The organism is Priestia sp. YIM B13489 (genome assembly GCF_042787645.1).
Lineage (GTDB): Bacteria > Bacillota > Bacilli > Bacillales > Bacillaceae_H > Priestia > Priestia megaterium.
The window spans coordinates 56,354-165,779 of record NZ_JBHZOQ010000053.1 but is presented as its reverse complement, the minus strand read 5'-3'; the positions used below and the strand labels follow the sequence as shown (position 1 = coordinate 165,779).

Sequence of the window (109,426 nt, the reverse complement as noted above, 5' to 3'; positions counted from 1 at the left end):
GGGTTAGCATGCCCAATGCCAATCGTAAGAACAAAGAAGAAAATGAATGAATTAGAAGCAGGTCAAGTACTAGAAATTCAAGCAACGGATAAAGGCTCTACGGCTGACTTACAAGCGTGGGCAAAAAGCACAGGTCATGAGTATTTAGGTACCGAGGCAGCAGGTGACGTTCTTCACCACTTTCTTCGTAAAGGCGGCGCTGAAGAAAACGTAACGCCAATTCCTGAAATTTCATTAGAAGAATTTGCGAAAAAAGTAGAGAATGATGAACATCTTCATATTTTAGACGTTCGTGAAGTAGAAGAATACGATGAAGCTCATATTCCAGGCGTAGTTCATATTCCGCTTGGTGAAGTAGAAAAACGTTCGAATGAGCTAAATAAAGAGAATAAAATTTACATTATTTGCCACTCTGGAAGACGAAGTGAAATGGCAGGGCAAACGATGAAAAAGCAAGGGTTTAAAAACTTAATTAATGTGGTTCCTGGTATGCGTGACTGGACAGGTAAAACAGAGTAAATAACCAAATAAAGGAGGAACTAAATTGAGTTCAAAAGTAGCAATTATCGCAGCAAACGGTGGATTATTTGATGCATATAAAGTATTTAACATTGCCACTGCGGCGGCAGCAAGCGATCAAGAAGTATCGATTTTCTTTACATTTGAAGGGTTAAATCTTATTCATAGAGAGGGACATAAACAATTAACTATGCCTGCAGGGAAAGAGCATTTCGCTGAAGGTTTTCAAAAAGCAAATGTCCCGTCTATTCCGGAGCTTGTTGAAATGGCGCAAGAAATGGGTGTTAAATTCATTGGCTGTCAAATGACAATGGATGTAATGGGATTAACAAAAGAAGATTTTGTAGACGGTATTGAAGTAGGCGGAGCTGTTACGTTTTTAGATTTCGCCAAAGATGCAAATGTGTCATTAACCTTTTAATTTTAACGAATGACTATAACTGAAAAAATACTATAGGAGGTATTTTAATATGACAGTACATGTACTTACTGCAAAAGAAGTTACATCTAAAATTATCAATAAAGAAGCGTTATTTATCTTGGACGTTCGTAACGAAAGTGATTTTAGCGATTGGAAAATCGAAGGTCATCAATTTCAGCATTTAAATGTTCCATACTTCGATCTTTTAGACGGAGTAGAAGAAATCTTAGAAAAAATCCCTTCTGATAAAGAAGTATTAGTTGTCTGCGCCAAAGAAGGTTCATCCGTGATGGTAGCTGACATGCTTTCAGAAGAGGGGCTTACCGTATCGTACCTTAAAGGCGGTATGAAAGCGTGGAGTGAATATTTAGAGCCTGTTAAAGTCGGAGATTTAAAAGATGGCGGAGAGATCTATCAGTTTGTTCGTATCGGTAAAGGATGTTTATCTTATATGATCGTATCAAACGGTGAAGCGGCTATTATTGATGCGACGCGTATGGCGGATGTGTATATTAACTTTGCCAAAGAACTTGGTGTCACTGTTAAGCATGTGTTTGATACGCACCTTCATGCAGATCACATTTCAGGAGGAAGAGTTATTGCTGAAGCAACAAATGCAGCGTACTGGCTGCCTCCAAAAGATGCAGAAGAAGTGATTTTTGACTACAAGGCGTTAGAAGAAGGCAGTGATGTCGTGATTGGTAACACAATGATTACGATTCAGCCTCTTTATTCACCGGGTCATACGATTGGATCAACTTCTTTTATCGTAGACGATCAATACTTACTTTCAGGTGATATTTTGTTCATCGATTCAATTGGACGTCCTGATTTAGCTGGTATGGCTGAAGACTGGGTAGGCGATCTTCGCGAGACGCTTTATAAACGCTATAAAGCATTATCAGATGAGTTAATCGTATTGCCAGCTCATTTTATGATTATTGATGAGCTAAATGATAACGGCAGCGTAGCTGAAAAGTTAGGTACTTTGTTTGCGAAAAATCATGGATTAAACATCAAAGACGAAGCAGAGTTCAGAAACTTAGTAACAGATAATTTACCGCCGCAGCCAAATGCATATCAAGAAATCCGTGAAACCAATATGGGGAAAGTAAGTCCAGATGAAGAAAAACAGCGTGAAATGGAAATTGGACCAAACCGCTGTGCGATTCGCTAAGTAAAAAGTTCAGCTTAAACAAAGGAGAGAGAGAAATGGAATCAACTAAAGTACTAGATGCAAAAGGGCTGGCATGTCCAATGCCGATTGTTAAAACAAAAAAAGCAATGAATGAACTTGAAGCAGGTCAAGTGTTAGAAATTCATGCAACGGATAAAGGGGCAAAAAACGATCTTGCAGCCTGGGCAAAATCTGGCGGTCACGAGCTTCTTCATACAGAAGAAGGCGACGTTTTTAAGTTTTGGATTAAAAAAGGATAAGAAATAATGGACGAAAAGGGTATCTCTTGTAAAAGGTACCCTTTCCTTATATGAAACGGAGCGACTATAGATGGATCTTACATTTATCATCACGCTTTTTCTTATTGGATTTATTGGGTCGTTTATTTCCGGTATGGTCGGTATTGGCGGGTCTGTTATTAATTATCCGATGCTGTTATATATTCCTCCATTAGTAGGAGTAGGAGCATTAACGGCTCATCAAGTCTCAGGTGCAGGAGCTGTTCAAGTGTTCTTTGCGACAATAGGCGGCGTATGGGCGTATCGAAAAAGCGGATTTTTAAACAAATCATTAATTTTATATATGGGCAGCAATATTCTAATCGGAAGCATGCTTGGAAGCTACAGCTCACATTATATGAATGAACAAGGATTAAATGTTGTATATGGAGTTTTAGCTCTTATTGCGGTTATTATGATGTTTATTCCAAAGAAAAATTTAGATGAGATAAAAGAAGGCGAACTTCAATTCAATAAAGGGTTAGCTTCTATTTTATCACTGCTTATCGGAGCCGTAGCAGGCGTGTTAGGAGCAGGAGGAGCCTTTATTTTAGTTCCTGTGATGCTCGTGGTGCTTAAAATTCCAACTCGAATTACCATCGCAACTTCACTAGCCGTTACCTTTATTTCTTCCATTGGTTCGACGGTTGGCAAGCTGATAACGCATCAAATCCCATTTATACCTGCACTTATTTTAGTGGCGGCAAGCCTGATTGCCTCTCCAATCGGTGCAAAAGCGGGGCAGAAAATGAATACAAAAGTGCTTCAGTGGATCCTTGCCGGTTTAATCTTAACAACGGCAATTAAGATTTGGTGGGGGCTGCTATAAAAAAGCTAAAGCTATGGGTTCCCATAGCTTTAGCTTTTTTATAGCACTTCATCACTTTCCACAAACGTTTCAAGCGCAGGATGAAATTCTTTTTGATAGTGGTTCGACGGACATACTTTTACAACAGTAGAGCGAAGCGCATTGGATTTTGATGTATTTAACACTTGCTTGCATTTAGGACATCGTTCATTAAACAGCAAATGAAGCCATTTCACTTTTCATCACTCCTGTACTAAAACCTTTAAATCTTATCGAGTTAATAAGGATTATAAAGGGTTTTGCACGGTAGGTCAATGAAAAGGGAAGGGATCTTACAAAATAATTTACTAAGATAAATATATTTGCATAAAAAATTAAGAATTTATAGAATTTATTGTTTATTTATTTGATTTTTATGTTATCCTTTTTAACATACATTAAATACAAGGCCATAATTATCGTACGACCTTTGATTTGTATTACAAATAGTGAATGAGAAAAATATGTACCGAAAGGAGAACGTAACATCAAGAAGAAATGAAGAGTCAGAGAGCAAGCAGATGCTGGTTGTCTATTAAAAAGGTATCTTTAAAGGCTTCTGTTTCTATTTTTCTGACTATTCGAATAATTAACTCGTTATTAAAAGTTTAAAATCTAGAAAAGGAATGATCATCAATGAAAGATAAATTTGCCCAACGAGCTAGTCTTGTAAAATCCTCTGAAACGCGTGAAATCTTAAAAGTAACGGAACGACCAGAAGTCATTTCGTTTGCAGGAGGACTTCCAGCACCGGAGCTATTTCCCGTTGAAGCAATGAACGATGCGTGCCGCGCCGTATTAAATGAAGACGGAGCCGCTTCGCTTCAATATAGTACAACAGAGGGGTATATCCCTTTACGAGAAGCAATTTCTAAACGAATGCAGGACATCGGCATTGAGTCCACGGTTTCGAACATTTTAATTACGTCCGGATCTCAGCAGGCAATCGATCTGACCGGAAGACTGTTTCTTAATGACGGAGACGTGGTAATCTGTGAAAGCCCAACGTACCTAGCAGCCATTAACGTATTTAAATCCTACAATGCGACGTTTGTAGAAGTAGACATGGACGAAGACGGAATGATTATGGAAGAGCTAGAGAAAAAGCTTCAGGAAAATCCACAGGCTAAATTTATTTATACGATTCCTGATTTTCAAAATCCTACAGGGCGCACCTTAACGCGAGAAAGACGTCAGCGAATGATCGAACTTGCGAACGCATACGACGTGCTGATTGTAGAAGATAATCCGTACGGAGGAGTCCGATTTGCAGGAGAAGCGCTGCCCCCGGTTAAGCATTTTGATACAGAAAACAGAGTGATTTACATCAGCACATTCTCTAAAATTTTTGCGCCAGGTCTTCGAATCGGCTGGGTATGTGCAGACGAAGCTTTCATTGATAAGTACGTAGCGTTTAAGCAAGTGGCTGACTTGCATACGGACAGCTTTGCTCAGCGCGTAACGGCTAAGTACATGGAGCTTTATGATATCGAAGAGCACATTCAAAAAATTAAAGCCGTATACAAAGAGCGATGTACCCAAATGCTATCGTGCATCGAAGAATTTTTCCCTGAGAATTTGTCTTACAGTAAGCCAGAAGGCGGATTGTTTATTTGGGTGGAACTGCCCCAAGGAATCGATTCAGCACATATCTTTTCAGAATGTCTAAAAAATAACGTAGCCTGTGTGCCTGGAACGCCATTCTTTCCAAACGGCACAAGAAACAATGCGCTGCGCTTGAATTATTCTAATATGTCTGCTGAACAAATCGTTGAAGGCATGAAGCGCATGGGAGACGTATTGCATCGTGAATTGACAAGGGAAACGACTGTTTTATAAAAGTAATGGAAAAATCAAATAAAGCGATTTTATTAATTCATGAAATATACGGTGTGAATGATCATATGAAGTGGATGAAAGAGAAATTGTCTAAGTTAGAGGCAGATATTATCTGTCCTAACTTATTATCTAAAGACGCTCCTTATAGCTATGAAGAAGAAGGAATGGCTTATCAAAACTTTGTTCAAAACATTGGTATTGATGAGGGTTCAAGACAAATTACTAACATGTTAATTCAACTAAAACAAGAATATGAAGAAGTAGGAGTTATAGGCTTCAGTGTAGGAGCGGCAATGTCGTGGCTATGCAGTGAAAGCAATTTGTGTAACTTTGTGATTGGCTGTTACGGATCACGCATTAGAGATTATGTAAATAGAAGTCCTGTTTGCCCAACTCTTCTTATTTTTCCTGCTGAAGAGCAAACATTTAATGTAGACTCTTTAATAAATTCATTAGAGCAAAAAAGAGAGCCGCTTTTGGAAATCAAAAAGTTTTATGGCGTTCATGGTTTTATGAATCCTTTTTCACAAACCTTTAATAAAGAATCAGCAGACCAAGCCTTGCAAACAATAAGTGATTTTCTCGAAAAACAATTAGCTGATCACTAGCTATGTATTCTGAAAGTGATACCTTACAATAAGCAGAAACTGACTCTTTTTCAGTACATATACATGTATTAACATTTACTTTAAATGTACCGAAAAGGAGCGAGATTATGTTACAGTCAGTTGAGCTTGCAGGAACAGTGGTAAAGCTAGTGCCGCTTGGGAAAATGCATGAGCAAGGACTCTATGAAGCTGCAAAACCGAAAGAAATTTGGGAGCATCTCCCCGTAAAAGTTCATAGTCTAAGTGATATGAAACGGCTGATTGAAAGTGCTTTAAAAGCAAAGCAAGAGGGAAGAGAGCTGCCTTTTGCTGTGTTTGATATAGAGTCACATTCAATTGTAGGAAGCACGAGATTTTTAGATATATCACTTCCCAACAAAAGCGTAGAAATAGGTTGGACGTGGTACCATCCGTCCGTGTGGCGCACCCGGGTTAATACGGAGTGTAAGTATTTATTGTTAAAATACTGTTTTGAAGAGCTGAAGCTTCACCGCGTTCAATTCAAAACGGATGTACGAAACAATAGGTCCAGAGCTGCTATTAAACGGTTAGGGGCTACCCAGGAAGGCATCAGCAGAAAACATATGCTTTTACCTGATGGATACGTACGAGATTCGGTTATCTTCAGTATAATTGACGACGAGTGGCCGTTTGTCAAAAAGCGACTAGAAGGGTTTTTACATGCAGCCAGTCAGGGAAATAAAGAAAATGCCAGCAATTAATGGCATTTAAAGATAAAAAGCACAAGCTCTAGCTTGTGCCTTTTGATCGTTAAAGAGCCTCTTTAATAATTTTTTTATAGTAAAGAACAGATAAAATACCAAAAATAGAGTACAGGGCAGTATAGACAATCATCACGATAATCATAGGCATCCAAAGTTCAGTTCCAAATAAGAACCAGCCGGACTGTACGGCAAAATAGCTGTGAAGCAAGCCTAGAGTTAACGGGATGCCGAAGTTAAAAAGCTGCTTAATCATTATGCCAGTTAGTAAGTCTTTTTCGGTAAAGCCTAATTTTCTAAGAATCGTATAGTTTGGCTTTTCATCTTCACTTTCGTCCATTTGCTTAAAGTAAAGAATGCAGCCTGATGTAATTAGAAATGCCAGTCCTAGAAAAGCAACAATGAACATGATTAGACCCATATTTTGTTTTTGATTCGTTGCCATTTCTATACGCGAGTTATTTAAGCTATTATCGCTAAATTTTATCTCTCCGAAAAGCGCATTTGCTTTTGGTAAGTTATCTTCATTTAATATGTCTATCCCAGTGTAGACAGAAGATTCTTTTTGAATAGAAGGATCCGCATCCTTTTTTAGCTCATTAAATACAGCATCATCTACAATGGCAGCAGGCATACCGCTTGTAAAATAGGTAGATAAGATAAATTTTCGGTTTAAACCTATAAACTTTTGCGGGACGACTTTTTTCTTTCCTTTTAGCTCAATTTGTCCGGAGTCTTTAAATGCCATTGCTTGTTGAAGCATATCATTAGAGCCGGTAAATAAAGTTTCATTTTGAGCTATGGTTACACCACTAACGGATGTTTCACTAACCATCGGAAAAATCATAGCGGACGAATCCACCATCGGGCTTTCCAAATCATTTTCTAAGATGTTTTTTACGTTTGCTTTTACTTGGATGACGTCGATCTTTTTTTCCGTGTAGGCTATTTTCTTTCGATCCAGTGCGGCTTTAAATGAAGCAGCGTCTTTTGAATTATTGATAGCAAAATCGTTAGGTACATAGTCTCCAGCCGACTTTTCAGCAGAGTAATAGGAAATGTAGCTCAAGCATAAAAAACCGATAGCAAGAGCGGATACGGTTGTAATAACCGTTAGTAATAACGCGTTTGATTTCATCCGAAACATAATGGAAGAAAGAGATAATACGTCGTTAATCGTCAAGTAGCCATTTTTGCTTTTTCGCATGAGATTTAATAAAAAGCGAACTGAGCCTTTATAAAACAAATAGGTTCCGATGATAACCGAAGCTAAAATGGATACCATTGCGATAGACAAAGCATTCATGCTTGTAAAAGATCCGTCAAACAATTTAGCAGAAATATAGTAGCCTGAAGCGATAAAAATAATGCCAAGAATTCCAATAATAATTTCAAGTATACTGATTTTTTTTGTTTTGCCTTCTGTCGATGAAGTAACTCGGAATAAAGCCAAAATGGTCTGTCTTTTAATAAAAAGATAATTCATCGTCATAATCAGCAAATAGATAGCGCCGAACACAATCAGCGTTTGAATCAAGGCTTCTTCGGAAAAATGAAGCTTGGCAATGCCTTTTGTATCCGTGATTTTAAACAAAATCATAATGACCGCTTTTGAAAACGAAAAACCGATTAAAATGCCGATAATCAGTGAGGCAAAATACAACATAAAATTTTCAGCCGTCAAAATACGGAAAATTTTTGTTTTGGTCATGCCAATTAGCTGAAATAAGCCAATTTCTTTACTGCGCCGCTTAATAAAAATCGTATTTGCATATAATAGAAAGATAGAAACAATGGCTACAAGTAAAACAGAAGCGGCCCGAACCGCTGCGCCTCCTTTAATCGAACCTTTGGTTGCATCAAGAGCGGGGTCATACTGCAGCGTTACAAAAGCAAAATATAAAGCCGCGCTGAAAATTAGTGCAAAAACGTATAAATAATAATTTTTTACATTCTTTTTGAAGTTGCGGAAAATCAGCTGATTAATGTTCATGTTGAACTCCGCCTAGCACGCCTTGCGTTTTCATAATATCGTCAAAAAAGGCTTTTTGCGTTTGATCGCCTTTGTACAGCTGCGTATAAATTTGTCCGTCTTTTATAAAAATGACTTTGCTGCAATAGCTGGCTGCCACTGGGTCATGCGTTACCATCACAATACTTGCGCTTCTTTTGTCATTAAGCTCGGTCAGTTTGTTTAGCAAATCGCTGGCCGCTTTTGAATCAAGAGCACCTGTGGGTTCATCAGCAAAAATCATGCTTGGCTCATGAATAAAGGCTCTTGCAGCGGAAGTACGCTGTTTTTGTCCCCCGGAAATTTCACTTGGATATTTGTCTTTCAGCTCATAGATGCCGAGCTGTTTGGCAAGCGCATCAAATTTTTTGTGAGCTACTGCTGAAGGAGTTTTTGCAACAGAAAGAGGCAAGAGGATATTTTCTTTTACTGTCAGCGTATCGAGCAAGTTATAGTCTTGAAAAATAAAGCCTAAATGTGTTTTTCGGAAGTTTGCTAACTGCTTTTCTTTCATTCTGCTAATTTCATTTCCTTCGATTTTGATGGTTCCTCCGTTGATTTTGTCAATGGAGGAAAGCACGTTCAGAAGAGTCGTCTTGCCTGATCCTGAAGCGCCCATAATTCCTACAAATTCTCCTTTCATAATCGTAATGTCTACGCCTTTTAATACTTCTTGTCTATTAAATTTATTTCCGTAGCTTTTATGAATATTAGTTGCTTCTAATACGTTCATATGTACTCACTCCTTTGATCTGATACGTTTATTATAAAAAAAGGGCTTTAGCTTTTCCTTTGATTCACCGAACAAATAACGAAAGCATGTGACATTTTTGTCACATGCTTTTCATATCCACAAAATCATTTGATTTAGGAAAGGCAAGTGTAAACGTTGTGCCTTCATTAAGGGCAGACTGCACGCCAATGTGAATAGAAAGAGCGTGCGCAGCTTTTTGAGCGAGATATAAGCCCATGCCTGTAGCGCGGCTGTCTTCATGCTGCGTAGTTGAGGTGAAACCTTTCTCAAAAATGCGCGGCATATCTTGAGGAGAAATGCCCCGTCCGTTATCTTTTACCTCGATGTATACTTGACCGCGGTGCTCGTAGCTTCTAATCATCACATCAGATTCTTCACTGTACTTGACTGCGTTTGTTAACAGCTGCCTCATAATAAACGAAAGCCACTTTGCGTCACACAGTACACGTTCTGCCTGTAGGTCCACATCAAACCCAATATTTTTTTGCATGCACCAAGCTTGCAGTGTCTTGATTTCAGTGAAAATAAGGGACTCTAAATCAAGATGTTCAATATACATATCATTTTCGATAAAGAAAATGCGCTTTTGATGCAGCTGTTGATCAAGCAAAAAGTGAATGCGTAGCCACTCGAACTTCAAGTTTGCTTTAACTTCTCGATTTTCTAAGCGTTCAATTATTAAATGCATCGCAGTTAACGGCGTTTTAATTTCGTGAATCCAAGCTAACAGTTCATCTTTTTCCTGCGTCACGTGCAGCAGAGTTTGCACGCCATCTTTTTTCGCTTGTTCTAATTGTTGCATCAGGTTTCGCTGAACAATCTTTTCAAACGGACGCAGCGGATGAGAAAGAGTAGAAGAATCAAAGAAGTCTTCTTCATCTTTTAGTTTTTGATAAAATTTCGTTTCTTTGTGATAGCGGAAGACGCAGAAAATAAGAAAGATAATCGATGATAAAAACACGATATAGAGAATCGAAGACAGAGGAATGGATTCATCAATATACGCGATAAAAAGCATAAAAAAATGCATGATGAAAAAGAAAAAGATCCAGCTTAAACGCTCGCGAATAAAGAGTTTAATCATAGCGTTCCTCTTCAATGGCTACGTAGCCTTGGCCGACTTTTGTTTCAATAAAAGCTCCAAGTCCAATTTCATCTAATTTTTTTCGCAGGCGATTGACGTTTACCGTCAGCGTATTGTCACTGATAAACCGTTTATCTTCCCACAAACTATTAATCAGTTCATCTCGGCTTACAATCATATTCTTTTTTTGTATTAAACATTTTAAAATAAAGATTTCATTTTTGGTTAAATCGATAGCTGTAGATTCGGTTGATACTTTGTTTTTTTCATAATCAATCGTAGCTCCTTGCCATGAAAGAAGGTTTACTTGTTCAACGCTGTAATTATATACGCGGCGGAGAAGGGCCTGTATTTTTGCTACAAGCACATCAAAATGAAACGGCTTTTGCACAAAGTCGTCGGCTCCGAACTGCATAGACATTACCATATCAGAAGGATGATCACGTGAAGATAGAAAAATGATAGGGATTTTTGAATGAGAACGAATCATTCTGCACCAGTGAAACCCGTCATACTTCGGCAGCTGAATATCCATAATAACTAAATCAGGTTTTACCTCGCTAAACTCCTGCATAACGTTACTGAAATCACGAATGCCGTAAACATCATAAGACCATTGCTCCAACCGTTCTTTCAGTTCGTTAAACAGCGTTACATCATCTTCAATTAAAAGAAGTTTAAACAATAACACGTACCACGCTTTCTGTTTTTATACTTATTTTATAGCAATATCCTTTTATTTACCATATGTGATAGTAGATTCACCGGCGTTCTTTATAAAATGTGAAAGAATAGCTTTCGACGAGCATAGTTTATAAACATATATTGAACTCTAGTGAAAAAAGGAGAGCTGTTATGAAAGCAATGTGCGTAAAATAGGAAATGTAGCTATAGTTTTAAAGAAATAAAAGCACATATTTAAAAAGCTAATTTGACTTACCTGGATAGTAGGTATAACATGCAGATAAGTCAACTAAACATCTATTAAAAACTGATCGACCAGACGACTGGAGATGCTTTGAACAATCAAAGCATCTCTTTTTATTTGTCATAAAAAGGAGGAAGTATACGTTGAGTGAAAAAAGAAAGCTAAAGCTAGGAGCAAATATTAAAGGCCTTGGAAGTACGACGGATGGATGGAGACATTCGGACGCAGAGCCTGATGCAAGCATTAATATTGAGTTTTATAAGAAACAAGCGCGTATATTGGAAAAAGGACTGTTCAGCTTTATCTTTATTGCGGACGGATTAGCCATATCTGAAAAGTCTATTCCTCACTTTTTAAATCGTTTTGAGCCCATTACGCTGCTGTCAGCTCTCGCTGCTTCTACGAGTCACATCGGACTGGTCGGGACGGTTTCAACAAGTTTCAGTGAGCCTTTTACAATCGCTCGTCAGCTGATGTCTCTTGATCATATAAGCGGCGGGAGAGCGGGGTGGAACGTAGTTACTTCTCCGCAAGAAGGGGCAGCGCGCAATCACAGGAGAGGGTATCTTCCTCTTCACAGCGAACGATACGAAATTGCAAAAGAGCATCTCGACGTAGTAAAAGGACTGTGGGATTCATGGGAAGACGATGCTTTTATCTATAAAAAAGAAACCGGTCAGTTTTTTGATCCAAAGAAAATGCATACGCTTGGATTTAAAGGCAAGCATTTTCAAGTTCAAGGGCCGTTAAATATTGCTCGTTCAAAGCAGGGACATCCGGTTGTGTTTCAAGCAGGTTCGTCAGAAAGAGGAAGAGGATTCGGAGCAGAGAATGCCGATGCGATTTATACAAATGCACATACACTAGAAGAAGCGCAGGCATTCTATCAAGATATGAAAAATAGAGCAAGAAATCACGGGAGAAATCCCGAAGAGCTTCTCATTTTTCCAAGTATTGATTTAATTATAGGAGATAGCGAGGAAGATGTAGAAAGAAGATATGGAGAGCTTGCTGCGCTAATTCCAATTGATCACGCCATTACATATTTAGCTCGTTTTTTTGATGACTACGACTTTCAGCAATTTGACCTAGACGCACCGTTTCCAGAGTTAGGGGATATCGGAGCAAATGCCTTTCAAAGTACGACAAATAAAATTAAACAAGCGGCGGCTGCTCGAAAGTTAACGTTAAGACAAGTGGCGCTTGAAACAATTTTGCCGCGTTCGCCGTTTTCAGGAACACCCGAACACGTAGCGGATGAAATGCAAAAATGGCATGAGCAGGAAGCAGCGGATGGATTTGTGCTTCGTCCGTTTATGAGCGATACGTTTCATCAGTTTGTGGAAAAAGTGGTGCCTATTTTACAAGAGCGTGGCCTTTACGACACTTCATATGAAAGCAATACGCTGCGAGGAAATTTGAACCTTTCCGTTCCAGCCAATCGATATAGTCAAACAAAGGAGGAGTATGTGTATGACAGTCAAATTAATCAGTGAATACAGCGTCACAGAAAGCTTGAAAAAGCAGGTAATTGAGTGGAGAAGACATTTTCATTGCTATCCTGAATTATCGTTTCAAGAACACCGAACGTCTCAGTTTGTTGAAGATACGCTTCGTTCGTTTGGAAGCTTTATCATTACTCGTCCTACCCCAACAAGCGTGGTGGCTAGATTAATAGGAAAAGAAGAGGGAAAAGTGGTTGCGATCCGGGCGGATATGGACGCGCTGCCGATTGAAGAAGAAAACACGTTTGCATTTGCCTCGGTTCATAAAGGCGTGATGCATGCATGCGGACATGACGGTCATACGGCTATTTTATTAGGAGTAGCTTCTGTTCTTTCTCAGTTAGGAAATGAATTTAAAGGAGAAATCCGCTTGATTTTTCAACACGCGGAAGAGCTGCTGCCAGGAGGGGCACAGGAGCTTGTTAAAGAAGGCGCGATGGAAGGGGTGGATTACGTAATTGGCACGCATTTGAATTCTGGTCTTCCCATCGGAGAAATCGGCGTGCTTGCAGGTCCTATGATGGCTTCGCCTGACACGTTTAATATATCGATTAAAGGAAAAGGAGGACACGCCGCAGCGCCTCACGAAGCAGTTGATGCTATTGTTGTAGGAGCGCAAATTGTGACGAACCTTCAAACGATTGTTTCAAGAACGACCAATCCAATTGATAAATTAGTCGTATCGGTTACACAATTTCACGGAGGAACTACGCACAATGTACTTCCTGATAAAGTGGAGCTTAACGGTACCGTTCGCAGCTTTGACGCGGCGCTGCGAGAAAAAGTTCCGGCACAAATTGACCGTATGGTAAAAGGACTAACAGAGGCCTACGGTGCAGAGTACACCTTCACATATAAAAAAGGCTATCATCCCGTCATTAATTCTGAAGAAATTACAAGGTTAATTGAAGAAACAGCTATCGAAGAATATGGAGAAGAACGTGTAAAGACGCTGTCTCCTAAAATGGGAGGAGAAGATTTTTCAGCTTATCTGCAGGAAACGGAAGGAGCATTTTTTAACATCGGAGCACGAAATGAAGAACAAGGCATCGTATATCCTCATCATCATCCGAAGTTTACGGTAGATGAAGACTCGCTTGAAATTGGAGTAAAGATGTTTTTGCGCATAACAGAAAAGCTATTGGCTCGTTAAAAAAAGAACAAGAACCAAATAGGTTCTTGTTCTTTTTTATGTATTTTTACTTCGTATCCTTATAATTCGTCGCAAATCCTGCTGCAATTAAACCAATTAGACCCAGCACTCCTACAATAATGGTTATAATCACTATACTCACCTCAGTCGCTCTTACGCTCTTAATAATACGCTTTCATTTGTTTAATTTTACCATGAGTCTTCATATGAAAGAAGCTTTTCTTTTAAAAGCTCTAGCTTTTTAAATTTTTGATCATAGCTTTGCCGTTTTAACATGTCGTTGGTTATTATCAGCGCATCTTCTTTACGCCCCGCATACAAGTAGGCTTCAATGACTTCGTCAAATCCTTCTGAGTAAGGGAATTCTTCATATTTTGCTAGTTTAAATGATGCGTCGTAGTGTTTTGTTGCTTTTTCGTATTGCTTTAGTTTTAAAAGCATACGCCCGTTTGCTAAATGTAAATCTGCTCGTTCTAAATCGGTAAGGGTATGGAGTTCAATCCCTTGGTTGCGTATATCAAGGGCACTTCATAGCGCTTTTTTTCTTCTAGTTCAAACGCTTTCTCATAAAAATGGTCAAACTTCGTTAGCGGTCTTCTTGATTTATAGAACTTGTAAATGCCGTATAGGATCAAAAGCAGTAACCAGAGCAATTTGTTCAACTCTCTTTCATCTCTGTATGTATAATATTTATATTAAAGGAAATTAAATTCAATTAATAGATTTAATGAAATAAAGACATTTGAGGGGGATACGATGGTCATCGGCCAGCAAATTTACTATGTAAAAGGACTTCAGTACATCATTCGTTCAGCTGACACCAGCGATGCACACGAACTGTCTCACCTTAGAGTTCAGCTAGACGGAGAAACGGAAAACTTAGATCGTGAACCAGGAGAAGGGTATATGGACGAATCCGATTTTGAAAAACTTATTCAACGTGACACAGAAAGTAAACGAAACTTATTTTTAGTAGCAAGTGTACATAATAAAATTGTCGGGTTTTCAAGATGCGAAGGTCATGACTTGAAACGATTTGCCCACAAAGTAGAGTTTGGCGTATGCATCGCAAAAGAATGGTGGGGATATGGAATTGGCAAAGAGCTTTTACAGCAGTCCATACTGTGGGCAGATAGCGCGGGCATGAAGAAAATAACGCTGAATGTGCTAGAGACCAATAAACAAGCGATTGATTTATATACAAAATTCGGGTTTGAAATGGAAGGAGTATTAAAAAATGACAAGATGCTGTCTGACGGCAAGTACTATAGTACGGTTGTAATGGGCAGGTTTAATGAATAAGAGAACAAGGCGCTGATAAAACAGCGCCTTGTTTCTTTACTTTTGTGTTTCACGAACCCATTTGACAATATCATCAATGACATAAGAAGGAATGTTGGCTGAAACAGCATATTCATCGGGCGTGCTTTTTTCACCAGTTCCTTCTGTGAAAAAGTGGTTGAGCTTTGGATAAAGCTTAAAAGAAGTGTTGGAACGCTGAGATAAGCTTTGTTTCCAGCCTTCAAAATCTTCGGTCGTTACTTGATAATCACGTGCTCCTTGTAAAAGAAGCAGAGGCGTGTCCTGAGATTTTGCGACTTCTGCAGGGTGCCAGTGAGCTACGTCATACCAAAAATAAGGCGTGCCAAGCAGAAATTCTTTTGGCGGCTGAGCTGGTGAAAAGCTTGGGTCTTGTAAAATGGCAAACTGCTGCTGGAAAAAAGCAAGCTGCTCTTTCGGAAGCTGATTCAGCGATACAAGATAGGCAAATTGTTCAAGCATTAACTCTGGAAGTGTGCGGCTCGGTGCAGCAAGTAAAATAGAGCCGCGCACGCTTTTATCCGGCGTGTGATTTAAAATCCTGGGCATCATCATGCCGCCTTGACTGTGTCCTAGTATGAAAATATTGCGGCTGTCGATGCCTTTTTGTTTCGCCATTGCTTCCACTGCGAGTACGGCATCATCCGTTGTTTCATCGTCGACGTTTATTTTATTTTCACCGGACATTTTAGCTGTATGTTCGTATGTACGCTTGTTGTAGCGTAAAACGGCGATTCCTTGAGAAGCCAGTCCAGAAGCCAGATCTCGAAACGGCTTTAAGCTCATAAACGTTTCATCTTGATCAGAAGGTCCTGATCCGTGAACGAATATGACAACGGGTACATTTTGATGTTTTGAACGTGTTGGAAGAGTAAGCGTTGCTGGAAGTTCGTAAGGTGCTTTGCCGATTGAAAGCTGTTTTTCACTGTAGTTCTTAGGGGTGTCATAAGGCGGTGTGGAAAACGAAAACTGGCGCTCCTCCGGTACGATTCGCCAATCATCAATTTGACGATTTTGACTAAATCGAACGGTTAAAGTAGCTGATACGTGTTCAAATTCAATTGGGATTTCTATATTTCGATGAACCGTATTGACTTCACCTTGTACAGCTGTCCCAATCTTTTTTACAGCACCAAGCTGAGCCGTTAGAGCTGACCACCATGTTTTTAGGTTGTCTTCACTCATTTTTAACTGCAGGCTGCGGGAAAAATGGCGCTTAGCTTCTTTGGTTTTGCCGTTGGCGACATTCGTTAAAAATGCGTTTGCTCGTTTGACTTCAACTTTTGCTGAGTGATGAGCAGCATTTGCCGCTGCTTCAGCTTGAACAGGTGAAGTGGACATAGGAAGTACTTGAAGCCCGAGTGCTAAAGAAACAGCGAGTGGAAGGGCAGCTTTTACTTTTTTCATACATCATCCTCCTTGGCGATTCTTCTACTCTATCAGTATACCAATTTTAGGTAAAAGGAGTCATGTCATTCTAAGATAAAAAAAGCCGATAGGTTATGAATATGGTAAAATAAAGGAGTTATATTATTCGGAAAATTAAAATATCTAAAAAAGGAGGCGCTTTTATGACCTATGATCCGCATTATCATCCATATCCATCTTACCGAGTTCCCGTTTATGCAAAAAAAGGAATGGTATCTACATCTCAGCCGCTCGCAGCGCAGGCAGGCCTTGATATTTTAAAAAAAGGAGGCAATGCCATTGATGCAGCAATCGCCACAGCAGCGAGCCTTACTGTATTAGAGCCCACATCTAATGGAATCGGAGGAGACGCGTTTGCGCTTGTTTGGACAAATAATCAGCTGTATGGACTAAACGCCAGCGGACCTTCTCCGCGGTCTATTTCCATTGATGCGCTAAAGGAAAAAGGATACAGAGATATTCCTAAGTACGGAATGATTCCCGTTACGGTTCCTGGGGCTCCGGCATCTTGGGCTGCTTTATCGAAGCGATTTGGCAAACTGCCTCTTTCTCAAGTACTGCAGCCTGCTATTCAGTACGCCAAAGAAGGATTTCCGCTAGCGCCTACTCTTGCGAAACAATGGAAACAAGCGTACGATACGTTCAAACGACTACATACAAGCGGAGAATTTGAGTCATGGTTTCAAACGTTTGCCCCAAATGGACAAGCACCAAAAGCAGGAGAAATGTGGTCATCCATCCATCATGCCCGTACGCTTCAGCTCATTGGCGAAACAGATGCAGAAGCGTTTTATAAAGGTGAGCTTGCGGATCGTATTGGTGCATTCAGCAAAAAATATAGCGGCTTTTTATCCAAGGAAGATTTGGCTGCTTATGAGCCTGAGTGGGTGAACCCGATTTCCGCTCACTACCGTGGATATGATGTGTGGGAAATTCCTCCGAACGGTCAGGGGCTTATTGCGTTAATGGCATTAAATATCGTCAAAGGCTTTGAGCTTCAAGAAAAAGATGCCGTGAATACGTATCATAAACAAATAGAAGCGATAAAGCTTGCGTTTGCGGACGGAGAAAAATACATTACGGAAGAAGCAAAAATGAGCGTGTCTGTTAGTGAGCTGCTGTCTGATACATATGCAGGCTATCGCCGCAGTCTTATAAAAGAACATGCTCTTCAGCCTGAAGCGGGAGAACCTGTCGGAAGCGGAACGGTGTATTTAGCAACGGCTGATGAAGCAGGAAACATGGTTTCGCTTATCCAAAGTAATTATATGGGCTTTGGTTCTGGAATCGTTGTGCCAGAAACGGGAATTGCCTTGCAAAACCGCGGCCATAATTTTTCAATGGACCCTAATCACGATAACTGCCTTGCTCCTAATAAAAAAACGTTTCATACCATTATTCCAGGCTTTCTCACTAAAAATAAGGAGCCCGTAGGACCGTTCGGCGTGATGGGAGGTTTTATGCAGCCGCAGGGACATATGCAAGTTGTCATGAATACGATTGACTTTCAGCTTCATCCTCAAGCCGCTTTAGACGCGCCAAGATGGCAGTGGAAAAAAGATAAAACGGTGCTTGTGGAGCCAGCTTTTCCCTCACACGTAGCACAAGCGCTTGAACGAAAGGGACATAAAATTGAAGTAGCCGTGGATTCAATGGCATTTGGGCGCGGACAGATTATTTGGAGAGATCCTGAAAGCGGCGTGCTATGCGGAGGAAGTGAATCACGAACGGATGGATTTGTAGCTGGATGGTAACGTTTAAAAAAACACAATAGGTGGAGGAAGAAGCCCGTACTGATTAAAGTTGGGCTTTTTTCATGTCTCAACCACATGTATAAATCTCTTCAAAGAACTTAAAACTAAAACAAACATTTACGTATGTAAGGATAACGTGAACTTAGGGGTTATGTACGGAAAATTTACATTAGACGCTGCTGCGTATCTTTATAAATTAATATAAGCAATAATTGAGCGTGGTGAGAACAGCCGTCTCAAGCTGCCAATTGACATGAGGGTAGGCTAACAACACTTGGTGAAAGGAGCGAAAAGGTGATGAGAAATAAAAAGTTTGAAGTGAAATTTTTACGTGTAATGCTACTTATCGCCCTGGGAATTCTCCCTTTTTTATTTAGAAAACCACCGATTAAAGACTGGCTGCTGGCCTATGTATTTAACGCCTTAACAAATGGTATTATTGATAAATTTATTGTAACTCACGGCCTTCTTCGATATCCAACTCGCTTATTGAAAAAGCAGTTTAGAATTAACGTGTTGTTCGACTTTTTACTGTATCCTATGATATCCGTCATGATTAATCAAGCTACGTATTACGATAAAGGGTTAAAAGTTTTATATAAAATTGTGCTTTTTACGATTCCAATGTTTTTTATTGAATTATGGGCTGAAAAACGAACGAAGCTCATCGAGTGGAAAACAGGCTGGATGTGGTATCACACTTTTACTAGCGTAACGTTAAAATCGTATCTTAACCGAATGCTGATTGGATGGATTCGAAAAATGGAAAAGAAGCAGGAAAAAACAAAAATACAATAGCAGAGATTCTAAAAACGACGTTAGAGAGGTGAACAAAGGTGCATATTTCTGTCCTTCTATGGCTGATTTTTCAAAATATCCATAAGAAAACGTGGAACAAAATACGCGAGCTGTATGCTGGGGTTTTATACGTGAGCTTTTTTAATATTCTCTACTACTTTTTATGTAATGATAAATTGCTTTGGGATTTTAAATCTTTGCATCTTTCATTAAAAGTACTGCGTATTTTACACCTTATGTTCATTACGCCTCTCATGATTTTGTCGTTCTTAGCTACCTATCCGTCTACACTCGCTAAGCAGGTGAAATATATTACAAAATGGGTATGTACAGCTTCCTTTGTAGAATGGGTTGGGCTCAGGTGTAAAGGGATTACATTTAGGCACGGCTGGCATTTAGGGTGGTCAGCACTTATTTATGTAATGATGCTTATCTTCTCGAGGTGGTTTCAAAAAAAGCCTTTTGCGATCTTGCTGCTCTCGGTTTTAGCAACAGTGGTTCTCAGCGTTATCTTTAAAGTTCCCGTGAGCAAACGAATGCTAAAACATCCGCTGAAACGAATATTGACTCGGCCTTTAAAAGATCATGTGACTCAAGCTGTTGCGAATAAAGTAAAGCGAAAATGCCTGCTTCTCAAGCTGTTCTCGTAAGTTCCTGCTCTCTGTGAAGAGCAGGTTTTTTAGCTTACTGGAGGAATAATGTCGGTCAGCAGCAGAATGAAAAAAATCAGGCCCACTCCCGTCAAGCTTAAAGAAGCAAGAAAATAAGCCGTCCAGCGCAAACGAAACGGATTGTGTTCGATATTGGCCCCAGACATCAACCTCATGGAATGAGTTTTATAGTGAGAATGAGCGCTGTTGCTTCCGCTGCTTGAAAACCAAAAAGTCAAAACTGAAAACAAAAGTCCGCTAAAAAACATAAGCTCAATAAAACGGATAGACAAAAAGGATGAGCACGCATAGGTTAATCCAGCTTCCATAAGCAGTGTAATCACAAAAATAAGCTGAAAACTGCTTTTATTATGATATAATGGTAATAAATGTATGGTTGAAAAAAGTATTCAAAACCCGCACGCATCACGATATAAGCTCTTTTATAATGATGAGATTTACTATATACGATACGCTGTGCTTAGCTTCAAGTGCGCAGAATGAAAGCGAGGAGTATGTATGGAGGTAGGAGAGACTGTGATTGCGATATTAGCAGCGGGAGCACTGCTGTTATACGGCACGTTAGAGCTTTGGTTTGCGCCTCGTAATTCTTCTTTTTTTAAAGGGTGGAAGCAAAAACTGGCCGTCATTTTACCGTTATATGCGGTTACATTCGGCATATGGTTCGTGTTTTTTTCGTAATAAAAAGTCTTAAAAAAGGAGGAATGAAAGATGGAAATCAATTCATACCTCATTCGGTTTTCATGTATGCTGATGCTCATGTTTGGAGGATTATTTATTATACGGTATGTAAAAACAGGTGACTTTTATTTAGATCAGCTTCTTGTCTTTGGAGCAGGTTTTGTTCTGTTTATCGGCTCACTTATTTGGAAAAGAAAACATCAGCAGCAAGGAAATAGAAAAGCTTGTTAATCTCATGAAATTGTGACAGTATAAAACAGATAAAAAATGTAATCTCGTGATCGTACCATTGGTTACGAGCTGCTGCTGGAGGAAAAGAAAATGAATGTACCTAATTGCCCAAGCTGTCAATCACAGTATACATATGAAGATGGAAACCTGTTCGTCTGCCCGGAGTGTGGGCATGAATGGGGACAAGATGAAAAAACAGAAAGCACGGAAGAACAGCTGACTGTAAAAGATGCAAACGGGAACCTTTTAAAAGACGGAGATTCAGTTACCGTCATCAAAGACTTAAAAGTAAAAGGAAGCTCATCGGTTGTCAAAATCGGAACAAAAGTAAAAAGCATTCGTTTAGTAGAAGGCGATCATAACATCGACTGCAAAATTGACGGATTTGGAGCGATGAGCTTAAAATCTCAGTTTGTTAAAAAAGCATAAGATTAAAAAAGCCAGGATGAAGAACAACTTCACTCTGGCTTTTTTCTATGCATTTTAACTGATAAAGCGAAATATATAGACCAATTTGTCTATTTTAGAAGGAATCTAGCTAAATGTCCCGAACTTACTTAAAGTGTCTGATAATTTGGATATTAATGGAATGGATGTCCGTTTCATGAAGGCGAAAGGGAGGTAGAAATGTGAAAAAGTTTTTAGCGTTTCAAATTTTAATTGCATTAGTAATCGGAGCTTTTATCGGGCACTTTTTCCCGGACTTTGGGATGGCTTTAAGACCGGTAGGAGACGGGTTTATCCGGCTCATTAAAATGATTGTGGTGCCGATTGTCTTTTCAACCATCGTCATAGGTGCTGCGGGAAGCGGCAGTATGAAACAAATGGGGAGTCTAGGGTTAAAGACGATTATTTGGTTTGAAATCATTACTACCATCGTATTAGGAATCGGTCTGCTGTTAGTGAATTTGCTAAAGCCCGGAGTAGGCCTCGATCTTTCTCATCTTGTTAAAAAAGATATCGGTGAATTGTCTCAGTACACCGAGAAAGTCGTGGACTTTAAACAAATGATTTTGAACATCATTCCAACGAATATCGTAGATGTGATGGCAAAAAATGATTTGCTGGCCGTGATTTTCTTTGCTATTTTATTCGGTGTTGCCGCTTCAGGAGTCGGTAAAGCATCCGAACCTGCAATGAAATTTTTTGAATCTACGGCTAAAATTATGTTTAAATTAACGCAAATTGTTATGGTCACAGCGCCTCTTGGTGTACTAGCGCTAATGGCTGCATCTGTAGGTCAATACGGCATTGCACTTCTGCTTCCAATGCTAAAGCTAATTGGAACCGTCTTTTTAGGTCTTTTTATTATTTTATTTGTTTTATTTCCGCTTGTTGGGTTTTTGTTCAAATTCAACTACTTTGAAGTATTCAAAATGATTTGGGACTTGTTTCTTATTGCCTTTTCAACAACAAGTACGGAAACGGTGCTGCCACAGCTGATGGAGCGGATGGAAAAGTACGGATGTCCTAAACGAGTTGTGTCGTTCGTTATTCCATCGGGCCTGTCATTAAACTGTGATGGCTCCACGCTGTATTTATCCGTTTCATGCGTCTTTTTAGCGCAGGCTTTTAACATCGATATGCCATTAACTCAGCAATTATTTATGATGCTTATACTAGTGATGACAAGTAAAGGAATTGCGGCTGTCCCGTCAGGTTCACTTGTTGTTCTTTTAGCAACAGCCAACGCAGTAGGTCTGCCGGCTGAAGGAGTGGCAATTATTGCAGGAGTAGACCGCATCATGGATATGGCCAGAACAGGAGTCAACGTTCCAGGCCACGCGATTGCCTGTATCGTCGTCTCAAAATGGGAAAAAGTATTCCGCACCCAAACGCCGATCCCGCCTGCATCTCACACGGAATCTCTATAAAACCAACCCCCGCTTTAGCTCATAAAGCGGGGGTTTTTTGTTAAATCTCTAAATATTTATTAACGATGTAGACTAGAGTAATTTGTCATACTCAGCTCTACTCAAAAAAAGAGGACGCGCCGCTTAAGTCTAAAAAAATGCCCTGTGACTGTTTTTTGGTCACAGGGCATTTTTTAGATGAATGTTCACAAATTGTTCACTTACGAAGAAGGAAGATAAAAAGCTATACTAAGCCAAGTAAAAAAGATGAAAAGGATGAGGAATGTGCCAACAACTAAAAAAGAGAGTATGTATTTTGGAATGATGATGTGCGGAGGGATGGTGCTTGTAATGACGGTGTATAACATGTTAATGAATGACGTCATCGGGCATATCACCCTTGCAGAAGGTATTTTGAACTTGGTTATCACGTTTGTAGTCGCAATGACTGTCGAAACTTTTTTCGTTGGTCCCGTAGCAAAAAAAGTAGCATTTTCACTGCCGTTTGATAAGTCTAAACAGTTAAAAGTCGTGTTGATTTTGTCATCATGTATGGTTATTGGAATGGTGCTTTCCATGTCTGTATATGGATTAATTACGATGTCACTTACGAAAGGCCTGCAAGGAGAGTCGCTTCTTTCAAGCTATGCATTTATCGTGATGAAAAACTTTATCGTAGCCTACCCGCTTCAGCTTCTTATTATGGGACCTTTAGTTCGTTTATTGTTTATGAAATTTGTGAAAAAAATCCGGCAGCGGCTTAAGTCAAAACCCTAAGAACGCCTATTTTCTTAGGGTTTTGTTATGCAAAGCTGTTTGGTAAGAAGAGAAGAAAATTCGCGTAAAGCCGCCGATACAAAGGCATCTTTTCGCGTAATAAAAAAAGTGGGAACCTTTCTATATGGCTGCGGCAGCGGAGTTAACGTTAATGAATGGTCGTGATGAGATACAATGGATTTCATCATTACAGCTACGCCCATACCAGCTTTTACACACCCAATAATCGCTTCAATCGTACCAAATTCTAATATCCGTTTTGGAAACACGCCTTCTTTTGTCAACAGCATTTCTAACGTATGTCGATATGCGCATCCGCTGCTGAAGGCTAATAAATTCATATCGTTTAGGCTGTAAAGAGAAGGAAGAGGGTGGCGGCTCACAAGTACAAGCTCTTCATCTTGAGTAAATAAAGAGTTTAGATCAGGATGTTCACAGCTGCCTGCAACAAATGCGCCTTCAAGTTTTCGGGTTAAAACCAGGTGAATAAGAACATCGGTTGTATGTGTTTCTAAAATGAAGTCTACATCCGGGTAGGCAGTGCAATAAGTAGAAAGCAAAGGCGGTAGCCGAAGAGCCGCGGTAGATTCAGTTGCACCTATTTTTAAAGGCCCTATCGGCGTGTACGCACTGCTTTGAACAGTTATAGTGGCTTCATTGGTTAAACGAAGAATTTCTTCAGCATAACGATGCAACAGCTCTCCGCTAGAAGTTAACGTTACGCCTTTACCGCTGCGTTCAAATAGCTGTGTGCCGAGTTCAGCTTCCAGCTGCTGAATGCGCATCGTCACATTCGACTGCACATAGCTTAAACTTTTGGCAGCTTTTGAAATGTTTTTTTCTTCTGCTACCGTTGTAAAAACAAGCAAATCTTTTATATCCATAAAATCTCCTCCTTCAGCTATCATTTTTATTGATGACTTTTATCTTTATTCCTTATTTTACATGATACCATTCCTTCTCTACACTGAAAGTAGAGGTGGAGGAGAGAAAATGAGCAGACAAAAAGCTTCTTATAAGTGGATGATTTTATTTATTGCCACTCTTTCTCAGGCATGTGCAACGTTTGTCACCTACGGAGCGGGGCCATTGGCCGCGTTTTGGCAAAGACTATATGATTTATCGCAGTTTCAAACAGGACTGCTCGTATCAGCTATTCAAATTGGTCCGATCTTTTCCATACTGCTTTTTGGAAACTGGATGGATCGTTATGGAGAAAGGTGGCTTGTAGGAGGAGGATCTATTTTGCTGGGGGTAAGCATGCTTTTTGCCTATAGCGCTGATCATTATTTGTATCTAACAGGCGTACTTCTCGCAGCAGGCGTGTGGTATGGAACAGCACAGCCAGGAGGAAGCAAAGCAGTGGTGAAGTGGTTTCCTTCTCATCATAGAGGCCTTGCCATGGGGATTCGGCAAACGGGGATACCGATTGGAGGCGCTGTCGCTTCAGCAGCATTACCGCTGCTGTTTCATCAATACGGCTGGCATGGGGCTGTTCTCGTACAGGCAGCGGCAGCTATCGGAGGAGGCATTCTTTTTTTTGTATTCTACCGAGAGCAATCATCATCGTCAGAAAAAAAGGAAACATTTACGCTTCGTCATAAAATCAAGCGCATTTCTCAAGATAAAACGCTTTATCCGCTGTTTTTTGTAGGTGTTTCAATGATTTCTCTTCAAATGATTATCGTTGCGCACTTTATTAGCTATTTAACGAAAGCCATAAAGATGGATTTTGCTTCAGCTGGCATTCTGCTGAGCATCACACTGTTAGGCGGAATGGTGGGGAGAATTGTTTTAGCTTGGGTAAGTGATTATGTGTATAACGGAAATCGAAGAACTCCTTTGCAAGTGACGGTTTGGATGGCTGCAGGATTAATAATAGCTATTTCTTATATTGGATTTACTTTGCCTTTTTGGCTACTAACTGCAGTTTGTTTTAGCCTCGGTTTTTTTGCAATTGGCTGGTTTAGTTTGTTTATCGTGCTAATAGCAGAAAAAGCGGATGATCGTTTTATTGGTTTAACGGTAAGCATTGCGTTAACGCTCAATCAATTTGCCATCGTGCTCGCACCGATTTGGTTTGGGCTCCTTGTGGATTGGCTTCGGAGTTACACGTTGGCTTTTAGTACGGTTGCATGCTTCATTGCTTGTGGAGGAATATGGTTAAAAAAAGAGCGAGTTCATGCATTTTTAAATAAAAACGTCACTAAATAAAAAGTGATTTAGGGCTATTTATTTAAGAATAGAGAAGACCTCTTATCCTCTAAAACGTTTCAAAGCCATGCTCCCGGGTACACACAACATTAATGAGGAGGAGATAGTATGGAAGCAAAAGCAAAGAATGTTGTGGGGGTATACGAAACGGAACAAGAAGCAATTCAAGCTGTAGAGAGTTTGAAAAAAGAAGGGTATACATCAGAAGAAATATCTATCATCGGCAAACATAAAAAGACCAAAAAAGTTCAGAAAGAAACGAATACAAAAGCAGAAGGGGCAGCAACTGGAGCACTTACCGGAGGTACGCTAGGGAGCTTGACCGGAATATTAGCAGGTGCCGGGGCTCTTGCCATACCGGGAATAGGTCCAATTGTGGCGGCTGGTCCGATTGTAGCTACATTAACAGGTGCGGCAGCTGGTGCGAGCGTAGGAGGTCTGTCTGGTATTTTAGTAAGTATGGGAATTCCAAAACAGCAGGCCGAACAATATAATGATTCAGTCAAAGAAGGCAGCTTGCTTGTTTTAGTAGACAAAGAAGACTCAGATCATGATGGAAACCCGAAAGCTCCTTTAACCGGAATGATTTTATAGAACGTAAGATACGTAGGAGAAATCTGTCGCAGTGCGGCAGTTTTTTTTTATGCGCTGGTTTTATTTAAGTGAACTTTATTGACAGTAATATTCCATAATAGTTAAAAATATCAAAATATGTCATGGTGTATAAAATAATAATATGCTTTAAATTATAATGTAATATTATTGTAACAATAATGTATTTATTGTTTTATTTTGGGATCGAAATCTTGATGAAAGCTTTAATAGAAGGATTTACGTGCAAGTTCCATCCAATAATTAACTGTTAATTATTATACGTAGTAGAATAATTTTCTAATTTATTTTCGGAAATTACTTTTTAGCAAATTATTCATGTTTGAAAGAGGGCTAAAAAGTATATTTCAAAAGTATGTTTACTTAAAAAGTTAAGCAGGTTGATTAGTAGCATCATTCATTTAGTTAAATTTCGAAAGGAGCTGCTAAAATGAGTATTCAAAAAAGTACAGATAGTTCTAGTTTAGCAGAAGTGATTGATCGAATTCTCGACAAAGGAATTGTCATCGATGCTTTTGCCCGAGTATCACTCGTAGGAATTGAAATCTTAACGATTGAAGCACGAGTCGTTATTGCAAGTGTCGATACGTGGCTTCGCTACGCAGAAGCCGTCGGGTTATTAACCGACAAAGTAGAGGAAGAAGGGCTGCCTGGCCGAACAGAAGAGCGAGGTGCAGGGCTTAGCTTTTAAGTCTTTTAATCGTAAGAAAATTCATTAAATAAATAATAATTAAGAGAAAAGAGGATGAAACATGTCAACAACTGATAGCAATGTGCAAAATGAAAAACAAGAAAATCAGCAGCAGGAAGAAAAAACGCAAAACTCTTTAAATCTTGCTATTTTAGGAGGCGTAGTAGGAGCGGGAATTGGACTTCTTTCAAGTCCTCAAACGAGTAAAAAAGTACTCAGCCGCTTAGGACAATCAGAAATTGTACGTGCGACAGGACAAGAGTTAAGAAGAAACGCACAGGATATTCTAACGCAGCAAGCGATGGGAGCATTAAGACAGACGGCTACAGGCTATCTTGAAAAAGACAATTTAAGCAAGCTGCTGGCACCTAAAAAGAAAAAAGAAGATGCATCAAATGAACAGGGAAATTCGCAGGAAGAAGTCAGCCAAAGCGCAGAAATGGAAACGTCTCAGTACGAAGAGCTAAAAGAAGAAAATAAAAATATGAACGACCAGCTGCAGCGCATTGAAGAGATGCTAAACAAACTCATGGACGCGAAGAAGTAAGATATCCGTCCTTAAGGGGAATTTCATGGATAAAAAAGATGTGGAGAAAGCAGCCTTAAAAGCAGGAAAAAAGATCATCGATCATACGCCTGAACCTGTTAAGGAAAAGGTAGAAGAAAAGGTTAAAGAAAAAGCGAAAGAAAAATTTGTCGAAAAAACTGAAGGGAAACTGCAGGAAAAAGCAAATGAAGCGTCAGAAAAACTGCAGGAAACAAAAGAAAAAAATGCCCAAAAGGTACACGGCAAAGGGGAAGACGCAAAAGAAAAGCTCCAAGACGTCTTACTATCAGTAAAAGATAAGCTTAGCGATGTGAAAGAAGCTGGAGAAAACTTTCAAGAAAAAGTTTCTTCTTCAGACGATAAAGAGAAGTCAAAAAATAAGCGGAAAATAAAAGGCGCAAATCAGATTAAAAAAGCAACGGATATTAAAAGCTCTACTAAGATTAAAAGTTCCAATGATATTAAATCATCTACAGATTTAAAAACAATGGGTTCATAAGCGAAAGGAGAAATGAGATATGTCTATTCAAAAAAGTACTAATAGTTCAAGTTTAGCAGAAGTCATTGACCGTATTTTAGATAAAGGGATTGTTATTGATGCTTTTGCAAGAGTTTCTGTTGTAGGAATTGAGATTTTAACGATTGAAGCACGAGTGGTTATTGCCAGTGTTGATACATGGTTACGCTATGCAGAAGCAGTAGGGCTTCTTCGTGACGACGTAGAAGAAAACGGTCTTCCTGAACGTTCAAATTCAAGTGAAGGACAGCCGCGTTTTAGTATTTAATATGAAGTGATATGGAACCTTCCTTTTTTGAGGGTGGTTCCAGCTTTTAGATTTAACTATTGGAGGCTACTAAAAATGGAAATTAAAAAAATTATGCAAGCCGTGAACGACTTTTTCGGTGAACACGTAGCTCCTCCTCATAAAATTACCTCGGTGGAAGCTACTGAAGATGAAGGCTGGAGAGTTATTGTTGAAGTCATTGAAGAACGAGAATACATGAAAAAATACGCCAAAGATGAAATGCTCGGAACGTACGAGTGCTTTTTAAATAAAGAAAAAGAAGTCATTTCATTCAAACGACTCGACGTCAGATATAGAAGCGCCATTGGCATTGAAGCATAGACGATAAGATGGCAGGAGGAACATAAAAATGACCGTCTTAACAGACAAAAGGAAAAAAGGCAGTGGAGCTTTTATACAAGATGACGAGACAAAAGAGGTTCTTTCAAGAGCGCTGAGCTATTTAAAATCCGGCTATTCCATTCATTTTACAGGTCCTGCCGGCGGAGGCAAAACCTCTTTAGCGCGAGCGCTTGCTAAAAAGAGAAAGCGTCCTGTAATGCTGATGCACGGGAATCACGAGCTCAACAATAAAGATTTAATTGGCGATTTTACGGGATACACGAGCAAAAAAGTAATCGACCAATATGTTCGTTCTGTCTATAAAAAAGATGAACAAGTGAGTGAAAACTGGCAGGATGGCCGATTGCTTGAAGCTGTAAAAAATGGCTATACGCTGATTTACGACGAATTTACTCGGTCTAAGCCTGCAACGAATAATATCTTTCTATCAATATTAGAAGAAGGCGTGCTTCCGCTGTATGGAGTAAAAATGACCGATCCTTTTGTGCGCGTGCATCCCGATTTTCGCGTCATCTTCACAAGCAATCCAGCTGAGTATGCCGGCGTATATGATACGCAAGATGCGCTTCTTGACAGGTTAATTACCATGTTTATTGATTATAAAGACATCGACAGAGAGACAGCGATTTTAACGGAGAAAACGGACGTAGAAGAAGACGAAGCGCGCACAATTGTAACGCTCGTAGCAAACGTGCGAAACCGCTCTGGAGACGAAAACAGCAGCGGACTTAGCCTTCGGGCTTCGCTTATGATCGCTACTCTCGCCACGCAGCAAGACATTGCTATCGATGGAAATGACGAAGATTTTCAAACGTTATGTATCGATATTTTGCATCATCCGCTTACCAAATGTTTGGATGAAGAAAATGCAAAAAGCAAAGCCGAAAAAATCATTTTAGAAGAATGTAAGAATATAGACACGGAAGAAAAGTAAAGGAGCTTGAAAACATGAGTGAAACAAACGAAACAGGTATTTATATTTTTAGCGCCATTCAAACGGATAAAGACGAAGAATTTGGCGCCGTGGAAGTAGAAGGAACAAAAGCTGAAACATTTTTGATTCGCTACAAAGACGCAGCTATGGTAGCAGCTGAAGTACCGATGAAAATTTATCATCCTAATCGCCAAAATTTATTAATGCATCAAAACGCAGTAGCAGCGATTATGGACAAGAACGATACGGTTATTCCAATCAGCTTTGGGAATGTATTCAAATCCAAAGAAGATGTAAAAGTTCTTTTGGAAAACCTTTATCCGCAATTTGAAAAGCTGTTTCCAGCGATCAAAGGAAAAATTGAAGTCGGTTTAAAAGTAATTGGGAAAAAAGAATGGCTTGAGAAAAAAGTAAATGAAAATCCTGAACTTGAAAAAGTATCAGCCTCCGTAAAAGGAAAATCAGAAGCAGCCGGTTATTATGAGCGTATTCAACTTGGGGGAATGGCTCAAAAGATGTTTACTTCCCTTCAAAAAGAAGTCAAGACAGATGTGTTTTCACCGCTTGAAGAAGCAGCGGAAGCAGCAAAAGCAAATGAGCCAACGGGCGAAACGATGCTTTTAAACGCATCTTTCTTAATTAACCGAGAAGATGAAGCGAAGTTTGATGAAAAAGTGAATGAAGCGCATGAAAACTGGAAAGACAAAGCCGATTTTCATTACAGCGGTCCATGGCCTGCTTATAATTTTGTGAACATTCGCCTAAAAGTAGAAGAGAAATAACGTGCTTCACAAATTAGTAACCGCCCCTATTAACCTTGTAGTGAAAATCGGCGAAAAAGTACAGGAAGAAGCTGATAAACAGCTATATGACCTTCCGACGATTCAGCAAAAACTCATTCAGCTTCAAATGATGTTTGAGCTTGGTGAAATTCCCGAAGAAGCGTTTCAAGAAAAAGAAGATGAATTGTTAATGAGGTACGAAATCGCGAAGCGCAGAGAAATTGAACAATGGGAAGAGCTAACAAAAAAAAGAAATGAGGAAGACTAGATGGGAGAATTACTGTATTTATACGGTTTAATTCCAACAAAAGAAGCAGCAGCCATAGAGCCGTTTCCATCTTATAAAGGGTTTGACGGAGAACATTCACTGTACCCAATTGCGTTTGATCAGGTGACGGCTGTAGTTTCTAAGCTGGATGCTGACACCTATTCAGAAGAAGTGATTCAAGAAAAAATGGAGCAGGATATGAGCTGGCTGCAGGAAAAAGCATTTCATCATCACGAGACGGTAGCCGCTTTGTACGAAGAATTTACGATCATTCCATTAAAATTTTGTACCATTTATAAAGGTGAAGAAAGTCTGCAGGCAGCTATTGAGATTAACAAAGAAAAGATAGAGAATTCACTGACGCTGCTTCAAGGAAATGAAGAGTGGAACGTGAAGATTTACTGTGATGATACGGAGCTTAAAAAAGAAATCAGCGAAACGAATGAAAGCGTGAAAGCGAAAAAAGAAGAAATTAGTCACTTATCACCAGGAAGACAGTTTTTTGAAAAGAAAAAAATAGATCAGCTGATTGAAAGAGAATTAGAACTTCACAAAAATAAAGTGTGTGAAGAGATACATGACAAGCTTAAAGAGTTATCGCTTTATGACTCTGTTAAAAAGAATTGGAGCAAGGACGTAACGGGCGCAGCTGAACAGATGGCGTGGAACAGCGTGTTTCTTCTCCCGTCTCTGCAGATCACTAAGTTTGTAACCGAAATAGAAGAGCTTCAGCAAAAACTTGAAAATAAAGGATGGAAATTTGAAGTGACGGGACCATGGCCGCCCTATCATTTCTCGAGCTTTGCGTAAAGTGAGGAATTAACATTATGTCTCTTAAACAATCCATGGAGAATAAAGATATTGCTCTTATTGATATTTTAGATGTCATTTTAGATAAAGGAGTCGCCATTAAAGGAGACTTAATCATTTCCATAGCCGGCGTCGATTTAGTGTATTTGGATTTGCGGGTGCTTATTTCTTCGGTTGAAACGCTGGTTCAAGCAAAAGAAGGAAATCGCAAACCAATCACTTCTGAACAATTTGATAAACAAAAGGAGGAATTAATGGATGCAACCGGTCAGCCAAGCAAATGGACGAATCCACTTGGATCCTGATCAAGCTGAACAAGGCTTAGCGCAGCTTGTGATGACAGTTATTGAGCTATTGAGGCAAATCGTTGAACGTCATGCCATGAGGCGGGTGGAGGGTGGAACGTTGACGGACGAACAAATTGAAAACTTAGGAATTGCACTAATGAACTTAGAAGAAAAAATGGACGAGTTGAAAGAGGTGTTCGGTCTGGATGCAGAAGATTTAAATATTGATCTTGGACCGCTAGGCAGCCTGCTTTAAGCGGTCAGTAGGAGGAACAGTATGGCAGTCGAACATAATATGCAGTCAAGTACGATTGTAGATGTGCTCGAAAAGATTTTGGATAAAGGAGTCGTCATAGCGGGGGACATCACCGTAGGAATTGCAGATGTCGAGCTATTAACGATAAAGATCCGCTTGATTGTGGCTTCGGTTGATAAAGCAAAAGAAATCGGCATGGACTGGTGGGAAAATGATCCCTATCTCAGTTCAAAAGGAGCCAATAACAAAGCGCTCGAAGAAGAAAATAAAATGCTGCATGAGCGGTTAAAAACGCTTGAAGAAAAAATAGAAACGAAACGTTAAAAACTGTACGCTACTTAAAAAATGGAGGGATTTACAATGGCAACTGAAACAAAATTAGATAACACACAGGCAGAAAACAAGGAAAATAAAAATACGGAAAACGGTTCAAAAGAAAAGAACGGTTCAAAAGCAAGCAAAACAACAAGCAGCGGGCCAATCAAACGAGCGGTAGCAGGAGGCATCATCGGTGCAACGATTGGATATGTATCGACTCCTGAAAATCGAAAAAGTCTCCTTGACCGCATTGATACAGACGAATTAAAAAGCAAAGCATCTGATTTAGGAACAAAGGTAAAAGAAAAATCAAAAAGCAGTGTGGCCAGCCTGAAAACATCTGCGGGAAGCTTGTTTAAAAAAGATAAAGATAAATCAAAAGATGATGAAGAAAACGTAAATTCTTCTAGTAGCGAAACAGAAGACGATAACGTTCAAGAGTACGACGAGTTAAAAGAAGAAAATCAAACTCTTCAAGATCGCTTATCACAGCTTGAAGAAAAAATGAACATGCTTGTTGAGCTTAGCCTCAATAAAAATCAAGACGAAGAAGCGGAAGATACAGATTCCGACGAAGAAGAGAACGATGAAAACGAAGAAAACGAGCAGGACGACGAAAACGAAGAAGAAACATCTAAGCCTCGTAAAAAGGATAAAAAAGAAGCTGAGCAAGAAGAGGAAGAAGAAAGTGAAAGTGACGAAGACAGCGAGGAAGAAGAGGAAGATTCTCGCTCAAACAAAAAAAATAAAAAAGTAAAATCAGAAGAAGAAGACGAAGATGAAAGCGAAGAAGAAAAAAAGGAAGCGAAACCAAAAAAGTCAACAGCTAAAAAATCAAAAAATACAAAAGCAAAGAAAAACACGGACGAAGAAGATGATGAAGCAACATCTCTTTCTAGTGAAGACGATACAACAGCCTAAGACGTAAAGGAGGAAAGAAAGACATGAGTACAGGCCCTTCTTTTTCAACTAAAGACAGTACGCTTGAATACTTTGTGAAAGCTTCTAATAAACACGGCTTTTCACTTGATATTTCATTAAATGTAAACGGCGCTGTGATTTCCGGTACCATGATTTCAGCAAAAGAATACTTTGATTACTTAAGCGAAACGTTTGAAGAAGGCAGTGAAGTGGCTCAGGCGCTAAGCGAACAATTCTCTTTAGCAAGCGAAGCGAGCGAATCAAACGGAGAAGCAGAAGCCCATTTTATTCATTTAAAAAATACAAAGATTTACTGTGGAGACAGTAAATCTACTCCTTCTAAAGGAAAGATCTTTTGGAGAGGGAAAATAGCAGAAGTAGACGGGTTTTTCTTAGGAAAGATTTCTGATGCAAAATCAACGAGTAAAAAGAGTTCATAAAAAACGGCGGGGTGATTGCCCTGCCGTTTTTTAGTGATGTGAAGACATGTGCAGCTTCTTTTTTCGATACATGAGGGGAGTCATCTTCATTTCTTTTCGAAACTGATTAATAAAATAGCTTGTACTATTAAACCCTACTTGATAAGCGACGTACGTCACATTTGCTTCTGCTTGCTGCAGCATAACTAAGCTTTGTTGAATTCGATAGTTTAATACATAGGTCAAAGGCGATTTTTTTAACATTTTCTTAAAATATCGACAGCATTCAGAACGGCTCAATTGTCCGGCTTTGGCAATATCATCAAGCGTAATCTTTTCAGCAAAGTGCAAATGAATCCAATTGAGCATTTGCTTCATCCGCTGATTTTTGATCATTTCTTTTTCATTGTATTTCAGCTGCAAACCGTTAAGAATTAAATTTTTCCAAAGTATGCTGAGTTCAGAGGCAATCTCTATTTCATAGTGGTGCGGCTGCTTATGAATCCATGTGTGTATCTTATGTATAGACTCTAACACGTTGTTTCCCCAGGCTTGCTTTGGACTGATGAATAAATGTGATAGATTCGTTGCATGAATGTAGGGATAAACGTAATTTGTAAAAAGCTCTTGCGGCACAAGAAAATGAGGAGAAACATTTAAACAAATGTACACGCAGCCGGATTTGTTTATATCTTCAGTCATATGAAGACATCCGCTGTTAATAAACAGTCCGTAGCCTTGTTTTACAGTCACTGTTTTTTCATTTATTTGAAAAGACGCATCACCTTTTATAACCAATACAAATTGAAGCTCATCATGCCAGTGAAGAGGGATGTAGCCGTTTATGTGATCACTGATCGTCGTTTGATAACATGCTACTGGCAGCTCAACGGTGCGATGGGTCGTTAGCTCTTTTAAGTTTTCATCAATTTTAAAATGGGCTGCTGGCATACATGGTCACCTCAATATATTTATATTTTTTAATGCAATATGCGTATTTTCTGCCCCGTTTTTCACTTATTATAACACTATTCTTATAATAAAAGTGAGGGATGGAAGATGAACGATCTCAGCCGGAAAAAAGGGTTCTTCTTTGTAACAACTGGAGCTATATGTTGGGGGATGGGAGGGACGGTTGCTCAAAAGCTTTTTCAAGAATTTGAAATCAGTGTAGACTGGCTTGTTTCAGTACGGCTGCTCATTGCGGGTTTTTTGCTGCTAATGATTTCATGTATAAAAAATAATCATTCTCACGTATTTGGAGTATGGAAGAACCAAAAGGCAGCTCTTCAGCTCGTCGTTTTTGCCATATTTGGTATGCTCGCCGTTCAGTATACGTATATGGCTTCTATTAAGCATGGAAATGCAGCAGTAGCTACGCTGCTGCAGTATTTATCACCGGTGATGATTATCATTTATTTGCTTTTGCGCAAGCAGTCTATATTTACGCGACAAGACGTCATCACTGTTTTGCTGGCACTGGGGGGCTGCTTTTTTTTATTAACAAACGGCTCTATTTCTCAGCTGTCTGTTCCTGTATCTGCCGTTGTTTGGGGAGTGCTGTCAGGTGTAGCAGCAGCATTTTATACGCTGTATGCCGTGCCGCTGATCAAAAAGTACAGTTCGCTTGTCATCGTTGGCTGGTCAATGGTAATTGGGGGAAGCGTAATGAGCTTTATTCATCCTCCTTGGGAAGCGTCAAGCTTATCACCAATAACCTGGGGATATATTTTATTTGTCATTATTTTTGGCACGATGCTTGCTTTTTGGTTTTATGTAGAAAGCCTGCAAAGTCTTTTACCTAAAGAAACGAGTTTGCTTGGAAGTTTAGAGCCTTTAGCTGCTGTTATTACAACCGTTGTTTGGCTGAAAGAGCCTTTTGGTTTTTATCAATGGATAGGCACAGCTTGTATTATTGGATTAGTTTTATTACTCACACGAACGAAACAAGCATCTTCTAAGACGACACTTTCAGCATAAATAGGGGCTTGCTAAAAGAAGAAGCAAACCAATGTCACTTTTCCGCCGAATCTGTAGAAACTCGTTTGACTTTTAAAATCTTTACATATTGAATAAACACTCTTTCTTTTGTAGAGACATTTAATTTAGCAAGTCTTGATGCGTCATCTCGGTTTTTAGCAGATTCTATCACAAAAGTTCCTTTGATTTTGGCTTCATCTTTTAGAACGGAATACTGTATTTCAAATCGTTTTGCTTTCGTTTTCTGCATAGTGATTGATAAGCTCCTTTGCCTGGTAAATTGATGTATTGCTATGAAATAAGCTTCGATAAAAAGGAATAAAAGAACGTAACATATACTACTAAATGAAATGCAGAGCGGCAGTGACTTTTATCACACCACAACCTAGTATTTCATCTTTTTACCAAAAAAGATAGGGTGTTTTACCGTCGCTGCTTATAAAAACTTTTATTCTTTCTGCTTGACCTAGAGTTAACTCTATGGTTTATCTTGTAGTAGTATCATTTCAAGGAGGGGCTTTATATGAAGTATCATACAATTGCTAATACTGACTTACACGTATCAAATTTGATTATGGGAAATATGCGTTTAACAGAGCTTTCTTTACAAGAAGCAGAGAAGCTAATCCGCACAGCGATGGAAGAAGAAATTAACTTTTTTGACCATGCTGATATTTACGGTCCTGATTATGTGGGACAATGCGAAGAGTATTTTGCAAACGCTATACAAATGAATTCAAGTCTTCGTGAGAAAATGGTGATTCAAAGTAAATGCGGCATTAACGCAGCGAAAAATTACTATGACTTTTCAAAGAAGCATATCATAGACTCTGTTAACGGCAGCTTAGAGCGCTTAAAAACAGATTACTTAGATCTTTTATTACTTCATCGCCCAGATCCGCTAATGGATCCTGAAGAAGTAGCAGAAGCGTTTAATGAGCTTCAAAGCAGCGGAAAGGTACGTCACTTCGGTGTGTCGAACCACAACCCAGCGCAAATTCAGCTGCTTGAAAAATATATCAACCAAAAGCTTGTCGTAAACCAAGTGCAGTTCAGCATTGCACATACGCCAATTATAGACTCCGGTATTTCTTTAAATATGGGCATCGACCAAGCTGTGAACCGCGACAGCAGCGTGCTTGAATATTGCCGTTTAAATGATATAACGCTTCAAGCGTGGTCGCCATTCCAAAATGGATTTTTCGAAGGACCTTTCTTAGGCGACAAAGAGAAATTTGGAAAGCTAAACGAAGTGATTGATCGCATCGCAAGTAAGTATAGCGTGACGAATACAGCGATTGCCGTTGCGTGGATCACAACTCATCCTGCAAATATTCAAGTGGTGCTTGGTACGACAAATATTCAGCGTATGAAAGATGCAAGTAAAGGTTCAGAAATCAAGTTAACGCGCGAAGAGTGGTACGATATTTATAAAGCCGCTGGCAACATGGTGCCTTAAGCGCTGCAGTTCTTAAAATAAAGCAGGTAACTCCGTTCGGATATGGAACGGAGTTACCTGCGTTTTACGATAAGTAACTACTGGTTAAGCTAGAAAAAGATTTAGCAGCAGCTCAATTATTTTTGTGACGCCAAGACCTAACAAAAAGGCAATAAAACCGCCAATTACAATGGTAAGCATCATGTGAGCAGTATTCATCGTATTCATCCTTTCAGGTTTAAATATATGTTGCTTGCTGCTTGTACAAAAAGTCTGCAGCATAAAGAGCTCAATGAAGAAGACTATAAAAGAATAAATCCTCGAGATAACTAGAGGTCAAGACAAACTCATCATGTTTTTCTGAGAAGTTTAAGGTGTAGGAGGAAGCAGTATGACGTATACCATTTCACAAGTGGCAAAAAAATTGAACGTGACAATTTATACCATTCGCTATTATGATAAAGAAGGGCTTTTTCCATTTTTAGATCGTACAGCGTCAGGGAATCGTATTTTTAAAGAACAAGATATTGAATGGATTGATTTAATCTGCTGTTTAAAAAGCACAGGTATGCAAATCAAGGACATTCGGACGCTTATTGAAAACTGTACGCTTGAAAATGCCGTGCTTGATAAAAGCCTGCAAATGCTGATGGATCATAAAAAAGCGGTACAAAAAGAAATCGAAGAAATCCATCACAAGCTTGAGACGATTGATTATAAAATTAAGCACCTGCCGGAAATGTACGAGCGAATTGTTAACAAGCCTTCAAACTAAACAAAAAAGGAAGCGTAAAAATGATCGAAAAAGTAGTACCTCTCACTGCAGAGAATATGCAGCAGTGCATTAACTTGTATATGAATGTATTTACAAAAACACCTTGGAATGAGCCGTGGACAGAGAAATCTGCTAGAGAAAGGCTGACTGATTTACTGAACACACCTAAATTTATGGGCTATTTATTTTATGACCAAGGAGAGTTGATTGGAATGATTGCAGGTCACGCGAAAAAATCATACAGTAGTATGACCTTTTACGTGGCCGAGCTTTGCGTCAGCGCAAGCGCGCAGGGAAAAGGGTACGGTTCAGCTATCTTAAGCCGGTTTGAGAACGAACTTCAAAAACACGAGATTAACAGCTTGTATCTCTTGACGGCGACTGGAGGAGCTGCACAGGCTTTTTATGAAAGAAACGGCTATAGTGTCAATGATCAGCGCGTTGTCTTGAAAAAAACGTTTGTTTAATGTTTAGCACCTACATAGAGCAGGAAGAGAGTTGCAGAGTGACTCTCTTTTTAATTAATCTTTTTATCTATTAATATGTAGAAGAAAAGGAAGTATGAACAAGAAAAATAAGGTGATGGGAAGAAGCAGACAAGAAACGGCAGATTAAAAAGATCTATTTTTTTTATAATAGTTAGCCTTATTATGACCTGGTTGATAAGCACATTTAAAAACAGTGCCCATTATGTGGACACTGCTTTTTCATAATAAAGTGGAAAGCTAGCTTTTGGTAAAAAAATTAGCGGAAATGAAGCTGTTCATCACTATTTCTAATGATTAGCAACCGCCAAATCCTCCCCAGCAAGCACAGCCGATGATGATTAATAAAATGAATAATACGATGATTAAAGCAAAGCCACTGCCAAATCCGCAGCCGCCACCGCCGTAACCGTAACCGCCATAACCACAGCCACCATAGAAGCCCATAGATTTCACCTCCAAGTTCTGAGTACATTTTTAACATATGCCTGAAATGCAAAAATGCTCCAAAAATATCCAACGATTTCAATGAAAATAAAAAAAGATAAGAAAATAAGATGGACACGGTACTTTTTTTCACTTTCTACATAGGATGAATCATCCCAAGATCTCATATATGAGCCCCCATGTTATAACAAAGCAGGCTAATACCACTTCCTCCTTAGCCTGCGTACATAATGAAGGAGAAGCCGAAGAATTTTTTCTTCGGCTTCTTATTTTTTACTATGAAATAAACATGTTAGTACTTTCCCTATACCATTCTAAGTCAGGGTCCGCTTCTTTTTGTATGTATTAGGTACTAAAGAGAAATCAAGCTCATTTTCATATAAACCTAGTAATTTTCTTTTTTTCGTAATTCTTTTCCCTTATTTTCAGCATAACCAAGATATTTGCCCAAGACAGCGGATAGGTAAATGCATATTCATGGGTGAAAGCAAAAACAAAAAAACGGAGGTTTCTCTTATGAATTCAGAAATGCATTTTTTACCTACTATGTATTCTCAAGATCATCATCAACTTCAACAAGCAGATGAAAGGTTTATTGGCAGACCGTTTGGCTTTGGCAGACCGTTTGGTTTCGGACGCCCGTTTGGCTATGGCTTTGGCAGACCATTCGGCTTTGGCTTTGGAGGTCCATTTTTAGGAGGGTTAGCAGGAGGGCTAGTAGCAGGTTCACTGTTATCACCATATGGCTTTGGCGGCTACGGTTACGGTGGTTATCCTTATGGTGGCTTTGGCGGTTACGGCTATGGCTTCGGCGGCTGCTGTTAAACGTAAATAAAAGAAAAATCTCAGAAGAAATATTTTTCACATCATTCTTTTCTATAAAGAAATCTGTTTTGGAACGTAAGGCTTTATATCCATCCACAGTTAATCAGAGCGTGCACCCCACTTAATATAAAAAACCACCTGGTGAGTTTCCAGGTGGTTTTTGATTTTTACATAGGGAAGAAATAAAAAATAGCGGCAGAAAGAGATAAAGAAAAGATGTTAGAATCGTGCTTTTTGTTCTTTACATTACAGTAAGAAACGCTTACTATGTGAGAAAATGGAAATGTTAATGAAGCATTCTTTTTACATAACTTTCTGTGAGAAGTAAAAGAGGGAGAGACATAACATGATCGAAAGTCATACTATTTATTTACGCCCGTTAACTGTCAGCGATGCGCACGACAGCCTTCGATTGCAAAAAGACAATCGCGGCTTTTTTGAACAGTTTTCTATGATTCGAGAGCATTCTTTTTATACGTTAGAGAGCCAAGCAGAAAAAATTCAGCGTCACGAAGAGAATAGAAAAAACGATGAAGAATACTATTTTGGTCTTTTTCAAAAAGAGAATAATAAGCTGATTGGCACCATTAGTCTTTTTCAAGTGCTGCGCGGATCTTTACAAAGCGCGTTTATCGGCTATTTCCTAGATCAGCATCATAATGGAAAAGGGTACGCAACAGAAGCCGTAAAAGCACTTGTTGACTATGCGTTTGAAGAGCTGCATCTTCACCGCATTGAAGCCGGCGTTATGCCACGTAATTTGCCTTCTCAGCGCGTATTAGAAAAAGCAGGTTTTCATAGGGAAGGAATTGCTAGAAAAAATGTAAATATTAATGGCATATGGGAAGACCATCAAGTCTTGGCTATTCTTAACCCTAATGATGAAATAGAAGAAATAAACGAGTTCTTAAAATTTTGATATACGTTTTTACATTTAAAATTTATAATGAGAATAAGAGAATAGAACAGTCTATATTTAAATAGTAGGTGACTAAGGTAATGGAAGAGAGGAACATCAATGAAAAAGCCGTTTGGGATGTATTGCAGATGGCTAGCGAAGTAGTCGGAAGCAGGACGCTGTTTGTAGGGATTTTCGACGAACAATTTTCAGTTATGAAAGCCTTTAATAAAGAAGGGGGAAGCCTTGTAGAGGATGGACTAACGCTGCCGTTAGAGCTTGCGGTATGCAACTTAGTTACGTGTGATGAACCCCTTGTTATTCCCAATACAAAACGCGATGTTAGAACGTCTAATTTAGCCATCATTGATGGTGCCCGGGTAGGTTCTTATTTAGGAACACCGATTGTGCTAGAAGACGGGAGAATGTTTGGTACCTTATGTGCGGTCGATCCGGATCCTTATCAGTTTAGCGAAAGTGAAATTCAAGGGTTAAACCGGCTGGCTGGTATTTTGTCTCATATTATTTATAAAAATCAAGCGGCTGTTTTGCCGAAAATTGAAGAGAAAATTCTGCAGCTTGATAAACTGGCGCTCGTAGGGCAGCTAGCAGCAGGATTAGCGCATGAGATTCGAAACCCGATGCAGTCGGTGCGTGGCTTTATTCAATTTTTATTTAATGAAAATGAACAGGCAGAGCCTTTTCAAAAAATTGTTCTTGATGAACTGGACCGCATGAATGAACTTATTAACAACTTCTTGCTTGTCACGCAGCCAACAGCGCCTAAAAAAGAAATCGTATCGATTGTAGAAGTTATTCATGATACCGTTGCTTTCTTGAAAAGTGAAGCTGCGCTATATAATGTCGAAATGAACGTAAGAATAGAAGGAGCCATTCCCCTTGTATCAATCGATCCTGCTCAAATGAGACAAGTGTTTATGAACCTTTTGAAAAACGCCATTGAAGCAATGGAGAAAAAGAAACGCGGGGAAGTAAATCTTATTATCAAAGAATGGGAAGATTGGGCTCTTATTGACATTCAAGATACCGGTTCTGGGATTCCGCTATCCATTATTAATAAAGTAGGAAATCCATTTTTCTCAACAAAAGATGGAACAGGCATGGGGTTAGGGCTTTCTATTTGTAAAACGATCATCAACGAGCATAACGGTAAGCTTGCGATTGAAAGTGATGAGAACGGGACAGTGGTGACGGTTAAGCTGCCTTTGACGCTTTAAGATAAAACAAAAAAGAAAGGAGAGCAAGCACTCATCCTTTCTTTTTTGCTGACCTTTTTAATATGCTGAACTGTCTTCAATCCAGTATTCATAGTCTTCCGCATCTTTTTTATTTAACTTTTTGCCGTTGATGTAAATTTTGTCCCACTCGTAAATTTGTTTATCCAAATAAACGTTAAACACAATGCGCACATGCTCTTTTTCTGTATAATCGTAGCCGGTAAATTGTACAACGTGATGACGGCCTTCTTGCTTGATGTAGGTCCATTTTGGATGATCGTTGTACGTTTCAAGCGTAATTGCTTCGTCGCCGTAGCGAACTACATCTTTAATATTCGTTTTTGTTGGTAAAAATGATAATCCCGCTCCGACTCCAAAAGTAATCACAAGCGCTAAGATGCTTAAACCAATAGCAATTCCGATGTGAGTGCCGCCTTTTATTTGCAGATAAGCTTCTTTCCGCTGCTCCGGCTGAGCTCCGGCTCGAGCTAACACGTTTTTAACGTGCTTATAATACCAGCGGTTGGCACATAGCCCTGTAATAAGTGAAGCACCGCCGAACACAATTGCATCGGACCACTCTGGTATGTCTACAAAGCACAAAAGGGAAAACCAAATTACCTCAATAAGCGTTAAAATAAAAAAGTGCTTATACATTTTTCGGTATGCAAACCAAGCGCTTGTCAGAAAAAAGGCTGCCCAGTTCCACGTGTTGTTTTTAGCTGGATTAGCTGTTTTTCCCCACTTCAAATCATAATAGGACGTATTTGTTCGAACTACTTTATGCTCTTCTTCAAAAGACATGAGTTCATCTACTGCTTGTTCTTCCATTTAAAACACCTTTCATTGGTTATAATCTATCATCTAAAATGACTCTATTATTATACATTATTTCTAGTATTTTTCTATTCTTCCTTAAATTATTTTTAAAGTAAGAATATTTGCGCTGTTGGTTTTTTAACGGGAACTTTCATAAAAAAGAAGAATATGGTAGATTTGAAGAAAAAGGAGCTCCTTGAACATGAATCATTTAAAGAAAGCCCTGTACCAATCGTGGTCAATTCATTCAAGCACAAAGTGGACGGCTGACAATCCTTCTAAGGGACAGTGCGGCGTGACAGCTCTTGTCGTTCAAGATATTAAAGGAGGATATATTTTAAAAACTCCGTGTAAAGAAGGATGGCATTTTTATAATCAGCTTGATGAACAGCGCTATGACTTTACACAAGAACAATTTCCTGAGTCTCTCCAATATGCAGACATTTTATCCAGTCGGGAAGAAGCGTTTATGGATACCAATAAGGAGCAATATGAGGCTTTAAAGAAAAACGTAATGACCTATTTTATACATGAAAATTTGCTTTAGAAAGGAACACATAAATGAAAAGCATTCAGTATTCCATTGTTGATGTATTTGCACAGAGAAAATATACGGGAAATCAGCTCGCTGTTTTTAAAGACGCAGGAAGACTTTCAGATAAAGAGATGCAGCAAATGGCTAAAGAAATTAATTTTTCTGAAACGACGTTTATCACGTCTTCTTCTGCAAAAGGAGAATATAACGTGCGGATTTTTACGCCTAATGAAGAAGTACCGTTTGCAGGACATCCGACGCTCGGAACCGCTCATGTTATCCGAGAAGAACTAGAAGAAAAAGATACAGAGGAACTTATTCTTCATTATAAAGCAGGTCCTACGCTCGTTACATATGATGAACAAAAAGATGTGCTGTGGATGACACAAGGTCAGCCGACGTTTGGGAAAGTGTTAGATAAAAAGCAAGTTGCGGATGTGTTAAACCTTGATGAAGCTTATATCGATATGCGTTTTCCCGTTCAAGAAGTATCCACCGGTCTGCCGGTCATCCTTGTCCCGTTAACATCATTAGAAGCAGCTAAAGAGATACATGTAGACAAAGAAAAATATTTCAAACTGATAGAAAATACAGAAGCGAAAGCGATTATGGTCTTTTCGCCGGAAACCTATCACCAAGATCATCAGCTAAACGTACGAGACTTTGCCGACTACTACGGCGTTCCAGAAGATGCAGCAACCGGCAGCGCCAACGGCTGTTTAGCAGCATATTTAGTTAAATACCGTTATTTTAATCAGCAAGCTATTGACATACGTGTAGAACAAGGATACGAAATAGGAAGACCTTCACGGCTGTATGTAAAAGCTAGTTATGATGGAGAAGCTTTTTACATTCAAGTAGGCGGAAAAGTAGAGATGATTGCGAGAGGCGAATGGATTTTGTAACAAGCCGTTCATCTGCTGTTCACAATAAGTTCTTATCCTAATAAAAACGCAATAGGACCACGGCGTTTGGTTACACTAGTAAACAGATAGATACTGAAAGAATAAGTGATGGCGGCCAAAAGGCCGCCATTTTAAATGGTTGATAAAAGGAGTGGCAGAAAAAATGATTCACATTTTACTGGCGGATGACGATGAGCATATGCGGCAATTAGTTCGTCACTATTTGCAGCTTGAAGGCTATATGGTGCATGAAGCAAAAGACGGAGAGGAAGCTTCGGGTCTGCTTGCTAAGCAGCACATTCATTTAGCGGTTGTCGATATTATGATGCCTCATAAAGACGGATATGAAGTTTGCGAAGAAATACGCAGCTATTATGATTTTCCCATTATTTTATTAACAGCAAAAGATCAGCTCGAAGACAAAGAAAAAGGCTTTTTAGCAGGAACAGATGACTATGTGACAAAGCCGTTTGAACCAAAAGAATTGATTTTCCGAATCAAAGCACTGCTTCGCCGATACGAAGTGGTAAATGAAAAGATGATCGTGCTAAACAACACCTCTATCGACCGAAAAAGCTATGAAGTGCACTGCAGCGGACGACTATTAATTCTTCCAATGAAAGAATTTGAATTATTAGCTCAGCTCGCGAGCTATCCAGGAAGAATTTTCACAAGAGAAGAATTAATTCACCTGATATGGGGAGCGGATTTTAACGGAGATAACCGCACAATCGATGTACACGTGAAAAGGCTGCGCGAAAGGTTTGAACATACCGATGATTTTGTCATTACGACGGTTCGAGGCGTCGGCTATAAGCTTGAGGTGAGGGCAAAATGAAGACGCTCTATTTGCGGATTGTTCTGACGACCATTGCTGTAATGGTATTTAGCAGTCTCCTAGCGTTTATTTTAGCAAACGTTTATTATCAGTACAGCTTAAAACCTTATAACGATCAAAAGCTTACGCGTATGGCAAAAGACATTGGGAGCTTTTACGAAAGCAATAGGGGCGTGGATCAACAAGCTTATTTACAGCATATTAGTAAATTGGGCTATCAAATATATGTGGTGGACAGGAGCGGACATGAGACGTTTTACGGACGGGAATTTAGAAATCAGCGCTTAGAAAAGAGTGCTGTCAAACAAGTACTGGACGGAAAAATGTATCACGGAATTGCAAACTTTCCTTCACAGGTGTTTGTGACGGGATTTTTTGATAATGTGTTAGCCAATAGCATCGGCGTGCCGTTAAAAGGAGAAAGTAACAAGCAGCAAGCGCTGTTTATTCGCCCTGATATTCAGCTGCAGTTCGGGGAAATGCGCATTTTTTTCTCGGTCATTTTACTGCTGATGATTGTATTAAGTATTTTATTTGTACTTATTAGTACGCGTTATTTAGTAAAACCAATTGTCAAGCTAACGGAAGCGACAAAACAAGTGGCAAAAGGAAAATACAACGTCGAGCTGTACGTAAAGCGCCGAGATGAAATCGGCGCGCTTGCTTCACATTTTTCCGAGATGGCTAAAAGTTTAGAGCAGCTTGAAGAGATGCGCCAAGAATTTGTATCCAACGTGTCACATGAAATTCAGTCTCCGCTGGCGTCCATTCAAGGATTTTCGAAAACGCTCCGTTCTGCTAATCTTTCAGATGAACAGAGAAATGAGTACCTGTCTATTATTGAAGAAGAAAGCCGGCGCATGTCGTCACTCAGCAAACAGCTGCTTACGCTTGCTTCACTTGATAAAGAAAGTGAGCATATCGAAAAAAGTACGTTTGATGTTGCAGCTCAAATCAAGCAAGTGCTGTTTATGACGGAGTGGAGCTGGCGTGAAAAAGAGCTGGCTATTGAAATGGATCTTCCTTCAACGATGATTTCAGGCGATCAAAAACTGCTTCATCAAGTGTGGACAAATTTGATTACAAACAGCGTAAAGTTTACGGAAGAAGGAGGAACGCTCTCTCTTCGCGTTGGCATGGAAGACACGCATTGCCACGTGGAATTTCAAGATACGGGAATCGGTATGTCAAAAGAAAGCCTCCCGCATATTTTTAATCGTTTTTATAAAGAAGATAAAGCAAGAAGCCGGACGGAAGGAAGCAGCGGTCTTGGCTTAGCGATTGTAAAACAAATTGTCGAAATGCACGGAGGTTCCATTCACGTTGAAAGCGAAAAAGGAAAAGGCAGCACCTTTCACGTTTATCTTCCGAAAATGTAATGAGCCGTTCATCTTCCATTCATTTTCTATTTTTATACTTTAAATAGAATTAAAAAAGGAGATGAAAGAAACATGTTTTTGGCTTTACGTGAATTGAAACATGCGAAGCTGCGCTACTTACTCATTGGCGTGATTATGGTGTTAATTGTATGGCTTGTGCTTTTTGTATCAGGCTTAGCAAAGGGGCTTTCCTCTGACAATGCTTCAGCTGTTCAAGAAATGAAAGGAAATTACGTTGTGCTTCAAAAAGAAGCGGATCAACGCCTGACGCGCTCTGTTTTATCCATAAACAAAACAGAAGATATTCAACAGCTAAGCGGCAAGAAAAATGCTGAGCCGCTTGGTGTGATGATGACAGCAATTATAAATGAAGGAAAAGCCAAAAAAATAGACGCCTCGTTTTTTGCCATAAGCACAAGCGGCTTTTTAGCTCCGAACGTAACAGAAGGGAAGATGATTACGGACGATGCGAAACATGAAGCCGTGGCGGACTCTTCGCTAAAAGAAGAAGGAGTAAAGCTAGGTGATATGATAAAAGATACGGCTTCAGGAAAAAGCTTTAGAATTGTTGGTTTTACAAAAAATCAGTCGTTTAGTCATGCGCCTGTTATTCATATTAATTTTACAGAGTGGAAGACAATTGAAAGCACAGGTGCCTTTAATGCAGTGGTGTTAAACATGAACGATAAAAAAGCACATGCTCTTCAAAAAAAGAAGTCGGACATTGATGTGATTAGTAAAGATGAAGCGTTAAAAGGAATTCCTGGCTATCAAGAAGAACAAGGCTCGCTTTTAATGATGGTCGCGTTTCTGTTTATCATTGGCGCTTTTGTATTAGCCGTTTTTTTCTACGTGATGACGCTTCAAAAAATGAATCAGTTTGGGGTGTTAAAAGCGATAGGAGCAAAAACAAGTTATTTAGCGCGAACGATTTTATCTCAAGTGGTTGTGTTAACTTTATGCAGTCTCGCTATTAGTATTGGACTGACGTACGGAGTAGCTGCCATTTTGCCTGATTCGATGCCATTTCACTTGGATTTATCGCTAATCGCCGGCTGTTCGGCGCTGTTTGTAGCTGTTTCTGTACTGAGTTCATTATTGTCGTTGTATCGCGTAGCAAAAGTAGATGCAGTTGAAGCGATTGGGAGGGCTGTTTAATGAGTGAAGAAAAATTAGTTTTAGAGAGTGTTAGCAAGTCATTTGGAGACGGAGAAAACGCTGTAGTCGTGTTAAATGACCTATCGCTGCGTGTAAAAGCAGGAGAGCTTGTGGCGATTGTCGGTCCTTCTGGTTCCGGGAAAAGTACCTTTTTATCCATTGCAGGCGCGCTGCTTTCGCCGTCTAGCGGACGTGTGATTATTGACGGAGACGAGATTAATAAAATGTCTCCATCACAAATGAACAGCATTCGCCTGAAGAAAATTGGCTTTATCTTTCAAGCAGCTAATTTAATTCCGTATTTAACGGTTCGCGATCAGCTTCTTCTTGTCACGGAACTAGAAGGAAGTCGAAATAAAGAAGCGAAAAAAAGAGCGGATGATTTGCTTGAAAAACTAGGGCTTGCTCATCGAAAGCATCACTATCCTGAAAGTCTATCGGGCGGAGAACGCCAGCGGGCAGCGATTGCAAGAGCGTGGATGAATAACCCTGAAATTATCTTTGCAGATGAACCGACGGCAAGCTTGGATTCAGAGCGAGGAAGAGCAGTCGTGCAAATGCTCGCAGATGAAGTAAAGCTAAGGGGCAAATCAGCTGTAATGGTTACGCATGACCAAAGAATGCTGGATTTATGTGATCGCGTTGTGTGGATGGAAGATGGAAAATTAGTAGAATCAAACAGCGTGCAAGTTTAAAAAAGTGCTGCTCTTGACAAGAGCAGCACTTTTTTTGCGTTCTTCATTGTGCATATATTTGTCGTCTCAATTTGGAGCTTCCATACATTTGCTTCTTTATTAGTAGATGGGTTAGTTATTCATATTCCACTTCTTTAAAAAGCGTATAGCCAAAATAAAACAACGCTATTTAGGAAGGAAGAAAATAAGAAACAGGAAATGAAAAGGCAATGAAGAAATAGTAAAAAGGTGATGAAACGATGAGAAAAAGGAGTGAAAGCAATGATTAAAAAAGTCGGTCAAATTATGGTGTATGTAAACGATCAAGATCAAGCGGTAAAGTTTTGGACAGAAAAAATGGGATTTCAAGTTATGTCTGAACAAAATAATGAACAAGGCATGAAGTGGATTGAGCTAGCGCCGGTAGCGGGTGCTGAAACAACTATTATCCTTCATAACAAACAGCTAATAGCAAAAATGCAGCCAGAGTTAAATGTCGGGACTCCTTCGCTGCTGTTTTTTACAGAGAATGTGGATGAACTATACGGAGATTTAACAGCTAAAGGCGTAACAGTGGGAGAAATTGTATCCATGCCTTCAGGAAAAGTCTTTAACTTTTCAGACAGTGAAGATAACTATTTTGCAGTTATGGAAACCGTAAGTAATAAATAGAAGAAAAACAAAAAACACCGGGAGTATATACATTCTTCTCGGTGTTTTACAGGCAAAACAGGGGGGATTACTCTTCATTACCATTAGTGAAATTAAATTCAGTTAGCTTATTTCGCCCGTACTTTCCTGCGATTTGTCCTTCTTGATTAGCATTTTGCCCGCCGTTTTTGGCAATCTGTCCACCTTGAGATGCATTTTGCCCGCCGTTTATAGCAATTTGTCCGCCTTCATATGCAATATTTGTATAATAATTAATGGTTACACAGCATGTTTTTTTCTTGCGCGGACGCTTTTTAAAAGAATAATCGCTTGCTACATAATATTTGTCATCTGCTGAATTGTAGTAGCAATAATATTTTTTTATAGGATTCACTCCTTTCATCATAACTACTATATTTTATTCGTTATGCAAAGGTGTGCTTGTACACACGTGTATTAATATTCGTTTTATTTCTACAGAACGTAATAAGCTATTTTATAAGTCAAGGAGTGATGCTTCTCATGATAAAACTAATAGGAGAAAAAGTGTCGTTAAGAGAAGCGACACAGGAAGACGTTAATGAACTTTATTACTGGAAGTACGAAGAAAAAAAACAAGAAGCAAAAAAGTGGAATGCTCCGTACATACCAGAACGAAGACTCACGAAAGAAAAGTATATAAACTCATGGAAAAAAGAATATGAGCTTTTTCCGTCAGTTCCTCGAATACTTGCGATTATTATTAATGAAAAAACGGTGGGGACCGTGAGCTGCTATTGGGTGGACAAGCATACAAACTGGCTGGAAACCGGAATTGTCATTTACGACCCAGACTATTGGAGCGGAGGATACGGAGCGGAAGCTTACCGCATGTGGGTTGATTTTTTATTTGAATCTACACATTTACATAGACTCGGTATGTCCACATGGTCAGGCAATATCAGAATGATCAAAACAGCGGCAAAAATAGGTATGAAAGAAGAAGCAAGAGTCAGAGAAGCACGTATCGTAAACGGTGAATATGTTGATAGCATCAAAATGGGAGTGCTGCGAAGGGAATGGAACAAAAAGGTGCAGCAGGAGCTCTAATACCCTGTGTACTATGTTTTCCTGTAAACGTTTGTTTTTTATCCATAATTGAACTAAGCAGTTTAGTTTGATATATCCTAATACGGGGAATAGAGGGGAGATGGGGACGTGTAAGATTTTTATATAATTTAAAACTTCTTCTTTCATGAACGGAAGAAGTTTTTCTTATGTGAAATCATGTCATATGTCAAATCTAGCATGTATAAGATAGAAAAGAGGCAATATAGCCGTACTCTCTCCTACTACAAAAAAGTTAGAAACAAACTGTGTGTATCTTTATGAAAGAATGCACTTATGGCAGAGAGAATGATGGTTGCGATGGAGGTAACTAGATGAACGTTGATGGAGAAAATAAAGTTCCTCATTTTTATTCACTGCGGTCTGTTTCGCAAAAATTATTTGAGGTTATTACCAAACAGCTGAATGTCCGCACAACGTACGTAACTAGAAAAGGAGAAACAGCGATGACGGTCCTCAGCTCATATAACGAGAAGGAAGAAATTATTCCTGAAGGATACAGCGTTGAATACGGAGGTACATACTGCCGCTTAATCATTATGAATGACGGAGACGTTATGCATACGGCAAATCTGATGAAGGATGCCGTTACCAGACAGCTAGAAGTAACGGATCAATTGCAGGTAAAAGGTTTTTTAGGTGTTACATTAAAAGATTTAAAAGGAAATGTATTTGGAACACTCTGTGTAATGGACAAGCAAGAAAAAGAATTTTCAGGAGAAGATATTGCTTTTTTACAATCAATGGCAGGTATCTTATCTCATATGATCGATCTGGATGAAACACGATATCAGATGGGGTTTTTAAGTGTCCCAATCATTCCGATTACAGAAGGTGTTTCGATTCTTTCTCTTCAAGGTATTATTGATAAAGAGCGTGCGGATCAGATTATGACAGATGTGCTTCACGATGCAGCTCATAATGAAATAGATTACTTTATCATTGATTTATCGAAGCTGCTTCTGAGAGAAAAAGAGTTTCCGAATTTCTTCTTAAAAATGATTACAGCACTTCAGCTCATGGGTGCTCAAGCAGTTATAACAGGTGTAACGCCCACATTTGCGAAAGAGCAAATTAAAAATCATGATTTGAAAAACTTACAGTTAAAAGTCGTGAAAAATATTCAACAAGCTCTTCAATGTGTGGGGTATAACTTAATCAAAACATGAAGCAAGCCTTAGCTCTATGAGCCAAGGCTTATTTTTGTGTATGTATATAACAAGCTGGTATGATCAGAAGCTGTGAAAGCATCAAATGCAGCATAAAGTGAATATAGATAAAGAATATAACTTTATTGAAGCCTTGCGTGATGATCATTACGCATCTTTTGACGGTGTAAGAAATAGCCGCGGGAGAGGCCTGCGTATGGCTGATGATCTTTTTTGTGGTATGCAAAAACATCATGGGGGGGAAATACATGCGAGTAAACTTCAAAAGGTCCGCACAAGCGGGTGTGAATATGAAAAAGAAACAGCCGAGAACACTTCAGTCCACGTTAAACACAATAGGGATACTTATGTTTATTGGAATTTTGATCAGGTGGTGGACCGTGCCGTTTGCCGTTAGTAAGGATCTCCGAATTTACTATAATCAAGATTTTCAAATGACATTGAATGAGTGTAAAGAGTTTCTTGCATTCGTTTTATGCGCAGCAAGCGTGTATTTTAGTTTAGTAAACGTCTACTTTTTAGGAAAAACAGGTAAAAAACTAGTCTATACCGTTCTTGTTTTACTGGCTGTTTTTAACCTCTATATGATGCTTGCACTTCTTGCTGTAGCCACACATTAAAGGCGTGCGTGCAGCTTAAAAGAAAGAGGTCAAACTTCCTTTCTCTTTTAAAGTGCTTTGCGATTTTTTTATGCGAAAAACAGATAGAACTTCAAACATCTTCATTAGTTGAGCTTTCATAGCACTTCCACCTTTTGATATTTTTCACCTGACACACATGTAAATAGTATGTATGTTTTTACTTTCATACAACTCTATCAAATCCATTAAAACAGTTTTATTTTTTAAATTCAACCGAAAAGTATTTTCATTATTTTCCCATAAACTAAACGAGATAAGCTGCTATAAGGTTTAAATCAAAAAAGAAAATTGAAATGATTTTTTACGAGTTTAATATCTTGACGAAAAAATATTTCAGGAATAAGATATGTTACATAAAGTAACGAGTGAAAGAAAAGTTACTTTTAAAAGATTATATTTTTCCTAACAGGAGGAAGAGATATGGAAGCGATGACTTTTGTTTTATTCGGTTCAACAGGTGATTTAGCGAAACGCAAAATTTATCCTGCACTCTATAATTTATTTGTAGACGGGAAAATCCCTAAATCAATTTCTGTTGTGGGATTAGGCAGAAGGGAGATGTCCGATGCTGATTTTCAGAAAAAAGTAAAAGAATCTATTCATACTTTTTCACGTCGCATCGAAAAAGATTCATCTCTTATGGAGCATTTTCTTTCAGCTTTTCGCTACAGCCAATTGGATGCAACGAATGCTGAAGACTATAAAAGTGTGTTAAATCTAGTAGAAGCACGAGAAGCAGAACTAAATATTCCAAGCAACCGAATGTTTTATCTCTCCGTTGCACCAGAATTTTTCGGTACGATCGCCGAGCATATTAAAAACAGTGGCTTAGGTGCTACAAAAAGTTGGAAACGGTTAATTATTGAAAAACCATTTGGTCATGATCTACAGTCAGCTCGTCAATTAAACGAAAACTTAAGCAAAGCGTTTAAAGAAGAAGAGATTTACCGCATTGACCACTATCTTGGCAAGTCGATGGTGCAAAATTTAGAAGCGCTGGAATTCGCTAATCCTATTCTTCAATCATTATGGAATAACGAACATATTGCGAATATACAAATTACAGCAAGTGAAACGGTCGGTGTAGAGGAAAGAGCAAGCTATTATGACCATTCAGGAGCCATTCGAGATATGGTTCAAAATCACATGCTGCAAATGCTGATGATGACGGCTATGCACTTACCGGCTCGCATTAGCGCTGATGATATTCGAAACGAAAAAATAAATGTGTTAAAAGCGCTTCGTCCGCTTGTGAAAGAAGATATGGATCTAGACGTTGTTCGCGGTCAATATGAGGCCGGAAAAATAAACGGGTCTTCAGTAGAGAGCTACGTAAATGAGCCGGGCGTATCACCATCTTCTCAGACGGACACGTTTTTAGCAGCCAGACTATATATCGATAATTCGCTTTGGAAAGGCGTTCCTTTCTACATTCGTACAGGGAAAAGAATGGCGGAAAAAGCGACGCGAATTGTTATTGAATTCAAAGACTCGTTAAAAGAGTTGTACTTAGACAAAGGAGAAACAACATCTCCAAACCTGTTGATCATTGAAATTAACCCGCATGAAAATATTACGCTGCAGTTGAACAGCAAAAACCCATTTAATCATGGTCATATTGAGCCTGTACAAATTAATTTTTCAGGTCAGCAAGAAGGAGCACCTGAAGCATATGAACGCCTTATTGCAGATGCATGTGCCGGAGATTCTACATTTTTTGCTCATTGGAAAGAAGTAGAGCTAGCTTGGGAATGGGTTCAGCCGCTTCTTGAAGCGTTTGAGGAAAATACAGTGCCGCTTTATAAATATGCAGCTGGTTCACACGGCCCTGATGCATCACATGCACTTTTAGAAAAAGACGGTTTTAAATGGTGGCTGGATGAAGAAACATCGCGCCGATCACGCGAATTACAGCCAGTTTAATACAAACAAAGCGAAAGAAGGATGACACATGAGTACCAACATAGACACACTTGCAGTTAATACGATTCGCACCCTGTCAATCGATGCGGTGAACGCAGCCAATTCAGGCCACCCCGGGCTTCCAATGGGAGCGGCTCCGATGACCTATGCGCTATGGGCGAATCACTTACAGCATAATCCGGCAAATTCAAGCTGGTTTAACCGAGATCGTTTTATCTTATCAGCCGGTCATGGCTCAAGCTTGCTGTATAGCATGCTTCATTTAAGCGGATACAATGTATCAATAGAAGATTTAAAAAGCTTTCGCAAGCTAAACAGTAAAACACCGGGACATCCTGAATTTGGCCATACGGACGGCGTGGAAGCCACAACAGGTCCTTTAGGTCAAGGAGTTGCAAATGCAGTCGGAATGGCAATGGCAGAAGCTCATTTAGCGGCAAAATTTAACCAGTCAAAATTCCCAGTCATTGATCACTATACGTATACGTTAGTAGGCGATGGTGACTTGATGGAAGGCATTTCTTATGAAGCAATGTCCATGGCTGGCCATATGAAGCTTGGTAAACTTATCGCTTTATATGACTCCAACGATATTTCGTTAGACGGGGAATTAAATCTTTCGTTTAGTGAAAATATCCAGAAAAGAGCGGAATCTGCAAACTGGCAGTATTTGCGTGTAGAAGATGGAAATAACGTAGATGAAGTCACAAAAGCCATCGAAAAAGCGAAGCAGAACACCGAGCAGCCAACGCTTATTGAAGTGAGAACAATTATTGGCTACGGAAGTCCAAAAGTAGCGGGAACAAATAAAGCACACGGTAATCCGCTTGGAGAAGAAGAAGCAAAAGCAACAAAACAAGCCTACGACTGGAAAGCTGAAGAAAACTTCTATGTTCCAGAAGAAGTAAAAGCCCATTTTGAAATGCTAGAAGAAAAAGGGATGAAAGCAGAAGCAGAGTGGAACGAGCTGTTTGCTTCTTACCAAAAAGAATACCCTATGCTCGCTGATGAATTAGAACGTGCCATCACAGGCGAAGCGTTAATTGAAGTGAATGATATTTTAACATTCTCATCAGAAAAAGCGATTTCGACTCGTGTTGCAAGCGGAGAAGCTATTAATTATTTCACTAAATCTGTGCCATCTATTTTTGGAGGCAGCGCTGATTTATCGCATTCCACGATGACGGACATTAAAGAAGAAGGCCCTTACGCACCAGGATATTTCGGAAATCGAAATATTTATTTCGGCGTACGTGAACATGCAATGGGAGCGGCCGGAAATGGAATGGCCCTTCACGGCGGTGTGAAGCCGTTTGTCAGCACATTCTTTGTTTTTAATGATTACTTGCGTCCAGCGATTCGTTTGGCTGCACTGCAAAAGCTGCCGGTCACGTATGTGTTTACTCATGATTCCATAGCAGTAGGAGAAGATGGACCGACTCATGAGCCCGTTGAACATTTAGCTTCTCTTCGTGCAATTCCAGGGCTTACCGTAATCCGTCCGTCTGATGCAAACGAAACAGCTAGCGCTTGGGCTTATGCGCTTCAGCAAGCGGAAGGTCCTGTAGCCTTAGTGCTTAGCCGTCAAAACTTGCCTGTGTTTGAAGAAACAAAACAAAATATCACTGACCTCACTAAAGGAGCTTACGTATTAACCGAAACAAACGATAAGCCGGAGCTGATTTTTATCGCTACAGGTTCTGAAGTAGCACTAGCGGTCAGTGCTAAAACTCAGCTAGAACGTGAAGGTACATCTGTTCGAGTTGTAGCAATGCCTAGCTGGGAGCTGTTTAACAAGCAGTCAAAAGAGTATCAAGAGCGCATCTTGCCTGAATCTGTTTCAAAACGAATCTCTCTAGAAATGGGAATTTCACTTGGCTGGGAACGCTTTGTAGGACCAAAAGGAAAAGTGATAGCAGTTGACACATTTGGTGCTTCAGGAACGGGAGCAGATGTGATGAAGCTGTTTGGATTTACAGAAGAAAACGTAGTGGCACAGGCAAAAGAATTGCTAAAGGCTTAAATAAGAAGATAAATAGAAGGAGCTGTTCACATGAAAGTAGGATTAGTTGGTTTAGGGAAAATGGGGATTAACTTAGGACAAAACTTATTGGATCAGCGTCATGACGTTGTAGCATTTGACGTAAATTCAAACGCAGTGGAACAAATGAAAGAGTATGGTGCTTCAGGAGTATCAAGCTTGCAGGAGCTTGTTCAGTCACTAGAAACACCAAGAGTTGTATGGCTGATGGTTCCTCATACGGTTGTTGATTCTGTTATTAGTGAAGTGAAGCCTCTTTTAGCTGAAGGAGATATCGTAATTGAAGCCGGAAACTCTCATTACAAAGAGTCTATTCGACGCTATAACGAGTTAAAAGAAAACAAAATCCGCTTTATGGACGTTGGAACATCTGGCGGAATGGAAGGCGCTCGTAACGGAGCTTGTTATATGATTGGCGGAGATCGTGAAGCGTGGGAAATTGTTGAACCTATCTTCAGCGATACAGCAGTAGAAAACGGATATCTATACGCTGGTGAAGCAGGCAGCGGCCACTTTTTAAAAATGGTTCATAACGGCATTGAATACGGCATGATGGCTGCAATCGGAGAAGGATTTGAAGTTCTTGAAAAAAGCCAGTTCGACTATGATTACGAAAAAGTGGCGAGAGTATGGAACAATGGATCTGTTATTCGTTCATGGCTAATGGAATTAACAGAAAATGCATTCTCTAAAGATACTAAGCTAGATGACATCAAAGGAGTTATGAACTCTTCTGGTGAAGGGAAATGGACGGTAGAAACCGCTCTAGACCTTCAAACAGCTACGCCGGTTATTGCAATGTCTTTACTGATGCGCTATCGCTCGCTTGAAGATGATACCTTTACAGGAAAGGTAGTTTCCGCACTTCGAAATGAGTTTGGCGGTCATGCTGTGGAAAAGAAATAACAAGTGAAATAGTGGGTATAGTAAAAAAAACTAATGGAGGAATGAAAAAATGAAATTTTTTATTGATACTGCAAACCTTGACGATATTAAAAAAGCATACAAAGTGGGCGTTTTATCTGGCGTCACAACAAACCCTTCTCTTGTTGCAAAAGAAGGCGTAAAGTTTGAAGATCGTATTGAAGAAATTTTAAAAACTGTTCCAGAAGTAGAATCCGTTTCAGCAGAAGTGACGCCGGATGCCGAAACAGCAGAAGACATGATTGCGCAAGCAGAAGAACTAATCAAAATTAATGGCGGGGATCAAAATATTACGATTAAGCTTCCAATGACAATCGCTGGATTAGAAGCGACTCGCTACCTTGCTAAAAAAGGTGTAAAAACAAACGTAACGCTTATTTTCACTGTGAACCAAGCGCTTTTAGCAGCTCGTGCAGGTGCAACATATGTATCTCCATTCCTTGGTCGCCTTGATGATATTTCAGAAGACGGCGTACAGCTTGTGGCTAAAATTGCCGAGTTGTTCCGCATTCAAAATATTGACTCTCAAATCATTGCGGCTTCTGTAAGACATCCGGATCACGTTACACGCGTAGCCCTTGCCGGAGCTCATATTGCAACGATTCCATATTCAGTAATCGAGCAGCTTGTTAAACATCCTTTAACCGAACAAGGAATCGAAAAATTTGCGGCTGATTGGAAAAATGCTGTTCAAAATTAAGTAAAAGATAAAGAACGTGCGCATTCTAGAAAAAGAATGCACCCGTTCTCTCATAATATCCTTAAAGAGGTAAACACCATGAATACAGTAGATGCTAAGATGATTAAAACCCAATACGGTTCAGAGGTTTATGTAGATGATGTAGAACATATTAACTTTAAAAGCCTTCATGCGCCGAAAGTTAACCAGCCGCTCTATCGCATTGAATTTGAAATTGGCTACTTTTTATTAAAAGAACACAGATATTACGAGTACGAAAAAAACTATTTTTGGCTTGCAGTAAGCGAAGATTTTAGTAAGCTAATTATTCAAGAACCTGATATGGAAAGCTTATTTGGAGCTAAAAGCGAAGAAGAAAAAAAGGCGACAAAAGAGCTTTTAAGTCAGTGGCTCATTCATACAGAGGCTTATAAAAAGCAATTAAATCAGCATATTAATGACTGCAAGAAAAGTAATAAGACAAATGAGAGCATAACGGCTGTTTTAGAAAAGCTGCTGAATATTTCAGCAGCAGACATTGAACAAGCCCCGATTGAGAAATTAGCTGCCTCACGATCAGTTTAACTTAAAAAAGTAGGTAGGCATTCATAGCTGCACTTGAAAAAGATGCTTCGTTTAAAACGCGAGCATCTTTTTTTCAGTTTCAACTATTTAACTCTTTAAAATTCCTATGTTAAAACGACTCTATTACTTATTTCGCTAAAGCCCCCGTTACTTGAATAACTTATACCAGTATAAAGTGGTTCCAATAGTAGGATTATATGACTGCTTTAGTGTGTCAACTCCACCTAGTATGAATCCTTGTTTTACATAAAATCTGCATGCACCAAGATTATCATCTTGTGCTTCCAAGGACATTCCTATAAGTTTTCTTTGTTTTGCCCACTCTTCTGCTTTATTTAAGAGAAACTTTCCAACTCCGCTGCCTCTATAGTCTTTTTTAGTAGCAATGTTTTCAATATAACAGAAGCGATTGCAATCCTTAATGATTCTAATCTGTCCTATGCAAGTATTATTCATATAAGCTAAAAACAAAGCTTTATCCTCTCGGTTTATATATTGGCTCCAATCAAGTTTGTCATCTGGAAAACGTGTTTCTCTAGCTTCGTCAAAAAGAACTTCTTTATAAGACCACCTTCCTGATTGTAAACTGGGGACAACTCTGCCATATAGCTTAAAATAATCATTTGTCATATTGATATCCTCTATTAAGTCATTATTTAATGGAGAAATAATGAGTTTACTTTCACTGCCCAATAGTACACACTTCCTTTTATGATGTTTTGAAAATATTTTATTTAAGGATAAGTAAACCCTATCTTATTCAATATGACTGCCCGTTAGCTGAATAAGCCTTTCTTTATACAATACTATAAAAAGGAAATTTTCCCTTGCTATAATTAAAAGCAGCAATCCTTACAAAAAGCACCTTAGGAAAATAAAGGATAGTAATAAAAGCGACATAATTGTCGTTTTTACATTGACGAATCAATTCCAGGAGGTTACATTATATTAAAACGACAACATTGTCGTTTTAATATAAGGAGGCTGAAATGATGCTTATTACGATGTTAACAACGGGAACGCGGGGAGACACCCAGCCTTTTATGGCTTTAGGATTAGAGCTAAAAAAGAAAGGATACCGTGTACGAATTGCGGCTTCAGAAGCTTATCAAAACTTCATAAAATCGTATGGATTCGAATATGCCATGCTTCGAGGAGATGTTTCTAAAATTATAGAGAGCGGAGCAGCAGACGACGCGATTAATGCAGACAATCCTCTCAAATTTTTTTCAAGCTTAAAAAATGAAAAGATGATGGGTATGATGATGAATATACAAGAAGATTTGCACAAAGCATGCAAAGGAGCCGATGCAATTGTATATCATCCAGGTGCGGCAATTGGTTACTTTGCTGCTAAAGAGATGAATATACCAAGCATTCTAGCCAGCCCTTTTCCAATGACACCAACAAAAGACTATCCAGCTTTAATTTTTTATGATCGACCACGATTTGGAAAAATATATAATAAGCTGACGCATCGTATTTTTGAATGGGGATTTTGGAAAGTAGTAAATGGTCCTTTAAAAAAATATTGGGTTCAGCAGCATGGAACAGGACCTAACGATTTTTCATGCCCGTATCCAAAGCAGCGTACAGCAGCTAACCCAACCATTATTTCGTCAAGTCCCACTGTATTTTCCGTATCTAAAGATTGGCCTGAACACGTTCATTCCTACGGAAATTGGTTTATGGACAGTGACCATAGCTATCAGCCGGAAGAGAAGCTGGAAAGGTTTTTAAAGGCTGGAGAATCGCCAGTTTATATTGGATTTGGAAGTGTTGGTGATAAAAAAAACGCAGGCGAAACGACTGCTTTAGTGATTAAAGCCTTAAAACTTGCCGGGAAACGAGGTATCATCAATACAGGAGGAAGCGGAATGAATCACACAGAAGAGATAGCAGAAGACATTTTATTTGTAAAAGATATTCCTCATGAGTGGCTGTTTCCTAAAATGTCTGCCGTTGTTCATCATGGAGGAGCAGGAACAACAGCCGAAGGCCTCCGAGCTGGTGTTCCAAGTATTATTGTTCCTTATGGAAATGACCAATTCGCTTGGGGAAGAAAAATTCACGAGCTAGGAGCTGGAGCAAAAGCCATTCCGAGAAAAGAATTGACGGCTGAAAAATTATCCGCAGCCATTTCCTGTACGCAAGTTAATGAAATTCGATCCAGAGCACAAGAAATCGGAAAACAAATCCGAGCTGAAAAAGGAGCTGAAAAAGCAGCTCAGGTGATTATTGATGCACTCGAGACATTCGAAAATAAATAAAAAAGTAAGCGAGCGTGAAAAAATGCCAAAAGTAAGGGAAGGATACGCTGAAAAAAAGAAGCAAGAGATTTTAGAAGCAGCCAAAAGAGTATGCAAGAGCAAACCGGTGCATGATGTAGCCATGCGAGATATCGTTTTGGAAGCTGGAATGAGTCAGGGAGGCGTGTACAAATATTTTTCAAACCTTGATGAAGTATTTGTTGGACTTCTTAATCAAGAAAGCGTCAGCTATAAAGTAAAAGATAAAATTGAAGCCCTACTTCAGACAAAAAAAGATTCCTTTGAAATGTTGCATGATTTTATTATGTATATTGGAGAGCATATCCAAGAATCGATGACAGCAGGAGGAGAAATTTACTTTGAACTAGTAGCGTTGTATTCAAAAGACCCTCAGCGTTTTATGAAAATTGAAGATCAGCTAGTTGAAGTCTCTAACCTTAAATATATTCAAAAAAAGCTTCACGACTTTATTACGCAGCAAATAGAAGTAAAGAATTTCTCTCCGGCTGTACCAACAGATGATCTGCTAGCTTTTATGGCTACAGCGATCAACGGAATTACACAAAATCCAGCGCCGGTTTACAACGTCGATGAAAAGAAACAAGTTGCTGAGGCGGCAAACGTAGAACGGCATGTCAATACGCTTTCAATAGCCGTTCGAAAGCTATTAGGAGAATAAGTACAGCTGTAATATTAAAATGCATCTTATAATATTGCTAGCAGCGTTAAGTATATTTTTTAAAAAGATTTTTTCACTTCTCCGTCTCCTTTGAATAGTTTTGCAAAAATTAAGCATAATACGACTGCAAACTATATTTAAGGAGATGGAAAAAATGAAAAAAGGGCTTATCATTGCTTCTTCAGTTCTTTTTCTTTCCGGCTTAGCTGCATGTGGAGGAAATAAAGACAATAACGCAATGGACAATACTCAAAATGACTTACGCAACACTTCTACAAACGATGGAGTTAATAACAATATCCCAATGGATAACACTGATCAGCCGACAAAGTCAGTTGAAGCAGCACAAAATGTAGAAGATATGAAGGAAGTTGACGATGCATATGTGCTTCGCGATAATAATAACGCGTATGTAACGGTAGACCTAGCTGGAAATGACGCAGCGGACAACAATGATAACGGCAAGGTGAACACCGTAACGTATAACGGCGATACTTATCATGAAGTTTCAACTGATTTTGAGCAAAAAATTGCAGACCGCGTAAGAGAAGCAGATAGTAAAATCGACAAAGTATACGTGGCGTTTGTAAACACGGGCTTAGACAATATGAACAACAACAATAACGTACCTGGCGTAGATAAAAATGACAAGATGTATCGAGATGATGAAAAAGACAACAACCGTGATCCAGAAGATATTGTAGAAGATCCAAAAGATATGATGGATCGTAACAACAAAGATCAATAACATCAAAAAGGCCTCTGAATCATCAGAGGCCTTTGGTTCATTAACTAAGTTCAAGTAAAGAAATAAAAATCGGAAGAACACAGCAAGAAACGGCTGAAATAAAATCAAGCTCGTTCTGTTTTTTTGCAGAAAGCGTGAACTCCATCAAAATAATTGTCAGGATACTCATGAAAAGCGTTGCATAAAAAAGAAAATCGCGCTGACTTTCCACTAAAAACAACACCGCATTTAAAATCAAAATAACGGCATAAAGAAACTTAAGCAGCAAGTGAAGCTGCATGCTGAATTTATTCTCTTGTTTGTAGCGCAAGATATAAACAAAAAAGAAAATAAATAAAGTTAATTGCCATGAGGCAGGGAGTAGCTGCTGCCATAGATTGTCCAAGAAACTCATTCCTCCTATAAAACGATGATGCATATATGTAACACACACGTTTTTATTTTAAAAGTGAAGAGTATCTTTAGGCAAGAGCAATTTTTCATTTTTTATAGACTTTTAATATAAAAAAAGAAAGGTCATCACGACCATTCTTTTTACTTCACTTCAATTAAAACCTTCGTACCGTCAGGAAACTCGTCTACTTGATGGGAGATCCAAGACCCGGCGCCTCGGTTGTCTGAAGGCTTTACATATTCAATATCAGCACCGCTTCCGCCTTCTTCACAAAAGGCCATCGGAAACTCATCTCGGTCATAGCCGCTTTTAGTCGGAATACCTTTTAAAGACTCACGGCGGTTTTCCTCAGCCCCGTCTCGGTCAATTGTACAAACAGCCGATTTTCCTTTATCGATTGCATGTTGAATGTGCGCTGCAGTTTCAGGGTAACGATCAGCAGGGAAGGTAATTACTTCATCGTAGGAGGTATTCGTTGAAGAGTTCTGCTCTAACGGATTTCCTTCAATCATAACAATAACGGCTAATACTAAAATTAAAATACCAGAAACAATTTTTTTCAATCTGTAAAACTCCTTTATAAAACGTTTATCACTTTTATTTTAAAGTAATAAGAAAAAAATGTAAAAACATATAATGGAACTAGTCAAAATTCATAAGAAAAATATAAGCTCACGTACAGTCGCTGAACGTGAGCTTATGTCTAATGATGAGAGTGATGATGATGCGTTTCGTTTTCAGCTGGCTGCAGTGAACGTAATTCTTCTTTCGATAATTCGCCTACTGCGACTTGCTGAGTAGGAAGGATGTGTTCACCGCGCGCGTTAATATCCGTTTTAATATAGTAAATACCATCTTCCTTAAAGGTTGCTTTGGCTTTATACATACTGCCATCATAATGCGCTTTTACTATTTCAACTTTACCGGGAGCATCTTTTTTCCACACTTTAAACTGAACGCTTTTGGCATCATCCACCGTTTTATTTTCTTGCATTACGTGCACTTCTAGTACCTGTGTGCTCCGTGGTTTTATAGTTTCAGGAAGCATCACATGCGCAGACAGAGGCTTTGGCTGCTTGTAGAGCTTGTCTGCGTTACTGTTTACAGAGCACGCGGAAAGTAAAATCGTACTGAGTATGACCAATCCGGGTATTTTCCATTTGTTCATTGTTACTGCACCTCACATCGTTTCATGCATCATGCGTTTAAAAACCGCTTCAATGCTGGAATTCGTTTGATGACAAAGAAATCTAAAAGCCACACGATAACTAAGGACAGTCCGACTAAAGGAAAGACGAGACCAAACACCACGATTATACACGTCACAATGCGCATTGCATTTCCTTCAGGAACTTTAGGAGCGCCTATGTTTTTAGCTGGTTTTCGTTTCCACCACAGTAAGGCTCCGCTGATAGCAATACCAGCAATTCCGATACAAACAATGAGGCCCATAAGCTGATTTATAAACCCAAACTGTGTACCTTTATGAAGCGTAATACCAAGTGCAATCAATTTTCCCATAAATCCATAGTTATCGTACCGATAATCGGCTAACACAGCGCCGGTGTATTGATCAAGGTGAATGGTTGCTTCATCCTGAGCTCTTGGTGAAAATACAGAGAGCGTATACACGCCTTGAGGTTCTTGCGGAATAGAAATGGTATAGCCGTCGTGCATATGCTGTTCTTTTGCAATATCTACAATGTCATCAAGCGATACTTTTGTATATTGCGAAGCTGTGGAGTTTGGAACTTCTAACGTTTCAGCTCCCCAAGGCACGTCCGCTACATCTTTTGTTTGCACGGTTGAAGTAGGTGCACTGCCTACCCAAATAGACGGAGGGTACCCAACGCCTGCGTTTGTGGCGATTTGCTGAAACGCATTGCCCCACAGTCCTGACCACGGAAGGCCCGTTAGTACGAGAAAAAGCATACCAGCTGAAATCCAAAAGGCCGGTACCGCATGAAGGTCTCGTGCAAGCACGTTTTTACCTTTTGAAAAACGAGGAATCAGCACGCCTTTTATTTTGTCTTTTTTGCGCGGCCACCATAAAAAAGCACCGGTTACAATTAAGACAATCGCCCAGCAGGCCGCAAGTTCTACGATACGATCACCCGCTGTTCCTGCCATTAGCTCTCCGTGAAATTCTTCAATTTGATTCATTAAGCGACTCGAATCATCCAGTTTTCCTACAATGTGACCATTGTGAGGATTAACAAAAATCGTATATGTATGGTCTTTTAATGAGATTCCTACTTCTGAAGAACGAGTGGAGCGCTCACTGGGCTTATACGTCAACACGTCAGCGCCTGGATACTTTTCCTTTACAGCCTGCACTTGTGCTGAAGGGGATGTAGACTGTGATTGAGCTTGAACATGATACAAGTCGTGGTACAGTCTTTCTTCAATTTGAGGCCTGAACAAATACACGCCTCCAGTAACAGCTAATATAAGAAGAAACGGAGTAAACACTAAGCCCGCATAAAAGTGCCAGCGCCATATGGCTTTGTATAGGCCTTGAGAACGCGCCGTGCTTTTTTTAATTGTACTTGTTGTTTCTTCGCGCTTTTCCTGCATCATTTTTTCCTCCTTTTTACTAACGAATGTGCTTTCATTATAGAAGGAAAGGGAGAATTAGCCATCACTCCTGAGAGTGATTGTTGGGACTTATAAGAGGAAGCTGCTAATAAAAAAACAGCTCGTGAAAGCTGTTAGTTCATTAAGCCGTTTTGAAACGCATAGCTTGTCAGCTGCACGCGGTTTTCTAAATGAAGCTTGCTTAAAATATTTTTCAAATGGCTTTTTACCGTGTGTTCAGAAATAAATAACTGCGCGGAGATATCGCGGTTCGACAGTCCTTTAGCCACTAATTGAAGTACTTCAAGCTCTCGTGCAGAAAGGGGAGTGTCGGGTTTTTTTATCGATGTTTCTTGCGGAAACTCTTTTAAAATTTGAAACGCAATTTCCTTTGACATAGGAACTTCATCTAAAGCGAACGCACGCAAATAGTTGTACCACACTTCAGACTGCAGGTTTTTTAACAAATAGCCCTGTGCGCCTTTTTTCAGCGCATCAAATAAATCCGTAATATCGTCTGAAACCGTGATAACCACAATTTTAACGTACGGAAACCGAAGCTTAATTTGTTTTGTCGCTTCCAACCCGTCCATCACAGGCATTCCAATGTCCATTAGTACGATATCGGGCATTAATTTTTCGGTCAGTTCAATGGCTTCTTGCCCGTTGGTTCCTTCGCCAACAATAATAAAATCTTCATATTCTTCTAAAATATCGCGAATGCCTTCTCTCGCATGAGCATGATCATCTACAATCAAAATACGAAACGGCTGCATTTACATAACCCCCTTTTTAATGCTAACAATGGTTTGGTTCTGTTTTCGCTCAATGGAAAAGTCCCAGTTCATGTCCTTCGCACGATCTTTCATAATTTGTAAACCAAGCCCGGCCTTGAGAGATTCGGAAGTAAAACCTATACCGAAATCTGTAATTTCACAAATCCATCCGCTAGCCGTTTCACTGGCTGTAATCCAGATTTTATTTGTTTTTGCATGTTTAATGACGTTCATAGCCGCTTCTTTCACACAGGCAAACAGCTCATTTTTTTCTTTTCTGGACAGCGTTGTTTCTGACAGTCTCCAATCTAAATTTACATCTAGTAAATGAGTATGTGTTAAATCATCGACGTATTGATGAATGCTTTCAGTCCAGCTTTCTGAAGTGTCTAAAGGAGAGTGCTTTAAATTTGTAATTGCTTGGCGCGTATCGTCATGAACATGCTGCAGAGTTTGCTTCATCCGGATAAAATCAGGATCCTGCTCTAATTTGTTTTTTCTTCCGAACTTGTTCATTTTAACAGATAGGAGAAACAGCGACTGTGCAATGCCGTCATGCAGTTCACGAGCTAATTTTTCACGTTCAATAAGTGCTGCTTTCTTTTCTTTTTCTTGTCTTAGTTCCTCTTGCATTTTTTCTAAAATAGAAAATAAATAGCGGACAAATACAAGCGTTACAAAAAAGACAAGGAGCGGAGAAAGCACATTTCCCATATCCATTGAGATGTAAGGGAGCAAAAAGGCATGACGAACGTACTCCCAAAGCGCGATGGTCAGAGTTGGAAGAAGCAAAATCAGCCATTTAATTTGTCTATATTTCACGGTATCCCTTCTTTCGTCCATAAAATGTGTCTATATTTTATCATTTGAGCGGAAAATTACTAGAGGAAAGAAGAGAAATCACTCTTAAGAGTGATTGGTACCACCCCTAGCTGAACGGATAAAAGTAGTGGAAAAAAGTCTCATCTGCAATATCATACAAGAAAAATTTTTGAGTGAATGGTATGCTTAAAAAGCTTAGTATGTGACAAGGAGGGGGCATTGATGACAAAAGAAATTCGCACGGCGCACGTTGACGCCGATTTACATATTGAAGCTTATCGTTTTAAAGGGATTATGCAAAAGTTTCCTGCTCATTTTCACGAGTATTATGTGATTGGATTTATTGAAGAAGGTCAGCGTCATTTAATTTGCCAAGGCAAAGAATACATCATTAATCCAGGAGATTTGCTGCTGTTTAATCCGTATGATGTCCATAGCTGTGAACAAATAGACGGCAAAAAGCTTGATTATCGTTGTATTAACGTGACGCCAGAAGTGATGAAAAAAGCTGTTTTTGACATTAACGGCAGTGAAAGTCTTCCGCGTTTTAACAGCAGCGTGGTGCAAAGAAGTGATGCTGTCTCTAGTTTAAAAGAGCTTCATTTACAAATTTTAAATGGTGAACGGGAGTTTAAGAAAGAAGAGTTATTTTTATATTTGCTAGAAGAACTCATGCAGGATCATTCAAATCTTTCTTTTCTTTCGTCAGCCGTTGACACGTCCCATGAAATCACAACAATCTGCAGCTATTTGGAAGACAACTATACAAACAAGATCACGCTGGATGAGTTAAGTCAGCTAATTGGATGGAGCAAATACCGGCTGCTGCGCTCTTTTACAAAGCAAAAAGGAATCTCTCCATACAGCTACTTGGAAACAATTCGAATCAATCAGGCTAAAAAGCTGCTAGAGCAGGGGAAAAAGCCAATTGACGTATCCTTTCTAACGGGATTCAGTGATCAAAGTCATTTGACTCGATTTTTTAAAAGTCAGGTTGGGCTAACACCAAAACAATACATGAAAATATTTGAAAGTGAAAAGAAAACAGGATGCTAGTAATAGCTTAAAAGGGAGAGAAATACTGTGGATCATTTAGCTGCTTACATGCTGATGGCGCTGGTTATGTCGATGATACCTGGTGCTGATACAATTCTTATCATGAAAAATACGCTTCATCACGGAGCAAAAGCAGGACGTTTTACCATACTCGGCATGGCTACAGGCCTCACGTTTTGGACGTTAATTGCTGTGCTTGGCTTGTCTGTTGCTATTGCGCAGTCGGTGTATCTGTTTAACACGATTAAATACATAGGGGCAGCGTACTTATTTTACTTAGGCATCAGAATATTTCTGACCAAAAATACGCTCTCATTAGAGGCCATTTCAGAAGAAACAAAAACTGTAAAGTCTTCATCTAGTCGCTGCTATAGAGAATCATATATGCAAGGGGCTCTTAGTAATTTTCTTAATCCTAAAACGGTATTAGTTTATATTACGTTTATGCCACAGTTTATTAACTTGGATGCACACACAAATCAACAGCTGCTGATACTCGGTTTTATTCTGACGCTTATAGCGGTAGGGTGGTTTTTAATCTTGGTGTATGTAATAGATTACGTGAAAAAATGGTTTAAAAAACCGGTGTTTCAAAAAGCCTTTCAACGATGCAGTGGCGTGCTGCTGATTGGTTTTGGAATAAGAACAATAGTGTAATCGTAGTTAGTAAGCAAAAAAGCCTTATTGAAAAATAAGGCTTTTTTTTACGTTTAAAAACACGTAAACGAAACAATTTGTCGTGTATCCACACCGAAAATGGTCCAAAAACGTCCGTTCCATCTAAATCCTGCAACCGATCGCGGTCCTACAAAAATAGGAAAATACCAGAAGCTAGAGCCGTTTCTAAGCCATATGAACGTGTTGCGGAATAGACATAGAGAAATGGCTCCTGGGTCAACGGCAAATGGAGTTGCCGTTTGTTGAGCCGGAATAAATGCCGGCGGAGGGGAAGTTGGGGCTTGCTGCGGGCTAGGTGCAGGTAAACCGCCTGGTGGTCTAGGTGGACCGGGCGGGAGTTGAGGTCCAGGAAACCTTGTCGGGTACAAATAAAAATCCATGTAGTTAATGTCCATTTTTTAATCACCTCTATTTTTTATCACTATTTTATAAAGTATGAGAAAACTGCCTAAAGGGATTGGGCAATTACAGCGTTTTTTACATAGGTCTTTTTTATAAAGAAAAGTTTGGTTCCTAAGTCGGAAGTAAATTCCTTCATGAACTCGATAAAAGCTGAATAGGATAAAACAGAGTGTGTTTTTAGAGGAGGACTTTTCATGGATAACAATCCAAAAAAGATGTTTACACCGGTTAAGACCTATCAACCTTTCCACAGTATCTATGATCCTTGCCGGCCGATAGGAGTTAAATATTATTCTACACCGCCTCAATTATACATGGGATTTCAGCCGCCGAATCTGCAGCAGTTTTCACCGAAAGAAGCGCTAAAAAAAGGAACGCTGTGGCCGGCTTTTTGGGACTACTATGAAAATCCATACAAAGATAAGAAGAGGGATGAAGAATGAAAAATCTACCTCCGGAGTACTATCAGGATTTAGAAGAAATACAGGCGATTGATTTTGCACTAGTAGAATTAACGCTGTATTTAGATACCCATCCAAATGACCAGCAGGCTATGCAGCAGTTTAACGAATACGCGCAGCAGGCTATGCAGTTAAAAAGAACCTTTGAAACAAAGTACGGGCCGCTTCAGCAATATGGAAACAGCTATACCGACGGAAAGTGGAGCTGGGGAACAAGCCCTTGGCCATGGCAAATATAAGCAGATAAAGGCGGGAGCTATATGTGGGTGTATGAAAAGAAATTGCAGTATCCAGTGAAAGTAAGCACGTGTAATCCAACGCTTGCCAAATATTTAATGGAACAATACGGGGGAGCGGACGGAGAGCTTGCAGCAGCACTTCGTTATTTGAATCAGCGCTATACAATTCCCGATAAAGTTGTTGGACTGCTAAACGATATTGGAACAGAAGAGTTTGCTCATCTTGAAATGATTGCTACGATGATTTATAAGCTAACAAAAGATGCAACGCCGGAGCAGCTGAAGGCAGCGGGATTAGCAGAACACTATGTGAACCATGATAGTGCACTTTATTACAATAATGCTGCTGGGGTTCCGTTTACAGCTACTTATATACAGGCAAAAGGCGATCCGATTGCAGATCTTTATGAAGACATAGCTGCAGAAGAAAAAGCAAGAGCTACATATCAATGGTTAATTGATATATCAGATGATCCTGATTTAAACGATAGCTTACGATTTTTACGAGAAAGAGAGATTGTTCACTCACAGCGGTTCCGCGAGGCCGTGGAGATTTTAAAAGATGACAGAGACAGGAAGAAAATCTTTTAACGAGCAAAAGGAACATCCCTCTTAGTACAGGAGGGATGTTTTTTATTATGGCAGCGTCGATTATACGCTAGAACTGCAGTGACAAGAAACAACCTTTAATTTCCCTTCAACATCTTTCCAAACTCGCGTATAGCTGTATTCGCCTCCGATCGATTCACCGGTTGCCAGTGCCCCATTCAACGCTATTTTTGTAATCGTAACGGCAAGTTCTTGAAACAGTTTAACTTCTTGTTCCAACACTTCCATGCCCGCTATATCAAGACTTTTTGAACGATGAACATTTATATCTTCTTCTTTTGACAACCATTGCCCAAGGTGATTCACAAAAATAAGCTCATCTGAAAGTAATTCTTCTAATAGCTCTATGTTATTAGAAAGCATGGCTGAGCGAAGCATTTCTTCGTATTCTATAACTCTTGCTTGATTCATTTTTAATCCTCCTTTACGCCTTGTGTAACTCTTTTCTATTTCCACGTTGCTTTTCCTTTAAACTTCTGTCCTTAATAAGTTGTGCTAAATTATGTTAATAGAGGGGATAAGTGGACTAATTTTCTGTAAGCACTAAAGATTCTGAAAGACTCGGTTAATTACCTTTAAATGGTAGAAAGTTAGAGTGAAAGAACCTTTTCTTTCCACTTTTCTAGTTATCTTTTTACTATTAAGATGCAGTTTTTTATACTTGTAATTGTAGCGGAATGAACGTTCATTCCGCTTTTGGAAAGAGGTGATAAAGTGGAATCTACTCCAACAAAACAAAAAGCGATTTTTTCTGCTTCGCTTCTGCTGTTTGCAGAAAGAGGGTTTGATGCAACCACGATGCCAATGATTGCAGAAAATGCCAAAGTAGGAGCAGGAACAATTTATCGCTACTTTAAAAATAAAGAAAGCCTTGTAAATGAATTATTTCAACAGCACGTAAACGAGTTTTTACAGTGCATTGAAAGCGGTCTGGCAAACGAAAGAGATGGATACCGAGATGGGTTTCATCATATCTTTGAAGGTATGGTGACATTTACTAAAAATCATCCTCGTGCTCTTGGATTTATTAAAACTCATAGCCAAGGAGCTTTTTTAACGGAAGAGAGCCGCTTCGCATATCAAAAGCTGGTGGAATTTGTTTGCACGTTCTTCAGAGAAGGACAAAAGCAAGGTGTGATTAGAAATCTTCCTGAAAATGCGCTAATTGCTATTTTATTTGGAAGTTTCATGGAAGTATATGAAATGATTGAAAATGACTACTTATCTTTAACTGATGAACTTCTTACTGGTGTAGAAGAGAGTCTGTGGGCAGCACTTAGCAGACAATCATGAAACTTAACAAGTGAAAGAGGGATAACATGACAATTAAAGAAATGCCTCAGCCAAAAACGTTTGGAGAGCTTAAAAATTTACCGTTATTAAACACAGATAAACCGGTTCAAGCTTTGATGAAAATTGCGGATGAATTAGGAGAAATCTTTAAATTCGAGGCGCCTGGCCGTGTAACGCGTTACTTATCAAGTCAGCGTCTAATTAAAGAAGCATGCGATGAATCACGTTTTGATAAAAACTTAAGTCAAGCGCTTAAATTTGTACGTGATTTTGCAGGAGACGGGTTATTTACAAGCTGGACGCACGAAAAAAATTGGAAAAAAGCGCATAATATCTTACTTCCAAGCTTCAGTCAGCAGGCAATGAAAGGCTATCATGCGATGATGGTCGATATCGCCGTGCAGCTTATTCAAAAGTGGGAGCGTCTAAATGCAGATGAGCATATTGAAGTACCGGAAGATATGACGCGTTTAACGCTTGATACAATCGGTCTTTGCGGCTTTAACTACCGCTTTAACAGCTTTTACCGAGATCAGCCGCATCCGTTTATTACGAGTATGGTCCGTGCACTGGATGAATCGATGAACAAGCTGCAGCGAGCAAATCCAGATGACCCAGCTTATGATGAAAACAAGCGCCAGTTTCAAGAAGATATCAAGGTAATGAACAAACTAGTAGATAAAATTATTGCAGATCGCAAAGCAAGCGGTGAACAAAGCGATGATTTGTTAACACATATGCTAAACGGAAAAGATCCAGAAACAGGTGAGCCGCTTGATGACGAGAACATTCGCTATCAAATTATTACATTCTTAATTGCGGGACACGAAACAACAAGCGGTCTTTTATCATTTGCGCTGTATTTCTTAGTGAAAAATCCACATGTATTACAAAAAGCAGCAGAAGAAGCAGCACGAGTTCTAGTAGATCCTGTTCCAAGCTACAAACAAGTCAAACAGCTTAAATATGTGGGCATGGTCTTAAACGAAGCGCTGCGCTTATGGCCAACGGCTCCTGCGTTTTCCCTATATGCAAAAGAAGATACGGTGCTTGGAGGAGAATATCCTTTAGAAAAAGGCGACGAACTAATGGTTCTGATTCCTCAGCTTCACCGTGATAAAACAATTTGGGGAGACGATGTGGAAGAGTTCCGTCCAGAGCGTTTTGAAAATCCAAGTGCGATTCCGCAGCATGCGTTTAAACCGTTTGGAAACGGGCAGCGTGCGTGTATCGGTCAGCAGTTCGCTCTTCATGAAGCAACGCTGGTACTTGGTATGATGCTAAAACACTTTGACTTTGAAGATCATACAAACTACGAGCTGGATATTAAAGAAACTTTAACGTTAAAACCTGAAGGCTTTGTGGTAAAAGCAAAATCGAAAAAAATTCCGCTTGGCGGTATTCCTTCACCTAGCACTGAACAGTCTGCTAAAAAAGTACGCAAAAAGGCAGAAAACGCTCATAATACGCCGCTGCTTGTGCTATACGGTTCAAATATGGGAACAGCTGAAGGAACGGCGCGTGATTTAGCAGATATTGCAATGAGCAAAGGATTCGCACCACAGGTCGCTACCCTTGATTCGCACGCCGGAAATCTTCCCCGCGAAGGAGCTGTATTAATTGTAACGGCGTCTTATAACGGACACCCGCCTGATAACGCAAAGCAATTTGTCGACTGGTTAGACCAAGCGTCTGCTGATGAAGTAAAAGGTGTTCGCTATTCCGTATTTGGATGCGGTGATAAAAACTGGGCGACAACGTATCAAAAAGTGCCTGCTTTTATCGATGAAACGCTTGCCGCTAAAGGGGCAGAAAACATCGCTGACCGCGGTGAAGCAGATGCAAGCGACGACTTTGAAGGCACATATGAAGAATGGCGTGAACATATGTGGAGTGATGTAGCAGCCTACTTTAACCTCGACATTGAAAACAGTGAAGATAATAAATCTACACTTTCACTTCAATTCGTCGACAGCGCCGCGGATATGCCGCTTGCGAAAATGCACGGTGCGTTTTCAGCGAACGTCGTAGCAAGCAAAGAACTTCAACAGCCAGGCAGTGCACGAAGCACGCGTCATCTTGAAATTGAACTTCCAAAAGAAGCTTCTTATCAAGAAGGAGATCATTTAGGCGTTATTCCTCGCAACTATGAAGGAATAGTAAACCGTGTAACAGCAAGGTTCGGCCTAGATGCATCACAGCAAATCCGTCTGGAAGCAGAAGAAGAAAAATTAGCTCATTTGCCACTCGCTAAAACAGTATCAGTAGAAGAGCTTCTGCAATACGTGGAGCTTCAAGATCCTGTTACGCGCACGCAGCTTCGCGCAATGGCTGCTATAACGGTCTGCCCGCCGCATAAAGTAGAGCTTGAAGCCTTGCTTGAAAAGCAAGCCTACAAAGAACAAGTGCTGGCAAAACGTTTAACAATGCTTGAACTGCTTGAAAAATACCCGGCGTGTGAAATGGAATTCAGCGAATTTATCGCCCTTCTGCCAAGCATACGCCCGCGCTATTACTCAATTTCTTCATCACCTCGTGTCGATGAAAAACAAGCAAGCATCACGGTCAGCGTTGTCTCAGGAGAAGCGTGGAGCGGATATGGAGAATATAAAGGAATTGCGTCGAACTATCTTGCCGAGCTGCAAGAAGGAGATACGATTACGTGCTTTATTTCCACACCGCAGTCAGGATTTACGCTGCCAAAAGACCCTGAAACGCCGCTTATCATGGTCGGACCGGGAACAGGCGTCGCGCCGTTTAGAGGTTTCGTGCAGGCTCGCAAACAGCTAAAAGAACAAGGACAGTCGCTTGGAGAAGCGCATTTATACTTCGGCTGCCGTTCACCTCATGAAGACTATCTGTATCAAGAAGAGCTTGAAAACGCCCAAAATGAAGGCATCATTACGCTTCATACCGCTTTTTCTCGCATGCCAAATCAGCCGAAAACATACGTTCAGCACGTGATGGAACAAGACGGCAAGAAATTGATTGAACTTCTTGATCAAGGAGCGCACTTCTATATTTGCGGAGACGGAAGCAAAATGGCACCTGACGTTGAAGCAACGCTTATGAAAAGCTATGCTGACGTTCACCAAGTGAGTGAAGCAGACGCTCGCTTATGGCTGCAGCAGCTAGAAGAAAAAGGCCGATACGCAAAAGACGTGTGGGCTGGGTAAATTAAAAAGAGGCTAGGATAAAAGTAGTTTAGTTGGTTGAAGGAAGATCCGAACGATGAATCGTTCGGATCTTTTTATTGGTAGAGTGAACGTAGATTTCATCTATTTAGTGACTTGTAGCGGTTGATCGGAGTGCAAGGCGAAGTCTTGCAAGAAAATCAACCCCGGTGCATAAAGCGATTTATACGAGTTCATTTCTCCCATTTATTCGTCTTTTGTCCCCACTTCATTTTTATAGCGTCTTAACGTTTCTTCTGCGTGACAGCAGATTTTTTCAATTAGCTTCTGAGGTTCTTCAATAAAAGCATGAGCCCCTAAGGTATAGAAAAAAGAAGCCATGTAATTTATTTCATTTCCATCAGTTATTGTATCGATATAGCCATTCCCATCACGCGCCACCCTCACATGATTTTCAAGCCACGGAACGCCTTTACACTGACGAACGCCTTCGTGTGTCAAGGTTACTTTTAACGAAATCGGCTGTGAGTTTACCGGTTCTGTTTCAAGCCATTCCTTTAACGTAAGAGACATATTTTCGTCTTTTTCTAAAACTTTTAACGAGTGAATACGATCCGCTCGAAATAATAACACTTTTTGCTTATTGAAGGAATAAGCAGGACAGTACCATAAACCGTTATGAGCATAAATTCCAAGGGGTTTGACTTCTTTTCTTGTTTGACCCGCCTTTGAATCATAAAGAAATTCAATATATTTCCCTGCAAGGCTTGCTTCTAAAAGCTCTTTTAAATAAGGAGCGTCAAGGTTTCTTTTAGGATTCCAAAACGCAATATGAGCACTCATTTTATCTACTTTTTTCTTTGTTTCCTCAGACAGGTACACATAAAATTTTTGAAGAGCCGCATGAATTCCTGCATCAAACGGAAGGTCATGATAATACTGCAGAGCTTGATAAGCAAAAAAGATAGAAATAGCTTCTTCTTCCGTAAACAAAATGGGAGGGAGAATACGATTTTTTAGCACTCTGTAACCGCCGCTCCGCCCTTTTTCACTGTAAAGAGGCAGCCCTAATTCACTTAAGTCCAGTAAATAGCGCTGGACGGTCCGCACGGAAAGACCAAATTCCTCCGCTAGTTCTTTTGCCGTAAACGTTCTTTTTGTATTAATAAACATGAGCATATCAACAAGCCGTCTAGACTTAGCCATTTATTTTCACCTTTTTCTTTTAATATGACAAAAAGTGTCGTATTAAGATGATATCATACAGAAACAGTAAAGTTGAAAGGAGAAAAGGGAATGAAGAAAAAAATCGTCGTATATATTGCGGCAAGCTTAGACGGATATATTGCAAGAGAAAACGGAGAGATTGACTGGCTGGAAAGCGTAGAAGGAGAGGGAGACAACGGCTACGAAGCGTTTTATCAAACGTGTGATGCGGTTGTTATGGGAAAAGCTACGTACGACCACGTGCTGAAGCTCACACCTGAGTTTCCGTATCTCGGTAAAAAATGCTACGTGTTTAGCCGCTCAGCTCAAGGAAAAGATCAATATGTCGAGTTTATAAACGAAAGCGTGGCGTTATTTCTCAACAACCTCAGTCAAGAAACTAAAAAAATATGGCTGGTGGGAGGCGCTGATATTCTCGCTGATTTCTTAACAGCAAAGAGGGTGGATGAATTTATTATATCGGTCATTCCCGTTTTGCTTGGGGCTGGTATTCCGCTGTTTAAACGAGGAATTCCCGAAATGAACTTGAAGCTTACCGATATAAAACAGTACGGGCAAATTGCTCAGCTTTATTATGAAAAAGAATAAGCTTTTCGTAATAAAAACTCTTTCTGCAGTGTCAGTGTGCTCATCGTGTATTTAACATCCAGCTATTGTTATTTTAGGGGCAGTGACATCAAGAGCGTCCTTTTTTCATAGTATATTTTTGGGGTGAAAAAATGCCAAGAGTAAATTATCGAGATTCAGACGTTGCTTTAATGGCAAGGATGATGAGAGCAGAAGCTGAAGGCGAAGGAAAACAAGGAATGCTGTATGTTGGAAATGTCATTGTAAATCGTCTTAAAGCAAACTGTTTAGATTTCAAGAATTTAAGATCCGTTCCGCAAGTTATTTATCAGGTGCAGGGAGGCAACTATTCGTTCGAAGCTGTTCAAAAAGGAAACGTATTTTATCAAAGAGCAAGAGGTGTTGAAAAAAGGTTAGCCAAAAAGAATTTGGATTATTGGAGAGAACACCCGGGGAAATATGCACTGTGGTACTTTAATCCATCCGCTCCATGCCCTCCAACCTGGTACGGTCAACCCGCTTCTGGTCAATACAAAAATCACTGTTACTACGAGCCAAAGCCCGGAACATGCGCTAGCGTTTATAACGGATAGATAGCTTAGAAAATATGCTGCATTCTGAAAGTCTGACCTCAAATCCAAACCTTTAGCTGCAGGTGACAAGGTAGTCGTTCTTCATATAATAAAAGAAAGCCCTCTTTTAATAAAGGGGGCTTTTGCTAATTGATGCATTTCTCATTTTGCTTCAAATTTTATGTTTTTACCAGCAGCAAATTCGGATTGATCCTTCGCTTTTGTATCCTTTACCACCCAGGACGTCTTTACCTTAGCTGCTGATAAAATTTCTTTAATTTGCTTATCGTTTAAGCCTTTCGTATAAAGGACAAATTCTCTTGTATAGATGTTTTTATTTTCTTGCTCTTCATCTGCACCGTTGCCAAACCAATATCTTATTTGCTGATCGTCTTTGATGTTATTAAAAGCTTCTTTATAGTTAGGTAGCTTAACTTGAATATTCGACAGGTAATCCGTGCCGCGTAAGGTAAGGGTCATATGTACTTTGTGAAAATCTTTTTTTGAAGGGCTTGTTAACCCTGATGTTCCAACTTCACTAAATTCTTTTTTCGTCAGCGGTTTAACTGTAGTAGAAACAGAAACTTTTGGATCTGAATTATTTGTCACAACGTCTGCGGTACTGCAGGCACCTAAAATGAACAGCGTTAAAAGAGTATAGACTACTCCAAATGCTCTTTTCTTCATGCTCGTTCTCCTTTGTAATTGATAGATAATGGTACTCATTCGCTATGTTCATTGTATTTACCTCCATTTGTTTCAATGTCATGATTAATGAAGAAGAACCAAAAGAGAAATGCCGAAGCATTTCTCTTTTGGTTCTATGAATCTGGATTAAGCGAAGTATGCGTATACTCGGGCATACGCTCTTCTTTTTCCGTTAGCTGAGTATCGGGGCTTTGCTGCTCTTGTGAAATAGGAGACAGGGTAGATTTTTGTTCAGGGTTCATGTTTGTTATTCCTCCTTATATAAAGTGAGCTGTTAATCAAGCGAAAGCAAATCATCTTGAATTCGCTGCGTTAAAGATGCCACTTGCTGCGTTAAACTGTCATTTTCCGCCTGGAGTTTTTGATAAGACTGATTTGCTTTTGAACATAGGTAAGGGTCTGTTTCCCACCAGTCCATGCCAATTTCTCTTGCTTTATCAATAGAAGCGACAAGCAGCCGGATTTTGATTGTTAAGAGTTCAACATCAGCAATTTGCACTTTAATATCTCCAGCAATAACAAGACCTTTATCTAATACTTTTTCCAATACTTCTACAATGGTGCCCAGATGCCCGTTATGTTCCGCCGCCATTTTTTCACTCCTCGTTATAGCACTTTTCCTAGGGGACCTAGATCAATATTTAAATCTTCATTTGTAAAGTTAAACACTGATTTTAGCTCCTCCATTTTGTTCTCTAACTTCATCAACGCCACGCCCAGGTCTTCGATTTGAGCGTCCGTCAGGTTTCCGCTGTCGACTCGGCGAATCGCATGTTTTTCAATGAGCTGCCGCAGTAATTCAATGACGGTTAAAACAAGCTGCGCTAGGCCTTGTTCAGCATTTTCCGCACTCAGCTCAATGCGGCCGTTTCGTTTGAGGTTATTTTCCATTTCTCAACGCCTCCGTTTCCTGTTCAAGCTGCTGAGAAGAAATGATTTGACGATCATGAGAGCCTATCAGCGTTTCTACAGAAGAAATCAATACCCGCAAATCAAGATAGACTAAATCAATTCCGGCAATTGAAATCAATAAATCACCTTTAATGGCAATTCCTTTATCGAGGATCACATCTAATATATCAATGAGGGCGATGTCCTTTTGCTCCAGCGTTTGTTTTCGCAGAGATGTCATCCCGCATCTTTCTCCGAGCGCAGAGTGTCGATATGATAAGCAGGCCATGGTCCCGTTACTTCGATGTTCAGTCCCATTTCACTATAAAACGTTTGCTTGTCGCTAATGGCTTTTAAAAATGATTCTACATTGTTCTTTGAAAGAAGGTAGATGCTGTTCCAGCACATGCTGTAGCTCTCGCCGGTTATTTTTTGACTCCAGTTATTTTTGATTGTGTGGTAAGCGGCGTAGGGGCTTATCTCAGTGTGCAAGTGATCACAAAGCGAAAGCTGTTCTTTTTCTGTTTCTTCTTCGATCAGCCTTTCTATCTTTTTACGTTCAAAAAACTGCCTGCCTGGAGGCAGCGTATTTATTTCTTCTTTTTTCTTTTGGATCGTTTCATTGTTCGTTAGCAGATAGTTCTTTAAAGAATTCGTATGGGCATACACTTTTATATTCCATTCTTCAGATCTTTTTAAAAGCTGAAGAGAAGAGAGCGTTTTTTCTTTGTTATCAGCAATACTTTTTTGACAGCTATCCTTGCTTTTGTAGACCGTACAAAATTTCATGGGAAGAAGCGTGTAGTGACTTTGTAAGAAAAGAAGAATCTCATGGTGATGCATGGCTTTGTCCTGCAGCCATTTCATATCGTGCTCGATCTTTTCTTTCAGCATTTCTTCCGAATACTCATCGCTTGGCAAGTCGCATACAAATGCGGTAATGTCATCAAAGCAAAGAGCATAGATAGGGTTGTTCTGATCCATACCTTCAAGTGAAGGAAAGGGCATTTCATTAGCTTCTTCGGTTGGAACTAGACCATATAAATAAATGAGCTTTTCCATCTTTTAACCTCACTTTTGTTTCTTCGTCATTGATTCCCATCTTTTTAATTCATATTCTTTTGCTGCTTCATACCTCAGCAGTAGTTCTTTTTCTTTTTCCATATATGCATCTTCTGGTATTTCTCCAAGCTCATACATCATTTGAAGATGAACGATTTTTTGCTGAATAAAAGAGACATCGTAAAGTTCTTTATCCGCTTCTTCCTTGATTTTCTGTCCGACTTTTACAATGAGCGTAACAGGAGACAGCAGCAGTTTATGAATCATACATTCTCTTCTACCTTTAGTTGAATATTAATAAAGTTATAAGCAGCCCACGGTCCGGAATATTTAAAATCGGCTTTGTGCTTCCATTTTTCATACAGGTCATTTACACGTTCATCAAACGCTGCTTCTTTTTCTCGGTCAATTAAAAAAGAAGCGTTCAAAAGCATTGTTTCGACAATAGGAGGATTGAGTCTCGACGCTTCAGCTATCGGTTCTAAATGTTGATACAGCTCTTTTTTACAGTCGTGCTGAAGCTTTAAAAAGAATTTCTGAGCTGTTTCTCCGTGCGCAATTTGTTTATAAAAATCAGCACTGGCAGAACGCGGGTTTCGTACTTGCTGCAAAGAAGAATCTTGATTCACTTTTTGTCTCAGCCAGTCCGGTTTCCCAATTACTTTTAGTCCGACTTCTATTTTTCCTTTTAACTGTGGGAAAAGAGAGGCGAACTGTGGATATAAGTTTTCTAACAGCATTTCAACATCTTGTTGACTATGAAACACGTTGCCAAAGCTGATTGGAATGACCGAATCATGCTCATTCATTACTTTGGAAATCACCTGCTGGTGCGCTGTGACGTTCTCTTTTGTAGGATGATAAATTTTAAGAGGAAAGGCAGCAGCCACTATAGCTGCATCTCGGTAATGAATGGTAAAAGTAGCTCTTTCTTGCTGATCAATCGTGACGCTGCCAAACGTATGCGCCTCGGTGGCGGGAATACTGCAAAAAATATAAATGCCCGTTTCTTCACTCATTGATTTCTGTTTCATTCCTTTCCATTAAAATAATCAGCTTACTTCTCTGCTGGAGAGCTTCGATAGCGCAGGCTGGTGCGTGAAAAAGACGTAATGTTATGCTGCTTATTGACCAGCACTTCATAGATACCAAGCAGTTCATCTTTTGCATAGCGCCTCATATACTCCTGTTCTTCAAATGCTTCAAGTGTTATTTTCCATCCTCCATTTTGAATCGATTCATACGAAATAATTCGGTGAGGAGGAGCAACGTGTTCTTTAAAAAAATCAGTCACGGATTCCATAATTTCGGCTACTTTCACTTCTCTAACCCACCTTTATGAGTTTATAAATCTAAATCTTGTAAAAGGTTTAGCTGTTCAAGTTTTTTTCCGCCGTTATTCGAAGAAAGAAAATCTTCTCTTTCATTATGAAGCAGCCGAACTGCCTCGGCATACCTCAGCCATGTGTCCACACTGGCAATAACGATTCGAGCTTCGATGGTAATTAATTCAATACCAATAACGGAAATACGAGCGAATACGTCAATTACCACGCCTTTATCTAAGATGCGGTCAACTACTTCAGCTAGACTAGAACAATCGTTTGATTTGTTAATCGTCATGATGAAATTCCTCTCATGTTGCATAGTAAAATATATACGTTTGCTAATCTTGCTATTAATGTGTGTGATATTGTAAAAAATATACAAATAAAACGTCCATAAATTAAAAAATAGTATAAAATACCATGATTATTTTTGTTTTAATACGGGTAGAGTTAAGTACATTACTTTTATCCATTGATGAATGAAAACACATACATAAAAGACAAAGGGAGTGGAGAAAGATGAGAAAAGAAGAGCAGCCGGTATTATCTGATTTTATTGAAAAGGACCAATTTGAGTTAAATTCATATTTAACCTCTTTACTTGAAACGACAAGTGAAAAGAAAGAAAATCAAAGTTGATGAATTGAAAACATAAAGGGCTACTTTCCATGTGGAAAGTAGTTTTTTCATTTGCGAACTTGATATACTTATTGGACAACGAGGTGAGAAAGATGAACAAAAGAGACGTGGTTTCGAGAAGTATTTTAACAAAAGCGACCGGCTTTTTAGCATCTGGTTATACTCATAGTTTAAATCCGTATGCCGGATGTGCATTTTCCTGCAAATTTTGCTACGTGCGAGAGCTGCCAATTCAGCGTTTTAAAGAGATGGAGTGGGGGACATGGCTAGAGCTTAAAGTCAACGCAGCTGAAGTCTATCAAAAAGAAATACAAAAACTGCGAAAAAAAGAGCAGCCGGTGCGCATATTTATGTCTTCAGCGACAGATCCCTATCAGCCTGCTGAGCGCAAAGCAGGCATCACACGTGCCCTTTTAGAAACGATGATCAATCATCCCCCTGATTTTTTATTGATTCAAACAAGGTCGCCACTTGTGACGAGGGATATTGATTTGCTTTTACAGCTTCAAAAAGTATGTGATCTTCGCGTATCGATGACTGTTGAAACGGACCGAGAAGATGTAAAACAAATTTTTTCTCCTTATGCTCCGGGGATGAAACTTCGTATGAACGCGTTAAAAAAAGTAAAAGAAAGCGGAATTTCAACGCAAGTAACCATTGCTCCAATGCTTCCTTTCACACCTGAATTTCCTGAAAAAATAGAAGGAATGATGGACCGAATTTGCATTGATACCTTGTACTTAGGAGACGGTTCCTTAGGTAAAACGTCTAAAAGGCTAGGGATGCCGGAATTATTTGAGAAGTACGGTTTTCTAGACTGGTATGACAAAGACATTCATGTCAAAGCCATTCGTTATTTTGAAAAATTTTATCCTTCTTCGATGATTTATCTGTCTCAAGAGGGATTTGCTCCGTAAAAAAAGAAGGGCTAGAAGAGCCCTTCTTTTTTGTATTAGTTTTTATACGTATCAAACATGTTCGTATCGTCAGGTACGTTTTCTAAATAGCTGATTTTCCCGTTTTCATCTAGCTTAGCAATATCTTTTCCTGTTTGAGTAAAGACGCTGCCAGATGCACGTTTTCCGCATACTGCCCAAGGCGTTTCAAACTTATCTGTACCTTCAACTGCTTTCCAGCCTTCGAACATATGCTTAATATCAGCATTTTCTTTAAACACCATTTTCACAAACAGCTTCCAGTTTTCAATGCCTTGCTTTTCGTGGCCGTTTAAGACAAATACGATATCGTCTGAAAAAAGCCCCACTAATTCTTCAAATGCTTGTTCGCTTGTACGTGATTGATCGAATAAATCAAAATATCTATTTAAGTTTTCCATGATGATCTCCTTTGGGTGCTACAGCACCATTTTTTCTTCTACTGTTGCTTTTAGCATGTCCAGGTTTTCTTTCGGACATTTTTTGTTAATTTCATTTGTGAGCGTAGCAATGGTTTGCCGTTTTAAGATAGACTGCCACGAAGATTCGGCTTCTTCCATTAAATCGGATAATAAGCAAATGTCTTTGTCTTTTAAGTTAAGCATGTCGTGAAAAATACCGCTTGATGAGTAAAGAGACTGCTTACCTTCAATGGCTACGTATACGTCATAAATACGAATTTCTTCCGGCGTTTTCTTTAAGCGAAATCCACCTTTGCTACCAGGAACGGAAGCAAGTAAATCAGCGCTAACCAGTTTGCGAAGAAGCTTTTGAAAATACGTAGGCGAGCCCCCGAGCTGAGTGCTGATGACATCTCCTGGCAACACAGCTTTTTCAGGTAAAAACGTAAGCAGCAAAATGGCATACACCGATTGCTCAACGCCTGTTTTCATATGCAAAAACATCATCTCCTGCTTTATGTGTACAACGTGGATAATGATTATCCATGTTTAGATTATCATACCGCTTATGAAGCAAAAAGTAAAGCAGTTACTTAATATACGCGGGATATTCGTGTATACTGTGAAAGAAGCAGCAACAAAATACGGAGATGAGAGAATGACAACTATTGCAGATATCGCTCGGCTTGCAGGAGTAGCAAAAAGCACTGTATCCCGCTACCTTAACGGAGGGTCTGTGAGCGATGCGACGAAACGAAAAATCGAAGAGATTATTAAAGAAACAAACTATAGCCCAAATGCGTTTGCCCAAAGCTTAAAAGCAAAAAAAACAAACATCATTGGTGTAATTGTTCCGCGCATGGGTTCTTTTGCGACTTCCCGCACATTAGATGGTATTGACCAAGAACTTAGAGACCACCACTATCAAATGATTATTTCCAATTCTAATCAAGATTTAGAAAGAGAAATCGAAAATATCTATACGCTGGCTAAGCAGAAGGTAGCAGGTATTATTCTTCTTGCCGTTCAAATCACAAAAGCTCATTTGGAAGCTTTCCGCACAATTTCAATTCCCGTTTTGCTAATTGGACAGCAGCATGAAGAAGTCCACAGTTTAATTCACCAAGACTACGAGGCGGCATGCGACATTGGAAGGTACATAGGAGAAAAGGGGCATAAAAAAATTGCTTTTTTAGGCGTAACCGAAAAAGACATAGCTGTAGGTGTAAAGCGAAAAGAAGGTGTAAAGGAAGGTCTTAAAGACAGAGATTGCGAGATCCGCTGTTATCAAACAAGCTTTAACATGAGCGATGCAATCGGGGCCGCTACGGCTGTGATGAAAGAATTTAATCCGTCCATCATTGTATGTGCGACCGATAACATTGCACTTGGCACGTTAAAGGCAGCTTATTTAAACGGACTTCGCGTTCCGGAAGATGTATCCATTACCGGCTTTGGAGGCTACGAAATTACGGGTGTGATTCATCCTAGCTTAACAACCGTAAAATATTACTATAAAGAAGCGGGACAAATGGGGGCACAGCGAATTATTAAGCTAGTCAACGGAGAAGAAGTTGAAAAGCTTACACTTTCTAACTATGAATTGATTGAAAGAGAAAGCGTTGACAACCGCTTTGTATAAAAAAACGATTTTTTAACTATATCAAAGAAGGAGGTGACCATAGTCACCTCCTTCTTTGATTAATGCTTCACGACTTTTGTTGTCGCTCCGCTGCTAACATTCCCCGCAACATCTTTGGCCGTCACGGTAAGAGTAGTGCCTGCTTTCTGCGCTGGTATTTTTACAGAGTACGTTCCTTTAGAAGAAGCCTTGGCAGATCCAAGCGATTTACTGCCCGCTTTGACTGTTACAGTAGAAGAAGCCTCCGCTTTTCCCGTAACCACTTTATCATTATCATCGACTTTATTGACAGTTGGCTTATTAGGCGCTACGACATCGGCTACTTTCGCGGAAACGCTTGGACTTACGTTTCCGGCGCTGTCTTTAGCCGTTACGGTAAGAGTTGTTCCGGCTTTTTGAACACTTATATTAACAGAAAATGTGCCTTTAGAAGACGTTTTGGCAGATCCGAGCGTTTTGCTGCCAGCCTTAACTGTTACAGTAGAAGAAGCCTCCGCTTTTCCCGTAACCACTTTATCATTATTACCGACTTTGTTTACGGCTGGTTTATCTGGAGCGACGTTGTCTACGAATGCTGTGCTCAGAGCATATAGATCATCCACGGTATTATCGTCGTAATCATCATCAAACTCATAATCAGTGGCGCCTATGTAATATGTTCCTGATTTATTTACCTGATAGACTTGAACTTCGACTCCATCGCTATAGTCTGAGCCTTGGTAGATTAAATTCTTGTTATCTTTAAAGTCTTTTTCAGCTGCTGTAAAGGCAAGGTCAATTGCTGGAGAATTGGTCGTCCCAGCTACAAGCAGTGCGCCTTTAGCAGGGACATTCACTTTATAAAAATCAACGTCATACATAGGAAGCATTTGTCCGAGGATTGTTTTTTCATTTGGCAAACTATTAGCTTTGTTAAAATCATTATTTGGCTCTTTTTCAAACAGTGGATCATCGTTTGCAGAGGAGCTGTTCATTTGTTTTGAATTCTGAGATGAAGAAAGAGAAGGAGCTTTTTCTAAGGAATGAGTTGCATCGCTTTTTAAATCATTAAGTACACGTTGATTTAGATTCTTTTTTTGAAGAGGCTTGTCCATATGCTGGTCTATTAGTTTTTTTGAAACACTTTCACTTTTATTGGTATCTGCTTGAACAGACTGAACGGATAGTGTTGATGCTAATAAACCAGCAGAAACTAGGGATATTATACCTTTTTTATTCATATTTTTATTTTCCTCCTTTAAAATATAAGACTATAGAACCGAATCTATCATACTATAAGAAAGCGAATACAACTACAGGTTTTTATATTCATTTTTCGACATCCTTTCTAGAAAAGCGACAGTAATTTTACTAAATTGAAAGTGAATAAAAAAACGATTGACAGAATGTAGGAGATGCTATAGTATAAGTGGTGTAAATACAAACAAATAATTGAACGTATCTCCTAAAGGGGAGTAGCTTTAACAGCAAAGTCGTCATTACAGAGATTATCTCTCGGCTTTGTTGGCGACATTATGTTGTTAGCAAGACCTTTACCGCTTATTTGGTAAGGGTCTTTTTTGTATTCAATTATAAAAAAGGAGGAAAAGGCTCGGACATTTAGAGGAGAAACGTTACATAAAAAGAGAAGGTGGAGGTAACTATGGAGGAACTAATTGGGGTATCAGTGCAAGGTTTGCTGCAAATTATTTTTCTTGATTTAATTTTAAGCGGGGATAACGCAATTGTTATTGCAATGGCGGCTCGTAACGTACCAAAAGATTTACAAAAAAGAGCGATTTTAATTGGAACAGGCGGCGCGATTGGTCTTCGATTATTATTTGCGGCTATTATTGTCCCTTTATTGAAAATACCATTAATCGGAGCGGTCGGCGGTTTGATGCTGGTGTGGATTGCATATAAATTATTAGCGGACAATCACGATCACGGCGACAATCCTCAAGGTGGAGCAACGGTATGGAGCGCGGTTAAAACGATCATTATCGCAGATGCGGTCATGTCATTAGATAACGTATTAGCTCTAGCAGGTGTAGCTCACGAATTTGTCCCGATTATGATTGGTGTATTAATTTCAATTCCGATTATTATTTGGGGAAGCAGCTTTATTATGAAAGCAATGGAAAAATTTCCGATTATCATTTACGCTGGAGCGGCGATGCTTGCATGGTCTGCTGGAAAAATGATTGTTGAAGATAAAATTATCGGCGGATTTGTTCCAAACACAGCTTTACATCTCGCTGTTCAAGTTATCTTAACTATTGCAGTTGTAGGCATTGGGTACATGAAAAACAAAAAAATGAAAAAAGAACAAGCCCACGCAGCTTAAAAAAAGAGCGTACGGATGATCCGTACGCTCTTTTTTTATGATTCGGGGTAGTGCATAAGCAAAAAAAAGCTTGCTTCTTCTTCAGAAGAATTGATATAGCTGTGAGAGGTATTTCCTGAAAAATGCAGAGCATCTCCCGAGACTAATTCATGTTCTTCATTTTCAAAACGAACCGTTAATTCGCCTTCTTTAATAAGTAAGTATTCATCTCCTAAATGAGTTTTCGCTTCGTGCACGCATCCAGGCTTTAATGTGACGATGTAAATTTCAAACTTTTTTTCCGGATGATAAGGAAAAAAAGAATATACTAAGTAATCACCTTTGTTGTCCATGATGGGATCTAGCTGTTTTATGCTTACTTTCTGCACATCCGGGGTGTCTTCTTTCATAAATACAGAAAAAGAGACTTGAAGGCCGTTGGCGATTTTCCAAAGCGTGGTAACCGTGGGACTGGATTTACCCTTTTCAATTTGTGCAAGCATTGCTTTACTAACACCGGTTAATTCGGAAACTTGATCAAGCGTCAAATTCCGATTTTTTCGTAATTTAACAAGATTTTTAGCAATAATATCTTGAATCGCGTCCATTGTTGTACTCCTTTAATTATTATAAAGATAGTATAACATACCGTTGTTTAATATAACGTATAGATGTATAATATAGCAGAAAAGGAGGGAGTACGGTGATTGCAGAAAAAGCAGTACAGCAAAGAGAAAAAGTGGACTTAACGTTCAGACAAGGGGCTAAGGATTGTATCCCTACGCTACTCGGTTACATAAGCATAGGGCTTGCGGCTGGGATCGTTGGAGTATCCTCTCATCTTTCCGTTATGGAAGTTGCTTTATTATCAGCGCTCGTGTATGCAGGAGCAGCGCAGTTTATTATTTGTGCACTGATGGTTGCAAACAGCTCGATTTCAGCTATTATTCTCACAACATTTATTGTAAACTTACGACACTTTCTTTTGAGCGCTACGGTCGCGCCTAAATTTACAAAATATTCGTTATTAAAAAACGTCGGAATTGGATCCCTTCTAACGGACGAATCATTTGGGGTGTCTTCAAGTAAAATTGCAAAAGGTGAGCAAATTAATGACCGCTGGATGAACGGATTAAATATAACGGCTTACGTCAGCTGGATTATCGCCTGTACGACAGGAGCTATTTGTGGCCATATGCTATCAAACCCGGAAGCCTTTGGGTTTGATTTTGCCTTAACGGCTATGTTTTTAGCTCTGCTTGTTTTACAAATTGAAAGCGTGTTACCTTCAAAGCTTAATCATTACTTGCGTTTAATTCTTTATATGGCGATTATTATGATTGTGCTGTCTTTTTTCGTACCTTCACATGTGGCCGTATTGATTTCAACCATTATTGTAGCGACAATTGGGGTGGTGACGGATAAATGAGCATCCACTACCCAACACTCATCGTTATTTTAGGGTGTGCCCTTGTTACCGTAGTTCCTCGCATTGTTCCTTTTTTAGTTGTACGTAACATCGCGCTGCCAGAACCCGTATTAAAATGGCTATCCTATATTCCTATTTGTATTTTAACCGCACTTGTTGTAGAAAACTTTATCATTCAAGCAAATGACAGCGTAAAGATTAACTGGCCCGTCATTATCGTAGTTATTCCAACCTTACTGATTGCCCTGAAAACAAAAAGTTTATCCATCACCGTTATTAGCGGAGTTGGAATGATGGCGCTGCTTCGTTTTTTTCTTTTGTCATGAAAGCTCAAGTTATGCTCTTGAGCTTTTTTACTGTCTCCTTTACGCACGCTTTTTCATATAGTATGATAAGAGTGTAAATTAGAAGCCAATGACAACTAAAATATAGATGAGGTGCTTTTATGAGCGGAGTAGTATCTAAATAGGAACAATTGAATGAAATAAATTAAATAAGCAAGACGGGTATTTTTTGGAGAATGAAGGTACCCTTTATTTGCTTATGGATTTATTTCACTGCCTATGAAGATACCTACAATGCTTTATAAAGGGTTCGGCATTTGTCGCGAGAGAGGCGTCTGTTTTTACAGAGCTTTCTTTTGTGATATGTGTTTAGACACCTTATGAACGCAAAAAGCTGTGGGATCACCACAGCTTTTTTTATTTACCTTTTTCATTGCCTTCTAATAAATAGGTATCTTCATATGTGATGACAAATCATAGTGAGGAGAAAAACCATGAATACGATGACATTTGAAAAATTGCAGTATCAGGAATTAAAAGAAATCGTAAAATCTCACTGCGTAAGTGAGCTGGGAAAACAATTAATGGATAAACTTCAGCCGAGCACATCTCTTAAAACAGTAAAAAACCGACTTAAAGAAACAACGGAAGCACGAAGACTTCTAGATGCTGAGAAATCACTTCCGCTATCAGGTGTCTCAGGTATAGGAAGAGTCATCGAAAAGCTTGAAAAAGGCATGATTTTAGAGCCCGAAGAGCTAATGCGCGTATCCGATTTTTTAAAAGGCTGCAGAAAAGTAAAACAATATATGGTGGATAAAGAATTTTTTGCTTCGCTCTTAAGTTCCTATGCCCATTCGATGAAAGAACTGACAGGTATAGAAGAGGAAATTAATTTTGCCATCAAAGCCGGAAAAGTAGACGCTGCGGCAAGCAAAGAGCTCAAGCGTATCAGAAGACATATAGAAGGAACGGAAGCGAAGATTTCAGAACAGCTTGCGAAATTTTTACGAAACGGTAAAAACAAAGAGTATATTCAAGACTTCTTCATCAGTAAAAAAGGAGACCGCTATACGATTCCGATCAAGGCATCCTATAAAAATCATGTTGGAGGAACGATTGTTGAAACATCTTCTAAAGGGTCAACAGTGTTCATAGAGCCGGCATCTATTACAAAGCTGAATGCGGAACTAGCGATTTTGAAAGCAGAAGAAGAGGTAGAAGAATATCAAATTTTAGCGTCTTTAACAGGTTTAGTGTTAGAGAAGCTAGCTGATATTCATATTAATTTAGAGCTAATTAGCCAATACGACATGGTGTTTGCCAAAGCAAAATACAGTAAACAGGCAGACGGAATCGAACCTAAAATTAATGATTATGGATATATTCATTTAAAAGGGGCATATCACCCGCTGTTAACTGGTAAAATTGTTCCGCTTCACTTCGAAATTGGCGAGAATTATCGAAGCTTAATTATTACGGGACCTAACGCAGGAGGAAAAACCGTTGTCTTAAAAACGATTGGGCTACTGACACTCGCTACAATGTTAGGATTTCATATTACAGCTGATGAAGGAACAGAAATTGCATTGTTTGAACATATTTTTGTCGATATCGGCGACAACCAAAGTATTGAAAATGCGCTGAGCACCTTTTCCTCACACATGAAAAATATATCGGCTATTTTGCAAAAAGCAACGAACAATACGCTGCTCCTATTCGATGAAATTGGCAGCGGCACCGAACCGAATGAGGGAGCTGCACTTGCGATTGCAATCTTAGAAAAGTTTTATCATATGGGCTGCATAACGGTCGCGACTACGCATTACGGAGAAATTAAGCGTTTCTCAGAAATTCATCCTGACTTTATGAATGCCGCGATGCAGTTCAACAGTAAAACATTAGAACCGCTGTATCAGCTGTTAATTGGCACATCTGGAGAAAGCAATGCGCTTTGGATTTCAAAGAAGATGAAGGTAGAAGAAGAGATTTTACAAAAAGCAAAGTTCTATATGGAAAGCAAATCGTATGATACAGAAGTCGTCAGAGAAGATAAAATAAAAAAGCCAACTATTTTGAAGGAAAAGAAAAAAGACCGTGTTGAATACCAAATGGGAGATCGAGTCAAACTGTTAGATTATGAAAATCATGCGATTGTGTATAAGTCTAAAGACAACACAAACAATATAGTCGTACTCTATCAGAATGAGTTAATTGAAGTAAACATTAAGCGAGTAGCTCTTGAAATCAAAGCTGCTGCATTATATCCCGAAGGCTATGACCTCGATTCGTTATTTATTAGCTATAAAGATCGAAAAGAGCAGCATGATCTGCAGCGAGGATCCAAAAAAGCATTGCGGAAAATTGAAAAAGATATACGCGAAAATAGATAAAGCAGAAGCCCAGCACTTATAAGAAAGTGCTGGGTTTTGTTTTTATGCAGCTTCTCAAAAATACATAGCGCCCTTTTGTTAATGACTTAAAAGATAAGGAGGTTTCCTTTAGCTATATTAGTAATCTATAGGTATAAAAAACATCTTTCACCTCTCTAATATACCTGAGAGATGCGTTTAATAAATTATTCGTTTGTCGGAACGGGAAGACTCTTGAGGGTTGTAAAACAAAAAGCCATTTTTTTCGCAAAATGTAAAGGAGGCTCGACAGATTGAATATGAAGATACATAAGGACCGGTTCTGTAAAAAGCCAATGGTTATGCAAAGCGCTTACGATAAGACCTTGCCGCGCAGCAGCTTCTGTAAAACGGGGGATTTCTTCTTGTAAAATAGCAATCTCAGCCAAGTTTAACGCGTTTCCCTGTGCGTCTATCGCTTCAAATGATACACCAACAGGAACGACAGAGCTGCTTTTCCGCCCTTGAACATGAGCTTGAAAGCTTCTTTTAAGAGACACTGAGCATCCTGTTGGACTAACTTTGCTTTTAGCGTTTAAAATCTGGCCAAACTGCTGACAAATTTCATTTGTAGTATACATATAAGCTCCTGCCTTTCTTCTAGACTCTTAGTAAGCTTTATGACATCAGAGCTTCACTTATGCAAACAGTGTTCTTATAAAAAAATCCCCTTCACGTTGAAGAGGATTTTTTTATTATTCAGCATGCGATGAGCGTTCATTTAACAAATTTTCATAAAAACGGGCAAGTGAAGCAGAAAGGTATGGAATAGACCATAAAAAGCCGATTCCTAGTGTAATAATACTTAATAAAAACCAGCCAAGAAAGCTTAGTAGCAGCAGGAAGTACTGTCCTTTATAACCATTCATCAACCTGCGGCTTTCTGTAATCGCTTGATTCATCGAGTAAGTAGGATTGTCTTTACAAATATAGTACGTTTGTGAATATGCCAGTGCTTTGATAATTCCAGGAATCAGTAAAAGCAGTGACCACAGCATCACATAAAGAGTCATCAGTACATAAATTCCTAGTGACTTTACATAAAGACCGAAGTCTTGGAATGTTTTAAACAAATGTCCCAATCGGACAGATTCACCTCGCGCCAAACCTAAAAATGCCCAGTAGTTCGCCATGAGAAGAGGCGAAAAGACAATAGCAAAGGCAGTTGAAATCCATGACGCCGAATCAGATTCATCTTTCATCCAATTGTCATAGCCGCCGCTTGCCACAATTTCAAATGGAATAGGCAGAAGCGTATATACTCCGTACGTCACCACCGTCAGTAAAATCGCAAGTCCCCAGCGATTCTTTAAAGAAGCTTTAGCTTCTCTTTTAATCGTACCGATGTTCATGTTGTTCCTCCTTTAATGTTGCAAAACAGTATCTTTTTGCTCGTATTAACATGTAAACCATGCACAATTGTTAATTTTGTATGAAATGAAAATAATAGTCAATAGGTTCTGAGATGAAAAGCAAAGCTCCTGCGAAAAATTTTTACTAGACAGATAGAAATCGCTAAATAGGTACAATCTGTTTTTGAAGAAGATGGATGTAAGAAAGGAAAGCACCATGCGTGATTTGGCATTTTTGTATGAAGTGAAACCCTCATGGACAGACTTTCTAAGATAGGAGGGATTTCTATGTTTGAAATGATCAAAATGATGCAACAAGTCTTAAATGAAAAGGAATTTTCTTATTGGGTTCATCAAGATCTTTTTAGTTTTCAATGGTGGCTCATAGTGGTGATAAACGCTCTTTTTTTGCTGCTTTTTTACTTTTTTATTGATAGACAGCGCCTCTTTTTTATGATTCTCGTTTTTTTTATCAGCTTTGACATAGTCGGTTTGGTAGATGAATTCGGGAAATTTTTTAACCTGTGGTGCTATCCTCACCAGATGCTTCCGTTTACAGATCGCTTCAATACGGTTGACTTTGCTATTATTCCGGTAAGTATCGCACTCGTCTACCAATTTTTTAGCAAATGGAAATTTTTCTTCATCGCACATGCCGTTAATTCTGCCATTATTGCTTTTATAGGTATTCCGCTATTTAGAGCGCTGCATTTATATGAATTGCTGAACTGGACAATTTTTTATTCTTTTCTCACAGTATTTATCATAGGAATTGTGGTGAAAATCATTAGCGATTGGATGGCAGGTAAGAATAGACGCTATAGAATCAGCTGAACAAACCATACTTATATCTATACGGGATATGAGTATGGTTTGTTTGTATGAAAATAATGCGTTATTTCTTTATAATAGGCGTAAGAGGAGATGAATAAAAAATGGAGAACGCTACCCAAATATTTTATGAATTAGAATGCATGCACTTAAAATCAGAAGTACGAACCTCTGCTAAAGAGCTTGTTAACATTCTTGCAGATGATTACGTGGAGTTTGGCAGTTCGGGCACGGTATGGAAACGAAAAGATTACAATAACAATCATGTACTCTCGCCAGATGTATTCGAAATCTCTCATTTTCATATAGACGTATTGTCTCCTGACTGTGTATTAACTACCTATCATCTTATGAACCATACGGCAGAAAAAAAGACGCTTCGCAGTTCTATTTGGCGAAAAAGAGAAGAAAAGTGGCGTTTGTTTTTCCATCAAGGCACAGTGACAAACGGTGATCAATAAATAAGATTATTCGGTTATTATTATACTTTCCCTCTATTTGATGCTATGATGAAAGTATATTTTGACGTAAGGGATGTTTTGAGATGAGCAAAAATAACGTAAAAAAAGAAGTGTTTTCATGGATTAAGTCCATTGTTATTGCATTGGTTATTGTAGTGGGAGTTCGCCATTTTTTATTTGCGCCAACTACAGTTCACGGGGAATCGATGTATCCAACGTTTGAAGATTCAAACCGCGTTATTTTAAATAAAATCAGTGATGTTGATCGCTTTGATATGATTGTATTTCATGCACCGGATGCAGATGAAAATTATATTAAACGTGTAATTGGACTGCCAGGAGATACGGTAGAAATGAAAAACGACGTTCTATATATTAACGGTAAAGCTTATAAAGAGCCGTATTTAAAAGAATCTAAAAATTCTCTTGCACCTAATGAAAAATTCACGGAAGATTTTACGCTTCAAACGCTGCCTGCAACTGATGGCAAAGTGAAGGTACCGAAAAATTCACTGTTTGTAATGGGGGACAACCGTCCTGTAAGTCATGATGGACGAGCATTTGGCTTCATTCCACAAAAATCAGTTATCGGAAAAGTGCAGTTTCGCTACTATCCATTAAATGAAGTAGGCGAACCGAAATAAAAAAAAGGCTGGCGGAATTTAATTCGCCAGCCTTTTTTATTGGGTTAAAAGAACTGATTTTAAAAAACGATTTGCTTTATGCAAGTTAAACATCTTCTAAGAAATCAGTAAATTAGACCTTGTTTTTTTCTTTGTTTAGGAAATCATAAGGGTGTTTAAAAAGGGACTTCTAGGTGCCTATGTTACTTCAAAGTAAGAGATAGTACTGATAGGTAAGTAGTTTTTATGGGTATACAGATATATGAAGATAAAGAAACAAGGATTTTGGAAAGGAGCAGGTCAGCATGAAAAACGTATTAATCATTAATGGACACGAGTATTATAAAAAATCAAAAGGAGAGTTAAATCAAACGATTTTTAACGAAATGCAGCATTTACTCGCTGATCAATTTGACATTAAAACAACGGTGGTTGATAAAGGCTACGAAGTAGAAGAAGAAATTGAAAAGTGGCTATGGGCTGATGTTGTGATTATGCAGACGCCTATTTACTGGTTCAGCATTCCCGGAAAGTTTAAGCAATATATTGATCGCGTGTATATGGATAACATTTTCTTTAAAGGCTCCAATCAATACGGGCGAGGCGGCTTATTAACGGGGAAAAAATACATGTTTTCTCTCACGTGGAATGCGCCGGAAGCTATTTTCGACAATGACGAAGCTTTCTATGAAGGAAAAAGTTTAGACGAAGCCATTATGCATTTGCATAAAATGAATCAGTACGTCGGTATGAGTCCACTTCCAACTTACTCTATTCATGATGTAGTCAAACATCCAAACATTGATCACTACAAGCATAAATTAGAAAATCATGTAGCAGAAGTATTTGGAATAGGAGAGCATCAATAAAAGTATAGCCGTTCGTTTTCTGAGAGTATCCTTAGATTTTACATCTAGTAAAAGAAAAAAACATAAAAAAGCAGCTTTCTATACATGTATAGAAAGCTGCTTTTTTACGTGACAGTTTCAAACTTCAGGGTGTGAGGTGGGATAGTTTTTGTTTACCCGTCTATATCTAAATAAAACAATCTAAATGATAATGAAGTAGAAATTATTTATTCCGTTTGTTTATAAATTGTTTAAATATAAGAAGAAGCAGTTTAGCTTTGGAAAATAAGGGAAGAAGCATACTAACTTGCCTGTGTATATTTAGAAAAGGAGGGATAAAGATGTCGTTAGCTCATTTTGATGATATTTCAGAAATTTGCTATGCATGTGAAAAACAGCCTCTTGGAAAAAGACAAAAACGCATTGGCGTATGGACGGAAAAAGAAATGAGAAAGCCTGTTGAAGAGAGAGTAGAAAATCAGAAGGTGGTCGCACTTTCTCGTTAATGTAAAAAAGCCTTTAGCTCATCTAAAGGCTTTTTTACGTATTGGCGTTTGGACATGTGTGAAGGGTCACAGAAGCAATCGTTATAAATCTTCTAGTCTTTGAACTTTTTTGCCTTCTATTTTATGCTGTTCCATCGTTTCTTTTAACTCTTTGTTCGCCGTTGTCATCGTTGTTTCATTTGTTACGCCCATAAATGACCAGCCGTGAGATTCAAGCCAGTACTTGAATTCCCGCAAAAACTCTTCCTGCGTTCCTCCCGTATGATAAAAAGCTCCTTGAATTGTAATAGCCGGTTTCTCCGTGTTATACGTCACATACATTTTATTTGCACACATCCAAATAGACCTCCTTTATTAATAAACAAACGTAAATTGACAAAGAAGCGCTGAATCATTCCTCAATAGTTACACTATTTCTCTATTTGACTGCTGTTTTCCTTTTTATCTCTGCGATTAATCATAATTAAATCAAGTTTTTTACAGAAAGAGGAATGTAAGTAAACAGATAAAAAGCTCGTTTCGCAATGAAATCGTCATATTTCTACATATTCTTTAAGGGTCATGTAAAAGTTGTAACATAATGAATGGCACTGTAAGAAACTTAATCCAATTAGAACAAATGTTACTGTTTTTTTTAATGAAAAGGCGAATCTATGTGCTAAGGTAATAACAGGTTCAAATTTTAGGAGGTAGTTTTTGTGAGTAAAAAACGTGTAAAAAAATGGGCAGTTGCTTCTGCAGCGTCTGTAGCATTTCTAGCAAGTCAAGGAACAGCATCAGCAGCAGCTTCGCACAAAGTCGTAAAAGGAGATACCTTGTGGGGGCTTGGCCAACAAAATGGGGTTACGGTAGATGAGCTAAAAGGTGCTAATAACCGCCAAAACGACATGATTTACGTTGGAGAAACATTAACGATTCCTGACCAGGGACAAGCACAACCTGCCGCTAGTCCGGCAACATCTGTACATACAGTAGCACAAGGCGAAACGTTATATCATATTGCAACACAAAACGGCATGACTGTGGATCAGTTAAAAGCTGTTAACGGTTTACAAAGTGATATCATTACCATCGGACAAACGTTAAAACTTCAAGGAGAAGCACCGGCGTCGGCACAAACTGCTCCGTCTACATCGGTTTCTGCACAAGATCAAGATTTACTAGCAAGATTAGTAGAGGCAGAAGCAAAAGGTGAGCCGTACCAAGGAAAAGTAGCGGTAGCAATTGTGGTATTAAACCGTGTAGCTTCACCGGAATTTCCAAATAACATTCACGACGTTATTTATCAGCAGCTAGGAAACGGCGTATATCAATTTTCACCAGTAGCAAACGGCGCAATTAATCAGCCTGCATCAGAAGAATCAAAACAAGCGGTAAGCGAAGCATTATCAAACCCGCATGAAAACGATGCGCTGTTTTTCTATAATCCGAAAATCGCTGAAAGCCAATGGGTTGCAACGCAGCAAGTAACGGCAGTTATCGGAAACCATGTATTTGCAAAATAAGTAGATTTCTTTCAAATATAAACATATATTTCATATATATGTAATGTTGATACAGAGAGACTGCCACAAAAGTATTTTGCTTAAAGTTAAATCCGAATCATTAATCGTTATTAATGGTTCGGATTTTTTTGTTGTTATGGTAAACGCAGATTTCATATATGTAGTTACTTCTAGCTGTTAATTGGAGGGCAAGGCGAAGCCTCCTGCGAAAAAAGCGGAAAGCGAGAAGCCTTGCACGGAAATCAAGATGGGCGTACTAAGCGATCCATACGAGTTAATGTATCTAATTTATTCATCTTTAGATTAATACAGTTATGTCTCAATCCTCTTTTAGATGAAGAGAGAAATAGCTATTTTTTAAGTCTAATTGAACCTTAAAATACCTTAACAGATCCATCTGTTAAGGTATTTTTTTGCTTAAATTTTGAGAAAACCATTGATTATTTAGAGAATAATGATATGATAAAGAAAGTCAATTGATAATGATAATCATTTACATGTGATGAAGGAGGAGATAACTAGACTTATAGAGGGAAGAAAGGAGTAAGGAAAGTTGAAGTTTTATCAGTTAATTCTTGTGTTTGCTGTACTAGCAGTTTCGTCTCTTTTTATAGGCGTACAAGATCTGTCAGCGACGGATCTCTTTCATTTAACAAAAGAAGAAAGCCAAACGCTGTTTTTTAGTCGTTTTCCTAGGCTTTTGAGTATTATTATGGCAGGAATGAGCCTTAGTATTTGCGGATTAATTATGCAGCAAATTACGCGAAATAAGTTTGTATCTCCAACAACGGCAGGAACGATGGACTGGGCAAGACTTGGTGTGTTGATTTCTCTACTAGTATTTGCTTCAGCAAGTCCTCTATTAAAAATGAGCATTGCTTTCATTTTCTCACTGGCGGGCAATCTATTGTTTATGAGAATACTAGACAGAATTAAATTTAACGATACGATTTATATTCCGCTAGTCGGTTTAATGCTCGGCAGTATCGTAAGTTCCTTAGCTACCTTCATCGCCTACAAATACGATTTGATTCAAAACCTTTCTTCATGGCTGCAAGGCGACTTTTCGCTAGTAGTCAAAGGGAGATATGAACTTTTATACCTGAGTATACCGCTCGTAATAATTGCTTATCTTTACGCAGATAAGTTCACGGTTGCTGGTATGGGAGAAAGCTTTTCAATCAATTTAGGCATGAAATACAAACAAATCGTAAACATTGGATTAGTCATTGTTTCGCTTATTACGTCGATTACGATTTTGACCGTTGGCATGCTGCCTTTTTTAGGATTAATCATTCCAAATATCGTATCGATTTACCGTGGAGATCATTTGCGAAAAAGCCTGCCTTATACAGCGCTGCTTGGAGCTGTGTTCGTACTGGCGTGCGATATTTTAGGCAGAGTCATTATTTTCCCTTATGAAATCTCTATTGGGCTAATGGTCGGTGTAATAGGAAGTGCGATCTTTCTTTTTATGCTGATAAGGAGAGGTCGTTATGCATAACAAACATAAAATCATCATTCTCGCCGCGCTGGCCGTTTTATCAGTGGCACTGTTTATCAGCTACGATTTAGGCTACTGGCAGTACACGCTGCCGCGAAGAATTGAAAAAGTTGCTGCGATTTTTTTAACCGGAGGAGCCATTGCGTTTTCATCCGTTATCTTTCAAACAATTACTAATAATCGAATTCTAACTCCTAGTATTCTAGGACTGGATTCACTGTATTTATTTCTGCAAACGTTTATTGTGTACATCTTTGGCTCGACGAATATTGTCATCATGAACAAAAATCTTAACTTTCTTCTTTGCGTTTCGCTGATGATTATCTTTTCGGTCTTGCTTTACATACTGATGTTCAAAAAAGCCGGTAAGAATATTTTCTTTATTTTACTGGTTGGAATTGTGTTCGGCACGTTATTTAAAAGCATGTCTTCATTTATGGAAATGCTGATCGATCCGAATGAATTTCAAGTTGTACAAGATAAATCATTTGCAAGCTTTAACAATGTTAATACCGATTTGCTATACATCGCAGCCGTCATATTTATCCTGCTTGGCATTTACGTGTGGCGCTTTACATCCATTTTTGATGTCCTGTCGCTTGGAAGAGAACATGCGGTAAATTTAGGTATTGATTATGACGGGCTCGTCAAAAAAATGCTGATTGTGATCGCCATTTTTGTCTCAGTGGCTACAGCGTTAGTTGGGCCGATTACCTTTCTTGGACTGCTTGTTGTGAACCTTGCGAGAGAGCTGTTCAAAACGTACAAGCACACCTATTTAATGATGGGATCACTGCTGCTTAGTGTTATAGCTCTCGTCGGAGGAGAATTTATCGTTGAAAAAGTGTTCACCTTCAGCACCACGCTGAGCGTCATCATTGACTTCGCCGGCGGAATTTACTTTATTTATTTGCTGCTAAAGGAGAATAAATCATGGTAGAAGTAACAAATGTCAGTAAAACATACGGAGAAAAAACCGTTTTGGAAAAAACATCCGTCGTGATTCCAAAAGGGAAAATCACGTCATTTATCGGTCCAAACGGAGCGGGGAAAAGTACGCTGCTTTCAATTATGAGCCGTCTCATTAAAGCCGACTCAGGATCAATATCAATAGAAGGAAAAAATATAGAGAATATTGACAGCTCAGATTTAGCCAAAAAAATGAGCATTTTAAAACAGTCCAATCAGCTGAATATCAGGCTTAGCGTACGTGAACTCGTCAATTTTGGAAGGTTTCCTTATTCAAAAGGCCGGTTAACAAAAAGTGATGAACAAGCGGTTGATCAGGCGCTAAGTTATATGAAGCTTGAAAGTATTCAAGACAAATACTTGGATGAACTGAGCGGGGGACAGTGTCAGCGGGCCTTTATCGCTATGGTCATCGCACAGGACACGGAGTATATTTTCTTAGATGAACCGCTCAATAACTTAGATATGAAGCATTCTGTTGAAATTATGAAGCTGTTGAAACGTCTCGTAGAAGACTTAGGCAAAACGATTGTAATTGTCATTCACGATATTAATTTTGCGTCTGTTTATTCGGATTATATTGTGGCACTTAAAAACGGTGAAGTAATCTGTGAAGGCCCAACAGAAACCATCATTCAAACGTCTGTATTAAAGGATATATACGATATGGATATTCCAATCGAAACGGTTAACGGACAGCGTATTTGCGTGTATTTTTCATAAAATTTATTCATGAGGTGACGAAAGTGAAAAAAGTGTTAGTAATGTTTGCAGCAGTCTTAACTGCGATTGTTGTAGCCGCTTGCGGTAATCAAGGAGCAAAAGAAACAACAGGTGGAGAAAGTAAGCAAAAAGAGACGGTAACAGTAACCGATCAGTTCAATAAAGACGGAATTAAAATTAAGAAAAACCCTAAAAAAGTTGTAGTATTCAGCATGGGTGCACTTGATACACTAGATAAACTAGGGGTTGAAGTAGCGGGCTTGCCAAAACAAGCGATTCCTGAGTATTTATCAAAGTATCAAGATGATAAGTATGCGAATGTAGGTGGCTTAAAAGAACCTGATTTCGAAAAAATTGCAGAATTAAAGCCAGACTTAATTATTATTCAAGGCCGCCAAGCAGATTCATTTGATGAATTTTCAAAAATTGCGCCGACGATCTATATCGATACGGACAACCAGCACTATGTGAAGTCATTTAAAGAAAACACAAAAGTACTAGGACAAATTTTTAATAAAGAAGATCAAGCGAAAAAAGAGCTAGCAGCAATTGATAAGCAAATTGCAGATTTGAAAAAACAAGCGGACAAACTAGATAAAAAAGCGCTTGTAATGATGGCAAATGATAGCAAAATGACAGCGTTTGGTCCGGGTTCTAAATACGGATTAATCCACGACGTATTCGGTATTAAAGCAGCAGACGACAGTTTAGATCCATCCGCTAAGCACGGTCAAAGCATTTCATACGAATATTTAGTTAAGCAAAATCCAGACTACTTATTCGTCGTTGACCGCGGTGCAGCGATTGGTGAAAAATCATCCGCTAAACAAATTGTTGAAAATGAGTACGTAAAAGAAGTCAATGCGGTGAAAAACAATCACGTTGTGTATCTGGATCCAGGCCTTTGGTATTTATCTGGAGGAGGCCTTGAGTCAATGGCTGGCATGATTAAAGAAATCAAAGCAGGGATAGAGAAGTAATAGAAAAAAAGAGCTGGTTTTGACCAGCTCTTTTTTTTTTGCATTCAAAGTATTCACGGTTCCGTGACTGTAAAAAGACCGCTGCGAGCAGTTTTTTGCTTATAACAAAGGGTGTTATCCACGTGTTTCAATGAAGTTGTCTTTTAGCTACCTAGAATAAAAAGGCCGCATCTGGAAACAGTAGTTATGTGCACATGGTAGAAAGATGGCACGCTAAAATATGTTAAGAAGAAAAGCAACAGGTATGCAAGTGAATAATCATATAGGGGACAAAAATCTACATAAGCTAGTTCGAAAAACAAGCAATGTCAGTAAAAGGAGTGTTTGATATGTATTATTACAAAGAAGGATTAATCAATGGCATTAAACCGGATAAGCCCGATCCTGCGGCCGCGAAGGTACTGCAAGAAGCCTTAGGCGGGCAGTTTGGTGAAATGCGGACGATGATGCAATATTTCTTTCAAAGCTCTAACTTCAGAGGAAAAGAGACGCAGTATCGCGATTTAATGAAAGGTGTTTTTTTAGAAGAAATTGCTCATGTAGAACTCGTTCAAAATACCATTAATGCATTGTTAGATGAATCTGGCGGAGCCGGGGTAGGAAGTCAAGGTTCAGATCAGGCTCCTCTTGATGAAGCCGTAAAACATGCTAATCCTCATCACTATATCATGGGCGCTCAAAGCTCACTGCCAGTAGATGCGGGCGGAAATCCATGGAACGGCTCGTGGGTTTATAATCACGGAAATCTAGTGGCTGATTTGCTCAATAACGTTGTATTAGAATCAACCGGCGTTTTACAAAAAACAAGAATATACGAAATGAGTTCTAACCAAACGTTAAGAGAAACGCTAGGTTTCTTAATTGTTCGAGATAATGCTCATCAAAATGCGTTTGCAAAAGCTCTTGAAACATTAGGCGTGGACTGGGGAAAACTATTCCCTGTACCAAATTATGATATTAACAAATACCCTGAATGCAGAAAATTTGTCGAGATGGGGTATCATAACACGCAATTTGATTTTAGGTTAGATCCGCATCGAATGGGAGAAATATTCCAAGGGCAGACCCCAAGCAGAAATGGCGGAGACTTGAGCGTAACACCTCCACCGGAAGCATTTCCAGTCCCTCATTTATCTGAAATGCCAAATGAGCATGCTCCAGGTTTAGGAGATATGAACGCATAAAAGTATGTGAATCGACTTTAATTAAACAAAGCTGAAATAAATAAAAAACATTGACTGAGAGCTCGTAGTCAATGTTTTTTTATTTGTTTTAGCGAAATTCTTTCATTTGTCTAGCGCAAAGCACATCCCGCCATTCCTGTAAGCGCATGATAAAGGGCTTTTTTACATCTGTTTGTGAATTTATTTGTTTTTTACAAGAAGAAAAGGGAATACTTTCTTTAATCGCTTGTGATAGAAAGCTAATAAGGGGTATGCTGCTATGAGTAACCAAAAAGATGAATTTTTATTTAAACGAGAGCTCTATCGCTTAGTACAAGAATACAAACGCTGCAAAGTTGAAGAAATTAGACGGGCAATTAAAAAGGATATTCTTCTTTTGAAGAAGGTTATAAATAACTAAAATAGATAAACACCGGCAAAAAAGCTCATGTTAGTTAATAAATGAGCTTTTTTTGCTGCTTTAAACTTGTTCAAACGAATTAGTATGTCTATAAATAGTCTCAGGAAGATGATGGACCATGTTAAACAGAGCTAACGCAGTTGTTTCTGGTTCTTCATAACGATAAATGATATCGTTTTCAATATCGCAGATTTGAAAACTGTTTAATTGTTTTGAATAACTTAGTGTAAACCTATTGGCAAGAGTATGAGTAATGTCGCTATCTCTATAATTTACTAAATTTGCTATCATGTGCTTAATTTCAGTTAGGTTCATCCACCAAGTCACCCTTTCATGTTATTGAAGTTATCATACCATGTACAGGTAGTTTGAATGTTTTTTTTTACAATTTGTAACAACAATTTTCAAAATGAAACATAAAGGTAATAAAAAGTTAAAACGAGCAGCTTAACGCAAGCTGAACATTTCCTATGAGGGGGTAGGATTTTCTTTGCAGTAGGTCAATTCCAACTTTTTATCTGCGATTTCTTTTAGCCCAATACGAATCATACTGAATACTAAAATCCATAATATAACCGTTAAAATTGTATGTCCAGCGGGCAACATACCTAGTATAGGTGAGTCCCAAAGAGCGTGCATAAAAACGACAAACAAAAATACACCGAGAAATTTTGGTTTTATCAACATGCTCCACTGAAATTTCTTATTTCCTTGGACGATGCAGACGGCAGCTCCAGTCAAGGCAGCCCAAGCCACATGTCCTCCAGGAGCAAAAATACTGCGCCAAAGTATTGTAGAATAAAGCATGTGAAAGCTGCCTGAAAGAAGTGCCCTTAAAGCATAGCCAGCGGTTTCAAAAGCAGCAAAACCAGCTCCTATTGCAGCTCCCAAGAGGAGCCCGTTAAGCACATATCTATATTTAAGATTGCGCACAAAATAAATAACCGCGATAACTTTAGCCAGTTCCTCGCATATTCCAATCACGATCACGTTTGTGTTATTTCCAAGAATATCATAAAACACAAGTGCTAATAAAAGTGAAAGGATTCCGCCAATAAAAACGACATAAACAATTTTGTAAATAGCAATATTCTGCGGAGCGTTCATTTCCCAAAAGAAAATAAGCGTAGTAAATGGCACTGCAAAAGCACCGACTACAATAAGACCGGGTATGAAGTTGATGTTTTCGAACAAGCTTACGCCTAGATATAGCCCTAAGTATGCGAGAAGCGCAATAAGAAAGACTCTTGCAAAAAGCCAAGGCTTTGGCCATGTATTTACAACTTCTTCTATTTTGGGAGTCGTAAGCCCTGTTCCTACAATAAAAAGCCGTTCAGCTTCCATTTCACTGTGCTGTCGGAAGACTCGAGAGAATATATTTCGAAATTTAGGTTCAACCGAACGTTCATTTCTTGGGATTTTATCAACACGATGGGCAAACAAGTAGAATATGCTGTAGTTTTCGTCGTGTTCCACGATTTCATGGCCGCAATTTAAGCAGAATTTTACCCCTTCCGGATTAGAATAAGCGCAATGGGGGCATTTCATTTATCTTCCTCCTTTTTCTAGATACAAATCGTTTGACGCTTGTCTTAGGACATCTTCTACATATATTATGTGAACTGATGAAAAAAGCATAAGAGGGTTTGATAGGTAATTTGCTTAAATAATGGAATGGTATGTGTATAAAAGACAGAAGCTATTGCTAAAAGAGACCTCATGAAACAAAAAAAGGCTGTGTCGTAAGCCGAACATTCGACTTACAGCACAGCCCTTTATATGATTGAAAATCTGGATTTAAGCCTGTTTTCTTTACAATGCTACTACGCAATAAAAAAGCTTCCTGAAATAAAAACGATGACACCAATGACCATCATTAATGTTTCGCGGTCTTTTTTTCCTGGTTTTTTATTAGCAGGAAGCAGCGATTTTGAAAGAGGCTTGGCAAAAATGATGACAAGCATGCAAACAGCAGCAAAGATGCCAAGCGCCACCTGAAAATTACCTTCAATAAAGACGCATGCCATTAAAAGTACAAGACTTATTTTTAGAAAAATTTTTGATAGGTTCACTATCAACACTCCTTTAGAACACTTAATACGAAAGACTTAGTGATTTTTTTATATGCCTGTTGTTTTCTACGGCTTGAAGAAGAAAGTGAGCGACGTCAGAACGGCTGATGTTGCGTCCGTTTTCTGGTATGCTAGCTTCTCCTATACGATAATACGTAGTTAATGGACCGCTCGTTAAACCCATTGGCCGAGCAACAGTCCAGTCGAGCCCGCTTACCTTCAAGAGCTTCACGGCTTCGTGATGATCGCGAAGCACATTTTTTAAAATACGCTGAGCAAGCCAGCCCGTCATGCCTGGAATTTCTCCGTCGATTCCGGCAGAAGCCGTGTAGGCGATACGCTGAATTCCGTTTTCATTCATACATTGAATCAGCAGATTTGTCGTTTCTACTAAAAGGGTAGAATGCCCTAGATTTTCGGTTCCAAGACAAGAAATTACTGCATCACACCCTCGCATGGCCTGACACACTTCATAATAATCAAGCACGTCGCCTTGTATGATGTGTACGTTCGCATGCGTTATCTTAAGCTTAGATGGGTTTCGTACAAATGCTTTTACATAATGTCCGTTTTTAATCGCTTGCCTTATTAATTCCTGTCCGGTCCTGCCGCTTGCGCCAATCAAAAAAATGTTCATACGATCAACCCTTTCGTTTCAATGTAGGTAGTAAAAACGAAATTTTCTTTTACCATAACACATTTTTCTCGATTTAGCTTGTCAAAACATAAAAGCTGCTTACGAGATTCACCAAAGTAAGAGGTATCCTCTGTTCTTTTTTAAAACTTATGTCATAGACTGTCTAGAAAACAAAGAAATGTACGAACGGTTTATAAAGGTGTTTAATGCTATAGAAGCGAAAGGGTATTATAGGAATAAGGGACGAACAGAAGGGGCGATGCACTATGAAAAAATCGGTAAGCCGAGCACGTATCATCATAGTACTAATAGGTTTTCCGCTCATCTTTTTCATTATGGCGCTTGTGACGGGTGAGTGGCGATATATGACTTGGACCATTCCGCCTGCACTGATGTCATGTTGGACGGCACTCTTTGTATTAAGGAAGCAAGAAGAAAGATAACAGGAAATTTGAACTATTGCATCGAATTTATAGAAAAAGTATAAAATGATAGAAAGCTATAGTAAGAAAATTTAATGAAGGACGGTGTGAAGATGAACGGACAACAGTTATTGTATGGGTTGCTTACGTCTAAAGGCGATATCCTAAGAGCTGCTTATGTGTTATGTGACCACCGCATTTATACGGAAATGTCAGCACAGTATCAGCAAACGGAGCATACGGATTTTCAAGCGTCATTGATAGAAGAAATGAAATTGCTTGAAAAACAGCCTGAAGTAGACATGCATCTGCATATTTTGCTTGAAATGGCGAAGTTTTTTGAACTTCCTGTTTCCCATGCTACAACAAATGGCGAGCTGTACGAGTTAAGCGATAACATTGGAAATTTGCTTGTATCTAAATACAATGAGCTGTTTTCAATTGCACGCTGTCATACGCTGGAAGACGTAATGCGCCATCAAACCCGACTGTTCTTTCATCTAATTGATTCGCAATACATGATTGCTACAAATCGTCAGCAAGCTGTGTTTCAGCAGCAGCTGATGAATTGGATTGAACAGCTGCCCCCCATGTATCAGGAAAGAATGATTGATGCATTAGGAGAATATCAGCAGGAAGCACTTGTGAAACTGCTGCAAAAAAAAGGGACAATTGAACTGTACAAACAGCTTCCTCCGCACGCATACCCTGCTATTTCAGACCTTATGGCAACCGTAATGAGTATCTTTATTCCCGTTAATTACCCGCCAGCACTGCTATTTAGTATGAATGCGCCGCTGTTTTTAATGGCGAGCTTTGAAAGTCATGAAATTATTGCAAAACGCAAAGAAGCTGGAACTTTTTTGCCGCTGTTATTGGTAGTTGTTCAGCTGATGTGGACGTACAAGCTTGAGCATCAGGATGAGCTGTTGAACTATCAGTCTCTGCTGATCAAGTGGTCGTCTGTACACACAGCGTATCAAGATTATATGAAAAAGAAAGAGCAGTCACTGTTTGACCGTGAACGGTTAGACAGCTTTATTTATAAAACAGAGCAGTATGTTAAGCAGCTCCGAGCTACGGAGAAAAAGACGGTGAAGCAAATTGAAACGCTCAAAACAGCCATTCGCCATCAGCTTGATGAAATGGAGCTCACATCGTTAAACGGAGGGCTTGTGCTTCAAAAAATGATTGAAGAGCATGAATCATTAAAACAAGATGTAGAAGAACTGCAGCGCAAGCTTTCGATTAAAGGTGATTTCTTCTCTAAAGTAAGACTGACGTTTCGTTCTGCAGAACGAGCCGTCAAAAGCAAAGTGAAAGAAGTAGAGCGTAAAAAAGTGCTTATGCAAATGACGGACTTTATTTTAGCAAATCGCTTGCCCGTATGCGTGGATATTCAAAATGAAATTTATGATTATCAAGACGAGCTGTCGACGACTATTTTTCAAATTAATCAGCAGGTCGAGCTGCTTGAAGAAACAAAACAAAGCCGTCAGCTAGCCGATGCAAAAGTACGCCGCTATGATCAAGAAATAAAGCGATTTGAACGGAATTACTATGGCTTAAAAGAAGGAACCGTTGAAGAGATGGCACAGTGAAACTGGGACAAACATATTTTATCCGAACGAGTTTGATTCTCCATCAAGAATCAAACTCGTTCGGATTTTTTTATGGTGATCGTGAACATAGGTTTTATATATGTAGCTGCTTCTAGCTGTTGATAGGAGAGCAAAGCCCTGTACGAAAATTAACAGCGATGTCTCAAGCGATCCATACGAACTCATTCACTCCATTTGTCTGTCTTTAGATTGGCGTAATTTAGGTATGTCTCAATCTTATTCTCTGTCTGTAGGAGCGGACAGCTGATCTTTATACTCATCTACATAGAGCATGCCGTTTGTTGACACAACTGCATACAGCACTTGGTTCAACTGAAGCTGACGATTTGAAAGCTCAAGGTTGATCCACTGTTCGGTATAGTGAGATGTTAAGTTTTTATGAATAATTTCTCCGTCCATGATGAGTTCTACCGGTAAACTCATTTCTTTAAACGGCTTAGACAAAACGTCCTGTTTGGCAATGTTTTGATAAGCAGTTTTCTTTAATACTGACAGTTTTCCGCTTACTTCTAAAACAGCAAATTCTACTTCAGCAATGTTGAACGTTCCTAGTTCTCGTAAATGCTGATTCAAGTCGTCAATAGAATATTTGACTTTTTTCATATTTGCTTCAAGAAGCTTTCCTTTTTCCATAATAACCGTCGGGCGTCCTGTAATCCATTTTCGCAAGCGCCTGCTTTTTAGAGCTGTTGATGCTAAAAGAAAATGAATGGCTACAAGAAAAGCAAAAGAAGCGAACATCGGCAGAAATTTTAATTTTAAATCAAATCCCATATTTGCGATGAACGACCCAATAATGATGGACATCGCAAATGTAAAATGATTATTATGCGTGTTAATTTGTTTTCCAATCAGGAAAGTTGTAATGCTTAAGATAATGAAAGAAACAAAGGTTCTAAGAAGGGACATGAGAATGTCTTCCATAGGTTGTGATGTCACCTGCTTTCTCATAAATAGAAAGAGTATCTATCTCTATAGCGTTATCCATTTAAAGGATCGTTATACAAGAAAAAACACCAAGAAGAAGTGCGGATAATGCGTTCACATTCGGCTGCTTAAAAAGGGGCGGAAAGGCTGTAGGTAAGGGATCAAAGCAAACAAAAAGAATGTGCAAATTCCTTTGAAATTTTTTGGAGGATTTGTTACAATAAAGGTGCTTATTTTTGTTCGGTAAGGATAGTTCGAAGTGTTCGTCTTGACTTATTGTAAGAGCAGGAATAGAGTAATACACAATGTGTGGATTGTCACACAAGGAGGAAAAGAGATATGTTACAAGGTAAAGTAAAATGGTTCAACGCTGAAAAAGGTTTCGGTTTCATCGAAGTAGAAGGACAAGACGATGTATTCGTTCATTTCTCTGCTATCCAAGGCGAAGGTTTCAAAACTTTAGAAGAAGGTCAAGAAGTTACATTTGAAATCGTTGAAGGCAACCGTGGACCACAAGCTGCTAACGTTCAAAAGTAATTTTTTTTATAAAGTTTAAGCCGATCAGCAGAACGTTTCTCTGGTCGTTCGTTAAACTAAACTGGGAGAAGGCCCCTTTTATAAAAGGGGTCTTTTCTTGTTCGCTTTTTACACCTTGTTGACGATTTCTTTGATTTTGTAGAAGTATTCAAATATGAAAAAAACTAGTCACGCAGTATAAAAAAAGCGTATAATGAAATGATGAAAATAGGAATTGTAGAGCAGAAAGGATTTTAAAACGTATGAACAACCAACTTCAAGAAACGATGGTCGATTCACGTCGTACATTCGCCATTATTTCTCACCCGGATGCCGGGAAAACAACGTTAACAGAAAAAATGCTGTTACTGGGCGGAATGATTCGTTCAGCCGGAACGGTTAAAGGAAAAAAATCAGGCAAGTTTGCTACATCTGACTGGATGGAAATCGAAAAACAACGTGGAATTTCGGTTACATCAAGTGTTATGCAGTTTGAGTATAAAGATCACTTTATTAACATCTTGGATACACCAGGACACGAAGACTTCAGTGAGGATACGTATCGTACCTTAACGGCTGTAGACAGTGCGGTCATGGTTATTGACGGAACGAAAGGGATTGAAGCACAAACGCTTAAACTTTTTAAAGTTTGTCGTATGCGTGGTATTCCTATTCTAACATTTATCAATAAATTAGACCGTGAAGGAAAAGAGCCGCTTGAGCTGCTTGAAGAAATTGAAGATGTACTTGGTATTGAATCATACCCTGTAACGTGGCCAATTGGCATGGGGAAACGATTCCAAGGAACGTATGACCGTTTTTCAAAACAAATTGAAGTATACCAAGGAAACAAAGAGTCATATTTTGCAGACTTTGACGGTGAAAATATCGACGATGAAATTAAAAAACACGTCGATGAAATGTATTTACCAGGCTTAGTGGATGATTTATCTCTATTAGACGAAGCAGGTAATGATTTTTCAATTGAAAAAGTAAAGCAAGGCCTATTAACACCTGTTTTCTTCGGAAGTGCGATTGCAAACTTTGGTGTACAGTCTTTCTTTAATTCATTTTTACAATTAACATCACCGCCGCAGCCTCGTGAATCAACGAATGGCACCGTTC

At 39.1% G+C, this 109,426-nt stretch carries 136 protein-coding genes (2 of these 136 cut by a window edge); 90 read left to right on the top strand and 46 right to left on the bottom strand.

What is annotated here, in order from left to right; all coding sequences use genetic code 11:
- From ACFX4W_RS06795 to ACFX4W_RS06775, 5 genes are all read left to right on the top strand, one after another.
- A protein-coding gene (locus ACFX4W_RS06795; RefSeq protein WP_043981328.1) for a sulfurtransferase TusA family protein crosses the window boundary here: on the top strand, window positions 1-519 show its 3' portion. 33 nt of this gene lie to the left of the window's left edge; the window shows 519 of its 552 coding nt (coding positions 34-552); the start codon falls outside the window, past its left edge; the stop codon is at window positions 517-519.
- 25 nt (window positions 520-544) lie between these two features.
- Window positions 545-940: a DsrE/DsrF/DrsH-like family protein gene (locus ACFX4W_RS06790; RefSeq protein WP_043981329.1), complete on the top strand. Its 396-nt coding sequence runs from the start codon at window positions 545-547 to the stop codon at window positions 938-940.
- 49 nt (window positions 941-989) lie between these two features.
- The gene (locus ACFX4W_RS06785) at window positions 990-2,117 is read left to right on the top strand and encodes an MBL fold metallo-hydrolase (RefSeq protein ID WP_280560006.1); all 1,128 of its coding nucleotides are present in this window, start codon (window positions 990-992) and stop codon (window positions 2,115-2,117) included.
- Window positions 2,118-2,152: 35 nt separating this feature from the next.
- A complete protein-coding gene (locus ACFX4W_RS06780) occupies window positions 2,153-2,377 on the top strand; it encodes a sulfurtransferase TusA family protein (protein WP_013058035.1) in 225 nt (74 codons plus the stop codon).
- A gap of 70 nt (window positions 2,378-2,447) precedes the next feature.
- The gene (locus ACFX4W_RS06775) at window positions 2,448-3,224 is read left to right on the top strand and encodes a sulfite exporter TauE/SafE family protein (protein WP_043981331.1); all 777 of its coding nucleotides are present in this window, start codon (window positions 2,448-2,450) and stop codon (window positions 3,222-3,224) included.
- A 38-nt stretch (window positions 3,225-3,262) separates the two neighbouring features.
- Here the strand turns inward: ACFX4W_RS06775 and ACFX4W_RS06770 are convergent, their stop codons facing one another.
- A complete protein-coding gene (locus ACFX4W_RS06770; RefSeq protein WP_165592324.1) occupies window positions 3,263-3,439 on the bottom strand; it encodes a hypothetical protein in 177 nt (58 codons plus the stop codon).
- Between the two features lie 439 nt (window positions 3,440-3,878).
- Here ACFX4W_RS06770 and ACFX4W_RS06765 point away from each other — a divergent pair, with 439 nt between their 5' ends.
- The 3 genes from ACFX4W_RS06765 to ACFX4W_RS06755 all read left to right on the top strand — a co-directional run bounded on the left by ACFX4W_RS06765 (window position 3,879) and on the right by ACFX4W_RS06755 (window position 6,411).
- Window positions 3,879-5,081, top strand: a complete 1,203-nt coding sequence (locus ACFX4W_RS06765; protein ID WP_043981332.1) for an aminotransferase-like domain-containing protein — start codon at window positions 3,879-3,881, stop codon at window positions 5,079-5,081.
- Between the two features lie 5 nt (window positions 5,082-5,086).
- Complete coding sequence (locus ACFX4W_RS06760; RefSeq protein ID WP_280560005.1) at window positions 5,087-5,689, top strand: dienelactone hydrolase family protein; 603 nt, start codon at window positions 5,087-5,089, stop codon at window positions 5,687-5,689.
- Between the two features lie 107 nt (window positions 5,690-5,796).
- The gene (locus tag ACFX4W_RS06755; protein WP_043981334.1) at window positions 5,797-6,411 is read left to right on the top strand and encodes a GNAT family N-acetyltransferase; all 615 of its coding nucleotides are present in this window, start codon (window positions 5,797-5,799) and stop codon (window positions 6,409-6,411) included.
- A gap of 49 nt (window positions 6,412-6,460) precedes the next feature.
- Here ACFX4W_RS06755 and ACFX4W_RS06750 read toward each other — a convergent pair whose 3' ends face one another.
- The 4 genes from ACFX4W_RS06750 to ACFX4W_RS06735 all read right to left on the bottom strand — a co-directional run bounded on the left by ACFX4W_RS06750 (window position 6,461) and on the right by ACFX4W_RS06735 (window position 10,945).
- Window positions 6,461-8,404, bottom strand: coding sequence for an ABC transporter permease (locus tag ACFX4W_RS06750; protein WP_280560004.1), 1,944 nt, complete (start codon window positions 8,402-8,404; stop codon window positions 6,461-6,463).
- Complete coding sequence (locus tag ACFX4W_RS06745) at window positions 8,394-9,155, bottom strand: ABC transporter ATP-binding protein (RefSeq protein ID WP_043981336.1); 762 nt, start codon at window positions 9,153-9,155, stop codon at window positions 8,394-8,396. Before ACFX4W_RS06745 ends, ACFX4W_RS06750 begins: the two co-directional genes overlap by 11 nt.
- Before the next feature lie 100 nt (window positions 9,156-9,255).
- Complete coding sequence (locus tag ACFX4W_RS06740; RefSeq protein ID WP_043981337.1) at window positions 9,256-10,260, bottom strand: sensor histidine kinase; 1,005 nt, start codon at window positions 10,258-10,260, stop codon at window positions 9,256-9,258.
- A complete protein-coding gene (locus ACFX4W_RS06735) occupies window positions 10,253-10,945 on the bottom strand; it encodes a response regulator transcription factor (RefSeq protein WP_043981636.1) in 693 nt (230 codons plus the stop codon). Before ACFX4W_RS06735 ends, ACFX4W_RS06740 begins: the two co-directional genes overlap by 8 nt.
- 386 nt (window positions 10,946-11,331) lie before the next feature.
- Here ACFX4W_RS06735 and ACFX4W_RS06730 point away from each other — a divergent pair, with 386 nt between their 5' ends.
- Together ACFX4W_RS06730 and ACFX4W_RS06725 are read left to right on the top strand one after the other, a co-directional pair.
- A complete protein-coding gene (locus tag ACFX4W_RS06730) occupies window positions 11,332-12,684 on the top strand; it encodes an LLM class flavin-dependent oxidoreductase (RefSeq protein ID WP_280560003.1) in 1,353 nt (450 codons plus the stop codon).
- Window positions 12,662-13,846 (top strand): M20 family metallopeptidase, encoded by a 1,185-nt coding sequence (locus tag ACFX4W_RS06725; protein ID WP_280560002.1) that lies wholly within the window; start codon window positions 12,662-12,664, stop codon window positions 13,844-13,846. Before ACFX4W_RS06730 ends, ACFX4W_RS06725 begins: the two co-directional genes overlap by 23 nt.
- A 189-nt stretch (window positions 13,847-14,035) precedes the next feature.
- Here ACFX4W_RS06725 and ACFX4W_RS06720 read toward each other — a convergent pair whose 3' ends face one another.
- Window positions 14,036-14,287 carry a hypothetical protein gene (locus ACFX4W_RS06720; protein ID WP_280560001.1) on the bottom strand — a complete coding sequence of 84 codons (252 nt, stop codon included), beginning with the start codon at window positions 14,285-14,287 and terminating at the stop codon, window positions 14,036-14,038.
- 315 nt (window positions 14,288-14,602) lie between these two features.
- On the opposite strand from ACFX4W_RS06720, the gene ACFX4W_RS06715 reads away from it, so the two are divergent.
- Window positions 14,603-15,148 (top strand): GNAT family N-acetyltransferase, encoded by a 546-nt coding sequence (locus ACFX4W_RS06715; RefSeq protein WP_280560000.1) that lies wholly within the window; start codon window positions 14,603-14,605, stop codon window positions 15,146-15,148.
- Between the two features lie 36 nt (window positions 15,149-15,184).
- Here ACFX4W_RS06715 and ACFX4W_RS06710 read toward each other — a convergent pair whose 3' ends face one another.
- The gene (locus ACFX4W_RS06710) at window positions 15,185-16,573 is read right to left on the bottom strand and encodes an alpha/beta fold hydrolase (RefSeq protein WP_280559998.1); all 1,389 of its coding nucleotides are present in this window, start codon (window positions 16,571-16,573) and stop codon (window positions 15,185-15,187) included.
- 164 nt (window positions 16,574-16,737) lie between these two features.
- Between ACFX4W_RS06710 and ggt the strand changes: the two genes are divergently transcribed.
- The 3 genes from ggt to ACFX4W_RS06695 all read left to right on the top strand — a co-directional run bounded on the left by ggt (window position 16,738) and on the right by ACFX4W_RS06695 (window position 19,796).
- Window positions 16,738-18,348, top strand: a complete 1,611-nt coding sequence (ggt, locus tag ACFX4W_RS06705) for a gamma-glutamyltransferase (protein ID WP_280559997.1) — start codon at window positions 16,738-16,740, stop codon at window positions 18,346-18,348.
- A gap of 297 nt (window positions 18,349-18,645) precedes the next feature.
- Window positions 18,646-19,146 carry a CBO0543 family protein gene (locus tag ACFX4W_RS06700; protein ID WP_043981343.1) on the top strand — a complete coding sequence of 167 codons (501 nt, stop codon included), beginning with the start codon at window positions 18,646-18,648 and terminating at the stop codon, window positions 19,144-19,146.
- Between the two features lie 38 nt (window positions 19,147-19,184).
- Complete coding sequence (locus ACFX4W_RS06695) at window positions 19,185-19,796, top strand: CBO0543 family protein (RefSeq protein ID WP_237074363.1); 612 nt, start codon at window positions 19,185-19,187, stop codon at window positions 19,794-19,796.
- A 29-nt stretch (window positions 19,797-19,825) separates the two neighbouring features.
- On the opposite strand, the gene ACFX4W_RS06690 is transcribed toward ACFX4W_RS06695, so the two are convergent.
- Window positions 19,826-20,140 (bottom strand): hypothetical protein, encoded by a 315-nt coding sequence (locus ACFX4W_RS06690; protein WP_280559996.1) that lies wholly within the window; start codon window positions 20,138-20,140, stop codon window positions 19,826-19,828.
- 175 nt (window positions 20,141-20,315) lie between these two features.
- Between ACFX4W_RS06690 and ACFX4W_RS06685 the strand changes: the two genes are divergently transcribed.
- The 5 genes from ACFX4W_RS06685 to ACFX4W_RS06665 all read left to right on the top strand — a co-directional run bounded on the left by ACFX4W_RS06685 (window position 20,316) and on the right by ACFX4W_RS06665 (window position 23,359).
- Window positions 20,316-20,498 carry a hypothetical protein gene (locus ACFX4W_RS06685; RefSeq protein WP_043981345.1) on the top strand — a complete coding sequence of 61 codons (183 nt, stop codon included), beginning with the start codon at window positions 20,316-20,318 and terminating at the stop codon, window positions 20,496-20,498.
- A 30-nt stretch (window positions 20,499-20,528) separates the two neighbouring features.
- The gene (locus ACFX4W_RS06680) at window positions 20,529-20,729 is read left to right on the top strand and encodes a hypothetical protein (RefSeq protein ID WP_014459191.1); all 201 of its coding nucleotides are present in this window, start codon (window positions 20,529-20,531) and stop codon (window positions 20,727-20,729) included.
- A gap of 90 nt (window positions 20,730-20,819) precedes the next feature.
- A complete protein-coding gene (locus ACFX4W_RS06675) occupies window positions 20,820-21,158 on the top strand; it encodes a zinc ribbon domain-containing protein YjdM (RefSeq protein ID WP_016764918.1) in 339 nt (112 codons plus the stop codon).
- Window positions 21,159-21,358: 200 nt separating this feature from the next.
- Window positions 21,359-22,603 carry a glutamate-aspartate/proton symporter GltP gene (gltP, locus tag ACFX4W_RS06670; RefSeq protein WP_043981346.1) on the top strand — a complete coding sequence of 415 codons (1,245 nt, stop codon included), beginning with the start codon at window positions 21,359-21,361 and terminating at the stop codon, window positions 22,601-22,603.
- A gap of 264 nt (window positions 22,604-22,867) precedes the next feature.
- Entirely contained in the window at window positions 22,868-23,359 is a 492-nt protein-coding gene (locus tag ACFX4W_RS06665) for a DUF2798 domain-containing protein (protein ID WP_043981347.1), read from the top strand.
- A gap of 14 nt (window positions 23,360-23,373) precedes the next feature.
- Here ACFX4W_RS06665 and ACFX4W_RS06660 read toward each other — a convergent pair whose 3' ends face one another.
- A complete protein-coding gene (locus tag ACFX4W_RS06660) occupies window positions 23,374-24,243 on the bottom strand; it encodes a LysR family transcriptional regulator (protein ID WP_043981348.1) in 870 nt (289 codons plus the stop codon).
- 109 nt (window positions 24,244-24,352) lie between these two features.
- Between ACFX4W_RS06660 and ACFX4W_RS06655 the strand changes: the two genes are divergently transcribed.
- From ACFX4W_RS06655 to gvpU, 16 genes are all read left to right on the top strand, one after another.
- Entirely contained in the window at window positions 24,353-25,573 is a 1,221-nt protein-coding gene (locus ACFX4W_RS06655; protein ID WP_043981349.1) for an MFS transporter, read from the top strand.
- 108 nt (window positions 25,574-25,681) lie between these two features.
- Complete coding sequence (locus ACFX4W_RS06650) at window positions 25,682-26,167, top strand: general stress protein (protein WP_043981350.1); 486 nt, start codon at window positions 25,682-25,684, stop codon at window positions 26,165-26,167.
- A gap of 448 nt (window positions 26,168-26,615) precedes the next feature.
- Window positions 26,616-26,876, top strand: a complete 261-nt coding sequence (gene gvpA, locus ACFX4W_RS06645) for a gas vesicle structural protein GvpA (protein WP_013058000.1) — start codon at window positions 26,616-26,618, stop codon at window positions 26,874-26,876.
- Window positions 26,877-26,937: 61 nt separating this feature from the next.
- Window positions 26,938-27,423 (top strand): GvpT/GvpP family gas vesicle accessory protein, encoded by a 486-nt coding sequence (gvpT, locus tag ACFX4W_RS06640; protein WP_043981351.1) that lies wholly within the window; start codon window positions 26,938-26,940, stop codon window positions 27,421-27,423.
- Between the two features lie 25 nt (window positions 27,424-27,448).
- Window positions 27,449-27,922 (top strand): gas vesicle protein GvpQ, encoded by a 474-nt coding sequence (gvpQ, locus tag ACFX4W_RS06635; protein WP_025751002.1) that lies wholly within the window; start codon window positions 27,449-27,451, stop codon window positions 27,920-27,922.
- Between the two features lie 19 nt (window positions 27,923-27,941).
- Window positions 27,942-28,208, top strand: a complete 267-nt coding sequence (gvpA, locus tag ACFX4W_RS06630; RefSeq protein WP_013057997.1) for a gas vesicle structural protein GvpA — start codon at window positions 27,942-27,944, stop codon at window positions 28,206-28,208.
- A 75-nt stretch (window positions 28,209-28,283) separates the two neighbouring features.
- A complete protein-coding gene (gene gvpO / locus ACFX4W_RS06625; protein ID WP_013057996.1) occupies window positions 28,284-28,550 on the top strand; it encodes a gas vesicle protein GvpO in 267 nt (88 codons plus the stop codon).
- Between the two features lie 28 nt (window positions 28,551-28,578).
- A complete protein-coding gene (gene gvpN, locus ACFX4W_RS06620; protein ID WP_025751003.1) occupies window positions 28,579-29,505 on the top strand; it encodes a gas vesicle protein GvpN in 927 nt (308 codons plus the stop codon).
- Between the two features lie 14 nt (window positions 29,506-29,519).
- Entirely contained in the window at window positions 29,520-30,287 is a 768-nt protein-coding gene (locus ACFX4W_RS06615; RefSeq protein ID WP_013057994.1) for a GvpL/GvpF family gas vesicle protein, read from the top strand.
- Between the two features lies 1 nt (window position 30,288).
- Window positions 30,289-30,555: a gas vesicle protein GvpG gene (locus ACFX4W_RS06610; RefSeq protein WP_028409328.1), complete on the top strand. Its 267-nt coding sequence runs from the start codon at window positions 30,289-30,291 to the stop codon at window positions 30,553-30,555.
- A complete protein-coding gene (locus ACFX4W_RS06605) occupies window positions 30,556-31,365 on the top strand; it encodes a GvpL/GvpF family gas vesicle protein (RefSeq protein ID WP_043981352.1) in 810 nt (269 codons plus the stop codon).
- Window positions 31,366-31,382: 17 nt separating this feature from the next.
- The gene (locus ACFX4W_RS06600; RefSeq protein WP_013057991.1) at window positions 31,383-31,670 is read left to right on the top strand and encodes a gas vesicle protein; all 288 of its coding nucleotides are present in this window, start codon (window positions 31,383-31,385) and stop codon (window positions 31,668-31,670) included.
- Complete coding sequence (locus tag ACFX4W_RS06595; RefSeq protein ID WP_013057990.1) at window positions 31,624-31,908, top strand: gas vesicle protein K; 285 nt, start codon at window positions 31,624-31,626, stop codon at window positions 31,906-31,908. Before ACFX4W_RS06600 ends, ACFX4W_RS06595 begins: the two co-directional genes overlap by 47 nt.
- Window positions 31,909-31,929: 21 nt before the next feature.
- Complete coding sequence (locus ACFX4W_RS06590; RefSeq protein ID WP_013057989.1) at window positions 31,930-32,232, top strand: gas vesicle protein; 303 nt, start codon at window positions 31,930-31,932, stop codon at window positions 32,230-32,232.
- Between the two features lie 36 nt (window positions 32,233-32,268).
- The gene (gvpT, locus tag ACFX4W_RS06585) at window positions 32,269-33,147 is read left to right on the top strand and encodes a YtxH domain-containing protein (RefSeq protein ID WP_043981353.1); all 879 of its coding nucleotides are present in this window, start codon (window positions 32,269-32,271) and stop codon (window positions 33,145-33,147) included.
- Between the two features lie 23 nt (window positions 33,148-33,170).
- Window positions 33,171-33,587: a gas vesicle accessory protein GvpU gene (gene gvpU / locus ACFX4W_RS06580; protein WP_014459206.1), complete on the top strand. Its 417-nt coding sequence runs from the start codon at window positions 33,171-33,173 to the stop codon at window positions 33,585-33,587.
- 30 nt (window positions 33,588-33,617) lie between these two features.
- On the opposite strand, the gene ACFX4W_RS06575 is transcribed toward gvpU, so the two are convergent.
- Window positions 33,618-34,517, bottom strand: a complete 900-nt coding sequence (locus tag ACFX4W_RS06575) for an AraC family transcriptional regulator (RefSeq protein WP_043981354.1) — start codon at window positions 34,515-34,517, stop codon at window positions 33,618-33,620.
- Between the two features lie 108 nt (window positions 34,518-34,625).
- On the opposite strand from ACFX4W_RS06575, the gene ACFX4W_RS06570 reads away from it, so the two are divergent.
- The gene (locus tag ACFX4W_RS06570) at window positions 34,626-35,546 is read left to right on the top strand and encodes an EamA family transporter (protein ID WP_043981355.1); all 921 of its coding nucleotides are present in this window, start codon (window positions 34,626-34,628) and stop codon (window positions 35,544-35,546) included.
- A gap of 34 nt (window positions 35,547-35,580) precedes the next feature.
- On the opposite strand, the gene ACFX4W_RS06565 is transcribed toward ACFX4W_RS06570, so the two are convergent.
- A complete protein-coding gene (locus tag ACFX4W_RS06565) occupies window positions 35,581-35,796 on the bottom strand; it encodes a hypothetical protein (RefSeq protein ID WP_028409323.1) in 216 nt (71 codons plus the stop codon).
- Window positions 35,797-36,069: 273 nt separating this feature from the next.
- Here ACFX4W_RS06565 and ACFX4W_RS06560 point away from each other — a divergent pair, with 273 nt between their 5' ends.
- From ACFX4W_RS06560 to ACFX4W_RS06550, 3 genes are all read left to right on the top strand, one after another.
- Complete coding sequence (locus ACFX4W_RS06560; RefSeq protein ID WP_034650444.1) at window positions 36,070-37,005, top strand: aldo/keto reductase; 936 nt, start codon at window positions 36,070-36,072, stop codon at window positions 37,003-37,005.
- Window positions 37,006-37,375: 370 nt separating this feature from the next.
- Window positions 37,376-37,759, top strand: a complete 384-nt coding sequence (locus tag ACFX4W_RS06555; protein ID WP_025751010.1) for a MerR family transcriptional regulator — start codon at window positions 37,376-37,378, stop codon at window positions 37,757-37,759.
- Window positions 37,760-37,779: 20 nt separating this feature from the next.
- Window positions 37,780-38,226, top strand: a complete 447-nt coding sequence (locus ACFX4W_RS06550; RefSeq protein ID WP_043981356.1) for a GNAT family N-acetyltransferase — start codon at window positions 37,780-37,782, stop codon at window positions 38,224-38,226.
- A 315-nt stretch (window positions 38,227-38,541) separates the two neighbouring features.
- Here ACFX4W_RS06550 and yjcZ read toward each other — a convergent pair whose 3' ends face one another.
- Window positions 38,542-38,691: a sporulation protein YjcZ gene (gene yjcZ / locus ACFX4W_RS06545; RefSeq protein WP_014459214.1), complete on the bottom strand. Its 150-nt coding sequence runs from the start codon at window positions 38,689-38,691 to the stop codon at window positions 38,542-38,544.
- A gap of 516 nt (window positions 38,692-39,207) precedes the next feature.
- Here yjcZ and ACFX4W_RS06540 point away from each other — a divergent pair.
- The 3 genes from ACFX4W_RS06540 (at window position 39,208) to ACFX4W_RS06530 (ending at window position 41,652) form a co-directional block, all read left to right on the top strand.
- Entirely contained in the window at window positions 39,208-39,516 is a 309-nt protein-coding gene (locus tag ACFX4W_RS06540) for a hypothetical protein (protein ID WP_198530647.1), read from the top strand.
- Window positions 39,517-39,862: 346 nt separating this feature from the next.
- A complete protein-coding gene (locus ACFX4W_RS06535; protein WP_377559327.1) occupies window positions 39,863-40,435 on the top strand; it encodes a GNAT family N-acetyltransferase in 573 nt (190 codons plus the stop codon).
- Window positions 40,436-40,515: 80 nt separating this feature from the next.
- Entirely contained in the window at window positions 40,516-41,652 is a 1,137-nt protein-coding gene (locus ACFX4W_RS06530; RefSeq protein WP_043981358.1) for a GAF domain-containing sensor histidine kinase, read from the top strand.
- 57 nt (window positions 41,653-41,709) lie between these two features.
- On the opposite strand, the gene ACFX4W_RS06525 is transcribed toward ACFX4W_RS06530, so the two are convergent.
- Complete coding sequence (locus ACFX4W_RS06525) at window positions 41,710-42,483, bottom strand: DUF2628 domain-containing protein (RefSeq protein WP_043981359.1); 774 nt, start codon at window positions 42,481-42,483, stop codon at window positions 41,710-41,712.
- Window positions 42,484-42,673: 190 nt separating this feature from the next.
- Between ACFX4W_RS06525 and ACFX4W_RS06520 the strand changes: the two genes are divergently transcribed.
- The 7 genes from ACFX4W_RS06520 (at window position 42,674) to ACFX4W_RS06490 (ending at window position 48,632) form a co-directional block, all read left to right on the top strand.
- The gene (locus tag ACFX4W_RS06520; protein ID WP_043981360.1) at window positions 42,674-43,018 is read left to right on the top strand and encodes a YunG family protein; all 345 of its coding nucleotides are present in this window, start codon (window positions 42,674-42,676) and stop codon (window positions 43,016-43,018) included.
- A gap of 14 nt (window positions 43,019-43,032) precedes the next feature.
- Window positions 43,033-43,911, top strand: coding sequence for a PhzF family phenazine biosynthesis protein (locus ACFX4W_RS06515; RefSeq protein ID WP_043981361.1), 879 nt, complete (start codon window positions 43,033-43,035; stop codon window positions 43,909-43,911).
- Window positions 43,912-44,074: 163 nt separating this feature from the next.
- Window positions 44,075-44,749 carry a response regulator transcription factor gene (locus tag ACFX4W_RS06510; RefSeq protein ID WP_043981362.1) on the top strand — a complete coding sequence of 225 codons (675 nt, stop codon included), beginning with the start codon at window positions 44,075-44,077 and terminating at the stop codon, window positions 44,747-44,749.
- Window positions 44,746-46,128 (top strand): sensor histidine kinase, encoded by a 1,383-nt coding sequence (locus tag ACFX4W_RS06505; RefSeq protein WP_043981363.1) that lies wholly within the window; start codon window positions 44,746-44,748, stop codon window positions 46,126-46,128. The genes ACFX4W_RS06510 and ACFX4W_RS06505 overlap by 4 nt, the downstream gene beginning before the upstream one ends.
- 72 nt (window positions 46,129-46,200) lie before the next feature.
- Window positions 46,201-47,286 carry an ABC transporter permease gene (locus ACFX4W_RS06500; RefSeq protein ID WP_043981364.1) on the top strand — a complete coding sequence of 362 codons (1,086 nt, stop codon included), beginning with the start codon at window positions 46,201-46,203 and terminating at the stop codon, window positions 47,284-47,286.
- On the top strand, window positions 47,286-47,981 hold the full coding sequence (locus ACFX4W_RS06495) for an ABC transporter ATP-binding protein (protein ID WP_043981365.1): 696 nt from the start codon (window positions 47,286-47,288) through the stop codon (window positions 47,979-47,981). Before ACFX4W_RS06500 ends, ACFX4W_RS06495 begins: the two co-directional genes overlap by 1 nt.
- Before the next feature lie 261 nt (window positions 47,982-48,242).
- Window positions 48,243-48,632 (top strand): VOC family protein, encoded by a 390-nt coding sequence (locus ACFX4W_RS06490; protein ID WP_043981366.1) that lies wholly within the window; start codon window positions 48,243-48,245, stop codon window positions 48,630-48,632.
- A gap of 67 nt (window positions 48,633-48,699) precedes the next feature.
- On the opposite strand, the gene ACFX4W_RS06485 is transcribed toward ACFX4W_RS06490, so the two are convergent.
- Entirely contained in the window at window positions 48,700-49,005 is a 306-nt protein-coding gene (locus ACFX4W_RS06485; protein WP_241771377.1) for a hypothetical protein, read from the bottom strand.
- Window positions 49,006-49,133: 128 nt separating this feature from the next.
- Between ACFX4W_RS06485 and ACFX4W_RS06480 the strand changes: the two genes are divergently transcribed.
- The 8 genes from ACFX4W_RS06480 to ACFX4W_RS06445 all read left to right on the top strand — a co-directional run bounded on the left by ACFX4W_RS06480 (window position 49,134) and on the right by ACFX4W_RS06445 (window position 57,680).
- Window positions 49,134-49,700 carry a GNAT family N-acetyltransferase gene (locus ACFX4W_RS06480; RefSeq protein WP_043981367.1) on the top strand — a complete coding sequence of 189 codons (567 nt, stop codon included), beginning with the start codon at window positions 49,134-49,136 and terminating at the stop codon, window positions 49,698-49,700.
- 332 nt (window positions 49,701-50,032) lie between these two features.
- Window positions 50,033-50,887: a GAF domain-containing protein gene (locus ACFX4W_RS06475; RefSeq protein WP_043981368.1), complete on the top strand. Its 855-nt coding sequence runs from the start codon at window positions 50,033-50,035 to the stop codon at window positions 50,885-50,887.
- Window positions 50,888-51,135: 248 nt separating this feature from the next.
- Window positions 51,136-51,507 carry a hypothetical protein gene (locus ACFX4W_RS06470; protein WP_043981369.1) on the top strand — a complete coding sequence of 124 codons (372 nt, stop codon included), beginning with the start codon at window positions 51,136-51,138 and terminating at the stop codon, window positions 51,505-51,507.
- 441 nt (window positions 51,508-51,948) lie between these two features.
- The gene (gene zwf, locus ACFX4W_RS06465; protein ID WP_043981370.1) at window positions 51,949-53,451 is read left to right on the top strand and encodes a glucose-6-phosphate dehydrogenase; all 1,503 of its coding nucleotides are present in this window, start codon (window positions 51,949-51,951) and stop codon (window positions 53,449-53,451) included.
- Window positions 53,452-53,479: 28 nt separating this feature from the next.
- Window positions 53,480-55,474, top strand: a complete 1,995-nt coding sequence (tkt, locus tag ACFX4W_RS06460; protein ID WP_043981371.1) for a transketolase — start codon at window positions 53,480-53,482, stop codon at window positions 55,472-55,474.
- Window positions 55,475-55,504: 30 nt separating this feature from the next.
- A complete protein-coding gene (gnd, locus tag ACFX4W_RS06455; RefSeq protein WP_043981372.1) occupies window positions 55,505-56,398 on the top strand; it encodes a phosphogluconate dehydrogenase (NAD(+)-dependent, decarboxylating) in 894 nt (297 codons plus the stop codon).
- A 49-nt stretch (window positions 56,399-56,447) separates the two neighbouring features.
- Window positions 56,448-57,116 carry a fructose-6-phosphate aldolase gene (fsa, locus tag ACFX4W_RS06450; RefSeq protein WP_014459236.1) on the top strand — a complete coding sequence of 223 codons (669 nt, stop codon included), beginning with the start codon at window positions 56,448-56,450 and terminating at the stop codon, window positions 57,114-57,116.
- 78 nt (window positions 57,117-57,194) lie between these two features.
- Window positions 57,195-57,680: a hypothetical protein gene (locus ACFX4W_RS06445; RefSeq protein WP_377559324.1), complete on the top strand. Its 486-nt coding sequence runs from the start codon at window positions 57,195-57,197 to the stop codon at window positions 57,678-57,680.
- 147 nt (window positions 57,681-57,827) lie between these two features.
- Here ACFX4W_RS06445 and ACFX4W_RS06440 read toward each other — a convergent pair whose 3' ends face one another.
- Entirely contained in the window at window positions 57,828-58,373 is a 546-nt protein-coding gene (locus tag ACFX4W_RS06440; protein ID WP_043981374.1) for a GNAT family N-acetyltransferase, read from the bottom strand.
- Between the two features lie 299 nt (window positions 58,374-58,672).
- Here ACFX4W_RS06440 and ACFX4W_RS06435 point away from each other — a divergent pair, with 299 nt between their 5' ends.
- From ACFX4W_RS06435 to ACFX4W_RS06425, 3 genes are all read left to right on the top strand, one after another.
- Window positions 58,673-59,950, top strand: a complete 1,278-nt coding sequence (locus ACFX4W_RS06435) for a glycosyltransferase (protein WP_043981375.1) — start codon at window positions 58,673-58,675, stop codon at window positions 59,948-59,950.
- The gene (locus ACFX4W_RS06430; RefSeq protein WP_241771379.1) at window positions 59,922-60,629 is read left to right on the top strand and encodes a TetR/AcrR family transcriptional regulator; all 708 of its coding nucleotides are present in this window, start codon (window positions 59,922-59,924) and stop codon (window positions 60,627-60,629) included. The genes ACFX4W_RS06435 and ACFX4W_RS06430 overlap by 29 nt, the downstream gene beginning before the upstream one ends.
- Before the next feature lie 154 nt (window positions 60,630-60,783).
- A complete protein-coding gene (locus ACFX4W_RS06425; protein ID WP_097822801.1) occupies window positions 60,784-61,377 on the top strand; it encodes a hypothetical protein in 594 nt (197 codons plus the stop codon).
- A gap of 40 nt (window positions 61,378-61,417) precedes the next feature.
- On the opposite strand, the gene ACFX4W_RS06420 is transcribed toward ACFX4W_RS06425, so the two are convergent.
- The 6 genes from ACFX4W_RS06420 to ACFX4W_RS06395 all read right to left on the bottom strand — a co-directional run bounded on the left by ACFX4W_RS06420 (window position 61,418) and on the right by ACFX4W_RS06395 (window position 65,946).
- Window positions 61,418-61,771 (bottom strand): DUF1516 family protein, encoded by a 354-nt coding sequence (locus ACFX4W_RS06420; protein WP_225049451.1) that lies wholly within the window; start codon window positions 61,769-61,771, stop codon window positions 61,418-61,420.
- A 140-nt stretch (window positions 61,772-61,911) separates the two neighbouring features.
- Window positions 61,912-62,334 carry a NucA/NucB deoxyribonuclease domain-containing protein gene (locus ACFX4W_RS06415; protein ID WP_013057949.1) on the bottom strand — a complete coding sequence of 141 codons (423 nt, stop codon included), beginning with the start codon at window positions 62,332-62,334 and terminating at the stop codon, window positions 61,912-61,914.
- Window positions 62,335-62,474: 140 nt separating this feature from the next.
- Window positions 62,475-62,939, bottom strand: coding sequence for a FixH family protein (locus ACFX4W_RS06410; protein WP_043981377.1), 465 nt, complete (start codon window positions 62,937-62,939; stop codon window positions 62,475-62,477).
- A gap of 29 nt (window positions 62,940-62,968) precedes the next feature.
- Window positions 62,969-64,351 (bottom strand): PepSY-associated TM helix domain-containing protein, encoded by a 1,383-nt coding sequence (locus ACFX4W_RS06405; RefSeq protein WP_080781660.1) that lies wholly within the window; start codon window positions 64,349-64,351, stop codon window positions 62,969-62,971.
- A gap of 131 nt (window positions 64,352-64,482) precedes the next feature.
- The gene (locus ACFX4W_RS06400; RefSeq protein WP_043981379.1) at window positions 64,483-65,124 is read right to left on the bottom strand and encodes a response regulator; all 642 of its coding nucleotides are present in this window, start codon (window positions 65,122-65,124) and stop codon (window positions 64,483-64,485) included.
- On the bottom strand, window positions 65,125-65,946 hold the full coding sequence (locus ACFX4W_RS06395) for a sensor histidine kinase (RefSeq protein ID WP_043981380.1): 822 nt from the start codon (window positions 65,944-65,946) through the stop codon (window positions 65,125-65,127).
- 222 nt (window positions 65,947-66,168) lie between these two features.
- Here ACFX4W_RS06395 and ACFX4W_RS06390 point away from each other — a divergent pair, with 222 nt between their 5' ends.
- Together ACFX4W_RS06390 and ACFX4W_RS06385 are read left to right on the top strand one after the other, a co-directional pair.
- Window positions 66,169-67,002: an AraC family ligand binding domain-containing protein gene (locus tag ACFX4W_RS06390; protein WP_043981381.1), complete on the top strand. Its 834-nt coding sequence runs from the start codon at window positions 66,169-66,171 to the stop codon at window positions 67,000-67,002.
- 27 nt (window positions 67,003-67,029) lie between these two features.
- Window positions 67,030-67,659, top strand: coding sequence for a LysE family translocator (locus tag ACFX4W_RS06385; protein ID WP_043981382.1), 630 nt, complete (start codon window positions 67,030-67,032; stop codon window positions 67,657-67,659).
- A 53-nt stretch (window positions 67,660-67,712) separates the two neighbouring features.
- Here ACFX4W_RS06385 and ACFX4W_RS06380 read toward each other — a convergent pair whose 3' ends face one another.
- Window positions 67,713-68,075, bottom strand: a complete 363-nt coding sequence (locus ACFX4W_RS06380) for a hypothetical protein (protein ID WP_043981383.1) — start codon at window positions 68,073-68,075, stop codon at window positions 67,713-67,715.
- Between the two features lie 201 nt (window positions 68,076-68,276).
- On the opposite strand from ACFX4W_RS06380, the gene ACFX4W_RS06375 reads away from it, so the two are divergent.
- Genes ACFX4W_RS06375 through cotJC form a run of 3 tightly spaced genes read left to right on the top strand, consistent with a single transcriptional unit; the run spans window position 68,277 to window position 69,373 of the window.
- Window positions 68,277-68,525, top strand: coding sequence for a spore coat associated protein CotJA (locus tag ACFX4W_RS06375; protein WP_013057939.1), 249 nt, complete (start codon window positions 68,277-68,279; stop codon window positions 68,523-68,525).
- On the top strand, window positions 68,522-68,782 hold the full coding sequence (locus ACFX4W_RS06370) for a spore coat protein CotJB (RefSeq protein ID WP_028409289.1): 261 nt from the start codon (window positions 68,522-68,524) through the stop codon (window positions 68,780-68,782). The genes ACFX4W_RS06375 and ACFX4W_RS06370 overlap by 4 nt, the downstream gene beginning before the upstream one ends.
- 21 nt (window positions 68,783-68,803) lie before the next feature.
- Window positions 68,804-69,373, top strand: coding sequence for a spore coat protein CotJC (gene cotJC, locus ACFX4W_RS06365; protein WP_013083974.1), 570 nt, complete (start codon window positions 68,804-68,806; stop codon window positions 69,371-69,373).
- Window positions 69,374-69,433: 60 nt separating this feature from the next.
- Here cotJC and ACFX4W_RS06360 read toward each other — a convergent pair whose 3' ends face one another.
- On the bottom strand, window positions 69,434-69,802 hold the full coding sequence (locus ACFX4W_RS06360) for a nuclear transport factor 2 family protein (RefSeq protein WP_043981384.1): 369 nt from the start codon (window positions 69,800-69,802) through the stop codon (window positions 69,434-69,436).
- Window positions 69,803-70,105: 303 nt separating this feature from the next.
- Between ACFX4W_RS06360 and ACFX4W_RS06355 the strand changes: the two genes are divergently transcribed.
- Window positions 70,106-70,684: a TetR/AcrR family transcriptional regulator gene (locus tag ACFX4W_RS06355; RefSeq protein ID WP_043981385.1), complete on the top strand. Its 579-nt coding sequence runs from the start codon at window positions 70,106-70,108 to the stop codon at window positions 70,682-70,684.
- Between the two features lie 26 nt (window positions 70,685-70,710).
- Window positions 70,711-73,860 carry a bifunctional cytochrome P450/NADPH--P450 reductase gene (locus ACFX4W_RS06350; RefSeq protein WP_043981386.1) on the top strand — a complete coding sequence of 1,050 codons (3,150 nt, stop codon included), beginning with the start codon at window positions 70,711-70,713 and terminating at the stop codon, window positions 73,858-73,860.
- Window positions 73,861-74,064: 204 nt separating this feature from the next.
- Here ACFX4W_RS06350 and ACFX4W_RS06345 read toward each other — a convergent pair whose 3' ends face one another.
- Window positions 74,065-75,024, bottom strand: a complete 960-nt coding sequence (locus tag ACFX4W_RS06345; RefSeq protein WP_043981387.1) for a helix-turn-helix transcriptional regulator — start codon at window positions 75,022-75,024, stop codon at window positions 74,065-74,067.
- 90 nt (window positions 75,025-75,114) lie between these two features.
- On the opposite strand from ACFX4W_RS06345, the gene ACFX4W_RS06340 reads away from it, so the two are divergent.
- A complete protein-coding gene (locus ACFX4W_RS06340; protein ID WP_025751048.1) occupies window positions 75,115-75,633 on the top strand; it encodes a dihydrofolate reductase family protein in 519 nt (172 codons plus the stop codon).
- A gap of 131 nt (window positions 75,634-75,764) precedes the next feature.
- Window positions 75,765-76,205: a cell wall hydrolase gene (locus ACFX4W_RS06335; RefSeq protein WP_013083968.1), complete on the top strand. Its 441-nt coding sequence runs from the start codon at window positions 75,765-75,767 to the stop codon at window positions 76,203-76,205.
- A 141-nt stretch (window positions 76,206-76,346) separates the two neighbouring features.
- On the opposite strand, the gene ACFX4W_RS06330 is transcribed toward ACFX4W_RS06335, so the two are convergent.
- The 10 genes from ACFX4W_RS06330 to gvpA (ACFX4W_RS06285) form a co-directional block, all read right to left on the bottom strand.
- Complete coding sequence (locus ACFX4W_RS06330; RefSeq protein WP_043981389.1) at window positions 76,347-76,871, bottom strand: hypothetical protein; 525 nt, start codon at window positions 76,869-76,871, stop codon at window positions 76,347-76,349.
- 134 nt (window positions 76,872-77,005) lie between these two features.
- Complete coding sequence (locus ACFX4W_RS06325) at window positions 77,006-77,134, bottom strand: hypothetical protein (RefSeq protein WP_013083966.1); 129 nt, start codon at window positions 77,132-77,134, stop codon at window positions 77,006-77,008.
- Window positions 77,135-77,166: 32 nt separating this feature from the next.
- Window positions 77,167-77,484 (bottom strand): gas vesicle protein, encoded by a 318-nt coding sequence (locus ACFX4W_RS06320; RefSeq protein WP_016764858.1) that lies wholly within the window; start codon window positions 77,482-77,484, stop codon window positions 77,167-77,169.
- Window positions 77,485-77,498: 14 nt separating this feature from the next.
- Window positions 77,499-77,783: a gas vesicle protein K gene (locus ACFX4W_RS06315; RefSeq protein ID WP_013057927.1), complete on the bottom strand. Its 285-nt coding sequence runs from the start codon at window positions 77,781-77,783 to the stop codon at window positions 77,499-77,501.
- Window positions 77,773-78,024: a gas vesicle protein gene (locus ACFX4W_RS06310; protein ID WP_013057926.1), complete on the bottom strand. Its 252-nt coding sequence runs from the start codon at window positions 78,022-78,024 to the stop codon at window positions 77,773-77,775. Before ACFX4W_RS06310 ends, ACFX4W_RS06315 begins: the two co-directional genes overlap by 11 nt.
- A complete protein-coding gene (locus ACFX4W_RS06305) occupies window positions 78,021-78,845 on the bottom strand; it encodes a GvpL/GvpF family gas vesicle protein (protein ID WP_043981390.1) in 825 nt (274 codons plus the stop codon). The genes ACFX4W_RS06310 and ACFX4W_RS06305 overlap by 4 nt, the downstream gene beginning before the upstream one ends.
- 9 nt (window positions 78,846-78,854) lie before the next feature.
- Window positions 78,855-79,112 carry a gas vesicle protein GvpG gene (locus ACFX4W_RS06300; protein WP_014459264.1) on the bottom strand — a complete coding sequence of 86 codons (258 nt, stop codon included), beginning with the start codon at window positions 79,110-79,112 and terminating at the stop codon, window positions 78,855-78,857.
- The gene (locus ACFX4W_RS06295; protein ID WP_043981391.1) at window positions 79,109-79,879 is read right to left on the bottom strand and encodes a GvpL/GvpF family gas vesicle protein; all 771 of its coding nucleotides are present in this window, start codon (window positions 79,877-79,879) and stop codon (window positions 79,109-79,111) included. The genes ACFX4W_RS06300 and ACFX4W_RS06295 overlap by 4 nt, the downstream gene beginning before the upstream one ends.
- A 23-nt stretch (window positions 79,880-79,902) precedes the next feature.
- Window positions 79,903-80,166 (bottom strand): gas vesicle protein GvpO, encoded by a 264-nt coding sequence (locus ACFX4W_RS06290; protein WP_013057922.1) that lies wholly within the window; start codon window positions 80,164-80,166, stop codon window positions 79,903-79,905.
- A 23-nt stretch (window positions 80,167-80,189) separates the two neighbouring features.
- A complete protein-coding gene (gvpA, locus tag ACFX4W_RS06285; RefSeq protein ID WP_013057921.1) occupies window positions 80,190-80,468 on the bottom strand; it encodes a gas vesicle structural protein GvpA in 279 nt (92 codons plus the stop codon).
- 436 nt (window positions 80,469-80,904) lie between these two features.
- Here gvpA (ACFX4W_RS06285) and ACFX4W_RS06280 point away from each other — a divergent pair, with 436 nt between their 5' ends.
- Window positions 80,905-81,729 (top strand): SPL family radical SAM protein, encoded by an 825-nt coding sequence (locus tag ACFX4W_RS06280; RefSeq protein WP_043981392.1) that lies wholly within the window; start codon window positions 80,905-80,907, stop codon window positions 81,727-81,729.
- Window positions 81,730-81,764: 35 nt separating this feature from the next.
- Here the strand turns inward: ACFX4W_RS06280 and ACFX4W_RS06275 are convergent, their stop codons facing one another.
- The gene (locus tag ACFX4W_RS06275) at window positions 81,765-82,148 is read right to left on the bottom strand and encodes a nuclear transport factor 2 family protein (protein WP_043981393.1); all 384 of its coding nucleotides are present in this window, start codon (window positions 82,146-82,148) and stop codon (window positions 81,765-81,767) included.
- 18 nt (window positions 82,149-82,166) lie between these two features.
- Entirely contained in the window at window positions 82,167-82,646 is a 480-nt protein-coding gene (locus ACFX4W_RS06270) for an RrF2 family transcriptional regulator (RefSeq protein WP_043981394.1), read from the bottom strand.
- 160 nt (window positions 82,647-82,806) lie between these two features.
- On the opposite strand from ACFX4W_RS06270, the gene ACFX4W_RS06265 reads away from it, so the two are divergent.
- Window positions 82,807-83,790, top strand: a complete 984-nt coding sequence (locus ACFX4W_RS06265) for a LacI family DNA-binding transcriptional regulator (protein WP_195696497.1) — start codon at window positions 82,807-82,809, stop codon at window positions 83,788-83,790.
- A gap of 59 nt (window positions 83,791-83,849) precedes the next feature.
- Here the strand turns inward: ACFX4W_RS06265 and ACFX4W_RS06260 are convergent, their stop codons facing one another.
- Window positions 83,850-85,010, bottom strand: a complete 1,161-nt coding sequence (locus ACFX4W_RS06260) for an Ig-like domain-containing protein (RefSeq protein WP_043981396.1) — start codon at window positions 85,008-85,010, stop codon at window positions 83,850-83,852.
- Between the two features lie 422 nt (window positions 85,011-85,432).
- Between ACFX4W_RS06260 and ACFX4W_RS06255 the strand changes: the two genes are divergently transcribed.
- Window positions 85,433-86,116, top strand: a complete 684-nt coding sequence (locus ACFX4W_RS06255; RefSeq protein ID WP_043981397.1) for a TerC family protein — start codon at window positions 85,433-85,435, stop codon at window positions 86,114-86,116.
- A 35-nt stretch (window positions 86,117-86,151) separates the two neighbouring features.
- Here the strand turns inward: ACFX4W_RS06255 and ACFX4W_RS06250 are convergent, their stop codons facing one another.
- Window positions 86,152-86,703, bottom strand: coding sequence for a helix-turn-helix domain-containing protein (locus ACFX4W_RS06250; protein WP_043981398.1), 552 nt, complete (start codon window positions 86,701-86,703; stop codon window positions 86,152-86,154).
- Window positions 86,704-86,798: 95 nt separating this feature from the next.
- On the opposite strand from ACFX4W_RS06250, the gene ACFX4W_RS06245 reads away from it, so the two are divergent.
- The 3 genes from ACFX4W_RS06245 (at window position 86,799) to ACFX4W_RS06235 (ending at window position 90,201) form a co-directional block, all read left to right on the top strand.
- Window positions 86,799-87,524: an AzlC family ABC transporter permease gene (locus tag ACFX4W_RS06245; protein ID WP_043981399.1), complete on the top strand. Its 726-nt coding sequence runs from the start codon at window positions 86,799-86,801 to the stop codon at window positions 87,522-87,524.
- Window positions 87,521-87,850, top strand: a complete 330-nt coding sequence (locus ACFX4W_RS06240; RefSeq protein WP_016764847.1) for an AzlD domain-containing protein — start codon at window positions 87,521-87,523, stop codon at window positions 87,848-87,850. Before ACFX4W_RS06245 ends, ACFX4W_RS06240 begins: the two co-directional genes overlap by 4 nt.
- Window positions 87,851-88,302: 452 nt before the next feature.
- A complete protein-coding gene (locus ACFX4W_RS06235) occupies window positions 88,303-90,201 on the top strand; it encodes an endonuclease MutS2 (protein ID WP_043981400.1) in 1,899 nt (632 codons plus the stop codon).
- 185 nt (window positions 90,202-90,386) lie between these two features.
- Here ACFX4W_RS06235 and ACFX4W_RS06230 read toward each other — a convergent pair whose 3' ends face one another.
- Both ACFX4W_RS06230 and ACFX4W_RS06225 read right to left on the bottom strand, forming a co-directional pair.
- The gene (locus ACFX4W_RS06230) at window positions 90,387-90,800 is read right to left on the bottom strand and encodes a DUF1259 domain-containing protein (RefSeq protein WP_029715116.1); all 414 of its coding nucleotides are present in this window, start codon (window positions 90,798-90,800) and stop codon (window positions 90,387-90,389) included.
- Between the two features lie 114 nt (window positions 90,801-90,914).
- Window positions 90,915-91,571, bottom strand: coding sequence for a DUF975 family protein (locus ACFX4W_RS06225; RefSeq protein ID WP_043981401.1), 657 nt, complete (start codon window positions 91,569-91,571; stop codon window positions 90,915-90,917).
- Window positions 91,572-91,859: 288 nt separating this feature from the next.
- Between ACFX4W_RS06225 and ACFX4W_RS06220 the strand changes: the two genes are divergently transcribed.
- From ACFX4W_RS06220 to ACFX4W_RS06200, 5 genes are all read left to right on the top strand, one after another.
- Window positions 91,860-92,405, top strand: coding sequence for a CBO0543 family protein (locus ACFX4W_RS06220; protein ID WP_052500336.1), 546 nt, complete (start codon window positions 91,860-91,862; stop codon window positions 92,403-92,405).
- Between the two features lie 101 nt (window positions 92,406-92,506).
- Entirely contained in the window at window positions 92,507-92,863 is a 357-nt protein-coding gene (locus ACFX4W_RS06215) for a nuclear transport factor 2 family protein (protein ID WP_043981402.1), read from the top strand.
- Window positions 92,864-92,946: 83 nt separating this feature from the next.
- Window positions 92,947-93,507, top strand: coding sequence for a signal peptidase I (gene lepB / locus ACFX4W_RS06210; RefSeq protein WP_043981403.1), 561 nt, complete (start codon window positions 92,947-92,949; stop codon window positions 93,505-93,507).
- Window positions 93,508-93,791: 284 nt separating this feature from the next.
- Window positions 93,792-94,355, top strand: a complete 564-nt coding sequence (locus ACFX4W_RS06205) for an NAD(P)H-dependent oxidoreductase (protein WP_028409265.1) — start codon at window positions 93,792-93,794, stop codon at window positions 94,353-94,355.
- 320 nt (window positions 94,356-94,675) lie between these two features.
- Entirely contained in the window at window positions 94,676-94,840 is a 165-nt protein-coding gene (locus ACFX4W_RS06200; RefSeq protein ID WP_013057894.1) for a hypothetical protein, read from the top strand.
- 81 nt (window positions 94,841-94,921) lie between these two features.
- Here ACFX4W_RS06200 and ACFX4W_RS06195 read toward each other — a convergent pair whose 3' ends face one another.
- The gene (locus tag ACFX4W_RS06195) at window positions 94,922-95,176 is read right to left on the bottom strand and encodes a hypothetical protein (RefSeq protein ID WP_013057893.1); all 255 of its coding nucleotides are present in this window, start codon (window positions 95,174-95,176) and stop codon (window positions 94,922-94,924) included.
- A gap of 362 nt (window positions 95,177-95,538) precedes the next feature.
- Here ACFX4W_RS06195 and ACFX4W_RS06190 point away from each other — a divergent pair, with 362 nt between their 5' ends.
- The 7 genes from ACFX4W_RS06190 to ACFX4W_RS06160 all read left to right on the top strand — a co-directional run bounded on the left by ACFX4W_RS06190 (window position 95,539) and on the right by ACFX4W_RS06160 (window position 102,105).
- Window positions 95,539-96,345, top strand: a complete 807-nt coding sequence (locus ACFX4W_RS06190) for a cell wall hydrolase (RefSeq protein WP_043981404.1) — start codon at window positions 95,539-95,541, stop codon at window positions 96,343-96,345.
- A gap of 553 nt (window positions 96,346-96,898) precedes the next feature.
- Window positions 96,899-97,849 (top strand): ABC transporter permease, encoded by a 951-nt coding sequence (locus tag ACFX4W_RS06185; RefSeq protein ID WP_043981405.1) that lies wholly within the window; start codon window positions 96,899-96,901, stop codon window positions 97,847-97,849.
- Entirely contained in the window at window positions 97,842-98,789 is a 948-nt protein-coding gene (locus ACFX4W_RS06180; RefSeq protein WP_043981406.1) for an iron chelate uptake ABC transporter family permease subunit, read from the top strand. The genes ACFX4W_RS06185 and ACFX4W_RS06180 overlap by 8 nt, the downstream gene beginning before the upstream one ends.
- A complete protein-coding gene (locus ACFX4W_RS06175) occupies window positions 98,783-99,541 on the top strand; it encodes an iron ABC transporter ATP-binding protein (RefSeq protein WP_043981407.1) in 759 nt (252 codons plus the stop codon). Before ACFX4W_RS06180 ends, ACFX4W_RS06175 begins: the two co-directional genes overlap by 7 nt.
- A 23-nt stretch (window positions 99,542-99,564) precedes the next feature.
- The gene (locus ACFX4W_RS06170) at window positions 99,565-100,521 is read left to right on the top strand and encodes a siderophore ABC transporter substrate-binding protein (RefSeq protein WP_043981408.1); all 957 of its coding nucleotides are present in this window, start codon (window positions 99,565-99,567) and stop codon (window positions 100,519-100,521) included.
- 329 nt (window positions 100,522-100,850) lie between these two features.
- Window positions 100,851-101,705 (top strand): manganese catalase family protein, encoded by an 855-nt coding sequence (locus ACFX4W_RS06165; RefSeq protein WP_013057886.1) that lies wholly within the window; start codon window positions 100,851-100,853, stop codon window positions 101,703-101,705.
- A 259-nt stretch (window positions 101,706-101,964) separates the two neighbouring features.
- Complete coding sequence (locus tag ACFX4W_RS06160) at window positions 101,965-102,105, top strand: hypothetical protein (RefSeq protein ID WP_013057884.1); 141 nt, start codon at window positions 101,965-101,967, stop codon at window positions 102,103-102,105.
- A 60-nt stretch (window positions 102,106-102,165) separates the two neighbouring features.
- Here ACFX4W_RS06160 and ACFX4W_RS06155 read toward each other — a convergent pair whose 3' ends face one another.
- From ACFX4W_RS06155 to ACFX4W_RS06140, 4 genes are all read right to left on the bottom strand, one after another.
- Window positions 102,166-102,420: a hypothetical protein gene (locus ACFX4W_RS06155; RefSeq protein ID WP_043981409.1), complete on the bottom strand. Its 255-nt coding sequence runs from the start codon at window positions 102,418-102,420 to the stop codon at window positions 102,166-102,168.
- A gap of 153 nt (window positions 102,421-102,573) precedes the next feature.
- On the bottom strand, window positions 102,574-103,653 hold the full coding sequence (locus ACFX4W_RS06150) for a PrsW family intramembrane metalloprotease (protein ID WP_043981410.1): 1,080 nt from the start codon (window positions 103,651-103,653) through the stop codon (window positions 102,574-102,576).
- Between the two features lie 275 nt (window positions 103,654-103,928).
- Window positions 103,929-104,177 carry a hypothetical protein gene (locus ACFX4W_RS06145; protein WP_013083940.1) on the bottom strand — a complete coding sequence of 83 codons (249 nt, stop codon included), beginning with the start codon at window positions 104,175-104,177 and terminating at the stop codon, window positions 103,929-103,931.
- A 22-nt stretch (window positions 104,178-104,199) separates the two neighbouring features.
- The gene (locus tag ACFX4W_RS06140) at window positions 104,200-104,814 is read right to left on the bottom strand and encodes an NAD(P)-dependent oxidoreductase (RefSeq protein ID WP_043981411.1); all 615 of its coding nucleotides are present in this window, start codon (window positions 104,812-104,814) and stop codon (window positions 104,200-104,202) included.
- Between the two features lie 535 nt (window positions 104,815-105,349).
- On the opposite strand from ACFX4W_RS06140, the gene ACFX4W_RS06135 reads away from it, so the two are divergent.
- Entirely contained in the window at window positions 105,350-106,837 is a 1,488-nt protein-coding gene (locus tag ACFX4W_RS06135) for a hypothetical protein (RefSeq protein WP_043981412.1), read from the top strand.
- 237 nt (window positions 106,838-107,074) lie between these two features.
- On the opposite strand, the gene ACFX4W_RS06130 is transcribed toward ACFX4W_RS06135, so the two are convergent.
- On the bottom strand, window positions 107,075-107,797 hold the full coding sequence (locus tag ACFX4W_RS06130) for a DUF421 domain-containing protein (RefSeq protein ID WP_237074396.1): 723 nt from the start codon (window positions 107,795-107,797) through the stop codon (window positions 107,075-107,077).
- 327 nt (window positions 107,798-108,124) lie between these two features.
- Here ACFX4W_RS06130 and cspD point away from each other — a divergent pair, with 327 nt between their 5' ends.
- Window positions 108,125-108,322, top strand: coding sequence for a cold-shock protein CspD (gene cspD / locus ACFX4W_RS06125; RefSeq protein ID WP_013057877.1), 198 nt, complete (start codon window positions 108,125-108,127; stop codon window positions 108,320-108,322).
- Between the two features lie 242 nt (window positions 108,323-108,564).
- Window positions 108,565-109,426, top strand: partial view of a peptide chain release factor 3 gene (locus tag ACFX4W_RS06120; protein ID WP_016764821.1) — the 5' portion only. Its footprint extends 716 nt past the window's final position; only the first 862 of its 1,578 coding nucleotides appear in the window; the start codon lies at window positions 108,565-108,567; its stop codon lies off the right edge, out of view.

Coding starts and splice junctions, on each gene's coding strand:
- ACFX4W_RS06785 (WP_280560006.1), top strand. CDS start 990: ATGACAGTACATGTACTTACTGCAAAAGAAGTTACATCTAAAATTATC.
- ACFX4W_RS06780 (WP_013058035.1), top strand. CDS start 2,153: ATGGAATCAACTAAAGTACTAGATGCAAAAGGGCTGGCATGTCCAATG.
- ACFX4W_RS06775 (WP_043981331.1), top strand. CDS start 2,448: ATGGATCTTACATTTATCATCACGCTTTTTCTTATTGGATTTATTGGG.
- ACFX4W_RS06765 (WP_043981332.1), top strand. CDS start 3,879: ATGAAAGATAAATTTGCCCAACGAGCTAGTCTTGTAAAATCCTCTGAA.
- ACFX4W_RS06760 (WP_280560005.1), top strand. CDS start 5,087: ATGGAAAAATCAAATAAAGCGATTTTATTAATTCATGAAATATACGGT.
- ACFX4W_RS06755 (WP_043981334.1), top strand. CDS start 5,797: ATGTTACAGTCAGTTGAGCTTGCAGGAACAGTGGTAAAGCTAGTGCCG.
- ACFX4W_RS06750 (WP_280560004.1), bottom strand. CDS start 8,404: ATGAACATTAATCAGCTGATTTTCCGCAACTTCAAAAAGAATGTAAAA.
- ACFX4W_RS06745 (WP_043981336.1), bottom strand. CDS start 9,155: ATGAACGTATTAGAAGCAACTAATATTCATAAAAGCTACGGAAATAAA.
- ACFX4W_RS06740 (WP_043981337.1), bottom strand. CDS start 10,260: ATGATTAAACTCTTTATTCGCGAGCGTTTAAGCTGGATCTTTTTCTTT.
- ACFX4W_RS06725 (WP_280560002.1), top strand. CDS start 12,662: ATGACAGTCAAATTAATCAGTGAATACAGCGTCACAGAAAGCTTGAAA.
- ACFX4W_RS06720 (WP_280560001.1), bottom strand. CDS start 14,287: ATGCTTTTAAAACTAAAGCAATACGAAAAAGCAACAAAACACTACGAC.
- ACFX4W_RS06715 (WP_280560000.1), top strand. CDS start 14,603: ATGGTCATCGGCCAGCAAATTTACTATGTAAAAGGACTTCAGTACATC.
- ACFX4W_RS06710 (WP_280559998.1), bottom strand. CDS start 16,573: ATGAAAAAAGTAAAAGCTGCCCTTCCACTCGCTGTTTCTTTAGCACTC.
- ggt (WP_280559997.1), top strand. CDS start 16,738: ATGACCTATGATCCGCATTATCATCCATATCCATCTTACCGAGTTCCC.
- ACFX4W_RS06700 (WP_043981343.1), top strand. CDS start 18,646: ATGAGAAATAAAAAGTTTGAAGTGAAATTTTTACGTGTAATGCTACTT.
- ACFX4W_RS06685 (WP_043981345.1), top strand. CDS start 20,316: ATGGAGGTAGGAGAGACTGTGATTGCGATATTAGCAGCGGGAGCACTG.
- ACFX4W_RS06680 (WP_014459191.1), top strand. CDS start 20,529: ATGGAAATCAATTCATACCTCATTCGGTTTTCATGTATGCTGATGCTC.
- ACFX4W_RS06675 (WP_016764918.1), top strand. CDS start 20,820: ATGAATGTACCTAATTGCCCAAGCTGTCAATCACAGTATACATATGAA.
- ACFX4W_RS06660 (WP_043981348.1), bottom strand. CDS start 24,243: ATGGATATAAAAGATTTGCTTGTTTTTACAACGGTAGCAGAAGAAAAA.
- ACFX4W_RS06655 (WP_043981349.1), top strand. CDS start 24,353: ATGAGCAGACAAAAAGCTTCTTATAAGTGGATGATTTTATTTATTGCC.
- ACFX4W_RS06650 (WP_043981350.1), top strand. CDS start 25,682: ATGGAAGCAAAAGCAAAGAATGTTGTGGGGGTATACGAAACGGAACAA.
- gvpA (WP_013058000.1), top strand. CDS start 26,616: ATGAGTATTCAAAAAAGTACAGATAGTTCTAGTTTAGCAGAAGTGATT.
- gvpT (WP_043981351.1), top strand. CDS start 26,938: ATGTCAACAACTGATAGCAATGTGCAAAATGAAAAACAAGAAAATCAG.
- gvpQ (WP_025751002.1), top strand. CDS start 27,449: ATGGATAAAAAAGATGTGGAGAAAGCAGCCTTAAAAGCAGGAAAAAAG.
- gvpA (WP_013057997.1), top strand. CDS start 27,942: ATGTCTATTCAAAAAAGTACTAATAGTTCAAGTTTAGCAGAAGTCATT.
- gvpO (WP_013057996.1), top strand. CDS start 28,284: ATGGAAATTAAAAAAATTATGCAAGCCGTGAACGACTTTTTCGGTGAA.
- gvpN (WP_025751003.1), top strand. CDS start 28,579: ATGACCGTCTTAACAGACAAAAGGAAAAAAGGCAGTGGAGCTTTTATA.
- ACFX4W_RS06615 (WP_013057994.1), top strand. CDS start 29,520: ATGAGTGAAACAAACGAAACAGGTATTTATATTTTTAGCGCCATTCAA.
- ACFX4W_RS06605 (WP_043981352.1), top strand. CDS start 30,556: ATGGGAGAATTACTGTATTTATACGGTTTAATTCCAACAAAAGAAGCA.
- ACFX4W_RS06600 (WP_013057991.1), top strand. CDS start 31,383: ATGTCTCTTAAACAATCCATGGAGAATAAAGATATTGCTCTTATTGAT.
- ACFX4W_RS06595 (WP_013057990.1), top strand. CDS start 31,624: ATGCAACCGGTCAGCCAAGCAAATGGACGAATCCACTTGGATCCTGAT.
- ACFX4W_RS06590 (WP_013057989.1), top strand. CDS start 31,930: ATGGCAGTCGAACATAATATGCAGTCAAGTACGATTGTAGATGTGCTC.
- gvpT (WP_043981353.1), top strand. CDS start 32,269: ATGGCAACTGAAACAAAATTAGATAACACACAGGCAGAAAACAAGGAA.
- gvpU (WP_014459206.1), top strand. CDS start 33,171: ATGAGTACAGGCCCTTCTTTTTCAACTAAAGACAGTACGCTTGAATAC.
- ACFX4W_RS06575 (WP_043981354.1), bottom strand. CDS start 34,517: ATGCCAGCAGCCCATTTTAAAATTGATGAAAACTTAAAAGAGCTAACG.
- ACFX4W_RS06570 (WP_043981355.1), top strand. CDS start 34,626: ATGAACGATCTCAGCCGGAAAAAAGGGTTCTTCTTTGTAACAACTGGA.
- ACFX4W_RS06565 (WP_028409323.1), bottom strand. CDS start 35,796: ATGCAGAAAACGAAAGCAAAACGATTTGAAATACAGTATTCCGTTCTA.
- ACFX4W_RS06560 (WP_034650444.1), top strand. CDS start 36,070: ATGAAGTATCATACAATTGCTAATACTGACTTACACGTATCAAATTTG.
- ACFX4W_RS06555 (WP_025751010.1), top strand. CDS start 37,376: ATGACGTATACCATTTCACAAGTGGCAAAAAAATTGAACGTGACAATT.
- ACFX4W_RS06550 (WP_043981356.1), top strand. CDS start 37,780: ATGATCGAAAAAGTAGTACCTCTCACTGCAGAGAATATGCAGCAGTGC.
- yjcZ (WP_014459214.1), bottom strand. CDS start 38,691: ATGGGCTTCTATGGTGGCTGTGGTTATGGCGGTTACGGTTACGGCGGT.
- ACFX4W_RS06540 (WP_198530647.1), top strand. CDS start 39,208: ATGAATTCAGAAATGCATTTTTTACCTACTATGTATTCTCAAGATCAT.
- ACFX4W_RS06535 (WP_377559327.1), top strand. CDS start 39,863: ATGATCGAAAGTCATACTATTTATTTACGCCCGTTAACTGTCAGCGAT.
- ACFX4W_RS06530 (WP_043981358.1), top strand. CDS start 40,516: ATGGAAGAGAGGAACATCAATGAAAAAGCCGTTTGGGATGTATTGCAG.
- ACFX4W_RS06525 (WP_043981359.1), bottom strand. CDS start 42,483: ATGGAAGAACAAGCAGTAGATGAACTCATGTCTTTTGAAGAAGAGCAT.
- ACFX4W_RS06520 (WP_043981360.1), top strand. CDS start 42,674: ATGAATCATTTAAAGAAAGCCCTGTACCAATCGTGGTCAATTCATTCA.
- ACFX4W_RS06515 (WP_043981361.1), top strand. CDS start 43,033: ATGAAAAGCATTCAGTATTCCATTGTTGATGTATTTGCACAGAGAAAA.
- ACFX4W_RS06510 (WP_043981362.1), top strand. CDS start 44,075: ATGATTCACATTTTACTGGCGGATGACGATGAGCATATGCGGCAATTA.
- ACFX4W_RS06505 (WP_043981363.1), top strand. CDS start 44,746: ATGAAGACGCTCTATTTGCGGATTGTTCTGACGACCATTGCTGTAATG.
- ACFX4W_RS06500 (WP_043981364.1), top strand. CDS start 46,201: ATGTTTTTGGCTTTACGTGAATTGAAACATGCGAAGCTGCGCTACTTA.
- ACFX4W_RS06495 (WP_043981365.1), top strand. CDS start 47,286: ATGAGTGAAGAAAAATTAGTTTTAGAGAGTGTTAGCAAGTCATTTGGA.
- ACFX4W_RS06490 (WP_043981366.1), top strand. CDS start 48,243: ATGATTAAAAAAGTCGGTCAAATTATGGTGTATGTAAACGATCAAGAT.
- ACFX4W_RS06480 (WP_043981367.1), top strand. CDS start 49,134: ATGATAAAACTAATAGGAGAAAAAGTGTCGTTAAGAGAAGCGACACAG.
- ACFX4W_RS06475 (WP_043981368.1), top strand. CDS start 50,033: ATGAACGTTGATGGAGAAAATAAAGTTCCTCATTTTTATTCACTGCGG.
- ACFX4W_RS06470 (WP_043981369.1), top strand. CDS start 51,136: ATGCGAGTAAACTTCAAAAGGTCCGCACAAGCGGGTGTGAATATGAAA.
- zwf (WP_043981370.1), top strand. CDS start 51,949: ATGGAAGCGATGACTTTTGTTTTATTCGGTTCAACAGGTGATTTAGCG.
- tkt (WP_043981371.1), top strand. CDS start 53,480: ATGAGTACCAACATAGACACACTTGCAGTTAATACGATTCGCACCCTG.
- gnd (WP_043981372.1), top strand. CDS start 55,505: ATGAAAGTAGGATTAGTTGGTTTAGGGAAAATGGGGATTAACTTAGGA.
- fsa (WP_014459236.1), top strand. CDS start 56,448: ATGAAATTTTTTATTGATACTGCAAACCTTGACGATATTAAAAAAGCA.
- ACFX4W_RS06445 (WP_377559324.1), top strand. CDS start 57,195: ATGAATACAGTAGATGCTAAGATGATTAAAACCCAATACGGTTCAGAG.
- ACFX4W_RS06435 (WP_043981375.1), top strand. CDS start 58,673: ATGCTTATTACGATGTTAACAACGGGAACGCGGGGAGACACCCAGCCT.
- ACFX4W_RS06430 (WP_241771379.1), top strand. CDS start 59,922: ATGCACTCGAGACATTCGAAAATAAATAAAAAAGTAAGCGAGCGTGAA.
- ACFX4W_RS06425 (WP_097822801.1), top strand. CDS start 60,784: ATGAAAAAAGGGCTTATCATTGCTTCTTCAGTTCTTTTTCTTTCCGGC.
- ACFX4W_RS06420 (WP_225049451.1), bottom strand. CDS start 61,771: ATGAGTTTCTTGGACAATCTATGGCAGCAGCTACTCCCTGCCTCATGG.
- ACFX4W_RS06410 (WP_043981377.1), bottom strand. CDS start 62,939: ATGAACAAATGGAAAATACCCGGATTGGTCATACTCAGTACGATTTTA.
- ACFX4W_RS06405 (WP_080781660.1), bottom strand. CDS start 64,351: ATGATGCAGGAAAAGCGCGAAGAAACAACAAGTACAATTAAAAAAAGC.
- ACFX4W_RS06400 (WP_043981379.1), bottom strand. CDS start 65,124: ATGCAGCCGTTTCGTATTTTGATTGTAGATGATCATGCTCATGCGAGA.
- ACFX4W_RS06390 (WP_043981381.1), top strand. CDS start 66,169: ATGACAAAAGAAATTCGCACGGCGCACGTTGACGCCGATTTACATATT.
- ACFX4W_RS06380 (WP_043981383.1), bottom strand. CDS start 68,075: ATGGACATTAACTACATGGATTTTTATTTGTACCCGACAAGGTTTCCT.
- ACFX4W_RS06375 (WP_013057939.1), top strand. CDS start 68,277: ATGGATAACAATCCAAAAAAGATGTTTACACCGGTTAAGACCTATCAA.
- ACFX4W_RS06370 (WP_028409289.1), top strand. CDS start 68,522: ATGAAAAATCTACCTCCGGAGTACTATCAGGATTTAGAAGAAATACAG.
- cotJC (WP_013083974.1), top strand. CDS start 68,804: ATGTGGGTGTATGAAAAGAAATTGCAGTATCCAGTGAAAGTAAGCACG.
- ACFX4W_RS06360 (WP_043981384.1), bottom strand. CDS start 69,802: ATGAATCAAGCAAGAGTTATAGAATACGAAGAAATGCTTCGCTCAGCC.
- ACFX4W_RS06350 (WP_043981386.1), top strand. CDS start 70,711: ATGACAATTAAAGAAATGCCTCAGCCAAAAACGTTTGGAGAGCTTAAA.
- ACFX4W_RS06345 (WP_043981387.1), bottom strand. CDS start 75,024: ATGGCTAAGTCTAGACGGCTTGTTGATATGCTCATGTTTATTAATACA.
- ACFX4W_RS06340 (WP_025751048.1), top strand. CDS start 75,115: ATGAAGAAAAAAATCGTCGTATATATTGCGGCAAGCTTAGACGGATAT.
- ACFX4W_RS06335 (WP_013083968.1), top strand. CDS start 75,765: ATGCCAAGAGTAAATTATCGAGATTCAGACGTTGCTTTAATGGCAAGG.
- ACFX4W_RS06330 (WP_043981389.1), bottom strand. CDS start 76,871: ATGAAGAAAAGAGCATTTGGAGTAGTCTATACTCTTTTAACGCTGTTC.
- ACFX4W_RS06325 (WP_013083966.1), bottom strand. CDS start 77,134: ATGAACCCTGAACAAAAATCTACCCTGTCTCCTATTTCACAAGAGCAG.
- ACFX4W_RS06320 (WP_016764858.1), bottom strand. CDS start 77,484: ATGGCGGCGGAACATAACGGGCATCTGGGCACCATTGTAGAAGTATTG.
- ACFX4W_RS06315 (WP_013057927.1), bottom strand. CDS start 77,783: ATGGAAAATAACCTCAAACGAAACGGCCGCATTGAGCTGAGTGCGGAA.
- ACFX4W_RS06310 (WP_013057926.1), bottom strand. CDS start 78,024: ATGACATCTCTGCGAAAACAAACGCTGGAGCAAAAGGACATCGCCCTC.
- ACFX4W_RS06305 (WP_043981390.1), bottom strand. CDS start 78,845: ATGGAAAAGCTCATTTATTTATATGGTCTAGTTCCAACCGAAGAAGCT.
- ACFX4W_RS06300 (WP_014459264.1), bottom strand. CDS start 79,112: ATGATTCATAAACTGCTGCTGTCTCCTGTTACGCTCATTGTAAAAGTC.
- ACFX4W_RS06295 (WP_043981391.1), bottom strand. CDS start 79,879: ATGAAACAGAAATCAATGAGTGAAGAAACGGGCATTTATATTTTTTGC.
- gvpA (WP_013057921.1), bottom strand. CDS start 80,468: ATGACGATTAACAAATCAAACGATTGTTCTAGTCTAGCTGAAGTAGTT.
- ACFX4W_RS06280 (WP_043981392.1), top strand. CDS start 80,905: ATGAACAAAAGAGACGTGGTTTCGAGAAGTATTTTAACAAAAGCGACC.
- ACFX4W_RS06275 (WP_043981393.1), bottom strand. CDS start 82,148: ATGGAAAACTTAAATAGATATTTTGATTTATTCGATCAATCACGTACA.
- ACFX4W_RS06265 (WP_195696497.1), top strand. CDS start 82,807: ATGACAACTATTGCAGATATCGCTCGGCTTGCAGGAGTAGCAAAAAGC.
- ACFX4W_RS06260 (WP_043981396.1), bottom strand. CDS start 85,010: ATGAATAAAAAAGGTATAATATCCCTAGTTTCTGCTGGTTTATTAGCA.
- ACFX4W_RS06255 (WP_043981397.1), top strand. CDS start 85,433: ATGGAGGAACTAATTGGGGTATCAGTGCAAGGTTTGCTGCAAATTATT.
- ACFX4W_RS06250 (WP_043981398.1), bottom strand. CDS start 86,703: ATGGACGCGATTCAAGATATTATTGCTAAAAATCTTGTTAAATTACGA.
- ACFX4W_RS06240 (WP_016764847.1), top strand. CDS start 87,521: ATGAGCATCCACTACCCAACACTCATCGTTATTTTAGGGTGTGCCCTT.
- ACFX4W_RS06235 (WP_043981400.1), top strand. CDS start 88,303: ATGAATACGATGACATTTGAAAAATTGCAGTATCAGGAATTAAAAGAA.
- ACFX4W_RS06230 (WP_029715116.1), bottom strand. CDS start 90,800: ATGTATACTACAAATGAAATTTGTCAGCAGTTTGGCCAGATTTTAAAC.
- ACFX4W_RS06225 (WP_043981401.1), bottom strand. CDS start 91,571: ATGAACATCGGTACGATTAAAAGAGAAGCTAAAGCTTCTTTAAAGAAT.
- ACFX4W_RS06220 (WP_052500336.1), top strand. CDS start 91,860: ATGTTTGAAATGATCAAAATGATGCAACAAGTCTTAAATGAAAAGGAA.
- ACFX4W_RS06215 (WP_043981402.1), top strand. CDS start 92,507: ATGGAGAACGCTACCCAAATATTTTATGAATTAGAATGCATGCACTTA.
- lepB (WP_043981403.1), top strand. CDS start 92,947: ATGAGCAAAAATAACGTAAAAAAAGAAGTGTTTTCATGGATTAAGTCC.
- ACFX4W_RS06205 (WP_028409265.1), top strand. CDS start 93,792: ATGAAAAACGTATTAATCATTAATGGACACGAGTATTATAAAAAATCA.
- ACFX4W_RS06200 (WP_013057894.1), top strand. CDS start 94,676: ATGTCGTTAGCTCATTTTGATGATATTTCAGAAATTTGCTATGCATGT.
- ACFX4W_RS06195 (WP_013057893.1), bottom strand. CDS start 95,176: ATGTGTGCAAATAAAATGTATGTGACGTATAACACGGAGAAACCGGCT.
- ACFX4W_RS06180 (WP_043981406.1), top strand. CDS start 97,842: ATGCATAACAAACATAAAATCATCATTCTCGCCGCGCTGGCCGTTTTA.
- ACFX4W_RS06175 (WP_043981407.1), top strand. CDS start 98,783: ATGGTAGAAGTAACAAATGTCAGTAAAACATACGGAGAAAAAACCGTT.
- ACFX4W_RS06165 (WP_013057886.1), top strand. CDS start 100,851: ATGTATTATTACAAAGAAGGATTAATCAATGGCATTAAACCGGATAAG.
- ACFX4W_RS06160 (WP_013057884.1), top strand. CDS start 101,965: ATGAGTAACCAAAAAGATGAATTTTTATTTAAACGAGAGCTCTATCGC.
- ACFX4W_RS06155 (WP_043981409.1), bottom strand. CDS start 102,420: ATGAACCTAACTGAAATTAAGCACATGATAGCAAATTTAGTAAATTAT.
- ACFX4W_RS06150 (WP_043981410.1), bottom strand. CDS start 103,653: ATGAAATGCCCCCATTGCGCTTATTCTAATCCGGAAGGGGTAAAATTC.
- ACFX4W_RS06140 (WP_043981411.1), bottom strand. CDS start 104,814: ATGAACATTTTTTTGATTGGCGCAAGCGGCAGGACCGGACAGGAATTA.
- ACFX4W_RS06135 (WP_043981412.1), top strand. CDS start 105,350: ATGAACGGACAACAGTTATTGTATGGGTTGCTTACGTCTAAAGGCGAT.
- cspD (WP_013057877.1), top strand. CDS start 108,125: ATGTTACAAGGTAAAGTAAAATGGTTCAACGCTGAAAAAGGTTTCGGT.